This is a genomic window from Allobosea sp. Root483D1 (genome assembly GCF_001429505.1).
Taxonomy (GTDB): Bacteria; Pseudomonadota; Alphaproteobacteria; order Rhizobiales; family Beijerinckiaceae; genus Allobosea.
The window spans coordinates 1125369-1237861 of sequence record NZ_LMJW01000001.1; the positions used below are offsets into that span (position 1 = coordinate 1125369).

At 66.8% G+C, this 112493-nt stretch carries 103 protein-coding genes and 1 pseudogene (2 of these 104 cut by a window edge); 45 read left to right on the top strand and 59 right to left on the bottom strand.

The window, feature by feature from the left end:
• Positions 1-670: the 3' portion of an NAD(P)/FAD-dependent oxidoreductase gene (locus ASE66_RS05200; protein WP_082613205.1), read on the top strand. It extends 575 nt beyond the left edge of the window; only the last 670 of its 1245 coding nucleotides appear in the window; its start codon lies off the left edge, out of view; it ends in the stop codon at positions 668-670.
• 3 nt (positions 671-673) lie between these two features.
• Here the strand turns inward: ASE66_RS05200 and creD are convergent, their stop codons facing one another.
• The 6 genes from creD to sdhC all read right to left on the bottom strand — a co-directional run bounded on the left by creD (position 674) and on the right by sdhC (position 6158).
• Positions 674-2101 (bottom strand): cell envelope integrity protein CreD, encoded by a 1428-nt coding sequence (gene creD, locus ASE66_RS05205; RefSeq protein WP_057188460.1) that lies wholly within the window; start codon positions 2099-2101, stop codon positions 674-676.
• A gap of 125 nt (positions 2102-2226) precedes the next feature.
• Positions 2227-2724, bottom strand: a complete 498-nt coding sequence (locus ASE66_RS05210) for a GFA family protein (RefSeq protein WP_057188461.1) — start codon at positions 2722-2724, stop codon at positions 2227-2229.
• A 2-nt stretch (positions 2725-2726) separates the two neighbouring features.
• Positions 2727-3512 (bottom strand): succinate dehydrogenase iron-sulfur subunit, encoded by a 786-nt coding sequence (locus ASE66_RS05215; RefSeq protein ID WP_057188462.1) that lies wholly within the window; start codon positions 3510-3512, stop codon positions 2727-2729.
• A gap of 14 nt (positions 3513-3526) precedes the next feature.
• Complete coding sequence (sdhA, locus tag ASE66_RS05220; protein ID WP_057188463.1) at positions 3527-5359, bottom strand: succinate dehydrogenase flavoprotein subunit; 1833 nt, start codon at positions 5357-5359, stop codon at positions 3527-3529.
• A 2-nt stretch (positions 5360-5361) separates the two neighbouring features.
• Positions 5362-5754, bottom strand: coding sequence for a succinate dehydrogenase, hydrophobic membrane anchor protein (gene sdhD / locus ASE66_RS05225; protein WP_057188464.1), 393 nt, complete (start codon positions 5752-5754; stop codon positions 5362-5364).
• A gap of 11 nt (positions 5755-5765) precedes the next feature.
• A complete protein-coding gene (gene sdhC / locus ASE66_RS05230; protein ID WP_057188465.1) occupies positions 5766-6158 on the bottom strand; it encodes a succinate dehydrogenase, cytochrome b556 subunit in 393 nt (130 codons plus the stop codon).
• A 265-nt stretch (positions 6159-6423) separates the two neighbouring features.
• Between sdhC and ASE66_RS05235 the strand changes: the two genes are divergently transcribed.
• Positions 6424-7248 (top strand): hypothetical protein, encoded by an 825-nt coding sequence (locus ASE66_RS05235; protein ID WP_200964541.1) that lies wholly within the window; start codon positions 6424-6426, stop codon positions 7246-7248.
• Positions 7249-7303: 55 nt separating this feature from the next.
• Positions 7304-7612 (top strand): hypothetical protein, encoded by a 309-nt coding sequence (locus ASE66_RS05240; protein ID WP_057188467.1) that lies wholly within the window; start codon positions 7304-7306, stop codon positions 7610-7612.
• Positions 7613-7625: 13 nt separating this feature from the next.
• Here the strand turns inward: ASE66_RS05240 and ASE66_RS05245 are convergent, their stop codons facing one another.
• The 4 genes and pseudogenes from ASE66_RS05245 to ASE66_RS32660 form a co-directional block, all read right to left on the bottom strand.
• The gene (locus ASE66_RS05245; protein ID WP_057188468.1) at positions 7626-8687 is read right to left on the bottom strand and encodes a MaoC family dehydratase; all 1062 of its coding nucleotides are present in this window, start codon (positions 8685-8687) and stop codon (positions 7626-7628) included.
• Between the two features lie 76 nt (positions 8688-8763).
• Positions 8764-9492, bottom strand: coding sequence for an aspartate/glutamate racemase family protein (locus ASE66_RS05250; RefSeq protein WP_057188469.1), 729 nt, complete (start codon positions 9490-9492; stop codon positions 8764-8766).
• Positions 9489-10442, bottom strand: coding sequence for a threonine/serine dehydratase (locus ASE66_RS32655; protein WP_057188706.1), 954 nt, complete (start codon positions 10440-10442; stop codon positions 9489-9491). The genes ASE66_RS05250 and ASE66_RS32655 overlap by 4 nt, the downstream gene beginning before the upstream one ends.
• A gap of 135 nt (positions 10443-10577) precedes the next feature.
• Positions 10578-11261: pseudogene (locus tag ASE66_RS32660) on the bottom strand (DUF429 domain-containing protein); the annotation flags it as partial.
• Between the two features lie 65 nt (positions 11262-11326).
• Between ASE66_RS32660 and ASE66_RS05260 the strand changes: the two are divergent.
• Entirely contained in the window at positions 11327-12202 is an 876-nt protein-coding gene (locus ASE66_RS05260) for an HpcH/HpaI aldolase/citrate lyase family protein (RefSeq protein WP_057188470.1), read from the top strand.
• Positions 12203-12283: 81 nt separating this feature from the next.
• On the opposite strand, the gene ASE66_RS05265 is transcribed toward ASE66_RS05260, so the two are convergent.
• The 10 genes from ASE66_RS05265 to ASE66_RS05310 form a co-directional block, all read right to left on the bottom strand.
• A complete protein-coding gene (locus ASE66_RS05265; protein ID WP_057188471.1) occupies positions 12284-12697 on the bottom strand; it encodes a F0F1 ATP synthase subunit epsilon in 414 nt (137 codons plus the stop codon).
• 151 nt (positions 12698-12848) lie between these two features.
• A complete protein-coding gene (atpD, locus tag ASE66_RS05270; RefSeq protein ID WP_057188472.1) occupies positions 12849-14312 on the bottom strand; it encodes a F0F1 ATP synthase subunit beta in 1464 nt (487 codons plus the stop codon).
• Between the two features lie 64 nt (positions 14313-14376).
• Positions 14377-15246, bottom strand: coding sequence for a F0F1 ATP synthase subunit gamma (locus tag ASE66_RS05275; RefSeq protein WP_057188473.1), 870 nt, complete (start codon positions 15244-15246; stop codon positions 14377-14379).
• A gap of 105 nt (positions 15247-15351) precedes the next feature.
• The gene (gene atpA, locus ASE66_RS05280; RefSeq protein ID WP_057188474.1) at positions 15352-16881 is read right to left on the bottom strand and encodes a F0F1 ATP synthase subunit alpha; all 1530 of its coding nucleotides are present in this window, start codon (positions 16879-16881) and stop codon (positions 15352-15354) included.
• Positions 16881-17453: a F0F1 ATP synthase subunit delta gene (locus ASE66_RS05285; RefSeq protein ID WP_057188475.1), complete on the bottom strand. Its 573-nt coding sequence runs from the start codon at positions 17451-17453 to the stop codon at positions 16881-16883. The genes atpA and ASE66_RS05285 overlap by 1 nt, the downstream gene beginning before the upstream one ends.
• A 257-nt stretch (positions 17454-17710) precedes the next feature.
• Entirely contained in the window at positions 17711-19900 is a 2190-nt protein-coding gene (locus ASE66_RS05290) for a primosomal protein N' (protein WP_057188476.1), read from the bottom strand.
• A 45-nt stretch (positions 19901-19945) separates the two neighbouring features.
• The gene (locus ASE66_RS05295) at positions 19946-21448 is read right to left on the bottom strand and encodes a tripartite tricarboxylate transporter permease (protein WP_057188477.1); all 1503 of its coding nucleotides are present in this window, start codon (positions 21446-21448) and stop codon (positions 19946-19948) included.
• 4 nt (positions 21449-21452) lie between these two features.
• Positions 21453-21944: a tripartite tricarboxylate transporter TctB family protein gene (locus ASE66_RS05300; RefSeq protein WP_057188478.1), complete on the bottom strand. Its 492-nt coding sequence runs from the start codon at positions 21942-21944 to the stop codon at positions 21453-21455.
• Between the two features lie 96 nt (positions 21945-22040).
• Positions 22041-23033: a tripartite tricarboxylate transporter substrate binding protein gene (locus ASE66_RS05305; protein WP_057188479.1), complete on the bottom strand. Its 993-nt coding sequence runs from the start codon at positions 23031-23033 to the stop codon at positions 22041-22043.
• 148 nt (positions 23034-23181) lie between these two features.
• Positions 23182-24600, bottom strand: a complete 1419-nt coding sequence (locus ASE66_RS05310) for a trypsin-like peptidase domain-containing protein (protein ID WP_057188480.1) — start codon at positions 24598-24600, stop codon at positions 23182-23184.
• 169 nt (positions 24601-24769) lie between these two features.
• Here ASE66_RS05310 and ASE66_RS05315 point away from each other — a divergent pair, with 169 nt between their 5' ends.
• Both ASE66_RS05315 and pbpC read left to right on the top strand, forming a co-directional pair.
• Positions 24770-30016, top strand: a complete 5247-nt coding sequence (locus tag ASE66_RS05315) for an alpha-2-macroglobulin family protein (RefSeq protein WP_057188481.1) — start codon at positions 24770-24772, stop codon at positions 30014-30016.
• 95 nt (positions 30017-30111) lie between these two features.
• Positions 30112-32268 (top strand): penicillin-binding protein 1C, encoded by a 2157-nt coding sequence (gene pbpC, locus ASE66_RS05320; protein ID WP_156412009.1) that lies wholly within the window; start codon positions 30112-30114, stop codon positions 32266-32268.
• A 9-nt stretch (positions 32269-32277) separates the two neighbouring features.
• Here the strand turns inward: pbpC and ASE66_RS05325 are convergent, their stop codons facing one another.
• The 3 genes from ASE66_RS05325 to ASE66_RS05335 all read right to left on the bottom strand — a co-directional run bounded on the left by ASE66_RS05325 (position 32278) and on the right by ASE66_RS05335 (position 37613).
• Positions 32278-33219, bottom strand: coding sequence for a tripartite tricarboxylate transporter substrate-binding protein (locus ASE66_RS05325; RefSeq protein WP_244494795.1), 942 nt, complete (start codon positions 33217-33219; stop codon positions 32278-32280).
• Positions 33220-33417: 198 nt separating this feature from the next.
• Positions 33418-36492, bottom strand: a complete 3075-nt coding sequence (locus ASE66_RS05330) for an efflux RND transporter permease subunit (protein WP_057188484.1) — start codon at positions 36490-36492, stop codon at positions 33418-33420.
• Positions 36489-37613 carry an efflux RND transporter periplasmic adaptor subunit gene (locus ASE66_RS05335; protein WP_057188485.1) on the bottom strand — a complete coding sequence of 375 codons (1125 nt, stop codon included), beginning with the start codon at positions 37611-37613 and terminating at the stop codon, positions 36489-36491. Before ASE66_RS05335 ends, ASE66_RS05330 begins: the two co-directional genes overlap by 4 nt.
• A 136-nt stretch (positions 37614-37749) precedes the next feature.
• Between ASE66_RS05335 and ASE66_RS05340 the strand changes: the two genes are divergently transcribed.
• The 8 genes from ASE66_RS05340 (at position 37750) to ASE66_RS05375 (ending at position 44284) form a co-directional block, all read left to right on the top strand.
• Complete coding sequence (locus ASE66_RS05340; protein WP_057188486.1) at positions 37750-38364, top strand: TetR/AcrR family transcriptional regulator; 615 nt, start codon at positions 37750-37752, stop codon at positions 38362-38364.
• 146 nt (positions 38365-38510) lie between these two features.
• The gene (phnC, locus tag ASE66_RS05345) at positions 38511-39329 is read left to right on the top strand and encodes a phosphonate ABC transporter ATP-binding protein (RefSeq protein ID WP_057188487.1); all 819 of its coding nucleotides are present in this window, start codon (positions 38511-38513) and stop codon (positions 39327-39329) included.
• A 54-nt stretch (positions 39330-39383) separates the two neighbouring features.
• Entirely contained in the window at positions 39384-40301 is a 918-nt protein-coding gene (gene phnD, locus ASE66_RS05350; protein ID WP_057188488.1) for a phosphonate ABC transporter substrate-binding protein, read from the top strand.
• A gap of 140 nt (positions 40302-40441) precedes the next feature.
• Positions 40442-41323, top strand: a complete 882-nt coding sequence (phnE, locus tag ASE66_RS05355) for a phosphonate ABC transporter, permease protein PhnE (RefSeq protein WP_057188489.1) — start codon at positions 40442-40444, stop codon at positions 41321-41323.
• A complete protein-coding gene (gene phnE / locus ASE66_RS05360; RefSeq protein WP_057188490.1) occupies positions 41320-42174 on the top strand; it encodes a phosphonate ABC transporter, permease protein PhnE in 855 nt (284 codons plus the stop codon). The genes phnE (ASE66_RS05355) and phnE (ASE66_RS05360) overlap by 4 nt, the downstream gene beginning before the upstream one ends.
• Positions 42175-42345: 171 nt before the next feature.
• A complete protein-coding gene (locus ASE66_RS05365) occupies positions 42346-42978 on the top strand; it encodes a glutathione S-transferase family protein (protein ID WP_200964542.1) in 633 nt (210 codons plus the stop codon).
• A 29-nt stretch (positions 42979-43007) separates the two neighbouring features.
• Positions 43008-43931, top strand: a complete 924-nt coding sequence (locus ASE66_RS05370) for a DMT family transporter (RefSeq protein ID WP_057188491.1) — start codon at positions 43008-43010, stop codon at positions 43929-43931.
• Positions 43932-43966: 35 nt separating this feature from the next.
• Positions 43967-44284: a DMT family transporter gene (locus ASE66_RS05375; protein ID WP_057188492.1), complete on the top strand. Its 318-nt coding sequence runs from the start codon at positions 43967-43969 to the stop codon at positions 44282-44284.
• Between the two features lie 5 nt (positions 44285-44289).
• Here ASE66_RS05375 and ASE66_RS05380 read toward each other — a convergent pair whose 3' ends face one another.
• A complete protein-coding gene (locus tag ASE66_RS05380; RefSeq protein WP_082613209.1) occupies positions 44290-45192 on the bottom strand; it encodes a LysR family transcriptional regulator in 903 nt (300 codons plus the stop codon).
• 25 nt (positions 45193-45217) lie between these two features.
• Complete coding sequence (locus ASE66_RS05385) at positions 45218-46189, bottom strand: KpsF/GutQ family sugar-phosphate isomerase (protein ID WP_057188493.1); 972 nt, start codon at positions 46187-46189, stop codon at positions 45218-45220.
• 149 nt (positions 46190-46338) lie between these two features.
• Here ASE66_RS05385 and ASE66_RS05390 point away from each other — a divergent pair, with 149 nt between their 5' ends.
• Positions 46339-47895, top strand: coding sequence for an outer membrane beta-barrel protein (locus ASE66_RS05390; protein ID WP_057188494.1), 1557 nt, complete (start codon positions 46339-46341; stop codon positions 47893-47895).
• Positions 47896-48069: 174 nt separating this feature from the next.
• Here the strand turns inward: ASE66_RS05390 and ASE66_RS05395 are convergent, their stop codons facing one another.
• Genes ASE66_RS05395 through phnG form a run of 9 tightly spaced genes read right to left on the bottom strand, consistent with a single transcriptional unit; the run spans position 48070 to position 55290 of the window.
• Positions 48070-48690 carry a chloramphenicol acetyltransferase gene (locus ASE66_RS05395; RefSeq protein WP_057188495.1) on the bottom strand — a complete coding sequence of 207 codons (621 nt, stop codon included), beginning with the start codon at positions 48688-48690 and terminating at the stop codon, positions 48070-48072.
• Positions 48691-48712: 22 nt separating this feature from the next.
• On the bottom strand, positions 48713-49414 hold the full coding sequence (locus ASE66_RS05400; RefSeq protein ID WP_057188496.1) for a DUF1045 domain-containing protein: 702 nt from the start codon (positions 49412-49414) through the stop codon (positions 48713-48715).
• A 7-nt stretch (positions 49415-49421) separates the two neighbouring features.
• A complete protein-coding gene (locus tag ASE66_RS05405) occupies positions 49422-50561 on the bottom strand; it encodes an alpha-D-ribose 1-methylphosphonate 5-triphosphate diphosphatase (RefSeq protein ID WP_057188497.1) in 1140 nt (379 codons plus the stop codon).
• Positions 50561-51259 (bottom strand): phosphonate C-P lyase system protein PhnL, encoded by a 699-nt coding sequence (gene phnL / locus ASE66_RS05410; protein ID WP_057188498.1) that lies wholly within the window; start codon positions 51257-51259, stop codon positions 50561-50563. Before phnL ends, ASE66_RS05405 begins: the two co-directional genes overlap by 1 nt.
• Before the next feature lie 46 nt (positions 51260-51305).
• Entirely contained in the window at positions 51306-52112 is an 807-nt protein-coding gene (gene phnK / locus ASE66_RS05415) for a phosphonate C-P lyase system protein PhnK (RefSeq protein WP_082613210.1), read from the bottom strand.
• Entirely contained in the window at positions 52109-53029 is a 921-nt protein-coding gene (locus ASE66_RS05420) for an alpha-D-ribose 1-methylphosphonate 5-phosphate C-P-lyase PhnJ (protein WP_162262445.1), read from the bottom strand. Before ASE66_RS05420 ends, phnK begins: the two co-directional genes overlap by 4 nt.
• Positions 53026-54222: a carbon-phosphorus lyase complex subunit PhnI gene (locus ASE66_RS05425; RefSeq protein WP_057188499.1), complete on the bottom strand. Its 1197-nt coding sequence runs from the start codon at positions 54220-54222 to the stop codon at positions 53026-53028. Before ASE66_RS05425 ends, ASE66_RS05420 begins: the two co-directional genes overlap by 4 nt.
• Positions 54223-54244: 22 nt before the next feature.
• Entirely contained in the window at positions 54245-54847 is a 603-nt protein-coding gene (phnH, locus tag ASE66_RS05430) for a phosphonate C-P lyase system protein PhnH (RefSeq protein WP_057188500.1), read from the bottom strand.
• Positions 54848-54849: 2 nt separating this feature from the next.
• Positions 54850-55290 carry a phosphonate C-P lyase system protein PhnG gene (phnG, locus tag ASE66_RS05435; protein WP_057188501.1) on the bottom strand — a complete coding sequence of 147 codons (441 nt, stop codon included), beginning with the start codon at positions 55288-55290 and terminating at the stop codon, positions 54850-54852.
• 88 nt (positions 55291-55378) lie between these two features.
• On the opposite strand from phnG, the gene phnF reads away from it, so the two are divergent.
• On the top strand, positions 55379-56128 hold the full coding sequence (gene phnF, locus ASE66_RS05440; protein WP_057188502.1) for a phosphonate metabolism transcriptional regulator PhnF: 750 nt from the start codon (positions 55379-55381) through the stop codon (positions 56126-56128).
• Positions 56129-56154: 26 nt separating this feature from the next.
• Here phnF and serA read toward each other — a convergent pair whose 3' ends face one another.
• The 4 genes from serA to ASE66_RS05460 all read right to left on the bottom strand — a co-directional run bounded on the left by serA (position 56155) and on the right by ASE66_RS05460 (position 60467).
• Positions 56155-57411, bottom strand: coding sequence for a phosphoglycerate dehydrogenase (gene serA, locus ASE66_RS05445; protein ID WP_057188503.1), 1257 nt, complete (start codon positions 57409-57411; stop codon positions 56155-56157).
• Between the two features lie 121 nt (positions 57412-57532).
• Positions 57533-58381 (bottom strand): heme ABC transporter ATP-binding protein, encoded by an 849-nt coding sequence (locus tag ASE66_RS05450; RefSeq protein WP_057188504.1) that lies wholly within the window; start codon positions 58379-58381, stop codon positions 57533-57535.
• A gap of 2 nt (positions 58382-58383) precedes the next feature.
• Complete coding sequence (locus tag ASE66_RS05455) at positions 58384-59499, bottom strand: FecCD family ABC transporter permease (protein WP_057188505.1); 1116 nt, start codon at positions 59497-59499, stop codon at positions 58384-58386.
• Positions 59496-60467, bottom strand: a complete 972-nt coding sequence (locus ASE66_RS05460; RefSeq protein WP_082613211.1) for a heme/hemin ABC transporter substrate-binding protein — start codon at positions 60465-60467, stop codon at positions 59496-59498. Before ASE66_RS05460 ends, ASE66_RS05455 begins: the two co-directional genes overlap by 4 nt.
• Positions 60468-60681: 214 nt before the next feature.
• Here ASE66_RS05460 and ASE66_RS05465 point away from each other — a divergent pair, with 214 nt between their 5' ends.
• From ASE66_RS05465 to ASE66_RS05475, 3 genes are all read left to right on the top strand, one after another.
• Positions 60682-61029: an antibiotic biosynthesis monooxygenase family protein gene (locus ASE66_RS05465; RefSeq protein ID WP_057188506.1), complete on the top strand. Its 348-nt coding sequence runs from the start codon at positions 60682-60684 to the stop codon at positions 61027-61029.
• Between the two features lie 12 nt (positions 61030-61041).
• Positions 61042-61572 carry a heme utilization cystosolic carrier protein HutX gene (gene hutX / locus ASE66_RS05470; protein WP_057188507.1) on the top strand — a complete coding sequence of 177 codons (531 nt, stop codon included), beginning with the start codon at positions 61042-61044 and terminating at the stop codon, positions 61570-61572.
• A gap of 341 nt (positions 61573-61913) precedes the next feature.
• Positions 61914-63257 carry a hypothetical protein gene (locus ASE66_RS05475; protein ID WP_057188508.1) on the top strand — a complete coding sequence of 448 codons (1344 nt, stop codon included), beginning with the start codon at positions 61914-61916 and terminating at the stop codon, positions 63255-63257.
• 9 nt (positions 63258-63266) lie between these two features.
• Here the strand turns inward: ASE66_RS05475 and ASE66_RS05480 are convergent, their stop codons facing one another.
• Positions 63267-63989, bottom strand: coding sequence for a fused DSP-PTPase phosphatase/NAD kinase-like protein (locus tag ASE66_RS05480; protein ID WP_057188509.1), 723 nt, complete (start codon positions 63987-63989; stop codon positions 63267-63269).
• Positions 63990-64135: 146 nt separating this feature from the next.
• On the opposite strand from ASE66_RS05480, the gene ppa reads away from it, so the two are divergent.
• Positions 64136-64675: an inorganic diphosphatase gene (gene ppa / locus ASE66_RS05485; protein ID WP_057188510.1), complete on the top strand. Its 540-nt coding sequence runs from the start codon at positions 64136-64138 to the stop codon at positions 64673-64675.
• Positions 64676-64738: 63 nt separating this feature from the next.
• Here the strand turns inward: ppa and galU are convergent, their stop codons facing one another.
• A complete protein-coding gene (gene galU, locus ASE66_RS05490; protein WP_057188511.1) occupies positions 64739-65617 on the bottom strand; it encodes a UTP--glucose-1-phosphate uridylyltransferase GalU in 879 nt (292 codons plus the stop codon).
• Positions 65618-65938: 321 nt separating this feature from the next.
• On the opposite strand from galU, the gene galE reads away from it, so the two are divergent.
• The 3 genes from galE to ASE66_RS05505 all read left to right on the top strand — a co-directional run bounded on the left by galE (position 65939) and on the right by ASE66_RS05505 (position 69587).
• Positions 65939-66928 (top strand): UDP-glucose 4-epimerase GalE, encoded by a 990-nt coding sequence (gene galE, locus ASE66_RS05495; protein WP_057188512.1) that lies wholly within the window; start codon positions 65939-65941, stop codon positions 66926-66928.
• 110 nt (positions 66929-67038) lie between these two features.
• Complete coding sequence (locus ASE66_RS05500; protein ID WP_057188513.1) at positions 67039-68274, top strand: lytic murein transglycosylase; 1236 nt, start codon at positions 67039-67041, stop codon at positions 68272-68274.
• 68 nt (positions 68275-68342) lie between these two features.
• A complete protein-coding gene (locus ASE66_RS05505; RefSeq protein ID WP_057188514.1) occupies positions 68343-69587 on the top strand; it encodes a DUF459 domain-containing protein in 1245 nt (414 codons plus the stop codon).
• A 6-nt stretch (positions 69588-69593) separates the two neighbouring features.
• Here ASE66_RS05505 and ASE66_RS05510 read toward each other — a convergent pair whose 3' ends face one another.
• The 11 genes from ASE66_RS05510 to ASE66_RS31950 all read right to left on the bottom strand — a co-directional run bounded on the left by ASE66_RS05510 (position 69594) and on the right by ASE66_RS31950 (position 79017).
• Positions 69594-70742, bottom strand: coding sequence for a winged helix-turn-helix domain-containing protein (locus ASE66_RS05510; RefSeq protein WP_057188711.1), 1149 nt, complete (start codon positions 70740-70742; stop codon positions 69594-69596).
• Between the two features lie 103 nt (positions 70743-70845).
• Entirely contained in the window at positions 70846-71199 is a 354-nt protein-coding gene (locus ASE66_RS05515; protein WP_057188515.1) for a type II toxin-antitoxin system PemK/MazF family toxin, read from the bottom strand.
• Positions 71196-71408, bottom strand: coding sequence for an antitoxin MazE family protein (locus ASE66_RS05520; RefSeq protein WP_057188516.1), 213 nt, complete (start codon positions 71406-71408; stop codon positions 71196-71198). Before ASE66_RS05520 ends, ASE66_RS05515 begins: the two co-directional genes overlap by 4 nt.
• A 65-nt stretch (positions 71409-71473) precedes the next feature.
• Positions 71474-71749 carry a hypothetical protein gene (locus ASE66_RS05525; RefSeq protein ID WP_057188517.1) on the bottom strand — a complete coding sequence of 92 codons (276 nt, stop codon included), beginning with the start codon at positions 71747-71749 and terminating at the stop codon, positions 71474-71476.
• 7 nt (positions 71750-71756) lie between these two features.
• Positions 71757-72767 carry a WD40 repeat domain-containing protein gene (locus tag ASE66_RS05530; RefSeq protein ID WP_057188518.1) on the bottom strand — a complete coding sequence of 337 codons (1011 nt, stop codon included), beginning with the start codon at positions 72765-72767 and terminating at the stop codon, positions 71757-71759.
• 154 nt (positions 72768-72921) lie between these two features.
• Positions 72922-74550 (bottom strand): B12-binding domain-containing radical SAM protein, encoded by a 1629-nt coding sequence (locus ASE66_RS05535; protein ID WP_057188519.1) that lies wholly within the window; start codon positions 74548-74550, stop codon positions 72922-72924.
• A gap of 709 nt (positions 74551-75259) precedes the next feature.
• On the bottom strand, positions 75260-76222 hold the full coding sequence (locus ASE66_RS05540) for a CobW family GTP-binding protein (protein ID WP_057188520.1): 963 nt from the start codon (positions 76220-76222) through the stop codon (positions 75260-75262).
• A gap of 43 nt (positions 76223-76265) precedes the next feature.
• Positions 76266-77174 carry a metal ABC transporter substrate-binding protein gene (locus tag ASE66_RS05545; RefSeq protein WP_057188521.1) on the bottom strand — a complete coding sequence of 303 codons (909 nt, stop codon included), beginning with the start codon at positions 77172-77174 and terminating at the stop codon, positions 76266-76268.
• 36 nt (positions 77175-77210) lie between these two features.
• Positions 77211-78086 (bottom strand): metal ABC transporter permease, encoded by an 876-nt coding sequence (locus ASE66_RS05550; RefSeq protein WP_057188522.1) that lies wholly within the window; start codon positions 78084-78086, stop codon positions 77211-77213.
• Positions 78087-78110: 24 nt separating this feature from the next.
• Positions 78111-78836, bottom strand: a complete 726-nt coding sequence (aztA, locus tag ASE66_RS05555) for a zinc ABC transporter ATP-binding protein AztA (RefSeq protein ID WP_057188523.1) — start codon at positions 78834-78836, stop codon at positions 78111-78113.
• 34 nt (positions 78837-78870) lie between these two features.
• A complete protein-coding gene (locus tag ASE66_RS31950; RefSeq protein ID WP_156412010.1) occupies positions 78871-79017 on the bottom strand; it encodes a hypothetical protein in 147 nt (48 codons plus the stop codon).
• 114 nt (positions 79018-79131) lie between these two features.
• Between ASE66_RS31950 and ASE66_RS05560 the strand changes: the two genes are divergently transcribed.
• Positions 79132-79395, top strand: a complete 264-nt coding sequence (locus tag ASE66_RS05560; protein WP_156412011.1) for a hypothetical protein — start codon at positions 79132-79134, stop codon at positions 79393-79395.
• 9 nt (positions 79396-79404) lie between these two features.
• Here the strand turns inward: ASE66_RS05560 and ASE66_RS05565 are convergent, their stop codons facing one another.
• Complete coding sequence (locus ASE66_RS05565) at positions 79405-81027, bottom strand: glucan biosynthesis protein (RefSeq protein WP_200964544.1); 1623 nt, start codon at positions 81025-81027, stop codon at positions 79405-79407.
• Positions 81028-81294: 267 nt separating this feature from the next.
• Between ASE66_RS05565 and ASE66_RS05570 the strand changes: the two genes are divergently transcribed.
• From ASE66_RS05570 to ASE66_RS05580, 3 genes are all read left to right on the top strand, one after another.
• A complete protein-coding gene (locus tag ASE66_RS05570; protein ID WP_057188713.1) occupies positions 81295-82224 on the top strand; it encodes a TAXI family TRAP transporter solute-binding subunit in 930 nt (309 codons plus the stop codon).
• A 115-nt stretch (positions 82225-82339) separates the two neighbouring features.
• Positions 82340-84646, top strand: coding sequence for a TRAP transporter permease (locus ASE66_RS05575; RefSeq protein ID WP_082613213.1), 2307 nt, complete (start codon positions 82340-82342; stop codon positions 84644-84646).
• Positions 84643-85005, top strand: coding sequence for a DUF1850 domain-containing protein (locus tag ASE66_RS05580; protein WP_057188525.1), 363 nt, complete (start codon positions 84643-84645; stop codon positions 85003-85005). Before ASE66_RS05575 ends, ASE66_RS05580 begins: the two co-directional genes overlap by 4 nt.
• Positions 85006-85008: 3 nt before the next feature.
• Here the strand turns inward: ASE66_RS05580 and ASE66_RS05585 are convergent, their stop codons facing one another.
• A complete protein-coding gene (locus tag ASE66_RS05585; RefSeq protein ID WP_057188526.1) occupies positions 85009-85248 on the bottom strand; it encodes a hypothetical protein in 240 nt (79 codons plus the stop codon).
• A gap of 112 nt (positions 85249-85360) precedes the next feature.
• On the opposite strand from ASE66_RS05585, the gene ASE66_RS05590 reads away from it, so the two are divergent.
• From ASE66_RS05590 to ASE66_RS05615, 6 genes are all read left to right on the top strand, one after another.
• Positions 85361-86950, top strand: coding sequence for a gamma-glutamyltransferase family protein (locus tag ASE66_RS05590; protein ID WP_057188715.1), 1590 nt, complete (start codon positions 85361-85363; stop codon positions 86948-86950).
• A 27-nt stretch (positions 86951-86977) separates the two neighbouring features.
• Complete coding sequence (locus ASE66_RS05595; RefSeq protein WP_057188527.1) at positions 86978-88174, top strand: amidase; 1197 nt, start codon at positions 86978-86980, stop codon at positions 88172-88174.
• Between the two features lie 13 nt (positions 88175-88187).
• Positions 88188-88820, top strand: a complete 633-nt coding sequence (gene nthA, locus ASE66_RS05600; protein WP_057188528.1) for a nitrile hydratase subunit alpha — start codon at positions 88188-88190, stop codon at positions 88818-88820.
• Positions 88817-89476: a nitrile hydratase subunit beta gene (gene nthB, locus ASE66_RS05605; protein ID WP_057188529.1), complete on the top strand. Its 660-nt coding sequence runs from the start codon at positions 88817-88819 to the stop codon at positions 89474-89476. The genes nthA and nthB overlap by 4 nt, the downstream gene beginning before the upstream one ends.
• Entirely contained in the window at positions 89463-89846 is a 384-nt protein-coding gene (locus ASE66_RS05610) for a nitrile hydratase accessory protein (RefSeq protein WP_057188530.1), read from the top strand. Before nthB ends, ASE66_RS05610 begins: the two co-directional genes overlap by 14 nt.
• Positions 89847-89925: 79 nt before the next feature.
• On the top strand, positions 89926-90858 hold the full coding sequence (locus ASE66_RS05615) for a DUF6454 family protein (RefSeq protein WP_156412013.1): 933 nt from the start codon (positions 89926-89928) through the stop codon (positions 90856-90858).
• A 4-nt stretch (positions 90859-90862) separates the two neighbouring features.
• On the opposite strand, the gene ASE66_RS05620 is transcribed toward ASE66_RS05615, so the two are convergent.
• Complete coding sequence (locus ASE66_RS05620) at positions 90863-91885, bottom strand: nickel/cobalt transporter (protein ID WP_057188531.1); 1023 nt, start codon at positions 91883-91885, stop codon at positions 90863-90865.
• Between the two features lie 95 nt (positions 91886-91980).
• Positions 91981-92631 carry a DUF1007 family protein gene (locus ASE66_RS05625; RefSeq protein WP_162262446.1) on the bottom strand — a complete coding sequence of 217 codons (651 nt, stop codon included), beginning with the start codon at positions 92629-92631 and terminating at the stop codon, positions 91981-91983.
• Between the two features lie 277 nt (positions 92632-92908).
• Here ASE66_RS05625 and ASE66_RS05630 point away from each other — a divergent pair, with 277 nt between their 5' ends.
• Positions 92909-96460, top strand: a complete 3552-nt coding sequence (locus ASE66_RS05630; RefSeq protein WP_057188533.1) for an indolepyruvate ferredoxin oxidoreductase family protein — start codon at positions 92909-92911, stop codon at positions 96458-96460.
• A 7-nt stretch (positions 96461-96467) separates the two neighbouring features.
• On the opposite strand, the gene ASE66_RS05635 is transcribed toward ASE66_RS05630, so the two are convergent.
• A complete protein-coding gene (locus tag ASE66_RS05635; RefSeq protein WP_057188717.1) occupies positions 96468-97370 on the bottom strand; it encodes an alpha/beta fold hydrolase in 903 nt (300 codons plus the stop codon).
• Positions 97371-97528: 158 nt separating this feature from the next.
• Here ASE66_RS05635 and ASE66_RS05640 point away from each other — a divergent pair, with 158 nt between their 5' ends.
• Both ASE66_RS05640 and ASE66_RS05645 read left to right on the top strand, forming a co-directional pair.
• The gene (locus tag ASE66_RS05640; RefSeq protein WP_057188534.1) at positions 97529-98203 is read left to right on the top strand and encodes a Crp/Fnr family transcriptional regulator; all 675 of its coding nucleotides are present in this window, start codon (positions 97529-97531) and stop codon (positions 98201-98203) included.
• A 175-nt stretch (positions 98204-98378) separates the two neighbouring features.
• Positions 98379-98954 carry a hypothetical protein gene (locus tag ASE66_RS05645; RefSeq protein WP_057188535.1) on the top strand — a complete coding sequence of 192 codons (576 nt, stop codon included), beginning with the start codon at positions 98379-98381 and terminating at the stop codon, positions 98952-98954.
• A 108-nt stretch (positions 98955-99062) separates the two neighbouring features.
• Here ASE66_RS05645 and ASE66_RS05650 read toward each other — a convergent pair whose 3' ends face one another.
• Complete coding sequence (locus ASE66_RS05650; protein ID WP_057188536.1) at positions 99063-99401, bottom strand: hypothetical protein; 339 nt, start codon at positions 99399-99401, stop codon at positions 99063-99065.
• A gap of 291 nt (positions 99402-99692) precedes the next feature.
• Between ASE66_RS05650 and ASE66_RS05655 the strand changes: the two genes are divergently transcribed.
• From ASE66_RS05655 to ASE66_RS05690, 8 genes are all read left to right on the top strand, one after another.
• Positions 99693-101681 carry an AMP-dependent synthetase/ligase gene (locus ASE66_RS05655; RefSeq protein WP_413814247.1) on the top strand — a complete coding sequence of 663 codons (1989 nt, stop codon included), beginning with the start codon at positions 99693-99695 and terminating at the stop codon, positions 101679-101681.
• Positions 101678-102493 (top strand): ABC transporter ATP-binding protein, encoded by an 816-nt coding sequence (locus ASE66_RS05660; RefSeq protein ID WP_057188537.1) that lies wholly within the window; start codon positions 101678-101680, stop codon positions 102491-102493. The genes ASE66_RS05655 and ASE66_RS05660 overlap by 4 nt, the downstream gene beginning before the upstream one ends.
• A 190-nt stretch (positions 102494-102683) precedes the next feature.
• A complete protein-coding gene (locus ASE66_RS05665; protein ID WP_057188719.1) occupies positions 102684-103598 on the top strand; it encodes a branched-chain amino acid ABC transporter permease in 915 nt (304 codons plus the stop codon).
• An 11-nt stretch (positions 103599-103609) separates the two neighbouring features.
• Positions 103610-104689, top strand: a complete 1080-nt coding sequence (locus ASE66_RS05670) for a branched-chain amino acid ABC transporter permease (RefSeq protein ID WP_057188538.1) — start codon at positions 103610-103612, stop codon at positions 104687-104689.
• Positions 104690-104856: 167 nt separating this feature from the next.
• Positions 104857-106188 (top strand): ABC transporter substrate-binding protein, encoded by a 1332-nt coding sequence (locus tag ASE66_RS05675; RefSeq protein ID WP_057188539.1) that lies wholly within the window; start codon positions 104857-104859, stop codon positions 106186-106188.
• Positions 106189-106252: 64 nt separating this feature from the next.
• Positions 106253-107101 carry an ABC transporter ATP-binding protein gene (locus tag ASE66_RS05680; RefSeq protein ID WP_057188540.1) on the top strand — a complete coding sequence of 283 codons (849 nt, stop codon included), beginning with the start codon at positions 106253-106255 and terminating at the stop codon, positions 107099-107101.
• Positions 107102-107132: 31 nt separating this feature from the next.
• The gene (locus ASE66_RS05685; protein WP_057188541.1) at positions 107133-107810 is read left to right on the top strand and encodes a zinc metallopeptidase; all 678 of its coding nucleotides are present in this window, start codon (positions 107133-107135) and stop codon (positions 107808-107810) included.
• 21 nt (positions 107811-107831) lie between these two features.
• Positions 107832-109064 carry a phenylacetate--CoA ligase family protein gene (locus tag ASE66_RS05690; protein ID WP_057188542.1) on the top strand — a complete coding sequence of 411 codons (1233 nt, stop codon included), beginning with the start codon at positions 107832-107834 and terminating at the stop codon, positions 109062-109064.
• A 113-nt stretch (positions 109065-109177) separates the two neighbouring features.
• Here ASE66_RS05690 and ung read toward each other — a convergent pair whose 3' ends face one another.
• Together ung and ASE66_RS05700 are read right to left on the bottom strand one after the other, a co-directional pair.
• Complete coding sequence (ung, locus tag ASE66_RS05695; RefSeq protein ID WP_057188543.1) at positions 109178-109876, bottom strand: uracil-DNA glycosylase; 699 nt, start codon at positions 109874-109876, stop codon at positions 109178-109180.
• Positions 109873-111393: a bifunctional metallophosphatase/5'-nucleotidase gene (locus ASE66_RS05700; RefSeq protein WP_057188544.1), complete on the bottom strand. Its 1521-nt coding sequence runs from the start codon at positions 111391-111393 to the stop codon at positions 109873-109875. The genes ung and ASE66_RS05700 overlap by 4 nt, the downstream gene beginning before the upstream one ends.
• Positions 111394-111565: 172 nt before the next feature.
• On the opposite strand from ASE66_RS05700, the gene hemH reads away from it, so the two are divergent.
• Positions 111566-112493: the 5' portion of a ferrochelatase gene (gene hemH, locus ASE66_RS05705; RefSeq protein ID WP_057188545.1), read on the top strand. Its footprint extends 110 nt past the window's final position; only the first 928 of its 1038 coding nucleotides appear in the window; the start codon lies at positions 111566-111568; its stop codon lies off the right edge, out of view.

A 112493-nucleotide genomic window follows, 5' to 3' on the forward strand; every position in this document is an offset into this window, starting at 1 on the left:
CAGCGCCTCGGTCGATTGGCCGGGCGCGGTGGTCGAGGCCTATGCGGCGCTGTTCGCCGCCCGTGGCGGCACGGTCCTGCGCGACGAGGTCACCGCCCTGTCGAAGCAAAGCGAAGGCTGGCGTGCTGCCGGCAAGGGCACGCATCACGACGCCGAGCTCGCGGTCGTCGCGCTCGGCCCGTGGAGCGCAGACCTGTTGCGGCCGCTCGGCCTGAAAGTGCCGCTCAATGTCGAGCGCGGCTATCACCGCCATTACAAGCCGGCGCAGGGGCGCTTTCTCAACCGCCCGATCTACGACGTCGAGGCGTCCTACATGCTGGCGCCGATGGAGCTCGGCCTGCGCCTGACCAGCGGCGTCGAGCTCGCCCATCGCGATGCGCCAGACGATCACGCTCAGATCGAGCAGGTGCTGCCGCGGGCCCGCGAGGCTTTTCCGCTCACGGAGCCGGCCGAGGACACGACCTGGCGCGGCTCGCGTCCGACCCTGCCGGATTCGCTGCCGATGATCGGCGAGGCGCCGCGCAATCCCGGTCTCTGGCTCGCCTTCGGCAACCAGCATATCGGCTTTTCGACCGGGCCCGTGACGGGGGAAATCCTCGCCGCGATGGTCTGCGGCGAACCGGCTCCGGCCGACCCGGCGCCCTTCGCGCCGGGCCGTTACCTCTCCTAGTCGTCACGCCGACGTGCTCGGCCGCGCCGGGGCGCTGGCAACACTCTTTGAGACGCTGTCACCGAGGCCGGACCAGTTGACCCTCGCCGTCGCCAGCATCAGCGTCGCCAGCGCGACGAAGGCGCCGACCGCCCCGGCGAGCAGGGCGAAATCCTCGGATTTCAGCAGGGCGTAGACCAGGCCGTAGCCGGTGGCGAGGATCAGCCCCAGCACGGCGCCGCGCGCAAAGCTGCGCAGGACGAGGCCGATATAGAGCGCGATCAGCGCCGTCGTCGCAGCTGCTGCCGTCAGATAGGCGGTGAGGAAGCCGAGATGTTCGGCCAGCGACAGCAGCAGCACGTAGAACAGCACCAGCGCGAAGCCGACGAGCGTGTACTGGACGGCGTGGAGATTTCCGCGCGCCACCAGTTCCAGCCCGAACACGGCAAGGAAGACCGCCCCGACGAACAGCACCGCATATTTGATGGCGCGGTCGACCAGCTGGTAGAGATCGACCGGCTGGTAGAAACGGGCGCCGACGCCGCCGTTGAGGAAGGTCGCATCGGCGCGCCGGTTGTCATGGTTGAAGGCCAACGGCAGGTTGCGCGCCAGATGGGAGACCCGCCAGGAGGCCGAGAAGCCGTTGGCGTCGATCACCCGGTCATCGGGCAGATGCGCGCCGGAGAAGCTGGGATGCTGCCAGTTTGAGCTCATCCGGATCGCGCTGTTCTTGGCCAGCGGCACGATCGACAAGCTGCGCGAGCCGTTGAGGTCGAGCGCGACCTCGACCGAGAGCGGCTTGGTCAGGTCGAGGTCGCGCAAGGCGGCATGGATGCCGTTGCCGTCGCGAATGCCGGCGCCAAGGGTCGGCTCGAACTCGATTGCCGCGCCGTCGCGGATCTGAGCGGTGGCGCGGTTCTTCAGGCCGCGGACATCGGCGATCCCGATGGCGAGCGCGGCCTCGTTCCAGAGCGGCTGCACCGCCTCGGAGGTGATCGCCTTGAAATCGGGCGGCAGGAAGCGGGCATTCAGCACGACCTTGCTGCGATAGACCGGCACGTCGAAGATCGAGCGCCGCCGGATCTCGGTCTGCGCCTCCGAGCTGGCCTGGAGGTCGTCCGGCAGGAAGACCGCGACCTCGCGCGTCGGCGCGGCATTGGCGATCTTGGGCGGCACCAGATAGGGCACCAGCAGCGCCGGCCCGCCGACGATCTGCTCGCGGCCCCAGGCCTCGCCGATCTCGCGAGCGGCCTGATTGGCGGTGGCCGAGCGCTCGCTGCGCAGGCTGGAGACGAACATCAGCGGGATCAGCAGCAGCAGCGCCAGGAAGCCGATGACGAAGAATTTCAGGCCGGGGCTGCGCCCGAACCGCCTTGGATTGATACCCGCGGGAAACGACGGCAGTTCGCCCTTGCTCTCGTTCGGTTGCTCTTGCTCTTGCTCTTGCGACATGATTCGCCCTCATGCAGTGACTTTGCGTCACCAGGAGAGCGCGGCGTCTTGTCGCGGGCGTGATCGATTAAGGGCCGAAACCAGCGAAATCGGCGGCGGAATTGCGGAGAGGAAGCTCGCTCGAGTCAGGGCTTGCGGGCGCCGAGCGTCTCTGCCGCCTCGAAGCGGTGAGGCTCGATGGCGATACCGTCGCGCGTCATCGCATGCTCGTCGAAACAGTTGAAGCCGGCCGGAACCATCGTGCCGGCCATCGCAACGCTCAGGAAGATATGCTTGGTCGTGACCGCCGAGCGCTCGTACCAATCCGGATCGTCGAAGGTACCGCCATAGACGCCGATCGCGCCGGGAAAGCGCTCGAAGGTCAGGAACAGCTTGGTCCCGCAGCGGCTGCAGAAATGAATCTGCACGCTTTTGCCGCTGCCCTCGGAAACATGGGTATAGACGGCCGGCTCCCCCGCCATCACGCGAAAGTCGCCGGCATCAAACACCGGCTCGACCAGAAAAGCCGATCCAGTCGCGCGCTGGCAGAAACGGCAATGACAGATGGTAACGCGCAGTGGTGGCTTCGCAGCGGCATAACGCAGCTGCCCGCAGAGACAGCCTCCTTCCCGCTGCTCGGACATCGTCAGACCTGCCTTGCCACCATCATCTTCTTCACTTCGGCGATCGCCTTGGCCGGGTTGAGGCCCTTCGGGCAGGCGTTGGCGCAGTTCATGATGGTGTGGCAGCGATAGAGCCGGAACGGGTCCTCGAGATCGTCGAGGCGCTCGCCGGTGGCTTCGTCGCGGCTGTCGATCAACCAGCGATAGGCCTGCAGCAGCGCAGCGGGGCCGAGATAGCGATCGCCATTCCACCAATAGCTCGGGCAGGAGGTCGAGCAGCAGGCGCACAGGATGCACTCATAGAGACCGTCGAGCTTCTCACGGTCATCCTTGGCCTGCTTCCACTCTTTCTCGGGCGCCGGCGTCGTCGTCTTGAGCCAGGGCTCGATTGAGGCGTGCTGGGCGTAGAAGCGGGTCAGGTCAGGAACCAGGTCCTTGACCACCGGCATATGCGGCAGCGGGTAGATCGCAACCTTGCCCTTGGCGCCGCACTCGTCGATGCCGGTCGTGCAGGCGAGCCCGTTCTTGCCGTCCATGTTCATGGCGCAGGAACCGCAGATGCCCTCGCGGCAGGAGCGCCGGAAGGTCAGCGTCGGGTCGACCTTGTTCTTGATCCAGATCAGGGCGTCGAGGACCATCGGCCCGCAATCCTCGCGGTCGACATAATAGGTGTCGGTGCGCGGATTGGCGGTGTCGTCGGGGTTCCAGCGATAGATTTTGAACTCGGTGACCTTCTTGGCACCGGCCGGCTTCGGCCAGGCCTTGCCCTCGGTCAGGCGGGAGTTCTTCGGGAGATTGAATTCGGCCATCGGTCAGATCGTCCTCAGTACACCCGAGCCTTGGGCTTGATGTACTCGATGTCGTTCGAGAGCGTGTAGGTGTGCACCGGGCGGTCGTCGAGCGTGACCGTCCGCTTCTCGTCGTCGATCCAGGCGAGCGTGTGCTTCATCCAGTCCTTGTCGTCGCGGTCCGGATAATCCTCGCGCGCATGGGCGCCGCGGCTCTCCGGACGCTGCAGCGCCGAGTCCATGGTGACGACCGCCTGGGTGATCAGATTCTCGAACTCCAGCGTCTCGATAAGGTCCGAGTTCCAGATCAGCGAGCGATCGGTCGTGCCGATGTCGGTGATCCCGCCCCAGACCTCGTGGATCAGCTTGTGGCCTTCTTCCAGCGTCTCGCCGGTGCGGTAGACAGCGCAGTTGGCCTGCATGGTCCGCTGCATCTTGTCGCGCAGCACGGCCGTCGGCGTGCCGCCCTTGGCGTTGCGGTACTTGTCGAGGCGGGTGAGCGAGAGATCGGCCGAGTTCGCCGGCAGCTCCGGCTGCTTCTCGCCGGCCCTGACGGTCTCGGCGCAGCGCAGCCCCGCGGCGCGACCGAAGACGACGAGGTCGATCAGCGAGTTCGAGCCGAGGCGGTTGGCGCCGTGCACGGAGACGCAAGCCGCCTCGCCGATCGCCATCAGGCCCGGCACGACCCGGTCCGGATCGCCGTCGACCTTGGTCAGCACCTCGCCGTGGAAGTTCGTGGGGATGCCGCCCATGTTGTAGTGCACCGTCGGGATCACCGGGATCGGCTCGCGGGTGACATCGACGCCGGCGAAGATCTTGGCGCTTTCCGAGATGCCGGGCAGGCGCTCGTGCAGGATCTTCGGGTCGAGATGGTCGAGATGCAGGTAGATGTGGTCCTTGTCCTTGCCGACGCCGCGGCCGGCCCGGATCTCCATCGTCATAGAGCGTGAGACGACGTCGCGCGAAGCGAGGTCCTTGGCTGATGGTGCATAGCGCTCCATGAAGCGCTCGCCCTCGGAATTGGTGAGATAGCCGCCCTCGCCGCGCGCGCCTTCGGTGATCAGGCAGCCCGAGCCGTAGATACCTGTCGGGTGGAACTGCACGAATTCCATGTCCTGCATCGGCAGGCCGGCACGCAGCACCATGCCGCCGCCGTCTCCGGTGCAGGTATGGGCCGAGGTCGCCGAGAAATAGGCGCGCCCATAGCCGCCGGTCGCCAGGATCGTCTGCTGCGAGCGGAAGCGGTGCAGCGTGCCGTCATCGAGCTTGAGCGCGAGGACGCCGCGGCAATGGCCGTCCTCGTCCATGATCAGGTCGATGGCGAAGTACTCGATGAAGAACTCGGTGTTGTAGCGCAGCGCCTGGCCATAGAGCGTGTGCAGCATGGCGTGGCCGGTGCGGTCGGCGGCGGCGCAGGTGCGCTGCGCCGGCGGACCGTTGCCGAAATCGGTGGTCATGCCGCCGAAGGGACGCTGGTAGATCTTGCCGCTCTCGGTACGCGAGAAGGGCACGCCCCAATGCTCGAGCTCGTAGACGGCGGCCGGAGCGTTGCGCACGAGGTACTCGATCGCGTCCTGGTCGCCGAGCCAGTCCGACCCCTTGACGGTGTCGTACATGTGCCACTGCCAGGTGTCCTTGCCCATGTTGCCGAGCGAGGCGGCGACGCCGCCCTGGGCCGCAACCGTGTGCGAGCGGGTCGGGAAGACCTTGCTGATGCAGGCGGTGCGCAACCCGGCCTGCGAGCAACCGACCGTGGCGCGAAGCCCGGCGCCGCCGGCGCCGACGACGACGACGTCGAAGGTGTGGTCGGTGATGGCGTAGGCTTGGCCGGTATAGGCCGGCGTGGCGCGGGCGCGGGTGATCGCCATGATCAGCCTCCGAACGAGATCTTCAGGAGTGCGAAGGCGCAGGCGGCGCCGACCGCGATCGCAAAGAAGGTGTTGGCCATCACGGCGAGGATCTTCAGCCCCTCGTGCTGGATGTAGTCCTCGATGACGACCTGCATGCCGAGGCGCATGTGGACGGCGCCGGAGACGATGAAGAGCAGCATGAGGATCGCGACGAACGGATTCGACAGCGTCGCGATGGCCGCTCCATAGGGCTTGCCGATCAGCGAGAGCACCACGCAGAGAAAGCCGATCGTCAGGATGACGTTGGCGACGGCGGTGACGCGCTGCAGCCAGAAATGGCCGGTGCCGGACTTGGCCGAGCCGAGGCCGCGGACGCGGCCGAGCGGCGTGCGCATCGAGGAGTTGGAGAGCATCGGCGTGTTCCTCAGCGCGTCAGGGCCACGATCCAGACCAGCACAGTGAGCGCGCCGGAGACGACGACGCTGTACTTCGCCAGGTTCGTGCGGGTCTGCGGGTCGAAGCCGTAGCCGAGATCCCAGACGAAGTGGCGCAAGCCCCCGACCATATGATGCAGCAGCACGAAGGTGTAGCCGAACAGCACGAGGCGGCCGAGGAAGGAGCCGGCGATCCATTGCGCGGTCTCGTAGGCGGCGGGGCCGGACGCGGCCGCGATGAGCCAGAGCGCGATCAGCAGGGTACCGCCATAGAGCGCCGAGCCGGTGGCGCGGTGGACGATCGACATCGCCATGGTCCAGGACCAGCGATAGATCTGCAGATGCGGGGAAAGCGGACGTGCCGCCGGTCTGGTCTCGGCCAAGTTGAGAACTCCCGACCCTTCAAGCTCACGAAGCGAAGATCGCTTGGTATCGTTCTAGAGTGAATGGCTGTCTAACGAAACCATCCCCTTGCTGCAATGCGGCAAGCCAAAGTGCGGTTACAGAAATCGAAATCTGTAATTTTTTCTGATCCGAGGGCCGCTGAAAACCGGCTGGCGAAAACAGCCTAAAGCCGGACAAGCGCCGTTCGCCACCCTTTTCCTAGGGCCAGATCGCAGAGGGCGAGGATCATCCATGAAACTGGGCATGAGCCTTCCACAATCCGACGCCGAACTGAACACCGACACGTGCGATCCCTATAACAATGCCGAGCTGACGCTGACGCTCAAGCTCGGCTTCCGGCAGATCAATCCGGCTGCAGGAGCCGCCGAAGGCACCTATCACGACTATGGCCGCGCCACCGCGCCAAACCGCAAGATCGTCAAATGGACGGTTGGCAGCTGGAATCTGTGGCGGAAGAACTTCGTCGACACCGCAGCCCGCTTCTGGAACGGCAAATTCTGGCTCTCCAACAACTTCCCCGTCTACGAGATCGAGAAGAACGGTATCAAATACCGCCCCAATATCTGGTGCCTGTTCAAGATCGAGGATCGCGACATCGCGCTCGGCGGCCACCATCACGTCATCGATGTCGTCCGCCTGCACAAGAGCGAGACCTGGTTCGGCTCGCATTCCAAGCTCTATGACAGCCTCGACACCAACTCGGTGCAGAAGGGCACCGACAGCAAGGGCAAGGCGATCATGCAGCGCGCTCATGTCCACGAAGTCGGCCATCTGCTCGGGCTGGGCCATGTCGACATCGGCAAGGCCCATTGCCCGCCTGGCGGCGATACCAACGCCTCGAACTGCTACGGCGTCGCCGACGTCGACAAGTACTCGGTCATGGGACAAGGCATGCAGCTACGCCTGAGCCACGCCATGCCCTGGCGCAAGGCGATGGTCGCGCTCTCCGGCAAGGGCAACGCGCTGACGGCGACCGACTGGGAGGCCAAGACGCAGCGCATCTACCCGCGCATCCCGGCAGAGGTCGCGACCAACGCCATGCTCACGCACCGGCCCTTGCGCAAGTAAGCTTACTCAACCCGGCTGGACCGCCATGCCACGAACCATCTCACGAAACCTTTCGATGCTCATTCTCGTTCTGAGCGGAATGGCCGGCCTGCTCGGCCCCGCCCACGCCACAGGAAAGCGCTGCCAGATGAACGCGATCGAACGCTCCAAATGCATCATCGAGGCGATCCTCGCCGATATCAGCCGCACCTATAAGCAGGTCGGCGGCGGCGGGATCAGCGCGATCAAGCAGAACTCCACGACCTCCTTCACCGTCTCGATCTCGCAGGAGGAGCGCATCGACCTCCTGACCTACGAGGCGACGGTCGACGGCAAGGGCAAGGTCAGCGTCAAGAAGACGGGCGAAGGCACCAAATCGCCCTGACTTCCACGCGAGATCAACGCGGCAGCAGAACCCAGTAGTCGAAGTCGAGGATCACGCCGTCGGCATACTGGTCGACATGCTTCAGCGGGTGCTCGTTGCAGGGCAGGTTCTTGGTCGCGACAAGGCGCAGGCGGAGCGCCCCGACATCCTCACGCCCCGGCAGCTCGGCCGCTTCCAGTACCTCGCTCCAGGCGAAGATGGTATCGCCGGCGAAGAGCGGCGAGACATGCCGGCCGGCATTGATCGCGGCGATGTGGAAGGCATTGCCGAGCCCGTTGAAGGACAGCGCGCGCGCCAGGCTGATGACATGGCCGCCATAGATCAGCCGCTTGCCGAAGCGGGTCTCGCGGGCGCCATAGCCGTCGAAATGCACTTTGGCGGTGTTTTGGTAGAGCCGGGTCGCGATCTGGTGCTCGGCCTCCTCGACGGTCATGCCATCGACATGGTCGATGCGCTCGCCTGCCCGGTAGTCGCCCCAACGGAAGGGCGAGCCGGCGAGGGCGTCGTCATAGGCCGCGAGGTTCAGCGGCGGGCAGCCCTCGCCCAATGCCTCAGGCGCGACGCTCTTCGGCAATTCCGGCACCTGTTCGAATTCCGCCGGCGTACCGGGCCGGCGCTTGCGCACCAGCACCCAGCGGGCATAGCTCAACACGATCTCATTGTGCTGGTTGCGGCCGATCGAGCGGACATAGACGATGCCGGCATCGCCGCCCGAGGTCTGCTTCAGCCCGATCACCTCGGACGTCGTCGAGAGCGTGTCACCCGGAAAGACCGGCTTGAGGAAGCGGCCATCGGCATAGCCGAGATTGGCGACGGCATTGAGCGAGATGTCCGGCACCGTCTTGCCGAAGACGATGTGGAAGACGAGGAGGTCGTCGACCGGCGCGGCGGGATAGCCGATCGCCTTGGCGAAGGCATCCGAGGACTGCACGGTGAAGCGCGGCCCGTAGAGAGCGGTATAGAGCGAGACGTCGCCGGCCGTCACCGTGAGCGGCGTCGCGTGGACGATCGTCTCGCCGAGCCGGAAATCCTCGAAGAAGCGGCCGGTATTGGTCTTGCTGAGGCTGTCGGACATCGGCTTGGCTCTCGCGGCGGGCCCTCATTGTGCGCTGCGGCGCGGCCCGCCGTAAAGCTGGTCCAACGGCGGAAAGTTAGCGGAAGTCGCGTGGCCGCAAGCCCGCATGGAACCAGGTGATCATCGAATAGATGTCGTAGACCGGCAGCCCCGTCGCCGCCTGCACCGCAGCCGCATAGGGCGGCATGTTGGTGCATTCGAGCACGATGGCGCCGACCTCGGGATGGCCTGCGACCAGCCGCTGCGCCGCCTCGACCACGTCCTGCTCGGCGAGGTCGATGTCCATCTCCTCCTTCTCGGCCTTGATCAGCACGCGGAAGAACTCGCGGCCGTTCTCGGTGCCGGTCACCGGCGTGTCGGCGGGGACGCCGACTGCCGCCAGATGCTGAGGCGTCAGCGTCGCGGCCGAGACGGTGACGAGGCCGACGCGCTTGCCCGGCGGCAAGGTCGCCTGCACCCAGGGCACCTGCATCAGCGAGGAGGTCGCGACCGGCACGCCGACAGCCGCCGCGAGCTCCTGCTGAAACAGCGAGAGGAAGCCGCAATTGGTGGTGATCGCCTCGGCACCGAGGCGCACCAACTCCTGTGCCGCCGCAACGAAATCGGGCAAGAGCCCGGCCGCGCCCTTCAGCACGACCTTCTCGGGACTCGCGCCGGAGACGACGCGGTAGAGCACCGGGAAGGGCCAGGTCGCGCCATTGCCCATGTCGCCGAGGATGCGCGGGAAGCGCGCTTCCAGCATCAGCACGCCGAGCGGCGCGCCATAGACCGCCTTGCCGCCCTTGGCGATGCCCCGCTTGCTCATGCAGTGAGCTCGGCGAGCTTGATGAGATCGATATTGGCGCCGCAGACCAGCACGCCGAGCCGCTCGCCGGGTTGCGGCTTGTAGGAACCGGCGATCAGCGCGCCGAGCGCCGCAGCGCCGCCGGGCTCGACCGCGAGGCGGAAATCACGCCAGAGCAGCGCTTGAGCCTCGGTGATCGCCGCATCCGGCACCAGCGCGACATGGTCGACCGCGTCCTTGCAGACGTCGTAGACGAGCTGGCCGACATTGCGTGCGCCGAGCGAATCCGCCGCGACCGAGGCGACGGTCACCGTCACCGGCCCCTTCGCCTCGAGCGCGGCCTGCAGCGCCCGCGACCCCTCAGGCTCGACGCCAACGACCTTGACACTGGTACCGGCGAACCAGGCGGCGATGCCGGAGATCAGGCCGCCGCCGCCGACCGCGACGAGCACGGTGTCGAGATCAGGCTCCTGGCTCTGCCATTCGCGGCCGAGCGTGCCCTGACCGGCGATCGTCTCCTTGGCCGAGAAGGGATGGATCTTAAGCGCACCAGTCTCGGCCACGAACTTGTCGCAGGCCGCCTGCGCATCGTCATATTGCGCACCGCCGATCCGTACCTCGGCGCCGAAGCGGCGGATCGCCTCGATCTTCGCTGGCGGCGAGATCTCCGGCACGAAGATCGTCGCCTTCACGCCGCGCTTGCCAGCGGCATAGGCGACGGCGGCGCCGTGATTGCCACCCGAGGCGGCAGCGACGCCGGCAGCCGGCACATCGAGCGAGAGCAGGTTGTTGAAGGCGCCGCGGGTCTTGAACGAGCCGGCGTGCTGCAGGCATTCGAGCTTGAGCGAGACATCGGCGCGCGAGCCGAAGGCGCCGGTGCCGAGGCGCATCACCGGGGTGGTGCGGGCATGGCCGGCAATGCGATCAGCCGCGGCCTCGATCATCGGGCGCGGCACAGGCTTGTCTGTCATGGCGGGATCCTGGACGAGGGAGCGATCCGTGACATAAGTCCAGATCGCGATAGGTAGACCGTGGCTATCGCGTCCCGGTGGATCGGGAAAGGGCCTGCCGCGCCCGGCGGCAATGTGCCGGGCGACGACGAGCGCCGCGAGCGCGTCGAGGGCATCGTCGCGTTTGGCACCTTTGGGAGGAGGCGCCAGAATGCTCGACAGCTCGAACCCTTGCGCGTGAAGCAATTCTACGCGCTCCGCCTCGCCCGCCGGTTTCTTTTTTGCGAACTGAAGCGACCGCTCTCCGTTCATCGACCAGAACGCGACTTCGGGATGTATCTCTTTGACGCGCGGCCTGTTCTCAGGGGATTCGCGCAGGAGGCGGTCGATTTCCCGAACCTTCGGGAGGATCATGAAAGCCTGTCGGCTGAATGCCGCTTGCAATCCCGATGTTTGGCGCGCGATCCCGCAAGCAACGGCATGAGAATGCGTGATGTCCTCCATCCCGACAATGGGCCTGTCGACCGCATAGACCGCTGGTCGCGACGGGATGCTGAAAACCGATCCGCGGAGACGCCCTAGCACGGCTCGAACGGCCTCCTCGGGGCCGCGCCCTCTCCCTTCTGTCCAATCGGGTAGTCCAATGGGCATGTCGACCGCGACGATCGACGGTGCACGCTCATCATTCAAGAGCGTCGCAAAATCGCGGAAGACCTCAACGGTCGGTGGCCTCTTGAGATCGGCATCACTGAACGCCGCGATCCAGCCCGCCTTGCAGCCGTCGACACCGGCTATCCAGCCCATCACACCCCCGTCATCCATCTTTTGCAGAACTGACATTGCATTGCGGCGCAATCTACTGTGCACTGCAGCGAACCCGGCGACCCTCAATCCGGAGAGACAATATGACCGATATCCGCCCACGCCGCAGCGTCCTCTATATGCCGGGTTCCAATGCCCGCGCGCTCGAGAAGGCCCGCGAGATCGCAGCCGATGCGCTGATCCTCGACCTCGAGGACGCAGTGGCCCCCGATGCCAAGGAACTGGCGCGGAGCCAAGTCTGCGCCGCGGTGAAAGCCGGCGGTTATGGCAGGCGCGAACTCGTCATCCGCACCAACGGCATCGACACGCCCTGGTTCGACGCCGACCTCGCCGCCGCGACCGAAGCAGCGCCTGACGCGATCCTGATCCCGAAGGTCTCGTCGCCGGAGACGCTGGTCGAGATCGGCCATCGCCTGACCGGGCTCTGGGCCAAGCCGGAGACGCAAATCTGGGCGATGATCGAGACACCGCTCGCCATTCTCGACTGCGAGAAGATCGCCGGCGCCGCCCGCGATCCCGCGACCCGCCTCGCCTGCTTCGTGCTGGGCACCAACGACCTCGCCAAGGAGACGCGCGCCCGCTTCGTGCCGGGCCGGACGCCGATGCTGCCCTGGCTGACCACGGCGATCCTCGCTGCCCGCGCCCATGGCGTCGACGTCATCGACGGCGTCTACAACGACCTCAAGGACGAGGCCGGTTTCCGGGCCGAATGCGAACAGGGGCGCGATCTAGGCTTCGACGGCAAGACCCTGATCCATCCGAACCAGGTCGCGCTGGCGAACACCATCTTCGCGCCGGAGGAAAGCGAGTTGACTCGCGCCCGTGCCATCATCTCGGCCTTCGCCGAGCCGGCGAACGCCGACAAGGGCGCGATCCAGCTCGACGGCCGCATGGTCGAGCGCCTGCATGCCGAGATGGCCAAGCGGGTGGTGGCGCTGGCCGACGCCATCGCGGCCTGACAGCTTTCACGCGCGTCGCAGAAAACAAAAAGGCCGGGAGCGAGCTCCCGGCCTTTTCAATGTCCGTCCAGTGGACCCGGCTCAGGCCGCCTTGCGCTGCTCGAACACGCCCTTGAACTCGCGCAGCTGCACGAGCTGGTCGTGCAGGCGCTTCTTCTCGGCCTCGTCATGCGAACCGGCATGGCGGGTCTCGGCGGTCAGGATTTCCTGATCGAGCACGGCGTTGTCGACGTCCTCGAGGAAGCGGGCCTGCTCAGCCAGGATGGTGACGCTCGTCGCGTTGACCTCAGCAAGGCCGCCCGAGACGAAGAATTCCTTGCCATTGCTGGCGCCGGTCTGAACCAGGACGATGCCCGGCTTCAGCACCGCGACGACCGGGGCGTGCCCGGCGAGCACGGTCATCTCGCCCTCGACCGACGGCACGATGACGCTGACGGCATCGCCCGAGAACAGGATGCGCTCCGGCGAGACGAGTTCGAATGTGAAGGTGGCCATCGCAAATCTCTCCAGGCTCGTCATGGTCGGGGCGGGCCCGGCCATCTCTGAAACCAGTGTCTTCTCGTCCAGAGATTCTCAGGGCACGCCCGAGAATGACGCTCGTAACGCCTCCCGGTCGGCCAAGGCCGACCGGAATGGCCCGTGAAGCTTACGCCGCCTCGGCAGCCAGGCGCTGGGCCTTCTCGATCGCTTCCTCGATCGAGCCGACCATGTAGAAGGCGGCTTCCGGCAGGTGATCGTACTTGCCCTCGACCAGGCCCTTGAAGCCCTTGATCGTGTCTTCGAGCGAGACGAGCTTGCCCGGCGAGCCGGTGAAGACTTCCGCGACGAAGAAGGGCTGCGACAGGAAGCGTTCGATCTTGCGGGCGCGGGCGACGGCAAGCTTGTCCTCTTCCGAGAGCTCGTCCATGCCCAGGATCGCGATGATGTCCTGCAGGGCCTTGTAGCGCTGGAGGATCTGCTGGACCTGGCGGGCGATGTTGTAGTGCTCGTCGCCGACGATCGCGGCCGAGAGCATGCGCGAGGTCGAGTCAAGCGGGTCGACCGCCGGATAGATGCCCTTTTCCGCGATCGAGCGCGAAAGCACGGTCGTGGCGTCCAAGTGGGCGAAGGAGGCCGCAGGCGCCGGGTCGGTCAGGTCGTCCGCCGGGACATAGATCGCCTGCACCGAGGTGATCGAGCCCTTGTTGGTGGTGGTGATCCGCTCCTGCAGGTTGCCCATGTCGGTTGCCAGCGTCGGCTGATAACCCACGGCCGACGGGATACGGCCGAGCAGCGCCGACACTTCCGAGCCGGCCTGGGTGAAGCGGAAGATGTTGTCGACGAAGAACAGCACGTCCTGGCCACGGTCGCGGAAGTCTTCCGCCACGGTGAGGCCGGACAGGGCGACGCGCATGCGGGCGCCCGGGGGCTCGTTCATCTGGCCGTAGACGAGGGCGCACTTGGAGCCTTCGCCGCCGCCCTTCTTGTTCACGCCCGACTCGATCATCTCGTGATAGAGGTCGTTGCCTTCGCGGGTGCGCTCGCCGACGCCGGCGAACACGGAATAACCACCGTGGGCCTTCGCGACGTTGTTGATCAGCTCCATGATCAGCACGGTCTTGCCGACGCCGGCGCCGCCGAACAGGCCGATCTTGCCGCCCTTGGCGTAGGGCGCCAACAGGTCGACGACCTTGATGCCGGTGACCAGAATCTGCGCTTCGGTCGCCTGATCGGCATAGCTCGGAGCCGGCTGGTGGATGCCGCGGGTGCCCGAGGTCTTGATCGGGCCGGCTTCGTCGACCGGCTCGCCGATGACGTTCATGATGCGGCCAAGGCACTCGTCGCCTACCGGAACCATGATCGGCCCGCCAGTGTCGCTGACCGACTGGCCGCGGACCAGGCCTTCGCTGGCGTCCATCGCGATGCAGCGCACGGTGTTCTCACCGAGATGCTGGGCGACCTCGAGAACGAGGCGGTTGCCGAGGTTGTCGGTCTCGAGCGCGTTCAGAATCTCCGGCAGGACGCCGTCGAACTGCACGTCGACGACGGCACCGATGACCTGCACGACCCGGCCGGTGCCGGTGTTGGCGGGCTTGTCGGCGGTCTTGGTCTTGGTAGCGGCTTTGGCCATGGTTCGAACCTCGGATTCGCGTTCAGCGTGTCGGGCGGCCGGCGAGCCGGCCCAAATTAGGCGGTTAGAGCGCTTCCGCGCCGGAGATGATCTCGATCAGTTCCTTGGTGATCATCGCCTGACGCGAGCGGTTGTACAGCTGCGTCTGCTTCTTGATCATCTCGCCGGCGTTGCGCGTGGCGGAGTCCATCGCCGACATGCGCGCGCCCTGCTCGGAGGCAGCGTTCTCCAGGATCGCCCGCAGCACCTGCACCGTGAGGTTGCGCGGCAGCAGCGTCTCGAGGATCTCGCTCTCTTCCGGCTCGTAATCGTAGACGGCGCTCATCGTCTTGGTACCGGCCGGGATCTCGGCCGGAATGATGCGCTGTGCCGTCGGGATCTGCGAGATCACCGACTTGAACTTCGAGAAGAACAGCGTCGCGACGTCGAACTCGCCATTGGCAAATCGCGCCAGGATGCTCTGCGCGATCGTCTCGGCATTGGCGAAGCCGAGCTGCTTGAAGGCGCGCAGGTCGATCACCTCGAGGATGTCGGCCGCGAACTGCCGGCGCAGGATGTCGTAACCCTTCTTGCCGACGCAGACGAACTTGACCGTCTTGCCTTCGGCCTTCAGCGCCAGTGCCTTGTCGCGGGCGAGCCGCGCGATCGAGGAGTTGAAGGCGCCGCAAAGGCCGCGCTCGGCCGTGCAGACCACGAGCAGTTGCACCTTGTCGGAGCCCGTTCCGCCGATCAGCTTCGGCGCGCCGGCCCCGGAGATGCCGGAGGCGAGGTTCGCCAGCACCGTCTCCATGCGCTCGGCATAGGGGCGTGCCGCCTCGGCCGCGCTCTGGGCGCGACGTAGCTTGGCCGCCGCGACCATCTGCATGGCCTTGGTGATCTTCTGCGTCGCCTTGACCGAGGCGATGCGGTTTCTAAGGTCCTTCAGGGAGGGCATTCGATCTTGTATCCCCTACCCGCCATTGCGAAAAGCGCAGCGACGAAGCGATCCAGACAACTGGCGGAGCGAGGCTGGATTGCTTCGCTCCGCTCGCAATGACGATCAGGCGAACGACTTAGCGTAAGCTTCGACGATGCCCTTCAGCTTCGCGGCGTTCGCGTCCGAAAGGTCCTTCGAGGAACCGATCTCGTTCAGCAGGTCGACATGCTTGCCGCGGACCAGCGAGAGCAGCCCGTCCTCGAAGGCGCGGACCTTGTTGACCGGCAGCGGATCGAGATAGCCGTTGACGCCGGCATAGATCACGACCGTCTGCTCTTCCATCTTCAGCGGCGAGAACTGGCCCTGCTTCAGGAGCTCGGTCAGGCGGGCGCCGCGGTTGAGCAGGCGCTGCGTGACGGCGTCGAGGTCGGAGCCGAACTGGGCGAAGGCCGCCATCTCGCGATACTGGGCGAGCTCGCCCTTGATCTTGCCCGCAACTTTCTTGGTCGCCTTGGTCTGGGCGGCCGAGCCGACGCGCGACACCGAGAGGCCGACGTTCACCGCCGGGCGGATGCCCTGGTAGAACAGGTCGGTCTCGAGGAAGATCTGGCCGTCGGTGATCGAGATCACGTTGGTCGGGATGTAGGCCGAGACGTCGTTGGCCTGGGTCTCGATGACCGGCAGCGCCGTCAGCGAACCGTTGCCGGCGGCGTCGCCCATCTTGGCGGCGCGCTCGAGCAGGCGGGAGTGGAGATAGAACACGTCGCCGGGATAGGCCTCGCGGCCCGGCGGGCGCCGCAGCAGCAGCGACATCTGGCGATAGGCCACGGCCTGCTTCGAGAGGTCGTCATAGATGATCACGGCGTGCATGCCGTTGTCGCGGAAATACTCGCCCATGGCGCAGCCGGCGAAGGGCGCCAGGAACTGCATCGGGGCGGCGTCCGAGGCGGTCGCGGCGACGATGATCGAGTACTCGAGCGCGCCGCGCTCTTCGAGCACCTTCACGAACTGGGCGACGGTCGAACGCTTCTGGCCGATCGCGACATAGACGCAGTAGAGCTTCTGGCTCTCGTCCGTGCCCTCGTTGATCGCCTTCTGGTTCAGGATCGTGTCGAGCGCCACGGCGGTCTTGCCGGTCTGGCGGTCGCCGATGATCAGCTCGCGCTGGCCGCGGCCGATCGGGATCAGGGCGTCGATCGCCTTGAGGCCGGTCGCCATCGGCTCGTGCACAGACTTGCGCGGGATGATGCCGGGCGCCTTGACGTCGACGCGGGCGCGGGTCTTGGACTTGATCGGGCCCTTGCCGTCGATCGGGTTGCCGAGCGCGTCGACGACGCGACCGAGCAGCTCCTTGCCGACCGGCACGTCGACGATGGCGCCGGTGCGCTTGACGGTCTGGCCTTCCTTGATCTCGCGGTCGGAGCCGAAGATGACGACGCCGACATTGTCGCTCTCGAGGTTGAGGGCCATGCCGCGCACGCCCGACTCGAACTCGACCATCTCACCGGCCTGGACCTTGTCGAGGCCGTAGACGCGGGCGATGCCGTCGCCGACGGAGAGAACCTGACCGACCTCGGTGACCGAGGCTTCCGAGCCGAAGTTCGAGATCTGCGACTTCAGGATAGCGGAGATTTCAGCGGCGCGGATGTCCATCAGCCGACCTCTTTCATAGCGAGACGAATTGAATTGAGCTTGGTTTTCAGGGACGCATCGACCATGCGCGAACCCATCTTGACGACGAGTCCGCCGATGATGGCCGGGTCGACCTTGACTGAAACGTCGACATCCTTGCCGGCAACCTCCTTGAGGGCGGCAGTGACGTCCTTGAGCTGGGCGGCCGAGGGCTGCTCGGCGAGCGTGACCTCGGCGCTGACCACGCCCTTGGCCTCGGCGACCTTGGCGCGGAAGGCGCGGATCATGCCCGGCAGCGCGAACAGGCGGCGCTTGCTGGCGACGAAACCGATGAAATTGGCGGCAAGCCCGGTGATGCCGGCCTTTGCGGTGAGCGCAGCGACGGCGGAAACCTGATCCTGTGTGGAGAAGGCGGGGCTTCCGATCAGGCGCTTGAGATCATCGCTCTCGGCGATCATCGCGGCAAAGCCGTCGAGATCCCTGGCGACGGCGTCGACGCTCTTGGCCTCGCTGGCCAGTTCGAACAGAGCCGTCGCATAGCGCTCGGCCACGCCCGAGACTGGGGACTGTTCCTGCGATCCGCCCTCGGCCACGCTCTCGCTCTCTCTTCCAGGGGACCGCTCCGGCGACCTTCTGACGAAGGTGGAGTGCACGGCCCCGACACTGCGATGATCAAGCACACAGCAAGCCTGTTCCAGGGCTTGCGGCGCTTGGATTGCGGCGGTGCGATAGCATGGGGTTTCGGGGGGCGCAACCGACGAAACACCCGCCCCACATGCTTTGGATGCGGTCGAAAGAAGCAGGCGGCGCAAGGCGCGGCGGCCTGCACGGCTGCGCAATGCGAATCCGGCTAAAGGAAGCTCTGTGGATCGACGTCGACCGCGACCCTGACCGAGCCCTTGGGCCGCGGGGCCCGCTTGAGCCAGGCGCGCAGGTAATCCTGCAGGTTGATCTCGCGCCCTGTACGCACGATCAGCCGCATGCGGTGACGCCCGCGCAGGATGGCGAGCGGCGCCTCGGCCGGGCCGAGCACGGCGACGCCGGCCGGCGCCTCGGCGCAGCGGGCCAGCGCCCGTGCATGCGTTTCTGCTTCGGCCTGCGAATTGGCCGAGATGATCAGGCCTGCGAGCCGGCCGAAGGGGGGCAGGCCGGCAGCCTCTCGCGACGCCGTCTCGGCGGCGTAGAAGCGTTCGGGATCGCCGGAGATCAGCGCCTTCAGTACGGGATGGTTGGGGTCATGCGTCTGCAGCAGCGCCCGGCCCGGCCTCTCGCCGCGCCCGGCCCGGCCAGTGACCTGCCTGAGCACCTGGAAGGTGCGCTCGGCGGCGCGCGGATCGCCCGAAGTCAAGCCGAGATCGGCATCGATCACCCCGACCAGCGTCATCCCCGGGAAGTTATGGCCCTTGGCGACGAGCTGCGTGCCAATGACGATGTCGAACTCGCCCTCGGCCACCGCCATCAGCTCCTGCTTCAGGCGCTCGGTGCCTCCAGGAAAATCACTCGACAGCACGATCGAGCGCGCTTGCGGAAACAAGGCCGCGACCTCCTCGGCGAGGCGCTCGACGCCCGGCCCGCAGGCGACGAGGCTCTCCGGCTTGTGGCAGGCAGGGCATTCATGCGGCCTTCGCTCGACATGGCCGCAATGATGGCAGACCAGCGCCCGCCGGAAGCGGTGGTCGACCAGCCAGGCCGAGCAGTTCTTGCACTGGAAGCGATGGCCGCAATCGCGGCAGAGCGTCAGCGGCGCGTAGCCGCGCCGGTTGAGGAAGAGCAGCGACTGCTCTTTTGCTTCGAGATTGGCTTCGACCGCCTTGACCAGCGTCGACGAGAGCCAGCGCCCGCGCTCCGGCTTGTCCTTGCGCAGGTCGACCAGGCCGAGCACCGGCAGCTCGCGCCCGCCATAGCGCTCAGGCAGCTTGAGATGGATGTAGCGACCGCGCTCGGCGTTGACGCGGGTTTCGAGCGAAGGCGTCGCCGAGGCGAGGACCACGGGCGCATTCTCGATCTTGCCGCGCACCACTGCCATGTCGCGGGCATGGTAGGCGACGCCGTCCTCCTGCTTGTAGGCGGCCTCGTGCTCCTCATCGACGACGATCAGGCCGAGATCCTTGTAGGGCAGGAACAGCGCTGAGCGCGCGCCCGCCACCACCAGCGCCTCGCCCTTGGCGATCGCCGCCTGCAGGCGCTCGCGCCGGCGCCCACTCACGGCCGAATGCCACAGGCCCGGCCTGACGCCGAAGCGCGCCTCGAACCGGTCGATGAACTGCGCGGTGAGCGCGATCTCCGGCATCAGGATCACGCTCTGGCGCCCCAGCCGGATCGCCTCCGCCACCGCCTCGAAATAGACCTCGGTTTTCCCTGAGCCAGTTACACCCTCAAGCAGCGCGACCTGCCAGGACTGCTTGCGGACGAGCTCAGCGAGTGCATCGCCAACTGCGCGCTGGTCGTCGGAGAGCTGGGGTCTGGCGTGATCGGGATCGGGCCGCGCCGCGATCGCCTGCTGCGGCAGCGCCTCGACGCTGAAGGTGCCGGCATCGACAAGCGAATCGATCACCGCCGTGCTGACCGAGGCGGCTTCCGCCAGCGCCGACTTGCCGATCAGCAACCCGCCCTCGGCCGCGGCGATGGCACGGGCGCGGGCCGGCGTCATCCGCGCCGGCGGCGCCCCGACCAGCCTGACGCCGAGCTTGGGCCGCTCCGGCGTATCGTCGGGCGGGCGGCGCAGGGCGAGCGCCAGCACCGAACCCTTGGCGGCGAGCGTGTACCAGGCGACCCAGTCGACCAGCTTGCGCAGCGCCGGATCGAGCGGTGGCATGTCTAGCTTGCCGACGACCTTCTTCAGATTGCCACCGCGGCCGGAGCCTGACTCCCAGACGACGCCGACCGTCTCGCGCGGCCCGAGCGGCACCTGCACGACATCGCCCGGCACGAGCGTGAGCCCCGCCGGCACGGCATAGCTGTAGGCCTGGTCGAGGCCGAGCGGGATCAGCACCTCGACCGTGCCGCCACCGCCCTGCCCTTCGTCGAGCGCATCGTCCATGCGCCCGTCTCTAGCACTGATTCGGCGCGGTGTTCGGCAGCAACCTCAGGCCGCCGCCGGCCGCTGCGTCATCAGCTTGCGCACCGTCCAGACGAACACCGGCCAGAGCAGCGCCGCGAAGGTCATCGCCGCCAGCACCGAGGAGACCGGGCGGCTGAAGAACGGCAGGATCGAACCGTCCGACTTGATCAGCGACGTCACGAGACTCTGCTCGACCATCGTCCCCATCACGACGCCGAGCACCATCGCCGCGACGGGATAGCCGTTCTTCTCCATCACGAAGCCGATCAGGCCGAAGACGGCGACGCACCAGACCGCGAACAGGTTGTTGCCGCCGGTAGCGAAGGCGCCGACTGCGCAGAACACCATGATCACCGGCATCACCGCCGAGCGCGGCGCGCCGACGATGCGGCTCGCCAGCCGGATCATGATGATGCCGAGCGGGATCATGATGATATTGCCGAGGATGAAGATGATGTAGAACGCGTACATGCTCGATGCCTGCTCGGTGAACAGGGTCGGGCCGGGGTTGAGGCCCTTCATGTAGAGCACGCCGATTGCGATCGCGGTGATCGTGTCGCCGGGGATGCCGAAGAGCAGCGCCGGCACCCAGCCCGAGGCGAGCGAGGCGTTGTTCGACGCACCCGCCTCGATCAGCCCCTCGGGATGGCCGGTGCCGAACTTCTCCGGCGTCTTCGAGAAGCGCTTCGACATCGCATAGCTGACCCAGGCCGCCATGTCGGCCCCGGCGCCGGGCAGCACGCCGATGATGATGCCGACGACGTTCCCGCGCGCCTGCTGCTTCGGGTATTTCTTGGTCAGCGCCCACTGCCCCTTCAGAATGCTGCCGAGGCGGCGGTTCTGGATCTTGGGCGGCTCGCGCTCGGTCAGCGCCCGCATCACCTCGGCCAGCGCGAAGACGCCGACCAGCGCCGGGATCACCTCAATACCCCCCAGCAGATCGGTCGAGCCGAAGGTGAAGCGCGGCACGCCGCCGGGATTGTCGATGCCGATGCAGGTGATCAGCAGGCCGAGCAGCATGGCGGCGATCGCCTTGATCGGTGAGGAGCGCGCCACCAGCGTCGCGCACATCAGCCCGAGCATGGCGAGCCAGAAATTCTCATAGGTCGAGAAGGAGAGCGCGAACTCGGCCAGCACCGGCGCGAGCACCATCAGCGAGAGCGTGCCGGCAATGCCGCCGAGCGCCGAGAACCACAGGCAGATGCCGAGCGCCGTCTCGGCCTCGCCCTTGCGCGTCATCGCATAGGCATCGTCGGTATAGGCGGCCGATGCCGGCGTGCCGGGGATGCGGAGCAGGCAGCCCGGAATGTCACCGGAGAAGATCGCCATCGCCGACGCGGTGATGATCGTCGCGATCGCCGCGATCGGCGAGAGGTAGAAGGTGATCGGCACCAGCAGCGCCGTCGCCATCGTCGCCGACAGGCCGGGCAGCGAGCCGACGACCAGCCCGTAGATGGCCGAGGCGAAGATCGCGATCATCACTTCCGGCGCGAAGACGAGCCCGAAGGCCTGGATCATCGTGTTCATCGGCTTACCAGGGGAAAGGCAGCAGGCCGCCGGGCAACGGCACCCGCAGCAGCTTGAGGAAGATCAGGTTGATGACGAAAGGCGCGATCAGTGCCAGCGGAACCGCCAGCTTGGGCTTTGCACCGAAGGCCAGCGCCGCCGTCAGCACCATGATCCCCGCCGTCGGCAGGAAGCCCAGCTTTTCGGAGGCCAGCGCGTAGAACATCACCAGCGCCGGCGGCAGCAAGGCCAGCCAGCTGCGCCAGGCCGGCAGCGGCTCGAGATATTCCGGCGCCGTATGGCTGGCGAGGTCCGCCTCGGCCACCTCCTCGAAATGCCGGCCGACGCCGAGCACGATCAGCACGCCGCAGAGGACGAGCAGCGCGCCGATCAACGACGGAAAAGCCGAGGGACCGACCTGCTGGCCGGGCACCGGCGGCAGTTTCGAACCATAGAAGAAGGCGGCGGCGCCAAGCGTCGCGATGGCGCCGCCGGTCACGCGGTCTGACAACAACATGCTGCGAAGTCTCGTCGAATGTGATTGCGCCATGCAGGCGCCGATTGGAGCGAAGGAGCGGACGGGTGTCACACCCGTCCGCCTGTTTCGACGCGATCAGGCCTTGGTCAGGCCCGCAGCCTTCATCGCCGACGCCATCGAGGTGTCGCTGTCGGCCATGAACTTGGCGAAGCCCGGCCCGTCGGCGAACTTCATGCCGAAGCCGCGCGAGTTCATGAAGTCCTGGTATTCCTTCGAGTCGAAGGCCTTCTTCAGCGACGCCGTCAGCTTGGCCTGGATGTCGGCGGGCACCGCCTTGGGCGCGCCGATGCCGCGCCAGGCGCCGACCGAGTAGTTGATGCCCAGCGACTCGTTCAGGGTCGGCACGTCCTTGAATTGCGGATTGCGTGCGCTCGCCATGATCGCCAGTGCCTTCGCCTTGCCGGCGTCGATCATCGCCCGCGCTTCCGGCACCGAGCAGGTGACGATGTCGATGCCGCCGGCCGCCAGATCCTGCATGCCGGGCGCGGCGCCGTTCGAGGGCACCCAGGCGACATGGTCGGGCTTCAGCCCCATCGCGACCAGCCAGCCGACCAGCGCGAGGTGCCAGATGCCGCCCTGGCCGGTGCCGGACGCCTTGAGCTTGCCGTGCGGCGCGGCCTTGATCGCAGCCGCCAGCTCCTTGATGTCCTTGTGCGGGCTCGAGGCCGAGACCTGCACGCCCGGCGGGTCCTCGTTCATCAGGCCAAGCGCGGCATAGTCGGCCGATTTCAGCTCGGTCAGGCCCTGATGGCGCATCATCGCGATCTCGACCGTCAGCATGCCGATCGTGTAGCCGTCGGCCGGGGCCGAGGCGATCGCCTGGTGCCCGACGACGCCCGAGCCGCCAGTGCGGTTCACCACGTTGACGGGCTGGCCGAGGTCTTTCTCCAGCAATTGCGCGACAATGCGCGCCGTCGCGTCGGTGCCGCCGCCCGCGCCCCACGGGCAGATCATCGTCATCGGCCGGCTCGGATACTGCGCCTGGCCGATCGCCGGGCTTGTGATCAGCCCCGCAGCGCCGGCTGCCGCCGCGCCTTTGAGGACCGTACGTCTGCTGATTCTGCTCATTCCGATGTCCCTCCCGTTCAATCGATTTAAAATTTGAAAGCTTCTTCGCCTCGCGGCGCGGCTTCCTTGTATTCTCGCTATCAGAGCCGATTGCCGCTGGCGAGGCAACCGTCTTTGTATGCTGTATGCACGATCACGCCGGCGAGCGTTAGAGCCCGCAGGCGACCGGGACGACGCTCTTGCCGACGGCCTCGGCGATCGCGCCGGTGCTCAGCTCGCCAGCCGCCGCACTGGCGGCAGGCTTGGCGTCGCCCTTCTCCAGCATCGCCTTGAGCTGCGCGACACCGGCGATCGCATGATTGCGCTGCGGCGCGACGCCGGCGATCAGTCCTTTGTCGGAGGGATTGGCGGTGACCAGTCCCGCTAGACGACCCTGCCGGTCGAAGATGGGGCTGCCCGCCCCGCCCGGCTGCAACGGTGCGAGCACCGCATCGCTCGCGACCTCGCCCGGCAATGCGACCGCAGTGCGCGCGGCAGCGGTTCCGTCATAAGCCAGCACGACCACCGCCTCTTTCGCCGCGGGCGCGCTTTCGCGCAGTGCCGGCATGGTTCCAGCAGACAGCCCGGGCACGTCGAGCAGCGCGAGCCCGCTCGCCTGGTCCTGCAAGCGCAATTTCGCCGGGCGCGTGCCGACCTTGAGGCCCTTGCAGGAATCGACCGCAGCGCGCGCCGTCAGCACCAGTTCCTTGCCGACGACGAGGCCGACGCCGAAACGTTCGGTCGCCGGCTGCGCCGGGGCGGTCGCCACGGCAGGCGCACCGGGCACGGCGGGGATCGGTGCGGGAGCCGGTGCCGCCCCGCTCGGGAACGGCTCGAAACTGTCGGCGATCGCGGTCACCACCTTGTCGAAGGTCGTGGCCATGCTCTTGTCGTAACCGACCGAGAAGCCGCGCAGCCCGGACGGGCCGAGCGCCTGCCGCCGGAAGAACTTTCCGGTCGGCGTCTCGCCGGCGACGACGAAGAAACTCGGCTGCAGCAGCTTGTAGGTGACCTTGCGCTGGATGTTCGGATTGACCGCGATGGCCCGGTCGAAGATCGCCTGCAGCGGCTCGGTCGCGGGGCCGGTGCTGACATCGAGGGTGACCTTGCCGTCGGCGCTCTGCCAGCGGCTGCCGCCGGCTGCGGTCGCCTCGCGCTTCGGCAGAAGCTTCTGCGGGATGCCGATGCGCACGCCGGTCGGCTGGTCGGTGATCACGGCAAAGCCCGCCGCATCGCGCGCCGTCCTGGCGAGACGCGCAAGCTCCTGCCGCTCGGCCGGAGTCAATTGCCCGTCCGGCTGGCCACGCCCGGCCTTGAAGCTGTTCACGGCGCGGAAGGTCAGCGCCCCGAAATTGCCGGTGGCGGCGCTGTTCAGATGCCCGGTCCAGATCAGATCGGCCTGGATCGCCTTGCGCTCGGCTTCCGGCAGGGCGGCATAGGCCTGCGTCGCCGCAGCCAAGCGCGGATCGGCCGGCTGCTGCGCCTGGGCAGCGCCAAGGCAGGTGAGGACGGCGGCGATGCCGATCAGCGCGGGAACCTTGAACACGACCATCTCCTCGTTCCAGACCGCGCCGCGACGCGGCGCCATTCAGCGTCAGCCTCGTTGCAGAGGCAAGAGGCGAGAAGGGCTCAACCGATCGCAAGCCGAGTTGCGCCTGACGCGCCCGGTGCTAGCTTCGCGCAATGCGTCGACCCGTCATCGCGTCGATGCCTGCTGCGGCCAGAATTCGGTCGCCCGCCCTTTCGGAGACCGAGCCATGCGCCATCTCGTCCGTCTCGCCCTCCTGCTCGGCCTGACTGTCGCCGCCGGACCCGCTTTCGCCCAGAAGGCCTATGTCCGGCCCGATCTCGCCAGCGACGGCCAGCGCCTCGAGGAACGGCTGAAGCGCGAGATCTCGGTCGGCCAGCGCCCCTTCGCCACCTTGCTGCGCGACGGCAGCGCCGCCCTCAACCGTGGCGACGCCCGCGCCGCTTTGCCGCTCGCCACCGCCGCCGCGGTCGCCGACCCCGCCAATCCCGGCGGCTGGCGCCTGATGGCGCAAGCAGCGAGCGGCATCGAGCCGCGCGATTATCGCGAGCGTTATGATTTGCGCGAGCGCGCGATCAGCGCCGCCTATCTCGCCTATCAGCGCTCGTCCTCGCGGCCTGACGAGGCTTCCTCGCTCGGCGTGCTCGCCCGCGTCTTCGAGAAGCACGAGCTCTGGCGCCCGGCGCTGACGACCTATCGGCTCAGCCTCGATCTCGCCGACAACGCGTCACTACGCACCGATTACGAAGCGCTGCGGGCCCAGCGCGGCTTCCGCCTGACCGGAAACAAGACCGATTCGGACGCGGCGAGCCCGCGCGCTTGCTTCCAGTTCTCCGAACCCCTGGCGCGCGGCGTCGTCGATTTCGCACCCTACGTCGCCATCACCGGCAAGGGCGATTTCGCCGTCAGCGGCGAGGATCGCCAGCTCTGCGTCGACGGCCTGCGCCATGGCGAGCGCTATGGCTTCGTCATCCGCCAGGGCGTGCCTTCGGCCATCCCCGATGAGAAGCTGCTGAAATCGGCCGACTACGAGGTCTATGTCCGCGACCGCGCACCTTCGGTGCGCTTCACCGGCAAGAACTACGTGCTGCCGCGCACCGGCCAGCAGGGCGTGCCGGTCGTCTCGGTCAATGCCGACAGCCTCGACCTCGAAGTGATGCGCATCGGCGACCGCAACCTGATCGGCTCGGTCCATTCCGACGACTTCCTCAGCCAGCTCGGTGGTTACAATGCCAACCAGATCGCCTCGGACAAGGGTTCGAGCGTCTGGAAGGGCACGATGGCGGTCAAGTCCGAGCTCAACAAGGACGTCACCACCGCTTTCCCGGTGCTCGAAGCCGTCGGCCGGCTCCAGCCCGGCGTCTATGTGATGTTCGCCAAGCCGACCGGCACCAAGACAGCCAGCACCTCGGACAGCGATGGCGACTATGACTACGACGGCACGACCCGGGCGACGCAGTGGTTCGTCGTCTCCGACCTCGGGCTGACCTCGTTTTCGGGACCGGACGGCGTGCACGTGCTGGTGCGTTCGCTCGCCGACGCCTCGCCCGTCGCCAATGCCGAATTGCGCCTGATCGCCCGCAACAACGAGGTGCTGGCGACCGTCCGCTCCGACGGCAACGGCTATGCCCGCTTCGACGCCGCCCTCGCCAAGGGCCAGGGCGGCAATGCGCCCGGCCTCGTCACCGCCAGTGTCGCCGAGGATTACGGCTTCCTCGACCTGAAGCAGACTGCATTCGACCTGTCGGATCGCGGCGTGAAGGGCCGCGTCGCCCCGGCCGGACTCGACGCCTTCCTCTATACCGAGCGCGGCGTCTACCGTTCCGGCGAGACTGTCTACCTGACGACGCTGCTGCGCGACGCCAAGGGTGCCGCCGTCTCCGGCCTGCCGCTGACGCTGGTCGTCAGGCGCCCGGACGGCGTCGAGTATCGCCGCCGCCAGGTCGAGGACCAGGGCGCCGGCGGGCGGGCCCACTCCATTCCGCTGATCTCCGGCGCCCAGACCGGCACCTGGCGCGTCCAAGCCTATTCCGACCCGAAGGGCTCTGCGATCGGCGAAATCTCCTTCCTGGTCGAGGATTATGTCCCCGAGCGGCTGGAGCTGACGCTCACCCCGAAGAAGCCGGTTCTGCAGGCCGGCGAACCAGCCGAGATCGACGTCAACGCCCGCTATCTCTATGGCGCGCCCGGCTCCGATCTCGACGTCACCGGCTCGATGACCGTGCGCTCGGCCGCGCAGACCGCGATTCCCGGCTTTTCCGGCTACGAGGTCGGCCTGACCGACGAGGCCTTCGAGCCGCAGCAGGCCGAATTCGAGGATGCCGCCAAGACCGGCGCCGACGGCAAGGTCACCATCGCCAACCCGGTCGCCCAGCCCGAGACCAACCGCCCGCTCGAAGTCGAATTGACGGTGCGCGTCGGCGAGCCCGGCGGGCGCGCCATCGCCCGCTCCGTCACCATGCCGATCGTGCCCAAGGGTGCCGCCATCGGCCTGCGCAAGGCTTTCAAGGACGGCGAGCTCGGCAACGGCCAGACCGCGACCTTCGACGTGATCATGGCTCAGGGCGACGGTCGCCGTATTGCCCGCCAGGGCCTGAAATGGACGCTGTCCAAGGTCACCCGCAACTATCAGTGGTTCTATCAGGACGGCCGCTGGAACTATGAGGGCGTGAAGACGACGCGCCGCGTCGCCGATGGCGAGGTCGCCGTTGCCGAGGCCGCGCCGGCCCGCATCGCCGCTCCCGTGCAATGGGGCAATTACCGGCTCGACGTCAGCGCCGACGGCGCCGAGGCGACCGAGACCAGCGTCTCTTTCAATGTCGGCTACGAGACCGACAAGACCGCCGACCAGCCCGACGTGCTCGACGTCGCCTTGGACAAGCCGTCCTATGCCAATGGCGAGAGCATGCAGGTGCGCCTGACGCCGCGCTTCGCCGGCAAGGCGACGCTGGCGGTGATGAGCGACCGCGTCGCCGAGATCCGAACAGTCGATGTCCCCGCGGCTGGCACCACCGTGACCATCCCGGCCAAATCCGACTGGGGCGCCAGCGCCTATCTCGTCGTGCTCGCCCATCGCCCGATGGACCAACAGGCGCAGCGCATGCCCGGCCGCGCCATCGGTCTCGCCTGGTTCAGCGTCGGCAAGGAAGAGCGCAACCTCGCCATCGATCTCGGCGCGCCCAATCTGGTGCGCCCGCTCTCGACGCTGTCGCTCCCGGTCAAGGTGGCGGGCGCCAAGGCCGGCGAGGAAGCCTTCATCACCGTCGCGGCGGTCGACATCGGCATCCTCAACCTCACCCGCTTCGAGAGCCCCGATCCAACCAAATACTTCTTCGGCCAGCGCCAGCTCGGTCATGAACTGCGCGATCTCTACGGCTATCTGATCGACGGCATGCAGGGCGTGCGCGGCGCGATCCGCTCCGGCGGCGACGCCGCTCCGCAGCTCAATGGCGAGGCGCCGACGCAGGAGCCGCTGGCGCGCTATTCCGGCGTGGTCAAGCTCGGCCCGGACGGCACCGCAAAGGTCGATTTCGAGATGCCGGCCTTCAACGGCTCGGTCCGCGTCATGGCCGTGGCCTGGTCAGCCGGCCGCACCGGCCAGGCCAGCGCCGATGTCTTCGTGCGCGACCAGATCGTGGCGCAGGCGACGCTGCCGCGCTTCCTGGCGCTCGGCGACCAGTCGCGCTTCCACCTGCAGATCGACAATGTCGAGGGGCCGGCCGGCTCCTATCTCGTCGATCTCGACGTCAAGGGCCCGGTCATCGTCGCCGCCGACGCGACCCGGCGCAGCATGACCATGGCTGCCGGCGCCAAGAGCTCGCTGACGATTCCGGTGACCGCAGCCGGGCTCGGCCGCGCCTCCTTCGACGTCAAGGTCACCGGCCCGGGTGGCATCGGCACGGTGCAGAACCTTGCCGTACGCGTGCAGCCCTCGACCCAGACGATCGCGCGCCGGATCGTCCGCCCGATCCCGGGCGGCGGCTCGCTCACCGTCTCCGCCGATCTGATGGCCGATCTCGTGCCGGATTCCGGCGCGGTCTCTGTCTCGGTCTCGCCGGTCGCGGCACTGGACGTCGCGGCCGTGCTGAAGGCGCTCGACCGCTATCCCTATGGCTGCACCGAGCAGACGATCAGCCGGGCGCTGCCGCTGCTGGTGGTCAACCGGCTCGCGACCATGGAAAGCCTTGCACTGGACGGCAATGCCGATGAGCGCGTCAACGCCGCGATCGAGCGCGTGCTCGCCCGCCAGGGCAACAATGGCTCCTTCGGCCTCTGGGGCGTCGGCGGCGAGGATCTCTGGCTCGACGCCTTCGTCACCGACTTCCTGACCCGCGCCCGCGAACGCCAGTTCGCCGTGCCGCAGACGGCGTTCAACATGGCGCTCGACCGGCTGCGCAACCAGGTCGTCAACACCAGCGAGATCAACAAGGAGGAAGCGGCCGGCGTCGCCTATGCGCTCTATGTGCTCGCCCGCAATGGTCGGCCGGTGATGGGCGACCTGCGCTATCTCGCCGACAACAAGCTCGCCGATTTCAGCTCACCGCTCGCCCGCGCCCAGATCGGCGCGGCACTCTCGCTGCTCGGCGACCGCACCCGTGGCCGCGCGGCTTTCAGCAGCGCGCTGGGAACGCTGCAGCAAGCCAACGATGACGGCCTGTCGCGCCCAGACTACGGCTCGCGGCTGCGCGACGGCGCCGGCATCCTCACTTTGATCGCCGAGAGCAATGGCGAGCGCGCCGATCTCTCCCGCGCCGCCGATGTCGTCCAGAACGCGCGCCAGAACGCGCGCTACACCTCGACGCAGGAGAACATGTGGATGGCGATGGCCGCGGCGGCGATGGCCAAGGATGCCGAGGGTCTGTCGCTGACCGTCGACGGCACCGAGCGCAAGGGCGCCCTCTACCGCACCGTCCCGCAGGCGGCGCTCGAAGCGAAGCCGCTCGTCATCGGCAATCCCGGCACCGCCTCGGCCAATGCGGTGATCACCGTCTCCGGCATCCCGTCAACGCCGGAGCCGGCGCTGAACCAGGGTTTTGGGCTGGAACGCACCCTCTTCACCATGAAGGGCGAGCGCGTCGATCCCGCGCGCCTGCGCCAGAACGAGCGCTATGTCGTCGCCCTCAAGGTGACCGAGCCGACAGCGCGCTATGGCCGCCTGCTGCTGGTCGATCCCGTTCCGGCCGGCTTGGAGATCGAGAACGCCAAGCTGACCGAAGGCGCCTCGGTCGAGGGTCTCAACTGGCTGAAGCAGGAGGTCTCGCCGGTTCATACCGAGGCGCGCGACGATCGCTTCGTTGCGGCCTTCGAGCGCAGCGGCGGCAAGAACGATCAGCTGAGCTATACGGTGGCCTACATCGCCCGGGCCGTCTCGCCCGGCCGCTATGTCGCTCCCGCGGCGGTGATCGAGGACATGTACCGACCGGATCGCTTCGGCCGGACAGGCTTCGGCACGATCGAGATCACCTCGGCGAGGTGACAGCGATGCCAGGCTCTTACAGCGCAAGCGACGCGCCTCTCTCCCCCCTCGTGGGGGAGAGATGGAGAGGGGGGTAGCCAGCCGTGCGGCCGGGAATGGTACAGGGCGATGATCCCGCTCACCCAGTCACCCCTCTCCCAAACCCTCCCGCACAAGGGGGGAGGGCTCCCGCGCTTGTCGGGAAATGGGCCGTGCGCGGCATAATCGCAGCGGCGCTCACTGCAGCCGCCACCGCCGCCTCCCTCTACTGGTACGCTTCCACCCTGCCCCCGCTCGACCTCGCCGCCGCTCGTGACCGCTCGACCGTGGTGCTCGACCGCGAGGGCAAGCTGCTGCGCCCCTTCGTCACCGCCGATGGGCGCTGGAAGCTGCCGGTCGGCGCCGATGACGTCGATCCGCGCTACCTGTCCATGCTCAAGGCCTTCGAGGACAAGCGCTTCGACGACCATGCCGGCATCGACCCGCTCGGCATCTTGCGGGCAGCGGGGCAGATGCTGGGCAATGGCCGCATCGTCTCGGGCGGCTCGACGCTGACCATGCAGGTCGCCCGGCTGCTCGAGCCGCGCCAGGAGCGCTCGCTCTCGGCCAAGCTCAGGCAGGCGGTGCGCGCCGTCGAACTCGAACGACGCTTCAGCAAGACCGAGATTCTCGATCTCTACCTCACCCTCGCCCCGTTCGGCGGAAATCTCGAGGGCGTCCGCGCCGCGAGCTTCGCCTATTTCGGCAAGGAGCCAAAGCGGCTCTCGACCGCCGAGGCGGCGCTGCTGGTCGCCCTGCCGCAATCGCCCGAGACGCGCCGGCCCGACCGTTTCCCGGAAGCGGCCCGCAAGGCCCGCGAGCGTGTGCTCGCCCGGGTCGAGGCAGCTGGCTTGGCGACCCCTGACGAGGTCGCCGCAGCACGCGAGGAGCCGGTACCGACGGCGCGCAAGCCCTTCCCCAATCTTGCTCCGCACACCGCCGAGCAAGTCGTCGCCGAGGCTCCCGAACAGCGCAGTCAGCGCCTCACCATCGACGCACGCTGGCAGGCGACCCTGGAGCAGCTCGCCCGCGAACGCGCCATTGGCCAAGGGCCGCAACTCTCGATCGCCATCCTCGTCGCCGACAACGAGACCGGCGAGATCCGCGCCTCGATCGGCGGCGTCGATTACTTCGATGCCGGGCGCGCCGGCTCGCTCGATTTGACGCAGGCGCTGCGCTCGCCCGGCTCGGCGCTGAAGCCCTTCATCTACGCCCTCGCCTTCGACAATGGCATCGCCCACCCCGAGACCATGCTGGAGGACCGGCCGACCCGCTATGGCCTCTACGTGCCCGAGAACTTTGATCTCGGCTTCCAGGGCATGGTCAGTGCCCGCAAGGCGCTGCAGCTCTCGCTCAACCTGCCGGCGGTCGAGTTGCTCTCGGCGCTCGGCCCGCAGCGCTTCCTGTCGCGATTGAAGGATACTGGCGCAGCCATCGCCATGCCGAGGGATGGCGGCGCGCCCGGCCTCGCCATTGGCCTGGGCGGCCTCGGCATCACGCTCTCCGACCTGACCCGGCTTTATGTCGGGCTCGCCCGTGGCGGCGAGGTCGTGCCGCTGCACGTCAAGCCGGCGAGCGGCGCAGCCGAAACGCCGCTGCGCCTCGTCGAACCGGTCGCCGCCTGGTATGTCGCCGATACCCTGCTCGGCGCGCCGCCGCCGCTCAACGCCCCGCCTGGCAGGATCGCCTACAAGACCGGCACCTCCTACGGCTATCGCGATGCCTGGGCCGTCGGCTTCGACCGCAAGCATACGATCGGCGTCTGGGTCGGACGGCCCGACAATGGCGCGGTGCCAGGCCTCGTCGGCCGGGTGGTCGCGGCGCCGATCCTGTTCGACGCCTTCGCCCGCATCGGCCTCGATCCGCGCCCCTTCGTGCAGCCGCCGGGCACGATCGCCGCCAGCAGCGCAACGCTGCCGCCGCCGCTCCGGCATTTGCGCCAGGACGTGCCGAAGACGGTCGCCGCTCTGGCTACGCCGGGGCTGAAGCTCGCCTTCCCACCCGAAGGCGCCAGAATCGATCTCGCCGCCTCAACAGTCGATGGTACGGCGCAACTCAACCTCAAGGTTTCCGGCGGCGTCGCGCCCTTCACCTGGCTGATCGACGGCGCGCCGGTGATGGCGGCAGTGAAGCGCCGCGAGGCCACCTGGCAGCCGCCCGGCAAGGGCTTCATGCGGATTTCGGTGATCGACGCCGCCGGGGCCAGCGAGAGCGTCTCGGTCAGGCTGCAATAGCTCGCAAGATCACTCGATCTTGACGCCGCTCGCCTTGATGATCGGCGCCCAACGTTCGATCTCGGCGGCGACGAAGCTGCGCAAACCAGCCGGCTCCTGCAACTCCGCCGACGGGATTTCGGCCCCGAGCTCGTTGAGCTTGGCCTTCACCGTTGCGTCGGCGAGCGCCGCCTTCAGCGCCTGGTTCAGCTTCGCCAATGCCGGCGCCGGCGTATCCTTCGGCGCGAACATCGCGTTCCAGACCTCGACCTTGAAGCCGGGGACGCCGGCTTCCGTGCTGGTCGGCACATCCGGCAGCGCAGTCGCCCGGTTCACCGAGGCGACAGCAAGCGTCTTGATCGTGCCGGCGCGGTGCTGCGGCGCGACGTTGACCGCCTGGTCGCAGAGATAGTCGACCTGGCCGGCGACGAGATCGTTCATGGCCGGGCCGGTGCCGCGATAGGGCACGCCGTTCGGCTTGACCCCGACGACGGTGTTGAACAGCAGGCAGGTGGTATGGCTGACCGAGCCGACGCCGGCATGGGCGTTGCTCGCCGCTTTCTCGTTCGCCTTCACCCAGGTTACGAACTCCGACAGCGTACCGCTCGGATGGGTCTTGCGCACGGTCAGGAAGATCGGATTGGTGTTGACCAGTCCAACGGGAGCGAAATCCTCGACCGGCCGGTATTTCAGGTTCGGATTGAGCGAAACAGCGGCGGCATGCGTACCGGTATGGCCGATCAGGATGACATGACCGTCGGCGGGCGAGGCCATCAGGCGCTGCCCCGCGAGCGTGCCGGCTGCGCCCACCGCATTCTCGATGATCACGGGGTGGCCGAGCGTGCGGCCCATATGCTCGCCGACCAGGCGCCCGACGACGTCGGTCGGCCCGCCCGCCGCGAACGGGATCAGCATGGTGACCGGCTTGCTCGGGAAATTCTGCGCCTGCGCGGTCGAAGCGGCGGCTGCCATGCCAGCGGCGCACGCCGCTACCTTGAGCCAGAAACCAGCGCCAATCCTCATGCCGTTCCTCCCGTTCAGATCACGAGCGGCCGCCTGAGTTCTTGCTCATTGGGCGCCGCCGCCCGGACGGTTAGCCTCGGGCGGCGGCGAAAGCGAATAGAGGTTTCCGCTAAAGGCTATCCGGATATCCTCTACCCGGACGGCCACTTATTCCGCCGGCTGCGGATGCGCCTCCGCCGGAGCGTGGCGCGAGCCGTGCTTGGTCCGCGCCATGTAGCTGTAGGCCACCGGCACGACATAGAGCGTGAGCAGCGTGCCGAAGGTCATGCCGCCGACGATCACCCAGCCGATCTGCGAGCGGCTCTCGGCACCGGCGCCTTCCGCCAGTGCCAGCGGCACCGCCCCCAGCACCATCGCGCCCGTGGTCATCAGGATCGGCCGCAGGCGCAGTTCGGCTGCTTCGACCAGGGCATCGATCATCTCCTTGCCCTCCTCGCGCAGCTGGTTGGTGAATTCGAGGATCAGGATGCCGTGCTTGGTGATCAGGCCGACGAGGGTGATCAGGCCGATCTGGCTGTAGACGTTGAGCGTGCCGCCGGAGAAGTAGAGCGCAGCCAAGGCGCCGGTGAGCGAGAGCGGCACCGAGACCATGATCACGATCGGATCGACGAAGCTCTCGAACTGCGCCGCCAGCACCAGGTAGATGAAGCCGAGCGCCAGCAGAAAGACGAGCAGGATCGAGGAGCCCGACTGTTTGAACTCACGGCTCTGGCCGGAATAATCGGTCTGGAACGAGGCGGGCAGCACCTTGGCCGACGCCTGCTCGAGCACGTTGAGGGCATCGCCGAGCGAATAGCCTGCCCCCGGCACGGCGGTGATCGTCGCCGAGCGCAGCTGGTTGAAGCGGATCAGCTCCTTCGGCGCGACGTTCTCCTCGATCTGGACGAGGCTGGAGAGCTGCACGGCCTGGCCACCGCGGCCCATCAGATAGATCGACTGCAGCGCCTGCGGCGTGCTGCGCTCGGACCCGGCAACCTGCAGCATGACGTCATACTGCTCGCCGTTCATGTTGAAGCGCGTGACCTGGCGGCCACCGAGCAGCGTCTCCATGGTACGGCCGATGACGTCGACGCCGACACCGAGATCGGAGGCGCGCTGGCGATCGATCGAGACCTTGATCTGCGGCTTGTCGAGGATGAGGTTGGTCTCGATATTGGTCAGGGCCGGATTGCCCTGGACCTCGGCGATCAGCTTGTCGACGTTCTCCTTGATGGTGACGTAAGGCTCCGACGAGCGCAGCACGAACTCGACCGGCTTGCTGTTGGCGCCGCCCTGGCCGAGCGAAGGCGGGTTGGTCGCGAACAGGCGGATGCCGGGGATCTGCGACAGGCCCTTGTTGATCTCGGCGACGAGGTCCTGCTGTTTGCGATGACGCTCTTCCCAGGGCTTCAGGCGTGCAAAGGCGATCGCCCGCGTCACATCGGGGAAGCCGACGATGACGAGATAGGTCTCGACCTCCTGGATCTTGCTGAAATAGTCCTCGACCCGCCGGGCATAGTCGGCGGTGAAGGCCATGGTGGCGCCTTCCGGCGCCACGCCGATCGCGGTGATCGTGCCGCGGTCCTCGACGGGCGCCAGCTCGGAGCGCAGATTGGTGAAGAAGAAATAGCTGCCGCCGGCGACCAGCAGCGCCAGCAGCACGACCACCGGCCGGACCGACAGCGCAAAGCGCAACGAGCGACGATAGCCGCTGGAAAGCGCTTCGAAGAAGCGCTCCAGGATGTTGTAGAGCCAGTTGTGCTTGTCGTGGTGCTTCAGCAGCTTGGCGCACATCATCGGCGTCAGCGTCAGCGCGACGAAGCCGGAGACCAGCACCGCGCCGGCGAGCGTCAGCGCAAACTCGACGAAGAGCTTGCCGGTACGGCCGGTCGAGAAGGCCATCGGTGCATAGACCGCGACCAGCGTCAGCGTCATCGCGACGACCGCGAAGGCGATCTCGTTGATGCCCTTGATCGCGGCCTTGTTCGGCTCCATCCCGTCCTCGATGTGACGGTGGATGTTCTCGAGCACCACGATCGCGTCGTCGACCACAAGGCCGATGGCGAGCACCATCGAGAGCAGGGTCAGCGTGTTGACCGTGAAGCCGAGCATATACATCAGCGCGAAGGCGCCGATCAGCGAGACCGGGATCGTCACGAGCGGAATCAGCGTCGCCCTGAGCGAGCGCAGGAACAGGAAGATGATCAGGACGACGAGGACGACCGCCTCGCCGATCGTGGTGTAGACCGCCTTGATCGAGCGATCGATGAAGATCGAGGTGTCGTAGGAGGTCGCGATCGCCATGCCGTCGGGCAGATCCTCACGGATGCTCGGCAGCGCTGCGACCACGCCGGACGAGACATCCAGCGGGTTGGCCGTCGCCTGCTTGACGATGCCGATCGTCACCGAGGGATCGCCCCGGAACCAGGCGGCGTTGCGCTCCTCGCGGGCGCCGAGCTCGACCTTGGCGATATCGCGCAGCTTCACCGGGAAGCCGTTGGCGTCCTTGACCGTGATCTCGCGGAACTGTTCGGGCGTGTTCAGGCTGGTCTGCGAGAGCACCGTGAATTCGCGGCTGTCGCTCTCGATCCGGCCGGAGGGGATCTCGACGTTCTGCGCCCGCAGCGCCGCCTCGATCTCCTGGACGGTGATGTTGTAGGCGGCAAGCCGGGCGCGATCGAGCCAGATGCGCATGGCGTATTGCCGCTGGCCGAGAATGCGGACCTCGGCGACGCCGGTGATGTTCTGGACGCGGTCGGCAATGAAGCGGTCGGCGAAGTCGGTCAGCTCCAGCGGCGAGTGCCGCGAGCTGGTCAGCGACAGGTACATCACCGGCTGGGCGTCGGCCTCGACCTTGGCGATGATCGGCTCGTCAATCTCGTCCGGCATGCGGCCGCGCACGCGGCTGACACGGTCGCGCACATCCGAAGCGGCGACGTCGGGGTCGACGTCCGGCCGGAAGCGCACCGAGATCTGGCTGCGCTCCTGGCGGCTGGTCGAGTTGATGATCTCGATGCCCTCGATGCCGGCGATCGAGTTCTCGAGGATCTGCGTGACCTGCGTCTCGATGATCTCGGCGCTGGCGCCGCGATAGACCGTCTGCACCGAGACGATCGGCTCGTCGATGTTCGGGTATTCGCGCACCGTCAGGCGTGTATAGGAGACAAAGCCGATCAGGACGACGAGCAGGCTGAGGACGGTCGAGAGGACCGGCCGGCGGACGAAGAGCTCGAACAGGCTCATTGCTGCGCGATACCTGGCTGCACGGCGCCCGGCAGCGAGCTGGTCTGGACCGCGGCCTTCTCCTTGATGGCAACAGTCGAGCCCTCACGCAGGCGCATCTGCCCGGCGGTGACGATCTGCATGCCGGCTTTGAGGCCCTTGACCACCTCGACCTTGCCGGTCAGGCGCTTGCCGAGTTCGACCGGCACGCGCTTGGCCTTGCCGTTCTCGATGATGAACACCGTCTTGCCGAGCCCGTCCGGCACGATGGCGGTCTCGGGAACGATCAGGGCGTCGTCGCGCTTGTCGACCACGATGGTGATGCGCGCGAACAGGCCGGGCTTCAGCACGAGATCGGCATTGGGTACCTTGGCCCGCAGGCGCACCGCCCGGCCGTTGACGTCGACCACCGGATCGATCGCGAAGATCTCGCCGGTGAAGGGCCGGTCGGGTACGGCATCGACCTTGAGCTGGACCGACTGACCGACCTTGAGTCGGGTCAGGAATATCTCCGGCACCCGGAAGTCGACCTTGATCGGGTCGATATTGGTGAGGGCGACCAGCGGCTTTCCGACCGAGATATAATCGCCGACACCGACCGAGCGCAGCCCGACCACGCCGGTGAACGGCGCCTTGATCGTCGCCTGAGCGAGCTTCGACTGGACCAGCTGGACACGAGCCTCCTGCGAGGCGAGCTGGGCAGTCGCCTGTTCCAGCGCCACCTGGGTGCCGGCGCCGCGCTGCACCAGCGAGCGGTTGCGGTCGTAAGTGTCGCGCGCCAGGGAGAGATCAGCCTGGGCCTGCTTGAGCTCGGCGTCGAGGATCGCGGTGTCGAGCTTGACCAGATCCTGGTCCTTGCTGACGCGCTCGCCTTCCCGGAAGCCGAGCGCCACGACCCGGCCGGCGATCTCGGAGGCGATGATGATGGATTCGTCGGCCGCCAGCGTGCCGAGCGCCTCGACCTCTTCGGCGACCGTGGCGAGTTCGATCGTCCCAACCTCGACCGGAATCGCGGGGTTCTGCGCGCTGGCGACGCCCTTCGCCTGCGCCTGCTGATTGGTCGGCTTATAGTGGTAGCGGTAGCCATAGTACCCGCCGCCCGCCAGCCCGGCGATCAGGATAAGGAGGAGAAAACGCTTCATCAGGCTGGACGCTCCGGTAAGACGGACATATTCTAGACTGGACGGTCTAGTTTGATAAGCACCCTTTAGGGGCGGAAGCATGACGGAATGATCAATGCACGGACGCGGTAGCGCCCCGGCTGCAGAAGCAAGACAGATGCCGGCCGAAAAATCACGGCCCGATAAACATGACGCGATCACCCGGGCCGCTTCGGAGACGTTCCTGGCCGAGGGCTTCGACCGCGCCAGCCTGGACCAGATCGCCCAGCGCGCCTGCGTCTCCAAGCAGACGATCTACAGCCACTTCGCCGACAAGCAGGCGCTGTTCCTGGCGATCTGCAGCGAACTCACTGAAAAATTGACGATTCCGCTGCGCCAGCCGGCGAGCGAAACCGGCGATCTGCGCGCTATCCTGATGCGTCTCGGCGAAGACGCCATGGCGATGATGCTGCATCCGGCCTCGCTCGATCTGCATCGCCTGATCGTCGGCGCGTCCGCTCGCTTTCCCGAATTGGGACAGGCCGCCTACGATGCCGGAGCGGGGCGCATGATCACGGATCTTTCCGCCTTGCTCGCGCAGCGTTCACGATCGGGTGATGGCCTGTCGCGGCCGCTCTCGCGTGGGGAGGCCGACAGGCTCGCCGAGCAGTTCATCGGCATGCTGCGTGGCTTCCATCAGGTACGCGGCCTGCTCGGCGTCGCTCCAGTGCCGCCCGCCGAGGTCCACTCCTATGTCGGAGCCTGCGTCGATCTCCTCCTGCGCGCAGGCTGACGCTCCTGCCGGAACCCGGTCGCCGGCCACATCATAGTTGACAGTCGATGACGCTTTTTGGCCTGTGCCCGCCGGAAGGCGGTTTTGTCACGGCGCTGTCATCTGCCCCCGATACCGCATCGTCCCGCAATCGCGGGAGAGTGTTGATGCTGCGTATCGAGGGTCTGACCAAGCGTTTCGGTGGCAAGGCCGCCGTCGACAACGTCACCCTGTCGATTCCGCGCGGCGAGATGGTCGGCATCATCGGCCGCTCGGGCGCCGGCAAGTCGACGCTGCTGCGCATGCTGAACCGCCTCGCCGATGCGAGCGAAGGCCGCATCCTCAGCGAGGAGCGTGACGTCACCGCCCTGCGCGGCGCGGCGCTCCGGGCCTGGCGACGCGACACGGCGATGATCTTCCAGCAGTTCAACCTGGTCGGCCGCCTGGACGTGCTGACCAATGTCCTGCTCGGCCGCCTCAACCATCGCTCCGCCGCGCTGACCCTGGTCAAGAGCTTCTCCCAGGACGACAAGGTCCGTGCCATCGCGGCACTCGAGCGGCTCGATATGGGCCATCTGCTCGCCCAGCGCGCCGAGACCCTCTCCGGCGGTCAGCAGCAGCGCGTCGCCATCGCCCGCGCCCTGGTGCAGGAGCCGAAGATCATTCTCGCCGACGAGCCGATCGCCTCGCTCGACCCGCGCAACACGCAGGTCGTCATGGATGCGCTCTACCGCATCAACCGCGAGGACGGCATCACCGTCATCTCGAACCTGCACCATCTCGATATCGCTGCGAAATATTGCGACCGGCTGATCGGCATGGCCGCAGGCAAGGTCGTGTTCGACGGCCCGCCGCACGCGCTGACCGCTGAAATCGCCAACGAACTCTACGGCATCGAAGCCAAGGATGCCGGTGCCGAAGCCCTGCATGCGCTCGACGCCATCGCCACCGAGGAAGCCCAGCGCGCCAAGCAGACCGCCGCCTGAGCCCGCCTTACGCCTGACCTTTTACCGCCAATCGTCTTTCAAAGGAGCACCACCATGCTGACCCGTCGTCATACCTTTACGCTCGCCGCCGCCGGCCTCGCCGCGACGCTCGCCGCTCCGGCCTTCGCACAGGACTGGAAGGCGAAGTATCCCGAGCTGGTCTTCGCCATCATCCCGTCCGAGAACGCCTCGGGCGTCGTCGAGCGCTACACCCCCTTCGTGAACTATCTCGCCAAGGAACTCGGCACCAAGGTGACGCTGCGCATCGCCAACGACTATGCCGCGATCATCGAAGGCCAGCGCGCCGGCAACATCCATATCGGCATGTACGGCCCCGCTTCCTTCGCCCGCGCGCTGATGACCGGCGCCAAGATCGACGCCTTCGCGATCGAGACCAACATCGACGGCACCAAGGGCTATTACTCGGTCTTCTACGTGAAGAAGGACTCGCCCTATCAGAAGATCGAGGACCTCAAGGGCAAGCATCTCGGCCTCGTCGATCCGAACTCGACCTCCGGCAACAATGTCCCGCGCTTCGCGCTCGACGGCATGAAGATCGAGCCGGAGACCTTCTTCGGCAAGGTCGTCTACACCGGCAGCCACGAGAACGCGGTGATCGCGCTCGGCCAGGGCACCGTCGACGTCGCCGCCAACTGGTGGAACGACGAGCAGGAGTCGAACCTGCTGCGCATGGACCGCAAGAAGATGGTCAAGGCGGAGGATTTCCGCATCATCTACAAGTCCGAGCAGATCGTGAACTCGCCGATGGCCTATCTCACCGACCTGCCGGACGGGCTCAAGGCCTCGATCCGCGACGCGGTCCTCAACCTCGCCACCAAGGACAAGGCCGCCTTCGACAAGATCTATGAAGGCAAGCAGGGCCCGCTCGTCGCCGTCGACAACAAGTCCTACGACCCGATCATCGAGCTGAACAAGTTCGTCGACGCGCTGCGCAAGAAGAAGTCCTCGTAAGTCTCCGCCTTCGTCATGCTCGGGCTTGACCCGAGCATCTCCTGATCGAGATTCCCGGGTCTGCGCTTCGCTCCGCCCGGGAATGACGCCCTGTCCGGGGCCGGCTTCAGCCGGCCTCGCGACGCGATGGAAGCGCCCCCATGACACTCGCGATCGACTGCAACGATCCCGCCATCGCCGCCCATGCCGAGCTCTATCGGCGTGAAATGGCGGCGAAGCGGCTCCAGACCCTGCTCGGCGCCGCGATCTTCATCGCCTGCGTCGCCCTCGCCGCGATCGGCTCCGAGGTCGACCTTGCGAAGTTCGCCGCCAATGCCTGGCGGTTCCCGAAATACATCCTCGAGACCATGCCGACGCTGCGCTTGGCGACGCTCAGTGCCGATCTCAAGGAATGGTACTGGGGCATCAATGGCTGGCTGAAGCTGCTCTGGCAGACCCTGCTGATCGCGTATGTCGGCACCGTGCTCGGCGCCGTCGGCGGCTTCCTGCTCTGCTTCACCGCCGCCAGCAATCTCGGCCGCTCGCCCTGGCTGCGCTGGGCGACGCGCCGCTATCTCGAATTCTGCCGCACCGTCCCTGAGATCGTTTTCGCGCTGATCTTCGTCATCGCCTTCGGGCTGGGACCGCTGCCCGGCGTGCTCGCCATCGCCATCCACACCATGGGCGCGATGGGCAAGCTCTTTTCCGAAGTGGTCGAGAACATCGACATGAAGCCGGTCGACGGCCTGACCGCGACCGGCGCGAGCTGGTGGCAGACCATCCGCTTTGCGGTGGTGCCGCAGGTGCTGTCCAACTTCGCCAGCTACGCGCTGCTGCGCTTCGAGATCAATGTCCGCGGCGCCTCGATCATGGGCTTCGTCGGCGCCGGCGGCATCGGCCAGGACCTGATCGAGGCGATCCGCAAATTCTACTTCACCGATGTCAGCGCCATCCTCTTGCTGATCATCGTCACGGTGATGCTGATCGACTACGGCACCGAGCGGCTGCGCCATGCGCTGCTGAGCCTGGAGCACGGACGATGAGCCTGGCCCTTTCCGCCCCTGATCGCGCCGCGCTGATCGCCCGCCACAAGGCCGCGATCAACGGCTCGCTGAAGACCAAGCTGATGACCATCGCCGTCGTCGGCGCTCTCGTCGGGCTGTTCATCTACGGGCTGACGACGCTCGAGACTTCGCTCTGGAAGATCATCGCCGGCTTTTCCAATCTCGGCACCTTCGTGGTGCTGATGCTGCCGCCCGATCCGGGCTCGTTCGCCCGCGCGATCATCTTCGTCAAGGCACTGTTCGAGACCATCGCCATCGCCTTCCTCGGCACGATCCTGGCGGCGATCATCGCCTTCCCGCTCGGTTTCCTCGCCGCCAAGAACGTCGTCGCCAACCGTGTCGTCCATTTCCTGGCGCGCCGCTCGATGGACACGGTGCGCGGCGTCGATGCCCTGATCTGGGCGCTGATCTGGGTCAATGTCGTCGGTCTTGGCCCCTTTGCCGGCATGCTCGCGATCATGACCAGCGATCTCGGCGCCTTTGGCAAGCTGTTCTCCGAGGCGATCGAATCCGCCGATCGCAAGCCGGTCGAGGGCGTCACCTCGGTCGGTGGCGGCAAGCTCCACGAGATCCGCTTCGGCCTGATTCCGCAGGTGCTGCCGGTGATCGCCAGTCAAGTGCTCTATTATATCGAGTCGAACACCCGCTCCTCGACCATTATCGGCATCGTCGGCGCCGGCGGCATCGGTCTCTACCTCGCCGAGACGATCCGCACGCTCGAATGGCAGCAGGTCTCGTTCCTGATCCTGCTGGTTCTGGCGGCGGTGACCGCAATCGACTTCCTCTCGAGCAAGTTGCGCTTCGCCATCATCGGCAAGCGGGCCGTCTGAGCCCTTCACGCGTCATGGCCGGCGTGAACGTCCGGCCATGACGCGACACTGCGCTGGCCTCGCCTTGTTCCGAGCTATGTGCGGTTTCGCATAATCTCTAGGCCGAATCGCACATCGTTATGCAATAACGCACAGTCTATCTCATCGGCACCCGCACTTCGGAGCAAGCCGATGACCTTGATCGACCTCTACACCTACCAGACCCCGAACGGCCACAAGGCCTCGATCATGCTCGAGGAAACCGGCCTGCCCTATGCCGTCACCCTCATCGACATCGAGACCGGCGAGCAGCACCGGCCGAGCTTCCTGGCGCTCAATCCGAACAACAAGATCCCGGTCATCGTCGATCATGACAACGACCGGACCGTCTTCGAATCCGGCGCGATCCTGCTCTATCTCGCGCAGCGTTCCGGCGTGCTGCAGCCGAATGGCCCGCTGGCCCTGAGCAAGACGCTGCAGTGGAGCTTCTTCCAGGCCGCGCATGTCGGACCGATGATCGGCCAGCTCTGGCATTTCAAGGTCTTCGCCAAGGAGCAGCTGCCCTATGCGATCGAGCGCTACGAGCGCGAGACCGCCCGCATCCTTGGTGTCCTCGACGGCGAGCTGGCGCTGCGGCCCTATCTGGTCGAGGCCAGCTACGGCATCGCCGACATCATGGTCTGGCCCTGGATCGACGCGCTGCCCAAGCTCGGCGTGAGCCTGACCGACACCCCTCATTTGCAGCGCTGGCACGAGACGATCGCTGCCCGCCCAGCGGTGCAGCGTGGCCTCGCCGTGCCGGCGCTCGAACACGTCGACGCCTGATCGCGCCCAGCTCGACAGGACCCTTCATCATGGAAACCGTCTTCATCCCCCTCTCCCTTGCCGCCGGCGGCCTGCTGGCGGTGCAGGCCGGCGCCAACGCGCAATTGTCGAAGGCGACCGGCAGCCCCTTCGCCGCGACGACGATCCAGGTCGTCCTCGCCGCCATCCTCTTGCTGATCGTCGCGATCGCGACCGGCACGAGCGCCGCCTTCGGCGGGCTCATCGCCGTGCCGTGGTGGCACGCGATCGGCGGCGTCGCGACGGCGCTCTATGTCGCTTCGACCATCCTGGTCTTCCCGCGCCTCGGCGCGGTCGTCGCGGTCGGCCTGTTCATCGCCGGCCAGATGCTGGCCTCTCTCGGGCTCGACAGCTTCGGTGCACTCGGCGTTGCCCAGCAGACGCCCAGCCCTGCGACCCTGCTTGGCACGGCAGCCGTGCTGGTGGGCGTGATCGCGATCGTCTTCGGCCAGAAGGGCGCGACCAGGGAGCTCTCCGGCTCCAAGCTCGGCTGGATGCTGCTCGCCCTCATTGCCGGCGCGGTGCTGCCTGCCCAGGGCGCGATCAACGGCCTGCTGCGGCAGGATCTCGGCGCGCCCTTCGTCGTCGGCACGATCAGCTTCGTCGTCGCGACCCTGTCGATGATCGCGGTGCTGCTGGTGACGCTGCTGCTGATGGACGGCGCCAGGCCGCAGCTCGGAGGCCTGAAGACCATGCCCTGGTGGGGCTGGATCGGTGCGGCCTGCGGCGCGACCTATGTCACAACGGTGTTCACCGCGATCCCGGCAATCGGCACCGCCGCGACCGTCGGCCTGACCGTCGCCGGCCAGCAGATCGTCTCGCTCTTCGTCGATCGCCATGGCTGGTTCCGCCTGCCCCAGCGCGAGATTTCGGCCCTGCGTTTCGCCGGCGTCGCGATCCTTTTGATCGGCGTCGCCGCGATCAAGAGCTTCTGAACTTTGCCCGCCTCCCGCTTTTTCGGAGACATCCCATGTCTTGGTTGCTGCTCACGGGAGCCGGACTGCTCGAGATCGTCTGGGCGATCGCGCTGAAGCAGGCCGGCGGCTTCACGCGGCTGTGGCCGAGCCTGATCGGCATCGTCTCGGCCGTCATCAGCTTCATCATGCTGTCGCTGGCGCTGAAGCAACTGCCTGTCGGCACCGCCTATGCGGTCTGGGTCGGCATCGGGGCGCTCGGCGTCGCCATTGTCGGCATCCTCGCCCTCGGCGAGAGCGCCTCGCCGGCGCGCCTTGGCTTGCTCGCGCTGATCCTGATCGGCGTCATCGGCCTCAAACTGGTCGAGGCCTGAGCCTTTCAGGCGGCGGGCGCACCCTCACCCTCCAGCAAGGCGCGGCGCTTCCTGAAGGCGCCATAGGCGAAATCGGTGAAGGCGCGGACCCGTGCCGCGGCGCGCAGATCCTCATGGGTCAGGATCCACAAAGCCGTCTCCATCTCCGGGATCGGCCGGCGCACGCAAGTGAGGGCCGGCACGCTGTCGCCGAGATAGCAGGGCAGCGCCACCAGCCCGAGGCCGGCCACCGCCGCCTGCTGCATCGCCAATAGCGAATCGGCCCTGAGCACGATCTCGCTCTTGCCCAGTTTCGCCTGCATCCAGCGCGCCACCGAAGTGCCGGCGAGCGTGTCGTCAGTCCCGATCCAGCGATGCGCGGCAAGATCGGCGTGATCGTGCCGCGCCAGATAGCTCGGGGCGGCGTAGATCGCGAAGGCGATCCTGCCGACCCGGCGCCCGACCAGCGTCACCGGCGGATTGTCCGCGGTCCGCAGCGCGACATCGGCATCGCGCTTGGTCAGGTTGAACATCAGGTTTGAGACGGCGACCTCGAGGGCGATGCCGGGATGGGCCGCGCCGAACTCGGCGAGGATCTCCGGCAGGATCGAGCCCATCAGCGTGTCGGTCGCGGTGATCCGGAGCGTGCCGGAGAGGCGCAGGTCCTGGCCCGCGATCCTGCGTTCAAGCTCGCTGACCGTGCCGGAGATGCTGCGCGCCGCGGCGACGAGCTCCTCGCCGCCGGCCGTCAGCACATAGCCGGTCGGCAGGCGCTCGAACAAACGCAGGCCCAATTGCTGCTCGAAAGCGGCGATACGCCGGAGCACGGTCGAATGGTTGACGCGCAATTGCCGCGCCGCGCCGGCGAGCGAGCCGGCCTCGGCGACGGCGAGGACATAGCGCAGGTCATCCCATTCGAGCGCGGCCATGAGCCCCCTCGCAAGGCGCTAAGCGTCAGGCGACGCCGAGTGCCAACAGGTCATGGACATGGACGAGGCCGACCGGCTTGCCATCCGCATCGGCGACGATCAGCGCGGTGACGCGCAGCCGGTTGACCAGCTCCAGCGCCTCGGCGGTGAGCGCATCCGGCGCGATCCGGCGCGGCTCCCTCGTCATCACGTCGCGCGCCAACCGCCCGCCCCAGCCGGTGCCGAGCTTGCGGCGCAGATCGCCATCGGTGACCACGCCGGTGAGCTTGCCGTCGGCATCGATGACAATGGCGCAGCCGAAGCCCTTGGCGGTGATCATCGCGACGACATCGGCCATCGCCGCAGTCTCGCCGACGACCGGCAGGCGCTCGCCAGAATGCATGATGGTCGCGACCGTCTTGAGCTGCGCGCCGAGCTTGCCGCCGGGATGGTAGACGTAGAAGTCCTGGCGCGAGAATCCCCGCGCCTCGAGCAGTGCGACCGCAAGCGCATCGCCAAGCGCCATCTGCATCGTCGTCGAGGTCGTCGGCGCGAGCCCGTTCGGGCAGGCCTCCTCGGCCTTGGGCAGGACGAGCGCGATATCGGCCTCGCGCCCGAGCGCACTGTCACGATTGGCGGTGATGGCTATCAGCCCGACCCGGAAGCGCCGGGTATAGCCGACGATCGCAGAGAGCTCGGCCGCCTCGCCCGACCAGGACAGGGCAACGACGACGTCCTCGGGCTGGACCATGCCGAGATCGCCATGACTGGCCTCGGCCGGATGGACAAAATACGAGGGCGTGCCGGTCGAGGCGAGCGTCGCCACGATCTTCCTGGCGACATGGCCGGATTTGCCCATGCCGGTGACGATCACCCGGCCAGAGGCGGCTCGGATCATCTCGACGGCGGCGGTGAAGGGCTCGGCGAGGCCATTGCCGATGGCCTCGTGCAAGGCGTCGAGCCCGGCGCGCTCGGTGGCGATGGTACGGAGGGCGGAGGCGCTGATGGTCGCGGTCATGGAGCGCGCCTCTAGCACGAGGCAGGCCCGCCTGACCACCGGTGGAGCTGCGTTGACGCAGCATTAACCCTCTTCGTTCTAACTCCATTAACCATGCGCGCCCTCCCGGCGCGGATGAGCCTTTGCCTCGCCGGAGCACCGTCGCGCCCGTGTCCCGTTTCGTCCAGATCTGCTGGCTGGCAGGCGTCGCAGGCTGCTGCGGCGTCGCCGGACTAACGGCCTGGCCAGAGCAGGCCTTCGCGCAGATGCAGCCCGCTGCCATGCCCACGCGCCCGCGCACGCCAGCCTTGCGGACCGGCACGCCCGATTATGTCGCGCAAAGGCAGAATTCCGCCTCGAACAACGTATCAACCCTGCCGGAGGCCGCCGGCGAATCGATCGCCCCGCCCCCTGCCCGCTCCAGCGCGATCTCGCGCACGCAGCCCGCACGCGCCAGCCAGCCCATCCAGTCCTCGCGCCTGCGCGGCGTCACCCAGCGCGATATCCGCGCCCCGCAACCGACGATAACTGCGCTGCCGCCGCCGCTTCCGCCTGCGCCCGAACCGCGCAAGCGCAAGCGGCCGGAGGAAGACCCTTACGCGCCGCTCGGCCTGCGCCTCGGCAACGTCATCCTGCGCCCGGCGATCACCGGTTCGGTCGGCTATGACAGCAACCCCGGACGCGTCGCCGGGCCGAGCAAGGGCTCGCTGTTCACCCGCAGCGAGGGCGAGCTCGGCATCCAGTCCGACTGGAACGTGCACGAGCTCACCGGCATGCTGCGCGGCGGCTACAGCCGCTATTACCGCGACGACAGCGCCTCGCGCCCGGATGCGGCGGGCAACATGTCCTTGCGTCTCGATGCGACGCGCGACACCCGCATCCTGCTGGAATCGCGGCTGCAACTCGATACGCAGCGCCCGGGCTCGCCCGACCTCTCGGCTGCCGTGCAGGGCCGGCCGATCACCTGGGCCTATGGCGCCGCGGCCGGCGTAACCCATGACTTCAACCGCCTGCAGCTGACACTGCGCGGCGCGGTTGACCGGCAGGACTACGAGGATGCCGATCTGAGCAATGGCCGCAAGCTCAGCCAGGCCGACCGCAACCAGACGCAATACGGCCTGCGCCTGCGCGCGGCCTATGAGGTGACGCCCGGCTTCAAGCCCTTCGTCCAGGCCGAGATCGACACCCGCCAGTTCGACGAGAAGGTCGATTCCAACGGCTATATGCGCTCCTCCGACGGCTATACCGCCCGCCTCGGCTCGAGCTTCGAGATCAGCCGCATGCTGACCGGCGAGGTCTCGGGCGGCTATCAGGACCGCAAATACGAGGATGGGCGCCTCAAGAACCTTCGCGGCTTCGTTGGCGATGCCGCGATCCTGTGGACGCCGACGCCGCTGACCACGGTGACGTCGCGCGGCACCGCCGAGCTCGGCGACACCACCATCGCCGGCTCCAGCGGCACCACGGCACGGCGCGTCAATCTCGAAGTCGCGCATGCGCTGCGCCGAAACCTGACGGTCACAGGCTTCGCCAGCTATGGCCGCACCGAATATGATGGCCAGGACCTTCGCGAGGACCTGTCGACCATCGGCGCCAGGATCGAATACAAGCTGACCCGGACCTTCTCGGTCCGCGCCAGCTTCACCCATGAGCGCCTGAACTCGACCAATCCCGGCTCGGACTACACCGCGAATGTCGCGCAGGTCGGCCTCCGGATGCAGTTCTAAGCGCCTGTTTGAAAACTCAGCCCTCATCCTGGCCCGCGATATCGGCGTCTCGAAGGATGGTCCGGGTGTCTCTGGAGCCTCCCGGAGCATCCTTCGAGACGCCATTTCTGTCGAAATGGCTCCTCAGGATGAGGGCTGTGGGAGTTTCCAAACAGGCTCTAAGGGCTCAGCGCATCAGCCCTCGTATTTCTCCAGGAAGGCCTCGACCGGCAGCGCCCGAAAGTCGTCGAGCGCGGCGCGCAAGCCAGTGTGCTCCCAATCCCACCAGGCCAGCGCCTTCAGCCGCTCGGCGATATCCTCGGGGAAGCGGCGACGGACGATGCGAGCCGGGTTGCCGGCGACGATGGTGTAATCCGGCACGTCCTTCGTCACCACCGCGCCGCCAGCGATCACAGCGCCGGTGCCCACATTGCGCCCGGCGAGCACGATCGCGCCATGGCCGATCCAGACATCGTCGCCGATCACAACCGGTGTCGAGCGGCGCCAGTCGAAGAAGGCGGCATCGTCCTCAGCATCCTCGAAATAGGCGCTGGCGCGATAGGTGAAGTGCGCCTGGCTCGCCCGCTGCATCGGATGGTTGCCGGGATTGACGCGGGTAAGCGCCGCGATCGAACAGAATTTGCCGATCGTCGTGTAGATGATGTTGGAATCGTTCACGACATAGGAATAGTCGCCGAGCGTCGACTCCACGAAGGCGGTGCGGGCGCCAATCTCGGTATAGCGGCCGAGCACGGCGTCGCGGACATTCGCGGTCGGGTCGATCACGGGCTCGAGCCCGAGCTTCTTGCCTGCCATGACGGGCTTCCTTGCGGGATGGTCAGCCGAGCGGGATGTTGTCGAGCAGCACGAAGCGGCTGCTGCGGCTCTGCTGTTTGAAGATGGCAACACGGTCGATGAGCACGGGGCCGGCCGGCAGCGCCTGCGCATGGGCCTTAATCAACGCCGCCTTGACCGGAGCGACCTCACCGTCCGGCAGCGAGCCGGTCAGCGTCATGTGGAAGCGGAAGGCGTCGTCGACATAAGGATAGCCATACGCTTCGAGATAGGCGCGATGCGCCGGCGTCAGCGGGCTCTGCAGACGCCGCTGCAGGTCAACCGGCGAGAGCGGCGCCCGGAACGGCTCGAAGGCCTGGACGATGTCGAAGGCGAAGCGCTGCAGCGCCTCGCTCGGCTCGGAGGGGGTGAGAGCAATAAAGCGACCGAGCGCATTGACTGAGAGCCCGGCAAGCCGGACCGGCGATCGTCCAGCGACATAATTGCGCGCGAAGGCGCGCAGCGCGCCCTCGTTGCGGCCATTGGCGAGCTCGAACGGCGCCTTCAGCGTAGCGTGGAAGCCATAGCGGCGCGGCTCGGCGGTGACATCCGGCCAATCGAGCGCCTCGCAACCCGGCGGGACGGCGAAGTCGATGTCCGCGCCGGTGACGGCATCATAGCCCAGCGTCGCGCTGCCGAAGCGCCAGAGGGCGCTGTCGGCAGTGGGGGCGTAGTAGAGCGCGTAGCGCGGCGCGACCTCAATCATGCTGCACTCAGAAGGCCCGGCGTCCCTGCGACCAGACGGTGGCGATCACCGGTGTCGCGCCCAGCGGACGGAAGCGCACGATATCGGCGCGCAGTCCGGGCTTGAGATGGCCCCGATCCCTGAGGCCGAGGATGTCTGCGACCTTCCAGGTGACCTTGGCCATCGCCGCCGGCAGGGCGATGCCGTGCTTGTCGTTGAGCTTGAGCACGGCCTGCAGCAGGCTCGCCGGGACATAGTCGGAGGAGAGACCGTCGAGCAGGTCCTTCTCGGCCAGTTCGGCGACCGAGACGCCGCCGGAATGCGAGCCGCCGCGGACGACGTTGGGCGCACCGGCGATGGTGGCGAGGCCGCGCTGCTTGGCCGCCTCGGCAGCCTCGACCGTGGTCGGGAACTCCGAGATCACCGCGCCCGAGGCGATGCCGGCCTCGACATGCTCGACCGTGGTGTCGTCATGGGTCGCGATCGGGATGCCGCGCGCCTGGAACATCTCGACCACGGCGCTCCAGTTGCGGCCGACATTGGCCTGGCCCTCGCGCTGGCGGACGGTGACGTCCTCCTCGAACTCGGATTCGGTCTTGCCGTTGCCGAGCGCATAGGTGCGCAGGTGCGCGATGTCGCGCCATTGCCGCTGGCCGGGCGTATGGTCCATCAGCGAGACCAACTGGACGAGGGCATCGTCCTGATAGGGCTCGATATCCCTGAGCAGGTCGGGGCTGGTCAGTTCGCAGCGCATATGGATGCGGTGGTCGATGCGGAAGACGCCCTCGGCGGTGCCGAGCCGGAGCGCATCCATCACATCGGCGAAGATGTCCTTGCGGTAGTCCTTGGCCGAGAAAGGCGTGCCGGCGCAGATCGCGTCATAGACGGTGGTGACGCCGGCGGCGGCCATCTGCGCATCATGGACGAGAGCTGCCGCGAGCCCGTTCGGCCAGAAGACCTTCGGGCGCGGCATGAAATGCTTTTCCATGTTGTCGGTGTGCATCTCGACGAGGCCGGGCGCGACATAGTCGCCCTGGACGTCGATCGCTTCCGGCAGAGAGGATTTGCCCTGGTCTACCGAGCGGATGCCGCTCTCGTCGAAGGCGATCGTCCCGGTGACGACCTCGTCCTCGAGGATCAGGCGGGCATTGGTCAGGATGGTGGACATCAGGCGGCCTTCCGGAAATCGGTGATGTCGAGATAGCGGGTCGCGACAGCCTCTCGCACGGCCTCGTCATGGAAGATACCGACGATGGCGGAGCCCTGCTCGCGCGCCTCGGCGATCAGCTTGACCACGACATTGCGGTTGTTGGCGTCGAGCGAGGCCGTCGGCTCGTCGATCAGCATGATCGGCGAGGGATCGACGAAGGAGCGGGCGATGTTGACGCGCTGCTGCTCGCCGCCGGAGAAGGTCGCAGGCGCGAGGTCCCAGAGCCGCTGCGGCAGGTTGAGGCGCGCCAGCATGGTCTTGGCGCGCTCGCTCGCTTCCTCGGGCGAGGCGCCGCGAGCGAGCAGCGGATCGCGGACGATATCGAGCGCCGAGACGCGCGGGATGACGCGCAGGAACTGCGAGACGAAGCCGAGCGTGCGGCGGCGGATGTCGAGCACTGTGCGCGGCACCGCCGAGACGATGTCGATGGGGCGGCCGGCATGGGTGATGGCGATGGTGCCGGAGGTCGGCCGGTAATTGCCGTATAGGATGCGCAGCAGACTCGACTTGCCGGCGCCCGAGGCACCGGCCAAGACCAGGGCCTCGCCGGCTGCGACCGCAAAGTTGACGTTGTCGAACACCGGCAGGCGCACGCCGCCCTGATTGTGCAGGGTGAATTCCTTCGCGACGTTCTCGACGTGAATCATCGTGGTCATGGTGTCAGTGCCTTGTGCCGGCGCGGTGACGAGGATGTGACGGCGCTCATACGGTGAGCACCGCCGAAGTCAGCAATTGCGTGTAGGCGTGCTGGGGATCGTCGAGGACCTGGTCGGTCAGGCCCTGCTCGACGACGCGGCCATCCTTCATCACCATCAACCGGTCGGTGAGCAGGCGGGCGACGGCGAGGTCATGGGTGACGATGATCGCGGCGAGGCCGAGATCGCGCACCAGCACGCGCAGCAGGTCAAGCAGGCGGGCCTGGACGGAGACGTCGAGGCCGCCGGTCGGCTCGTCCATGAAGACGAGCTTCGGTTCGGAGACCAGCACGCGGGCGATCTGCAGGCGCTGCTGCATGCCGCCGGAGAACTGGCGCGGCCGGTCGTCGATGCGGTTTCCGGCGATTTCGACGCGCTGCAGCCAGTCGAGCGCGGTTTCGCGGATTTTTCCGTAATGGCGGGCGCCATTGTCCATCAGCCGCTCGCCGACATTGCCGCCGGCCGAGACGTCCATGCGCAGGCCGTCGCGCGGGTTCTGGTGGACGATGCCCCAGGCGGTGCGCATCAGCCGGCGCCGCTCCTGCTCGGCGACCGAATAGATGTCGAGCGGTTCGGCTCCGCCACGGAACAGAACCTCGCCCTCGTCAGGCTTGTCGATGCCGGCGAGACAGCGCAGCAAGGTCGACTTGCCCGAGCCGGATTCGCCGACGATCCCCAGCACCTCGCCCGGCCAGAGGTCGAAGGAGACATCGGCGCAGCCGATGCGCTCGCCATAGAAGCGGCTGACATTGGCGACGGAGAGCAAGGGCTCGGGATCGAGCGTCAATTGCTGCGGATTGACCTGCATGTTCATGGCTTATCCTCGACCAGATGCAGCGCCGAGGCGTCGGCGAGCATCGCGCCGCGATGGCCCTCGGCCCGCCGCGTCTCGCAATGATGGCTGTCGGAGCAGACGAACATCCGCCCGCCCTGGTCGTCGATCACGACCTCGTCGAGATAGGAATCGGCCGCGCCGCAGAGGGCGCAGGGCTGCTCCCAGCTCTGGATCCGGAAGGGGTGATCCTCGAAATCGAGGCTGCGTACGCTGGTGTGCGGCGGCACGGCATAGATGCGCTTCTCGCGGCCGGCGCCGAAGAGCTGCAGCGCAGGCGACATCTGCATCTTCGGATTGTCGAATTTCGGGATCGGCGAGGGCGCCATGACATAGCGGCCATTGACCATGACCGGGTAGTCATAGGTCGTCGTCACCTCGCCGAAGCGGGCGATGTTCTCGTAGAGCTTGACCTGCATTAGCCCGTATTCGGCCCAGGCGTGCATTTTGCGCGTCTCGGCCTCGTGCGGCTCGAGCTTCCTGAGCGGCTCGGGCTGCGGCACCTGATAGACCATGATCTGCCCGCTTTTCAGCGGCGCCTCGGGGATGCGGTGGCGGGTCTGGATGATCGTCGCCTCGTCCGTCGCCTCGGTCGTCCTGGCGTCGGCTGTGCGTTCGAAGAAGCGGCGGATCGAGACAGCATTGGTGGTGTCGTCGGCGCCCTGGTCGATGACTTTCAGCGTATCGTCGGGGCCGATGATCGCGGCGGTGACCTGGATGCCGCCGGTGCCCCAGCCGCGGGCGAGCGGCATCTCGCGCGAGCCGAAGGGTACCTGGTAGCCCGGCACGGCGACGGCCTTGAGCAGCGCGCGGCGGATCATCCGCTTGGTCTGCTCGTCGAGATAGGCGTAGTTGTAAGCCGGCTTGGCGTCGTCGCTGATGCTCTGGTGCACGGTCATTCCGCGGCCTCCGGCAGGGCTTGGTTCGCTTGATCGGCGAGACGCTCCTGGCGTTCCTGCCGCTCCTTTCGGATGCGGCGGATCAATTCGAGCTCGCCTTGGAAATCGACATAGTGCGGCAGCTTGAGGTGCTCGACGAAGCCGGCCGCCTCGACATTGTCTGAGTGGTAGAGGACGAACTCGTCCTGCTGGGCCGGATAGGTCGCCGCCTCGCCGAACTCGCGCGCCTTCAGCGCCCGGTCGACCAGCGACATCGACATCGCCTTGCGCTCGCTATGGCCGAAGGAGAGCCCATAACCGCGCGTGAACTGCGGCGGCACCTCCTTGGAGCCGGCGAACTGGTTGACCATCTGGCATTCGGTCAGGGTGATCTCGCCGAGATCGACGGCAAAGCCGAGTTCTTCCGGTACGAACTCGACCGCGACCTCGCCGACGCGAACCTCGCCGACGAAGGGGTGGCTGTTGCCGAAGCCGCGTTGCACGGAATAGCCGAGGCCGAGCATGAAGCCCTCGTCGCCGCGCGCCATCGCCTGCAGCCGGACATCGCGCTCGGCTGGGAAGGTGACGGGCTCGCGGGTCAGGTCGAAGGGCCGCGGATCGCCTTCGGGGGGCGTTTCCTCTTCCATCAACCCCTCGGCGCCGAGGATATCGGGCACGCGCGGCATGAAGGCGTCGAGGGGTTTCACGTCATGCTCGGGCTTGACCCGAGCATCTCCTGCCGTGTTTGCGCTGGAGGCGCCCTCTTGTCCTGAGATGGTCGGGTCAAGCCCGACCATGACGTCCGGGGAATCCATCAGCGAAAAATCGAAGAGCCGGTGGGTGTAGTCATAGGTCGGACCGAGCACCTGGCCGCCGGGCAGGTCCTTGTAGGTTGCCGAGACGCGGCGGCGGATCGCCATCTTGGCCGTGTCGAGCGGCTCGGACGAGCCGAAGCGCGGCAGCGTCGTGCGATAGGCCCGCATCAGGAAGGCGGCCTCGATCGCATCGCCCTGAGCCTGCTTCAGTGCCAGCGCCGCGAGATCGGGATCGTAGAGCGAGCCTTCGTTCATCACGCGAGCGCAGGCCAAACCCATCTGCTCACGGATCTGCGCGACAGCGAGCTCCGGTACGCCCTCGTCGCCGCGGCGCGCCTCGGCAACGAGATCATGGGTGGCGAGGATGGCGGCTTCGCCGCCCTTGACCGCGACATACATCAGTAAAGCTCCCGGCGGGGCATCAGCGGGCCCCCACGATTTGGGTCGAGCGCGGCAGGCCAAGCGCCTGCGTGCCATGGACCAGCAGCAGGTCGATGCCGAGCGGATAGAGCGTGGCGTTGCCCTCGACCTCGGCCCAGAAGCCGGGGCGCAGCCCGGCAGGAGCGATCGTCCGATGGCCGGCGATGCCGGGACCTTCGAGCGTGACGGCCTCGCCGCCTTCGAGCCCGCCGCATTGGACGAGCACCGTGGTCGAGCGATCGGGGAACTGGTCGTCACCGGCGTTGAAGGAGGCGAGCTTCGGTTCGCTTGCAGCGCCGTCGATCACGGCGAAGGCGGCTCGAGAGGGTTCCTCGACCAGCGCGGCGCCGCAATGGAAGCGCAGCCAGGCGCCGGCGGGGCCGTCGCGCAGGGCGACCGGCAGCCAGATCGGCGTTTCATAATCGGCGAGCGTCAGCAGCGCGACCGCCGTTGCGGGTTCGAGCCCGGTCGGGGCTTCGATCGCATCGCCAAGATCGCGGGCAAGGCCAGGCTCCGAGAGCGCTGCCAGCAAAGCGCGGAATGCGCCTTGCGACTGGAAAACCGGGTCGGAGAAGCCGGCATGGATCTGGTTGCCGTCCTGCATCGTCACGCTCCCCTGACCAGGGTGAAGAAGTCGACCTTGGTCGCCGCCGCCTTGCGTGAGGCGAGGTCGCGGGCGGCCTGCTGCTTCTGCGCCAAGGCAAAGACACCGCGCCGCAGCGGGCCGGTCTCGATTTCGCCCTGGAGAAGCGCGTCGGTGATCGCCGCCAGCCGCGCCTTCCGGCCGTCGCGGCCGAGAGCATAGGAGAAGCCCATCGCGCCGCCTTCGAGCCGGACCACGCAACGCGTCACCGTGGCCTCGCCGAGATTGAAGCGGCGGCCGGCGCCGCCGGCGCGACCTTCGACCATGACGGTGCCGGTCTCGGGCGCCTTGAGCAGTTCATGCGTCGGCAACGGGCCGCCTTGCTGCAGCAAAGCGTCGATCTCGCCTTGCGTGGCACGGGCCAGGACTGCCATCCAATGCTGGCGTGTCGCGATTTCCGTCATGCCGTGTCGGCCTCTCGCCAAGCGCTAATGTCTAGACTATAATAAGTCCGCCGTTGGAAAAGGTCTATACATTTTGGATGAAATTTTGATGACGGCCGGCCTGCCTGACAATCAGGGTGGCGATGGCGGCACGGCATGGCGGCGGATCGCCGACGCGCTCGCGGCCTCGATCGAGCAGGGCGAATACGAGCCTGGCGATACGCTGCCGGCCTCGGTCGCTTTGGCCGAGCGCTATGGCGTGCACCGGCACACGGTGCGCCAGGCCTTCCGGCATCTGGCCGAACGCGGACTGGTGACGGTCTCACGGGGCCGTGGCACGCAGGTGACGGCGCCGCGCTTCCCCTACAAGCTCGGCCGCCGGGTCAGCATGCGCACCAATTTCGGTGCGGCCGGCATCGCCGTCTCAGGCGCGGTGCTGGCCTCGGAGATCGTCGCTGGCGAGGCGGAGCATTGCGCGGTGCTCGGCTTGCCTGCGGGCACGCCGCTCTGGGCGATCGAGACCCTGAGCCGAGCCGGCGGCACACCTGTCGGCACCGGCATTCACTATCTCAGCGTCGAGCGCTTTCCGCGTTTCGACGAGATTCTGACGGAAGCCGGATCATCGATCACCGCCGCCTTCAAAGCCTGCGGGATCGCCGACTATGTCCGGCGCTCGACGCGGCTGGCGGCGCGGCTGGCGAGCGAGCGCGAGGCGGCGCTGCTCAAGATCGAGCCCGGCGCGGCGGTGCTGACCTCGGATGCGATCGATGCGCTGCCGGACCTGACGCCGATCCACATCGTCAACAGCGTCTTCGCCGGCGAGCGGATGGAGATGGTGGTCGAGCCCTTCGGGGATTAAAGCCCCGTTCGCCGAGATCGCTCGGCTCAGCCGCGCTCGTAGAGCAGGCGGGCACGGATGGTGCCGTCCAGCGCCCGGATCTCCTCGATGATCTCGCGCGCGATCTCGCCGACCGGATCGGCTTCCATCACGACATAGCCGATCTCGCCGTCGGTCTGGAAATTCTGGGCGGCGATGTTGATGTTGCGGCTGGCGAAGACGTCGTTGAGGCGACGCAGCATGCCGGGCGCATTGCGCTGGACCTGGATGAAGCGGGTGCCGGTCGGGCGCGCCGGCAGCTGGACTTGCGGGAAATTGACCGCGCCGACGGTCGAGCCGACATCGGAATAATCCACCAGCTTGCGCGCCACCTCGGCGCCGATGCGCTCCTGCGCTTCTTCGGTCGAGCCACCGATATGCGGGGTCAGGATGACATTGGGCAGGCCCTGCAGCGGGGTGACGAAGCGCTCGCTGTTGGAGGCCGGCTCCTTCGGGAAGACGTCAACGGCGGCGCCAGCGAGATGGCCGGTCCGCAGCGCCTCGGCGAGCGCATCGAGGTCGACCACGGTGCCGCGCGAATTGTTGATGAGGTAGGCGCCCTTGCGCATCGCCGCGATCTCGGCCTTGCCGATCATGTTGTGCGTGGCGGGTGTTTCCGGCACGTGCAGCGAGACGACGTCGCTGTTCGCGAGCAGGGCTTTCAGGCTCTCGACCGGCTCGGTGTTGCCGTGGCGCAGGCGATCGGTGTGATCGTAGTAGATCACCCGCATGCCCATCGCCTCGGCGATGTTGGAAAGCTGGCTGCCGATATTGCCGTAGCCGACGATGCCGAGCACCTTGCCGCGCACTTCGAAGGAGGCGTTGGCGGACTTGTCCCAGCCGCCGTCATGCGCCGAGCGCGAGCGGTCGGGAATCCGGCGCAGCAGCATGACGATCTCGCCGATGGTCAGTTCGGCGACGCTGCGGGTGTTGGAGAAGGGCGCGTTGAAGACCGGAACGCCGCGCAGGCGCGCCGCGTCGAGATCAACCTGGTTGGTGCCGACCGAGAAGCAGCCGACGGCGAAAAGGCGCTTGGCGGCGGAAAAGACCGGCTCGGTCAGCTGGGTGCGCGAGCGGATGCCGAGGATGTGGGTCTTCTCGATGGCTTCGACGAGCTGGGCCTCGTCAAGTGCCTTCGGCAGGCGGGTCAGGTTGGTGTAGCCGGCCTGCTGCAAAGCGGCGACGGCGGAATCGTTGATGCCTTCGAGCAGCAGGACGCGGAGACGGTCCTTCGGGAAGGAAAGCCGGTCGGTGGGGAGGTTCATGGCGCGCTCGGTGGTCCCAGCGATGCGCCCGCTCGCCTGGTCGGGCGGAAGGGCGCCGGAGCGCCCGCTATAGACCTGTTGTCGCAGTGCACAACCGTAAAGTTGTCGCGCCTGCCTCCCGCTATCCGCTTACAGCGCGCAGCGGCACGACATCTCCCGGCGGGACCGGCGTCAGGTGCTGCTGCGGCAGCAGGAAAGGCTGGCCGGCCGGCGGCAAACGGCTGAAGGAGAGCGAGACGCGGAAGACACCGCGCAGGAGATTGTCGTCGAGGATCGTTGCGGGCTCGCCCTGAGCGACGATCGCGCCTTCGTGCATCACCACTAGCCTGTCGGCATAGGTCACAGCGAGGTTGAGGTCGTGCAGCACGACCAGCACGGCCGCTCCTTCAGCGGCGATGGTGCGGGCTGCGTCGAGCAGCGAGAGCTGGTGGCAGAGATCGAGGCTGGCGATCGGCTCGTCGAGGAAGAGGATCTGGCGCTGCGCGACGCTGCGGCCGGCCTCGAGCTGGCAGAGCGCCCTGGCGAACTGCACGCGCTGCTGTTCGCCGCCGGACAGGGTCTGGTATTGACGCCCAGCGAGGCCGATCACGCCGGCGGTCTCCAGCGCCTGGGCGATGATCTGCTCCTTGCGGGCACGCGGCTGCGCGCGGCCGACGCCTTCGAGCCCGAGCCTTGCGACCTCGTAGACGCTGAACGGGAAGGCGAGGCGCTGGTTCTGCACCATCACGACGCGGCGGCAGGCGAGCTCCCAGGCCGGGATCTGCGGCAAGGCCGCGCCGTCCATGCGGACGGAGCCCTGCGAGGGCGTAAGCTCGCCGGTGAGGAGCTTCAGCAGAGTCGACTTGCCGGCGCCGTTGGGGCCGACGACGATCGTGGTGGCGCCCTCTTCGAGTGCGAGCGAGGCGCCGCGCACCAACGTGCTGCTGCGCACCGAAAAGCTGAGATCGTCCGCTTCGAGGATCGCGGCCATGGCTAGAGCTCCGCGATCCGGCCGCGGCGCAGCAGCAGCCAGAGGAAGAAGGGCGCGCCGATGAAGGCGGTGACGATGCCGATCGGCAGTTCGGCCGGCACGACGACGAGGCGAGCGACGATGTCGGCGCCGACCAGCAGGGCGGCGCCGCCGATCGCCGAGAGCGGCAGCAGCAGGCGGTGATCGGGCCCGATCGAGAGCCTGATCAGATGCGGCACGACGATGCCGACGAAACCGATCACGCCAGCCGAGGCGACGCTGGCGCCGACCGCGAGCGCGACGAGCAGGATCGCGAGCGCCTTGATGCGCTGAACGGGGATGCCGAGATGATAGGCCTCGGCCTCGCCGAGCATCAGCGCGTTGAGCCCACGCGCCAGCAACGGCACGGCGAGGAGCAGCGGCAGCACGATCGGCGCCACCACCGAGAGCTTGGTCCAGCTCGCGCCGCCGAGGCTGCCGAGCGACCAGAAGGTCAGGTCGCGCAATTGCCGATCATCGGAGATGAAGGCGAGCAGGCCGGTGAGCGAGCCGGCGAGCGCGCCGAGCGCAACGCCGGCGAGCAGCATGGTCGCGACCGAGGTTCGGCCCTGGCGCGTCGCGATCAGGTAGAGCGCCAGCGTCGAGACCAGGCCGCCGAAGAAGGCGCCGAAGGGCAGCAACGCGAAGGGCAGCTTCATCGCGAAATTCGCAAGGAAAAAGCGGTCGCCGAGCACGATTGTGGCGGCGGCGGCGAGGCCGGCGCCGGCCGAGACGCCGACGAGGCCGGGATCAGCCAGCGGATTGCGGAACAGCCCCTGCATCAGCGCGCCGGAGATGGCGAGCGCCGCCCCGACCAGCGCGCCAAGCAGCAGGCGCGGCATGCGGATGTTGAGCACGACCAGCGCCTCGCGGCTGTCGAGCAGTTCAACCTGGCCGAAGCCGAGCTTCGCCATCAGGATGTCGGCAACGCGGCCGGGCGCGATCGCAAAAGCCCCTGCTCCCAGCGACAGCAGCATCAGCAGCAGGCAGAAGCCGACCAGCGCCGCGACCGCGATGATGCCCTTGCGCCGTCGCCCCTCGGCGAGAACGGCCAGCGCCGCGGCGCCCGCACTCGGCGTCTGCTTCACGGCGAGCGTCATTTGGCGGCGGAGAGCTGGGCGACCTTGGCCTCGGGATAGAGTTCGGCCATCAGGTCGCGCGCCGCGTTCGGCGTGCGCGGACCGAAGCCGAGCAGATAGAGCCCATCCATGCGGATCAGCGATTTCTGCTTTGCCGCGGGGGTCTGCGAGAAGGCCGGCATGGCGAAGAGCTCGTCGGGCGTCGCATTGTGGGCGCTGCTGAAGCGCATCATCAGCACGACGTCAGGCGCCGCCGTGATGATCGCCTCGTCGGTCATCGGCTTGAAGCCTTCGACAGCGCTCGCGGCATTGACGCCGCCGGCGAGCGCGATGATCGCATCGGCCGTGGTGGTCCTGCCGCCGACCATGGTGCGCCCGTTCTGCAGCGAGAGCACGAACAGGACGCGCTTCTGCTTCGGCAGACCCGTGCGCAGCTTGTCGAGCTCGTCAAAACGCGTCTTCACGCTCGCGGCGAGCTGCTGCGCCGGCGCGGCGCTGCCAGCGGCCTTGCCGATCGCGGCGATTTTCGAAACGACGGCCTCCGGCGTCAGCGCCTCCGGGATCATCGTGATCGGCGTGCCGGATTCCTTGAGCAGAGCCAGCGCATCGGGCGGACCTGCGCCCTCGACGGCGATGACCTGCGAGGGCTTGAGCGAGAGCACGCCCTCGGCCGAGAGAGCCCGGACATAGCCGACGCTCGTCTTGTCCTTCTGCGCTTCGGGCGGCCACTGGCTGGTGGTGTCGACGCCGACGATCCTGTCCTGCAGGCCGAGCGCGTAGAGCACCTCGGTGACGACGCCGCCGGCCGCGACGATGCGGTCGGTGGCCTGAGCCTGGGCGGTGGCGATGAAGCTGCCGGAGCGAAGATCACCCGCGAAGCCGAGGGCGGCCAGCGCGGAGAGGGCGATGGCAGCGCTGAACTCGCGGCCTAGGCGCTTGGCCTTGAGACCCGCAAGCGGAGTGGACGAAGGCGCTGGCAGGGTGCCCATGATCGATCTCGTGCGTCCGACGACGCGCAGCAACGGCGCCGCCGACGCCTGGCTACACTGAAGTCATTCCAAAGTATTTGCTCAATTTATAATCGTTCAAAACAACGATTATTTGAGCCATTGTTGACGGTGATATGCGGCTTTACTAAGGAGGGTCAAGAGCGGCGCAAGCTGCCCGATCATCCCCTTTTCCGGAACCGCCGAGGATTTCCCGATGTTCATCGCCATGAACCGCTTCAAGGTCGTCAAGGGGGAGGAAGAGGCCTTCGAGACGGTCTGGTCCTCGCGCAAGACCCGCCTCGACGAGATGCCGGGGTTCATCGCCTTCCATCTGCTGAAGGGGCCGGAGAAGGAGGACCACACCCTCTACTCCTCGCACACGACCTGGGCCTCCAAGGACGATTTCACCACCTGGACCAAGTCCGACCAGTTCCGCGAGTCGCACCGCAGCGCTGGCCAGCCGCGGCCTAAGCCGCTCTATCTCGGCCATCCCGAGTTCGAGGGCTTCGAGACGATCCTGACCGAGCGCAACCCGCATCTGCCGCGCCAGGCGGCCGAGTGAGAGGCAGAAACGATGTCACTCGCTGAAACATTGGCGCCGACTGCTTCCGCCGATGCCATGGAGAAGGTCCGGGCGGCGCTCGCCGCCAAGCCGGACGGGGTGATCGAGGCGGTCGCGCGCGAGCACGGCGTCTCGACCCTCGCCGTGCTGGAGGCGACGCCGAACGAGCAGCGCCGCTTCATCGCGGCCGAGCGCTTCGAGGCGCTTTGGCAGGAGCTTTCGGGCTGGGGCACGGTGCTCTTCATCGTGCACACGCCGGACATCGTGCTCGAATGCGAGGGCTCGCTGCCGGTCGGCTCCTTCGGCCATGGCTACTACAACATCCATGGCGACAGCCCGATCGGCGGGCACATCAAGGCTGGCAACTGCAAAGCGATCTACCTGGTCGACCGGCAATTCCATGGCCGCCGCTCCTGCTCGGTGCAGTTCTTCAACGGCGCCGGCGAAGCGATGTTCAAGGTCTTCGTCCGTCGCGACGAGGCGCGCGACCTGCTGGCCGATCAGGTCGCCCGCTTCGAGGCGCTGAAGGCGAGCTTCGGCTGACACCCTCCCTTTTTGCCGGGTTGGTTGCCACAGGGCCTCCGTCGTGTGTTGACGGAGGCTGTCGTCTTCGTCGCCGACCTGCTCGCAACCGATAACTGACAAATGATCTCAATCGCCACGCTTCCGCCATAAGCCGCATCATATCGATGGAGCAGCTTCTGCAGGCATCCGTGAAAGGTCGGGGATTTACCAAGCGTTAACCATAGAGGCGCAGCCTCCTACTCGCGGAGCGAAGTAACGTGATCCTCCCGATTGATCACGTACGGGCTCCGACAGGCGAGCGCCATGGCCGGCCGGCGAGCGCAGGAGACCTGCTCGAGGTTCCGGCTGAGGACGCTGAGATGGCAGCGCAGCTTGCCCTGGCACGGGCCAGCCTGGCCAAGGGGCTCATCGGCCCGACTGCGCGTACGACCGACCCCAAGGCCGAGCTGACATCGCTCACCCAGAGCGCGAGCTTCCGCAACGGGGCGATGCTGGCGCTGCGTTTCGTGCAGGCGCGCCTGCTCTCGGTCTGGGGCTTGCTGCTGGCAGCCGCCCTTTGCCCACCCAAGGTCTTCGCCGATTTCGCGATCTTCGCGGCCCTGGCGAATGTCGGGTCGATCGCCGCACTGCTGCGCTTCGAGGCCGTGTTCTTCCAGAATAGCGACCGGCTGCGGCTCGGCCGGGCCTTCCGCCTGGCTGTTGTTGCCGGTGCGATCTTTCTTGGCGCGGCGACGATCGCAGTCTTGTTTACTGCATCGCAGGGCTGGATCCTGCGCGGCTTCGGCGCACTCTTCCTGATCTCGCTGGCGAGCCGGGCGGTGATCCGGCTGCTTCTGGCGGAGGCCACGGCGGAAGGCGACTTCGCCACGATCGGCAACAGCAATGTCGTCCAGGCACTGGTCCAGCCAGGGATGATGATCCTGCTGATCTGGCCGCTCGGGCCGACCGCCCTGGCGTTGTTCACTGCGGACGCCTTCGGCCATGTCGTCGCGGCCTGCTATCTCGCCTGGCGCCGACGCGGCTCCCTGGTGCGGTTGATGCACCCGTCCCTCTGGTCAATTGTGGAACTGGCCTCGGCAGCCTGGCAATGGCGCAGCTCGCCGACCTTCCTCCTGCCCTCGGCGGTGCTCGCCTTCGGTTTCTCGGCGGCGCCGTTGCTGGCCCTACCATTGGCGAGCAGTCCTGTCCTGGCGGCCCATGTGGCGCTGGCGACGCGCCTGCTCGACATGCCGGCGCAGATGTTCGGCACCGTGACAGTCCCCCTGGTGATGAACGATCTGCGCAAGCATGAGGGTCGCGATCGGCAAAGGCGCGCGCGCCTGCTCACGCTTGGCATGGTGGCGATCGCGGCCGCACTCTTCATCACCATCGCCCTTGTCGCGCTCGGAGCGGACGAACTCTTCCTGAGCGGCACCAAATGGGGCGGCATCGGCGAAGTGATGGCGATCATGGCGCTGTTCTATTGCTGCAGCGCAATGGCCGGCCCGCTGCAGGAAATGGGCGCGTTCTCATCGCGCCCGCACAGCCAGATGACGGCCAATGCGGTGGCGCTGGCCGCCGCGGCGATCGTGATCTGGGGGTTCGGCAGCTTGTCTCCGACGCTGCTCGCGGTAATCAGCCTGATCTCGCTGGCGCGGCTCCTGCTGCATCTGCGCTTGACCTGGACCGCCATCGGCGAGCGGCGGATGGCGGTTGCAAGCTAGCAGCGCTGGCTATTCGCGCCGGATCAGGCGGTCGGCGAGCAGCGAGGAGAAGAAGCCCGGCCTGAACTCGCGCTCGAGCCGTTCCGGCTCGTACTCGCTCGCCACCCAGTCGAGGAACGGCATGCCCTTGCTGGCGCCTTCGCGGGCATACGCTTCGAAGAAGGCGTCGAGGATGCCGGTCTTGGCGAAGCGGAAATGGCCGTAGCGCAGCGAGAGCTCGGCCATCGCCTCGGCGAGCGGCCGCTTCTCATGGACCAGCAGATAGAGCGCGGCGAAGAAGCCCGCCCGGTCGGCGCCGGATTTGCAATGGACCAGAGCGGGCGTCTGCAACTCGGCGAAGAAGGCCGGCGTCGCCAGGATGGTGTCGCGGTCGGGCGCGCCGCGCGAGCGCAGGATGAACTCGACGAGCGCGACGCCGTGGCGCTCGCACGCTTCCTTCTGCAGCGGCCAGGCACCGTGCTCGCGGCCGCCACGCAGGTTGACGATGGTCTTCACGCCCCGGCGGGCAAACCAGGCGATGTCGCCGGGCGCCGGCTGAGCGGCGCGCCAGAGCTGCGGCGTGACGCGATGCGCATTGAGATAGGCGAGCCGGAAGATGCCGTGGTCGACGAGCAGCATGTTGGCCCAGGCACGCGCGCGATCGAGCCGGCCGCGCAAGGGGCGGTCCCAACGCGCGATCCGCGCCATGCGCCTTGCATAGCGGTCTTCCGGCCGCCGCCAGCGGTTCAGCATGGGATCGCACCTGTCATGCCGGCCCGATAGCAGCGCCCGTCGGCTTGCGCAAATCGATAAGCCCTTGCGACTAAAGCCCGGGCTTGGCCTTTGCTGCTGGAACGCGCATAAGGCGCCCGAAGTTTTGTCATCGATAGGTCAGGTACATGCGGCTCGACGCCATCGCCATCGGCAAGAATCCCCCCGAAGAGGTCAATGTCGTGATCGAGGTCGCCATCGGCGGCGAGCCGATCAAGTACGAAATGGACAAGGAAGCCGGCACGCTCTTCGTCGACCGCTTCCTCTATACGCCGATGCGCTATCCCGGGAATTACGGCTTCATTCCGCATACGCTGTCGGAAGACGGTGATCCCTGCGACGTGCTGGTCGCCAATACCCGCCCGCTGGTGCCGGGCTCCTATATCGCGGTCAGGCCGATCGGCGTGATGATGATGGAGGACGAGGGCGGCGGCGACGAGAAGATCATCGCCGTGCCGGTCCCGAAGCTGACCAAGCGCTACGAGAACGTGACGAACTACACCGATCTGCCGCAGATCACGCTCGACCAGATCCAGCACTTCTTCGAGCACTACAAGGATCTCGAGCCGGGCAAATGGGTGAAGCTCACCGGCTGGGGCGACGCCACCAAGGCCAAGCAGCTGATCGTCGAGGCGATCGAGCGTGCAAAGAAGGCCAAGCAGGGCTGAAGCCCCGCTGCACCGATCTCGCCATGGTCGGGTTCGCCCCGGCCATGGCGATTTGGCATTGCCCTATCGCTCCAGCAGCCGTTCGAGCTCGCCGCGCAGCTGCGGGCCGAGATCGCCGCGCTCCAGCGCATAGGCGACATTGGCGGTGAGGAAGCCGATCTTCGAGCCGGTATCGTAGATGTCGCCGTCGAAACGCACGGCGAAGAACTTCTCCTGTTGCGACAGCGCGATCATCGAATCGGTCAGCTGGATCTCGCCGCCGGCGCCCCTCTCCTGGTTGGCGAGCAGGTCGAAGATCGTCGGCTGCAGGATGTAGCGGCCGGTGATGTGCAGGTTCGATGGCGCCGTGCCCTTCGGCGGCTTCTCGACCATCCTGCTGATCTGCGAGACCTTGGCCTTGGCATCGGCGACGCCGACGATGCCGTATTGATGGGTCTGGTCTTCCGGCACAGGCGCGACCGCGATGTGGTTGCCGCCATGCTTCTCGTAAGCCTCGATCATCTCGGCGAGGCATCCCTTGCCCTGATCATGGTGCAGCATGTCGGGCAGGAGCAAGGCGAAGGGTTCGTCGCCGATGATGTCGCGCGCGCACCAGACAGCGTGGCCCAGGCCGAGCGGCGCCTGCTGGCGGGTGAAGCTCGCCGTGCCGGCAGCCGGCAGGTCGAGCTTGAGCGCCTCCAGCTCCTTCACCTTGCCGCGCTTGGCGAGCGTGTCGTCGAGCTCGTAGGCCATGTCGAAATGGTCCTCGATCACACCCTTGTTGCGACCGGTGACGAAGACGAAATGCTCGATGCCGGCGGCGCGCGCCTCGTCGACCACGTGCTGGACCACCGGCCGGTCGACGATGGTCAGCATCTCCTTCGGGATCGCCTTGGTGGCGGGCAGGAACCGGGTGCCGAGACCAGCGACGGGAAAGACCGCCTTGCGGATTTTCTTGATCATGCGCGTCCATCTCGCGCGCCCATGGCGCGCGCCTGCTGAGGTCGGAGGGCTTCGGGAGAGCCGGCTTCGCCCGATTCATGCCGGCCGCTCAAGGCTGGCTTGCGAATCTGGCGAAAGCCGGGCCGGCCCCGCTTTTGAATACCAGTCGCCCCTTGCCGATACGTCAACGCTTTTGGCGTAACGTGCCGGATTTGCGGCCCTCCCCCGCGGCCTTGCACGGCTTCACCAGGGCGGTGCCCGAGAATAGCCATGAGCAGCCGGAAAGCTGGTTCGAACTGTCGTGATTCCGGTTTATGCGGATCACGTGACGAGGAGACGAAGATGGCAATTCTGGTTTCGGGCGGCGCCGGCTATATCGGCAGCCACATGGTCCTCGAGCTCCTGGACCGCGGCGAGAAGGTCGTGGTGCTCGACGATCTCTCGACCGGCTTTTGGTGGGCAGTGCCGCAGGAAGCGACGCTCGTGCGCGGCGACATGGGCGACCAGGCCCTGGTCGAGCGCACCATCGCCGAGCACGGCATCAGCGAGATCGCGCATTTCGCCGCCAAGATCGTCGTCCCGGATTCGGTGACCGATCCGCTCGGCTACTACCACAACAACACCGTCAAGACGCGCGCTCTGCTGGAGAGCGCCGTACGTGGCGGCGTCAAGCATGTGATCTTCTCCTCGACCGCCGCCGTCTATGGCGAGCCGCCGGTCTCGCCGGTGCCGGAGGAGATCGCGCTCAACCCGATCAACCCCTATGGCCGCTCCAAGCTGATGAGCGAATGGATGCTCGGCGACGTCGCCCGCGCCCATGGCCTGACTTATGTCGCGCTGCGCTATTTCAACGTCGCGGGTGCCGATCCCAAGGGACGCTCCGGCCAGTCCAGCGCCAACGCCACCCATCTGATCAAGGTCGCGAGCCAGGCGGCGCTCGGCCAGCGCGCCGGCCTCGACATCTTCGGCACCGACTATGCGACGCCAGACGGCACCTGCATCCGCGACTACATCCACGTCACCGACCTCGCCCGCGCCCACCTGGCGGCGCTCGATCATCTGCGTACTGGCGGCGAGAACCTGACGCTGAACTGCGGCTACGGCCGCGGCTATTCGGTCAAGGAAGTGGTCGAGGTGGTGAAGCAGGTCTCGGGCGTGGATTTCCCGGTCCGTCTGTCGCCGCGCCGCGACGGCGACCCGGCTGCGCTCGTCGCCAAGGCCGACCGCATCCGCGCCGAGCTCGGCTGGCTGCCCGAGCATGACGATCTCACTGAGATCGTCACCCAGGCGCTGGCCTGGGAGGAGAGTCTGCGCAAGCGCAACGCCAGCTAAGGCGCAATCTACTCAGCCCTCACAAGGGATTTGGCGCGGCGTTAACCCATGGTTAACCTCGTTCGGGCGCTGTGGTGGAAAGAGCCCGCGACCGAGCCAGAGGAGCAACCATGCGCCCCGTCACCGTTCTCGCCTTCGCCGTAGCGCTCGGCCTCGGGCCGGCGCTCGCGCAGACGACGGGTTCGATCAATCCGGCACGGGCGCAGACCCCCAAGCCCGAGGCGCGCCCGGCCGCGCCGGGCTTCGATGGTTTCTTGAAGACGCTCTGGCCGATGGCGCAGGCGCGCGGCATCTCACGCAAGACCTTCGACCTGGCCTTCCAGGGCGTGACGCCAGACCCGTCGATCGTCGTGCTCACCCGCAAGCAATCGGAATTCGTCGCGCCGATCTGGAGCTACCTCAACAGCGCCGTCGGTGGCGGCCGGATTTCGCGCGGCCGCGAGATGCTCGACGCCCATGCCAGCGTGCTGGCCCAGGCTGAATCGCGCTACGGCGTGCCGAAGGAGATCATCCTCGGCATCTGGGGGATGGAGACCAATTACGGCTCGTTCAAGGGCGACAAGGACGTGATCCGCTCACTCGCGACGCTGGCGAACATCCGCTATCGCGGCGACTTCTTCCGCGACGAGCTCCTGACCGCGCTGGAGCTGATCGAGAAGGGCTATGTCGAGCGCGGCGAACTGCGCGGCTCCTGGGCCGGCGCGATGGGCCACACCCAGTTCATGCCGTCGAGCTACATGAAATACGCGGTCGACCAGACCGGCGACGGCCATGCCGACATCTGGACCTCGACAAGCGACGCCATCGCCTCGACCGCCAATTACCTCAAGGGCTATGGCTGGACCCCCGGCCTGCCCTGGGGCATCGAGGTCGTGATCCCCGATGGCTTCGATCACAACCTCTACCGCACCAGCTTCTCGGCCTTCCGCTCCGCCGGCGTGCGCCGCGCCGATGGTGGCTCGCTGCCCTCCTCTGGCGAAGCCAGGCTGTTCTATCCGGCAGGGCATACCGGGCCGGCCATGCTGCTGACCGCGAATTTCGACGTCATCAAGAAGTACAACTCCTCCGACGCCTATGCCCTCGCCGTCGGCCATCTCGGCGACCGGATCGTGGGCAAGTCCGCCCTGCAGGGGGAATGGCCGGTCAAGGCGCCGCGCCTCGACAAGGCCGGCACCACCGACGTCCAGCGCCGGCTGAAAGCCCTCGGCCTCTACAATCACGATGCCGACGGGCGCATCGGCACCGGCACACGCGAAGCGGTCAGGCAGTACCAGCTGCGTGTCGGCATGCTTGCCGACGGCTACCCGACCCCGGCCCTGCTGGCACGGATGAAGGCGCCCCGCTGACGAAGCGGGCAATCGCGACTATATTGCCTGGCGGCGCTTGCCTCTGACTGGCGCCGATCGAGAGCACGATGCGCCCGCGTTCGCTCTTCATGGTTCTGGCAGCAGCCCTGCTCGTGCTCGCGACGGGCGGGCCGATTTCGATCGCCCAGAACCCGGTGCCGCCGGGTCGGATACCGCAAGCGCCGCCGCAAGGCCGCAGCCTGTTCAACATGTTCTGGCAGATTCCGGAGAGGTCGACGGTCCAGCAACGGCAGCCACGCGAGCGCGTCGCACCGGCCCAGCGCCGGACCCCGACCCGCGTCGTCGTCCGCGACGATCCGATCATCCCCAAGGTCGACGTCAACCACCATGTCCTGGTGATCGGCGACACGCTCGCCGGACAGATCGCCGAAGGGCTCGAGGACAGCCTCGGCGACCGTGCCGATGTCGCGGTGGTGAACAAGGCCAAGGCCGATAGCGGGCTGGTCCGGACCGATTTCTACGATTGGCCGAAGGCAGCCGGGGAACTCCTCGCCGCCGACGCCAAGGTCATGGTCGCGGTCATCGTCCTCGGCCCGAACGACCGCCAGGTGATCCGCGAGGGCGAGATCACCCATGAGCCGCTGAGCGAGCGTTGGCTCCAGCTTTACAAGGCGCGGATCGAGGCCGTAGCCTCGGCTTTCAGCGCCAGGCGCGTGCCGCTGATCTGGGTCGGCGCGCCGCCGATGCAGAATGCCCGCCTGTCGGCAGATCTCACCACGCTGAACGACCTCTTCCGCAAGGGCGCGGAGGCGGGCGGCGGCCAGTTCGTCGACCTCTGGGGCGCCTATGTCGACACCGAGAACCGCTATACCGCGACGGGACCGGACGTGAACGGCCAGATCGCCCGCCTGCGGCTCGGGGACGGCGTGCATTTCACCAAGGCCGGCGCCCGCAAGGCTGCACATTTCGTCGACGTCGTCATCCGCCGCATCTTGGAACGGACGCCGACGCAGAATGTCATCGCCCTGCCCAGCCCACCGGATGCCGATGGTGCGCCTGCACCCGCGCCGCAGCCCGCCGATATCGAGCGCCTGATCGACCGCATGGTCAGCGGCATACCGACCGATCTGCCACTTGTCCCGGTGGTACCGCTGCGGCCGCTCGCAGGCCCGATCCTGCCCCTGACCGGCGCCGTCTCCCCAGGTGGCGATGTTGCGCTGATCGCCTCGATCCAGGAAGCGCGTGGCCGCGGCGACGTCGCGGCAGGGCTCGACCGCGTCTTCGGCCAGGGCATCGCCCCCGAGCCGCGCCCCGGTCGTGCCGACGACTTCCGCTGGCCGCGCCCGAACTGAGGCCGCTCAGGCCAGCTGAAAGCGCTCGAAGCGCCCCATCTCCTCCTCGACCTGCCGCTTCAGGTCAGGCGATGGCTCGGGCTCCAGCCAGGTCCATTGCTGCACCAAGAGCTTGCGCGCCGCCCGATCAGTCTTGAGATCAGCGACGGCGACGATCCGGTCCCCCGCCAGCACCGGCAGCCCGAAATAGCCGAAGACACGCTTCTCCTTCGGCAGATAGGCCTCGAAGAGGTGGTCATAGCCGAAGAACAGCTTCAGCCGCTTGCGCTGGATTATCAGCGGATCGAAGGGCGAGAGGATGTGGATCAGGCTCTCGTCGGCTGGCTCGGATGGTTCCAACACCTCCGGCAGCGCCCAATGCGGAGTCTTTTCCGCGCCGTCGATCGCGACCGGCACCAGTTCCTTGCGCCTGACTCGCCCAGCGATCAGCTCAGCGATCGCCTTCTTGCTGGGCGCATCGAGATGGCAGATCGAATCGAGACTGACGATGCCCTGCGCGCGCAATGCCCGGTCGAGCTTGTAGGCGACGACCTGTCGTTCTGACGCCGGCGCCGGCTGCTTCTCCCAGCCGAAATGCCGGTCGATCAGCTCATAGGTCTTGAGCATGCCGGAACGGGCGGAGATCGCGAGCTCGCCATCGTAGAAGGCGCGTTCGAGCAGGCCCTTGGACGGCTTCTTGCTCGCCCAGAGATGCGTCTTCTCGACCAGCACATCGGTGTCGATGTCGCGGATGGTGAGCGCGCCGTCCTTGCGGATGCGGCGCAGCAGCTTGCGTGTCTCCTCGCGGCTGCCGACCGAGGCCCAGCGCTTCGGCTCGGCGCGATGCGCCTTCATCGCGGGCAGGAAATAGCGGAGGTCGGCGGTAGGCGCATAGGACAAAGCATGCGTCCAGTACTCGAACACCGACTTGTCCAGTGACTGCGCCTGCGCGAGGTCGTCGCGGCGATAGCAAGGAATCCGGCTGTAGAGAATGTGGTGGTGGCAGCGCTCGACCACATTGATCGTGTCGATCTGGACATAGCCGAGATGGCTGACCGCGGCCGCCGTTGCCTCCGGTCCGGCGCCAAACGGCTCGCGCGTGTCGAGATTCTGGGCTTTGAGCCAGATCCGGCGTGCCGCCGCCTTGTCGAGCTTCAGGATTTTTCGCGGTCGCATCGCCATCACGGCAAACTAGCGGCAAGCCGATCGGCCGATAAGTGGCAAGCGCCCGCATTCCTGACAGGGGCTGTCGGCGGTGAAAGTGGGGCCGCCCGGAATCTCATTCGTCGCCGCTCGCTCGCGACGCCCCCGCCAGTCCCAAGGACACCGCGATAGCCCGGTTGAGCCGTATCATATCCTCGTCGCCGAGCCGTCCGATCCGCTCTCCCAGCTTGATCTTCGGGACCGTGGTGAGCTTGTCGACCATCAGTCGGCAAGGCGAACGCAGGCCGTTACCGGCGTGTGGCGTCACTGGCAGCCGGAACAGGGGGGCCTCGGTCGCATCTGTGGTGAACGCGCAGACGGTGATCGAAGCGGTCGCCTCGAAATTGTCGTCCTGAACGATCACCACGGGGCGCGGCTTGCCGGCATAGTCCGGGCCGCCCGAGACGGTCCAGATCTCGCCGCGTTTCACTCACCGTCACCGATCGAGATCGCATCGATGAAGGCCTGATCTTCCACCGCCTGCGCACTCCGCGCCACCGCCTGCGACTGGCGATGAGCTTCTGCTCGGAACCCGGCGGCCCGGACATCCGGAACCCAGATCTGGATAGGCCGCAGCCCCTGCTCACGCAGCCGCTCGCGATGGCGGCGAACCTTCAGCTTGCTGCCGGGAGAGGTCATGACACAGCCCTCGCTTTGGTTACATGTAACCTAGCACGGCAGGGGATGTCAGAAAAGGCAGGCGTTTACTGCGCCGCGGCCAACGCCTGCGCCAACGCCTCCGGCGTCAGCTCCGCCAGCGCCATCTGGACCTTGAAGGCCCTGGTCTTCTCGCCGGGCTTCATCACCAGGATCACGGTCTCGGTCCCCGGGCAGGCGGGATCGGCGCAGAGGATCTCGTTGACAGCGATCACGGCGTTGTCAGGCAGGTCGAGCAGCTCGCGCACCTGCCGCTTGACCTGCGCCGCGGCATCGGCCGCGGCGGCGTCGCGCTTGTCCCTGCCGAACAGGCCAAAGCGCATCGCGTCCTCAGCCCCCCGGCAGGGTCAGCACGCCGGCCGCGCCATCTTCGGCCCCGAAGGCGAGGCGCTTGCCGAGCTTGTCCCAGGCGAAGGCGGTGATACCGCTGCCGCGCTGCGCCGGCCGAACCAGGAGTTCCGAGGCGTCGGTCAGGCGCACCATCAGGATGCAGCCGTCATCATAGCCGATCGCCAGCACCAGCGCCTTGGGATGGAAGGCGACGCGCGTGACCTTGGCGTGGCGGGCGCCGCATTCGCGCGGCGCTTTGCCGGTCGGGCCCTCGCCCTGGAAGGGCCAGACGATCGCGGCGTCGGCTCCCGACGATGCGAGCCAGAGCCCGTCATGCGACCAGGACAGCGAGCGCGGCTTGGCCGGATAGCCGGTCATGCGCATATGGCTCGGCTTCTCGCCGAGGCGCCAGCCATGCAGCGCATTCTCCTGCATCGCGCTGACGACGAAGCGCCCGTCCGGCGACCAGGTCACCTCGAGATGCGAGCCCTTCCAGTCGAGAAAATCGGGCTTGGCCTCGGTGTTCGGGTACCAGAGCAGCACGCCGTTCATCTGGGCGATGGCGAGCCGATAGCCCTTCGGCGCGAAGACAAGGCCCTGCGGCGTCGAGGCGACCTCGATCGACTTGAGCTTGCCCTTGTCGTCGCGGGCATGGACCGTGCGGCCCGTATTCCAGGCGAGGCTGCCGGCCGGCGACACCGTCACGGCGTCGATCCAACGCCGCTTCGGATCGAGCGCCAGCTCCTCCGGCTCGCCATCGGCAGAGGTCGCAACGACGCGGCCGTCATCGCCGCCGCTGATCAGCCGCGCGCCATCCGAGACCGCGCAGAGCAGGCCGCCACGATTGGCCTCGACAGTTTCCGTCTCGCCATCGCGCCAGCGCAGCACGCGGCCATCCGCGAGCGCGAAGGCCAAAGTCTGCTTCAGCCAGAAAGCGCTGACGACATGCTCGCCGGCATCGACGGGAACGACATGCTCGCGCAGCGAGACGGGTTTGGCGATCGAATCCATGGCTGCCGGTCTAGAGCATGTTGGGCAAAAGTGGGACCCACTTTTGCGATCGAAGCATGCCCGACTTTCTGATTTCGCTCAGCCGGTTCCAGCTGGACGGAACGCGCCGGCAAACAAGGCGTGCCTGCGCGGCGCCGTCATGCGCGAGCCGCTTTCACAGGGCGACCGCGGCCACCTTCGGTCGATCCGGCAGGGCGGGAAAGGCTGCGGATTGAGCCTCGGCAAGATTGTCGATCTGCCGCTGCAACTGGGCGATGACATGCCGCGAGAACGGGCCGAGATGCAGATAGAGCGCGACCATCATGAGCACATAGGGCAGCGCCTGACGATTATGGACGAGGCAGTCGAGCACCGTCCTCCAGAATTCGCGCCGCACATCCCCCTTCGCGACCGTCATGGACCAGAACAGGCGCCAGGACGATTTCAGCTCCTGCCACTCCATCGACCGGGGCAATTCCAGCCGGCGATTTGTACAATCGAGCATCCGCCCGACCCGCCGAACGCGGCCGAAGAAGGCGCTGGGCGCGTACACGGCTTCCAGGACCGCCTTGTAGTCCGACAGAATGGCGCGACGCGCGCGGCTGGTCACGAAGTTGAGGCCAGCAGTGCATTGGTCGCCCAGCCCCTGCGAACGATCGGCATCATCCGGAAGGGTCAGGCGGCCTTCGCGGTCGAGGCGCCGCGTCAGCTGGGTGTTTGGCAAGGCATAGAGCAGGCCGACCATGCAGACCGGGATCGCGGTATCCTCGATGCAGTCGATCATGCCGCGTGCGACGCTGCCTTTTTCACTGTCGAAACCCAGGATGAAACCGGCGTTCACGAACAGCCCTGCCCGGTAGATCTTGTGGACGCTCTCCTCCAGGCTGCGGCGGGTGTTCTGCTTCTTTTGCGTTGAGATCAGCGTATCGGCGTCCGGGCTTTCGATGCCGACAAAAATCGTGAAGAAATTGGCCTCGCTCATGGCCTGCATCAAAGCGGGATCATCGGCAAGATTGATCGAGGCCTCAGTCGAGAATTCGAACGGGGAGTTTTTCTCCCTCATCCAGTCAGCGAGAGCCGGCAGGAATAGCCTGAGTGCTTTCTTGTTGCCGATCAGGTTGTCGTCGACGAAATCGACATGGCCGCGATAGCCGAGCGCATACAGGGCATCCAGCTCCGCCATGACCTGGGCGTTGGTCTTGGTGCGCGGCACGCGTCCATAGAGCTCGATGATGTCGCAGAACTCGCAATTGAACGGACAGCCGCGCGAGAACTGCACGCCGACATGCAGATAGTTCCTGAAGGTGAGAAGGTCGAACCGCGGCGTCGGGCTCTTGGTGACGTCGGTCTTGCCCATCTCGGCGCGAAACACACCGCTCGTCGCACCGCCCGTCCAGGCGGCGATGAAATCGGTCATGATCTCCTCGGCCTCCCCAAGCACCCGAAAGTCCGCCCGGGCGTAAATATCCGGCGTGGAGGTCGCATCAGGGCCGCCGACCACAACGGGCTTGCCGCGCGATCGGCACATCTCGATGACCGCCAGCGTGCCGTCCTGCTGCGGCAGCATGCCGCCGGTCATGACGAGGTCGGCCCAGTCGAGATCCTGTGCGCCGAGCTCCTCGGTGTTCAGGTCGACAAGGCGGACATCCCATGTCGTGGGGAGCAGGGCGGCGACCGTGATCAATCCCAGCGGAGCGGCAGGGTGCCGGGCTCCGGCGAGCGCGCAGGTCGCCTTGTAGTTCCAGAATGAGTTGGCGTTGAAGGCCGGGTAGATCATCAAGACCCGATTGCGGGCGGTTCGCATGCCGGCTCCTTCTCTGTGCAGCGCAAGACGGTGCGCGGCCGATGACATCGAAGACGCAGGCGCTCGGTCGCGCCGAAGAGCTTGAAGGACCCCGGGCCGGGTCGATTTATCGATCTAGCGGGATGGAATTCAGACCGTGCCCACCCGGCATTTGCGGATTGCCCGCAAGCCGGCTCCCCAGCTTCCGAGGACACGCATGGCAAGGGCCATGCCAGACACATCGAGCTTCACGGAGCGCGGGCTGGACGGGGCTGATGCCGCCTCGCAGCGAAAATACGGCCCGGCTGTTGCACGAAAATGCGGGGGAGCCTCCAGAAACTGGAGCCGTGCTCGGTTTCGGTCAGGGGCAAGTTCGACTGGTGGAGACCCGAGCTCAGGTCGGTAAGCGGTCCGGCTTCAACCGGACGGGCCACGCCTGTGCCTTGGAGGCGGCAGTTTGGGCAAAAACCTGCTCACCTAACACTGCGAGAGCCGCGCAGGGTAACAATGCGCGCGAAAAGCGCATGCCGAGCCCGTGTTTAGGCCGGGCTATTGAATCCGCCAGGCTCCGGGAGGCTGACGGACTGCGCGATCGCGCGCCTTCGACCGGAACGAACCCGAACGCTGGAGGGCTAAAGGGACGGCCAGCAACCGTGGGCCATCCCAGCGCGTCATGGGAGCGGCCGAAGACAAGCCTGGGTCTTCGGCCTGCTCCGGGATGACGAGCTGCTCAGGCCGCGCAGGCCATGAACCCCTTGCGCAACGCCGCCTCGTCGAGATCGCGGCCGATGAAGACCAGGCGCGAATTGCGCTCCTCTCCAGCCTTCCAGTCACGCTGCAGGTCACCGTCGAGGATCATGTGCACCCCCTGGAAGACGAAGCGGCGCGGCTCGTCCTTGAAGGCGAGGATGCCCTTGGAGCGCAGGATGTTCGGGCCCTGCACCTGGCTGATATCGTTGATCCACGGCATGAATTTCTCGGGATCGACATCGCCGGGAAGCGTGAACGACATCGAGCGGATCTCGTCCGAATGATGATGGTGGTGGCCGGCCTCGAGGAAGTCGGGCTCGATGTCGAGGATGCGGTCGAGATCGAAGGCGTTTCGGTCGAGCAGCTCGGCGATCGGCAGCTCGCAGCGCGTCGTCTTGTGCAGCTTGGCATAGGGGTTGATCGCGCGGATCGTCGCCTCGACCTCGGCGAGTTCCCCGGGCGTCACCAGGTCGGTCTTGTTCAGGATGATCACGTCGGCGAAGGCGATCTGGTTCTTCGCTTCCGGCGCGTCCTTGAGGCGGTCCTTCAGCCACTTCGCATCGGTGACGGTCACGACCGCGTCGAGCTTGGTGGCGTCGCCGACATCCTGGTCGACGAAGAAGGTCTGGGCGACCGGGGCGGGATCGGCGAGGCCGGTGGTCTCGACGATGATGGCGTCGAACTTGCCCTTGCGCTTCATCAGCCCGTCGAGGATGCGGATCAGATCGCCACGCACGGTGCAGCAGATGCAGCCATTGTTCATCTCGAACACTTCCTCGTCGGCGCCGACGACGAGGTCGCCATCGATGCCGGTCTCGCCGAACTCGTTGACGATCACGGCGAATTTCTTGCCGTGGTCCTCGGTGAGGATGCGGTTGAGGAGCGTGGTCTTGCCGGCGCCCAGATAGCCGGTGAGCACCGTGACGGGAATCTTCTCGGACATGGGAAACGACCTGGTTGGCGGCGCTGCTACGATCGCGGTCCGGTCAGGCCGGGCCGGCGACGAGCGCCTTCTCGATCTGGCTTATATTGTGTTTCATCATCGCGATGTAAGTCCCGGCCGGACCATCAGCGGCCGAAAGCGCATCCGAATAGAGCCGCCCGCCGATCTTCGCCCCGCTCTCCCTGGCGATCTGCTCGGCGAGGCGCGGATTGGTGATGTTTTCGAGGAAGACGGCCGGCACCTTCTCCGCCTTGATCTGGCGGATGATGCGGGCGACGTCCTTGGCCGAGGCCTCGGCCTCGGTCGAGACGCCCTGCGGTGCGATGAATGCGACGCCATAGGCTTTGACGAAGTAGCCGAAGGCATCGTGCGAGGTGATCGCCTTGCGCCGGTCGGCGGGGATGCGCGCGACTGTCGCCTTGATCTCGCTTTCCAACCCATCGAGCTTGGCGAGATAAGCGGTGGCATTGGCCTCATAGGCCGCCTTGCCAGCCGAATCAGCCGCGATCAGCGCATCCCGGACATTGCCGACATAGAGCCTGGCATTGGCAACGCTCTGCCAGGCATGCGGGTCCTCGCCGCCATGGCCATGACCGTGATCGTCGGCCAGCTTGAGCGGGGTGATGCCGGTGGTCGCGGTGGCGATCGTCGCCTTGGTGCCCGACGACTTGATCAGCCGGGTCAGCCAACCCTCGAACTTCAGCCCGTTGACGACGACGAGCTTGGCGCCTGCCACCGTCTTGGCGTCGGCCGGCGTCGGCGAATAGACATGCGCGTCGCCATCGGGCCCGACCAGCAGCGTCACCGCGACCCGCTCGCCACCGATCTCGCGCACGAAATCTCCGAGGATCGAAAAGCTCGCGACGACGGAGAGCTTCTCCTGGGCAAAAGCCGGCAGCGGCAGGACGGCGCCGGCGGCAAGGCCAAGGACGACGGAGCGGCGGTTCAGCATGGCATCTCTCGCGTTATATGAAACACTATAACATAACTAACGCTGGAGATGGGCCTTCGGCAAGAGGCGTCGCGCAAGTCCGCCCTGCGATCCCAGCAGGAGCGAGCCGAGATAGAGCGAGCCGGCCGAGAGAATGATCGCCGGCCCGGCCGGGAGATTGCTGCCGGCGGCATAGGAGGCGACGAGGCCGATATAGCCGGACGCCATGCCGAAGCCGGAGGCGAGCAGGATCAGCCGGGTGATGTCGGCGGTCCAGAACCGTGCTGCTGCGGCCGGCAGCATCATCAGTCCGACTGCGAGCAGCGTGCCGAGCGCGTGGAATCCGGCGACGAGGTTGAGCACGACGAGCCCGAGGAAGGTCAGGTGGACGACGCCGCCGGAGCGGCTGACCGAACGCAGGAAGCCGGGATCGACGCATTCGAGCACGAGCGGGCGGTAGACCAGCGCCAGAATGGTCAGCGTCAAGCTGGCGACTCCGGAGAGGAGCACGAGCACATCGTCGTCGAGCGCCAGCACGTTGCCGAACAGCACATGGAAGAGATCGACAGCCGAGCCACGCAGCGAGACCAGTGTGACGCCGAGCGCCAGCGAAATCAGGTAAAAGGCGGCGAGCGAAGCGTCTTCCTTGAGCACGGTCAGGCGGGCGACAGCGCCGGCGGCGAGTGCGACGGCGAAGCCGGCCACGAGCCCACCCAGCGTCATCGCCGGCAGCGAAAAGCCGGCGACGAGATAGCCGAGCGCGGCACCCGGCAAGATCGCATGCGCCATGGCATCGCCGGTCAGGCTCATCCGCCGCAGCATCAGGAAGACGCCGATAGGTGCGCCGGAGACCGACAATGCCATCACGCCAACCAGCGCCCGGCGCATGAAGTCGAATTCGGCGAAGGGGCCGATCAGGAGGTCATAGAGCATCGGCCCTGTCTTATGTAGCTGTACTCAGGCGGCGCAGGGCGCAGCATGGCTGTCGAAAGCTTCGACCATGCGCCGCGCCTTGAGCAAATTACTTGCCGTCAGCACCTCGCCGGTCTCGCCCCAGGCGATCGCCTCGCGCGCCAGCAGCAGCGTCTGCGGGAAGGCGCGTTTCACCGTCTCGATGTCGTGCAGCACCGCGACGACGGTGCGGTTCTCGCCATGCCAACGCTGGACCAGCGCCAGCAGGTCGGCGCTGGTGCGGGCATCGATCGCGGTGAACGGCTCGTCAAGCAGGATGATGTCGGCATCCTGCAGCAGGAGCCGGGCGAACAGCGCCCGCTGCATCTGCCCGCCCGAGAGCGTGCCGATGCTGCGGCCCTCGAAGCCGGTGAGGCCGACCGCGGCGATCGCCGCCTCGATCTTACTGCGCTGACCGAAGCCGATCCGGCCGAAGATGCCGGCTGTGCCCCACAAGCCCATGGCGACAAGATCATAGACATGGATCGGGAAGGAGCGGTCGAGCTCGGCCGATTGCGGGAGATAGGCGAGGCGCTTGCCCTTGGCGAGCGTCACCGTGCCGTCGAGCGGCGAAAGCGCTCCGGCGATGGCCTTGAGCAAGGTCGACTTGCCGGCACCGTTCGGCCCGACGATCGCGATCAGGCTGCCCGGCGCGATTTCGCCCGAGAGATGATGCACCGCCGGATGGCGGTCATAGCCGAGCGTCAGATCGCTGAAACGGATGGCGGGCATGGGTTTGGTACTCTTGTTCACGCCAGATTCTTCATCACACAATGACGGTGAAGGTCGCCGCCCACAGCACAACGATCACGCCAAGCGCCAGACCGAGCCGTTGCCCGGCAGAGAGCCGCAGCAGCGACCAGCCGGGGGCCTCGGAGACCGCATGGCGGTGATGGGCATGATCATGGGCCATATCGAATGATATAATGTTACGCATGGCCGCGAGCAAGCACGATGACGCTTGTCACCAGTGCCGAAGCGCGTCGATATCCATTCTCGCCCACTGCAGCCGGATGGGAGTGCATGCGTGAGTACCGAGCGGGTGACCTTCAAAGCGATACGCGACGGTGTCGCGGCCGAGATTCCGGCCGATGCGATCGAGGTCGTCCTGCCTGACGGCCTCAGCTTCCGGATCATGGCCTTTGCCGGCCGCAACGACTCCGCGACCCTGCACATGCCAGCCGACAATCCTGAAGCCCCGAGCTTCGACGTGTTCTGCGTCGAGCCCGGCGCAGCCAACACGCTGTTCATCTCCGTCGACCGGGTGCAGAAGCGCCAGATCGAGGGGTAGGGCTTATCCTTACGCCGGCAGATACTGATACAGCCAGGTCTCGGTCAGCACCTTGTCGCCGCCGCGCAGGAAGCAGCGCATCTCGACCGGGTCCATCCCGTCGACGGTGAGGTCGAACTGCGCGCGCCAATGGCCGGGCACATCGTTCGGCACCGCTTCGGCGAAGATGTAGGAGAACGAGCCGCGCGAGGCCGAGAGCACGACCTCGGGCTTGACCCCGAACGGGATGTCCTCCAGCGCCGGCCCCTTGAACTCGATCATGAACTTGCGCACGCCCTTGGGCCTCACCGTGCCGGGCTGGCCGCCATTGCCGAGCCGGGTGGCGACGACGCGGCCGAGCGAAGGCGGGAAAGGCTCGTCCGCGAGCCAGTGCAGGCGGTAGCGGAAATTATAGGCATTGCCGGCCTTGGCCGGCGCTTCGGGGACCCACATCGCGACAATGTTGTCGTGAATCTCATCATCGGTCGGGATCTCGATCAGCTGGACCGCGCCCTTGCCCCATCCGCCCAGCGTCTCGATCCACAGGCTCGGCCGACGCTCGTAGAAGACGCCATCCATGTAATGATCGATGAGGCGATCGCGCTGCATCAGGCCGAAGCCGCGCGGGTTTTCGTCGACGAAGCTGGATGCGACGGTGCGCTGGGGGTTGTTGAGCGGGCGCCAGGCGCGCTCGCCATTGCCGGTCCAGAGCGCGAGCCCGTCGGAATCGTGCACCTCCGGCCGCCAGTCGACCATGGTCGTCTTGGCGGTCTCGGAATACCAGTACATCGAGGTCAGCGGCGCGATGCCGAGCCGTGCGACATCCTTGCGCAGGTGCAGCTCCTGCTCGATCTCCATGTCGACGCCCTTGCCGCGATGCATGCGGAAGCGGAAGGCGCCGGCAACGCTCGGACCCGAGAGCAGAGCATAAACGACGACATGCTCGGCCGCCTCCCCGGGCGTCTCGAGCCAGACATGAGTGAAATCGGGGAACTCCTCCGGCTGGTCGGCGACCGCGGGATTGACAGCGAGGCCGCGGGCCGAGAGTCCGTACTGGTAGAGTTCGCCGATGGCGCGGAAATAGGAGGCGCCGAGGAAGGCGACCCAGTCGTTCTTCTGCCAGTCGAGCTTCTCGCCCTTGCGGCCGGGATGACCAGAGCGGCTCTCCTGGAAGCGGAAACCGGCGAAACCGGCGCCCGGCGGCAATTGCTTGGCCGGGGAATCGCCCGGCATCTCGAAATAGCTCTCATCGTAGACGATCTCGCGCGACTTGCCGTCATCGAGGACATGCATGCGCACCGGCTTCTGGAAGTAGCGGCCGAGATGGAAGAAGGTCACCGGCCAGGGCGACGGGCCATTGGCCCAGAGCGCCAGCTCCGGCTTGAACCTGATCTTGCCGTGGGCGTCGTAGTCGATCTTCTCGAGCACATCGGGCTTGGGGTTCGGCGGCGGCTCATAGGGCTTGCCGGCAAGATCGCGGGCCCGCGCCTTCAGACCCTCGAACGAGAAGGCTTCCGCCGTACCGAGCTTCAGCCCTTGCTGCGCCAAGGCTGGGCCTGAGAAACCCGCCGCCGCGAGGGCGGCCGTGCCGGCGGCGCCTGCGAGCAAGGTGCGGCGGTCGATCAGGGGCGTGGTCGGCTGTCGCGGCTGCATCGGGCGGGGCGCTCCATCGGGGAAAGATCGGAAGATGGTGTTTCCGGCTAGCCTGTCCAGCCGGCGAGGGCAATCTCATCAGCTTCCTGACCGCAGCAGGGCGGAAATCGCGCGCAATCGCGGCAATGAACGCCCTACGGCTTTGGAACAACTTTTCTTTCCCGCCATGAACCGCCTACAACAGGGAAAGTCCGGCCGTCCGAGCCGGACCATGTTTCGGGAGGAACCATGACGACGCTGTTCACTGGCCGCGGATTTGCTGGCCTCATGACTGCCGTGACCATCGCCGTGACACCGGTCGCGGCAAAGGCCCAGGACTTCATCAACGTGCTGACCGGTGGCACCTCGGGCGTCTACTATCCGCTCGGCGTGGCGCTCTCGAAGATCTATGGCGAGAAGATCCCGAATGTCCGCCCGACCGTGCAGGCGACCAAGGCCTCGGTCGAGAACCTCGTCCTGCTCCAGCAAGGCAAGGGCGAGATCGCCTTCACCCTCGGCGATTCCCTCGACGCAGCCTGGAAGGGCGACGAGGACGCCGGCTTCAAGACGCCGTTGAAGAAGCTGCGCGGCATCACCGCGATCTACCCGAACTACGTCCAGATCGTCGCCTCGAAGGATAGCGGCATCAAGACGCTCGCCGATCTCAAGGGCAAGCGCCTCTCGGTCGGCGCACCCAAATCCGGCACCGAGCTCAACGCCCGCGCTATCCTCGCCGCCGCCGGCCTGTCCTACAAGGATCTCGGCAAGATCGAGTACCTACCCTTCGCCGAATCGGTCGAGCTGATGAAGAACCGCCAGCTCGACGCCACCCTGCAATCGGCCGGGCTCGGCGTCGCCTCGCTGCGCGATCTTGCGACTTCGGTCGAGATCACCGTCGTCGAGGTCCCTGCCGCGGTCGTCGACAAGGCCGGCCCGCCGTTCGTCAAGGTCTCGATCCCGGCCAACACCTATACCGGTCAGACCGCCGCCGTCCCCGCCGCCGCCGTGGTCAACTACCTCGCCACCCATGAGGGCATGAAGGAGGAGACGGTCTACCAGATGACCAAGGCCGTCTTCGAGAGCCTCCCCGATCTCGGCGCTGCCCACGCCGCCGCCCGCTCGATCAAGCTCGAGAACGCGCTCGACGGCATGCCGGTGCCGCTGCACCCCGGCGCAGCGCGCTATCTCAAGGAGAAGGGCCTGAAGGTCGGCTCCTGAGCCCCTTCCCGCCCGACGTAATCCAGGCGAGGCCGGTCGACCCGGCCTCGCCTTTTTTGCCAGACGACGAAACAGTGAAGATCGCGCCTGCAGCGCGGCAGGACGGGAAACCAGCATGAGCACCGAATCGAGCAAGCCGCTGGCCATCCCGGATGTCGCAGCCGGTCCGCAGGCCGCCCCTTACGACCCCGAGCATGGCCTGCCGGCGACCTTTGGAACGGGCTGGAAAGGCCGCCTGCTGTTCTGGATCGCTGTCGCCTTCTCGGTCTTCCAGATTGTCACCGCCTTCGGCATTCCGCTCGACTTCCGGATCATCCCGGCCATCTCGTGGCTGACGCCGATCCTCTTGATCCGGGTCGCTTTCGCGCTCTGGCTCGGCTGGATCCTCCTCGGCACCGCCCGCGGCCAGGCGAGCACGGAAGCGATCTTCGCTTTCCTCACCCTGTTCGCCGCTTTCGAGCTGGTTACGCTTTACACCGGCACCCTGCCGAACCAGGTGCTGCGCACCGTCCATGTCGGCTTTCTCTGCCTGACCGCCTGCGGCCTGCTCGCCAATGCGGACGAGACCTCGCCGCCGGCCCGCATCTTCTGGTGGGCGGTCGGCATCATCGGCTTCACGCTCGGCCTCTATCACTGGTGGAACTACAACGAGCTGGTGAACCGCGCCGGCGAGCTCACCCATGCCGACATGGTCGTCGGCATCGCCGCGCTCGCCGTGCTGTTCCTGCTGGTCTGGCGCGCCATGGGCATCGCCCTGCCGCTCGTCGCCGGCACCTTCCTGGCCTATTGCCTGTTCGGCAATTATCTGCCGGCGCCTTACGACCATCGCGGCTACAGCCTCGAGCAGGTGATCGAGCAGATGGCCTTCGGCACCGAGGGGCTCTACTCGACGCCGACCGCCGTCTCGGCGACCTTCATTTTCCTGTTCATCCTGTTCGGCGCGTTCATGGAACGGGCCGGCGTCATCGACTTCTTCAACGACATCTCGATGGCCGTGTTCGGCGGCAAGCAGGGCGGGCCCGGCAAGGTCTGCGTCGCCTCCTCGGCGCTGATGGGCACCGTCTCCGGCTCCGGCGTCGCCAATGTCGTGGCGTCGGGCCAGTTCACGATTCCCCTGATGAAGCGCTCCGGCTTCAACGGCGCCTTCGCCGGCGGCGTCGAGGCGACCTCCTCGATGGGCGGCCAGATCATGCCGCCGGTGATGGGCGCGGTCGCCTTCATCATGGCCGAGACCATCGACGTCCCGTATTCGAAGATCGTCGAGGCGGCGATCATCCCGGCCCTGCTCTATTTCGCCGCCTGCTATTGGGCGGTGCATCTCGAAGCCGGCAAGCTCGGCCTGCACGGCCTGCCCAAATCGCAATTGCCGAGCGCGCGGGCCGAACTGCGCAAGCACTGGTACCTGATCGCGCCGCTGGTCGTGCTGGTCTACCTGCTCTTCGCTGGCTTCACCCCGCTCTTCGCCGGGGCGATCGGGCTTGCCCTCACCGTCGCGCTCATCCTCGCGCTGGCGATTTCCGCCGGCCTCGGCTCGCAGGCGCTTCGCCTCGTCTTCTGGGTCGGCTTCGCCTTGATCTCCGCGGCATCGATGACGATCAGCATGGCGACGGTCCTGATGGTCGTGCTCGCGCTCGTTCTCTGGAACGTGCTGCGCGGCGCATCCGGCCGCGAGGTGCTGCAGAGCTGTATCGCGGCGCTCGCGGACGGCGCCCGCCAGGCCCTGCCGGTCGGCCTCGCCTGCGCGCTGGTCGGCATCGTCATCGGCACCATGACCCTGACCGGCCTCGGCACCATCTTCGGCTCCTGGCTGATCGGCATCGGCAAGAACTCGATGTTCCTGGCGCTGGTGCTGACCATGGTGTTCAGCCTGATCCTCGGCATGGGCATCCCGACCATCCCGAACTACATCATCACCTCGTCGCTGGCCGCGCCGATCCTGCTCCAGCTCGACGTGCCGCTCATCGTCAGCCACATGTTCGTCTTCTATTTCGGGATCATGGCCGACCTGACCCCGCCGGTCGCACTCGCCGCCTTCGCCGCCGCGCCGATGGCCAAGGTCTCGGGCATGAAGATCGGCGTCCAGGCGGTGAAGATCGCGCTGCCCGGCTTCGTCGTGCCCTATATGGCGGTCTACGACCCGACGCTGATGCTACAACCGGTGGCAGGTCTCTCCGGCGCCACCTACTGGCTCGCCGTCGCCTATATCGTGGTCAAGGCGACGCTCGCCATGATCCTCTGGGGCGCGGCGTTCGTCGGCTACCTCACGCGCCGGCTGGCGCTGTGGGAACGTGCGCTGGCGGCGGTCGCCGCTGCCTTTCTCGTCGCCGCGGTCCCGCTCACCGACGAGATCGGCTTTGCGCTCGCGGCCGCGATGATCGGCCAGCATCTCTGGCGCGCCAGAGCGCCTGCGCCAGCCGTATGATCTGCCTTGCCGCCGGCGCGCTCGTGATCTCGCTCGGCGCGAGCGAGATCACGCTGTCCTGGCGGCATTCGGTGCAGAAATCGCTGTGGGAGGAGGTTTGGCAGGAAACCTCCGACGGGCTCGTCATCCGCGAGGCCCGCATCCAGGGCTCAGGCGCCGGCATGGATCCGCCTGATGGCGCGAAGCTCGTCGATGGCTTCTGGCGCTGGCGGCCCGCTCTGCCGCCGCTGCGCGAGGTCGTTATGCGCCGCTCCGGCGCGACCGCCGATTGGCGGGTCTGTGTGGAAAGCCGCTGCCGCTCGCTCGACGAATTGCTGCCGGCCGAGGCCGATCCGGTGGTAATGCGCCCTTGCGGCTGAGCCTCAGCCGCGATGGGTCAGACGCTCGATCTTCACGACGCGGCGCATGAAGTTCAGGAGGCCATAGGCGGCGAGCACCGAGAACAGCCCCATCAGCACATAAGCGGCGATATGGCCGAGGTCGAACAGGCCGGCAAGCGCCCAGCCGGACGCGAGCGCGACGCCGAAGATCTCGACCGCGATCAGGATGGCGAGCGAGATCACCATGATCACGTTGCGCCAGTTGGTGCGGCCAGCCGCCATGCTTTTACCCTCGGAACCCATGCACGGACCGCCTAGCCTAGGCGGCGGCGGCATGCAACAAAATCGCGCCTTCCGGCACATGGTCCCGCCTAACTCGAACGACAAGAACCTGATGCCCGATTCTCCGGTTTTCGCCTCTGCGGCCGTCGCCGCTCCCCATCGCCTCGCTTCCGAGGCAGGTCGCGCGATCCTCGCCGAGGGCGGCAATGCGATCGAGGCGATGGTTGCCATGGCCGCGACCATCGCCGTCGTCTACCCGCACATGAACGCGATCGGCGGCGACGGCTTCTGGCTGGTGCACGAGCCCGGCGGCAAGGTTCACGCCATCGAGGCCTGCGGCCCGGCAGGGAGTCTGGCCACGATCGAGCGCTATCGCGAGAAGGGGCATGACACGCTGCCCGCGCGCGGCCCGGACGCGGCGATCACCGTCGCCGGCGCGATCAGCGGCTGGCAGGCGGCCCTCGCTCTGTCGGCCGGCCTCGGCGGCAAGTTGCCGCTGAAGGACCTGCTCGCCGATGCCATCCGCCATTGCGCCGAAGGCTACGATATCTCGGACTCCGAGCTGCGCACCTGGCCGCAGGAGGTCGATGCGGCGAAGGCCGCGCCCGGCTTCAGCGAGTTCTTCTGGCCGGGCGGCGAACGCCCCAAGGCCGGCGATCGGCGAAAGGCCACCGCTCTCGGCGCGACGCTGGAGCAGCTCGCCCATGACGGGCTCGACGATTTCTATCGCGGCGACATCGGCCGCGAACTCGCCGAGGACCTCGGCCGTATCGGTGCGCCTATCACCCGCGCCGACCTTGAAGCCTTCCGCGCCCGGCCCGTCCAGCCGCTGTCGCTGAAATTGCCCGGGCTCACCGTCTACAATTTCCCGCCGCCGACTCAAGGCCTGACCGCCCTGATGATCCTCGGCCTCTTCGAGAAGCTCGGGGTGACGCGGGCGGAGAGCTTCGACCACCATCACGGGCTGGTCGAGGCGACGAAGCGGGCGCTCGCCATCCGCGACAAGGTCGTCACCGACCCGGCCTTCATGACGGTCGACCCGGCAAGCCTCCTCACCGACACCGCCCTGGAGCGCGAAGCCGCCAGGATCGACCGCAAGCGCGCCGCGAGCTGGCCGTTCCGGCCCGGCGAGGGCGACACGATCTGGATGGGCGCGATCGACGGCTCCGGCCTCGCCGTCTCCTATATCCAGTCGCTCTACTGGGAGTACGGCTCCGGCTGCATCCTGCCCAAGACCGGCGTCAACTGGCAGAATCGCGGCGTCTCCTTCTCGCTCGATCGCAACGCGCTCAATCCGCTGATGCCCGGCCGCAAGCCCTTCCATACCCTCAATCCGCCGCTCGCCCGCTTCGACGACGGCCGGATCGTCTCCTATGGCGCGATGGGCGGCGACGGCCAGCCGCAGTTCCAGGCGCAGATCCTGTCGCGCTATCGTTTCGGCCAGGGCGTCGCCGACGCGGTCGACGCGCCGCGCTGGCTCTTCGGGCGGACCTGGGGCGCCGGCTCGATCTCGCTCAAGCTGGAAAACCGCTTCGACCCGATGCTGCTGGCGCGGCTGACGGCCGCCGGCCATCCGGTCGAGGAGTACAGCGAGGCCTATTCCGACCAGTTCGGCCATGCCGGCATGCTGGTGAAGCACCAGAAGGGCCATGTCGAAGCGACGCATGATCCGCGTTCGGACGGCGACGCCCGCGGCATCTGATTGGGATCTGGGGGATCTGAGACGACCATGATCGAGAACGACCCGTTTCGCTGCTTCGTGCCGTATCCGGAAGTCCCGGTGAAGCATGCCTCGTCCGGCCCGCTGTCCGGTCTGACCCTCGCGGTCAAGGACCTCTTCGACGTCAAGGGCTACCCGACCGGCGCGGGATCGCCGACCGTGCTGGCAATGTCGGGGATCAAGAGCAAGACGGCACCGATCGTGAAGGTGTTCCTGGAGGCCGGCGCCCGCTTCGTCGGCAAGACCCATACCGACGAGCTCGCCTTCTCGCTCAACGGCAAGAACGCTCATTTCGGCTCACCCATCAATCCGGCAGCGCCGGATCGCATCACCGGCGGCTCGTCCTCGGGCTCGATGGCGGTGGTCGCCGGCCGGCTCGCCGATATCGCGCTTGGCTCCGACACCGGCGGCTCGGTCCGGGCGCCAGCGAGCTATGGGGGCCTGTTCGGCATCCGCCCGACTCATGGTCGGCTTTCGCTGAAGCGCGCCTGGCCGCTGGCGGAGAGCCTCGACACCGCCGGCTTCTTCGCCAGGGATGGCGAGGTCTTCGCCCGCGTCGCCAATGCCGTCCTCGGCAGGGACCGGCTGGCGCTGCCGGAGACGCCGCGCCTCCTGCTCGCCGACGATCTCTTTGCCCAGGCCGTGCCGGAGGCCGAACGCGTCCTGCGCAATGTCGTGCAGCGCATCGTGCCGATCCTCGGCCAGCCCGAGACGGTGCGCGCCGTCAGCGACATGGACGCGCTCTACTGGGCCTTCCGCTGGATCCAGGGTCGTGAGGCCTGGCAGGCGGATGGCGCGATGATCACGCGCCATGCCCCGCCGCTCGGCCCGGGCGTCGCCGAGCGCTTCGCCTTCGGCAAGGCGGTCAGCGATGCCGAATTCGCCCGCGGCGACACAGTGCGCCGGAAGTTCCGCTCCAGGCTCGCAAAATTGCTCGGCAAGGACGGCGTTCTGCTGCTGCCGACTGTGCCGGATGTCGCGCCGTTGATCAGCGCCGGCGAGCCCGAGCTCGAGGATTTCCGCAACCGTGCCCTGCGCCTGCTCTGCCTTGCGGGGCTCTCCGGCTTCCCGCAGATTTCGATTCCCGTCGCCCATCGCGACGACGCTCCGTTGGGCTTGTCGGTGATCGGACCGAAGGGCTCGGATAGGTCGCTCGCGGCCTTCGCCGTGAAATTCGAGCGGGCGGCACGGATCAGGCTGGCATGACAGGGAGGACACGATGAGCGGCCACGACCATCACCACCATCATGACCACGAGCACGACAACCATTTCACCCCGATCGAAGCGCGGGTGAAGGCGCTGGAATCGCTGATGGTCGAGAAGGGCTATGTCGACCCCAGCGCGCTCGACGCGATCATCGATACCTACGAGACCAGGGTCGGCCCGCGCAACGGCGCCCGTGTCGTCGCCAAGGCCTGGAGCGATCCGGCCTATGCTGACCGCCTGAAGGCCGACGGCACCGCGGCCGTCGCCGAGCTCGGCTATGGCGGGCGCGGCGGCGAGCACATCGTCGCCTGCTTCAATACGCCGGAGGAGCACAACCTCATCGTCTGCACCTTGTGCTCCTGCTATCCGTGGCCAGTGCTCGGCTTGCCGCCGGTCTGGTACAAATCGCCGCCCTATCGCGCCAAGGCGGTGATCGATCCACGCGGCACGCTCTCCGATTTCGGCGTGACCTTGCCCGAGGGCCAGCGCATCCGCGTCTGGGATTCGACCGCAGAGACGCGCTTCATCGTCATCCCGATGCGCCCCGAAGGCACTGAGGGTTGGAGCGAGGACGAACTCGCATCGATCGTCAACCGCGACTCGATGATCGGCGTCGGCTTGCCCTCCCCGGGGGATAAGCCATGAACAGCGCCCACGACCTCGGCGGCCAGATGGGCTTCGGCCCGGTCGTGCCGGAGAAGGACGAGCCGATCTTCCATGCCGACTGGGAGAAGAAGGTCCTGGCGATCAACGTCGCCGCCGGTGCGATGGGCGCCTGGACGATCGACGGCATCCGCCATGCGAGAGAGAGCCTGCCGCCGGCGCAATATCTCTCGTCGAGCTATTACCAGATCTGGCTGGCGGCACTCGACAAGGTGCTGGTCGAGCAGGGCTTCCTGAGCAAGGAGGAGCTGGCTTCCGGTGTCGCCGAAAGCACGCGCCGGGAGCCCAAGCGCGTGCTCAAGGGCGAGGAGGTTCCGACCGTCCTGCGCCGCGGCTTCCCTTACGAGCGTGAGGCGCCGGCCCCGGCCCGCTTCAAGGTCGGTGACAAGGTCCGCACCATCGTAATGCATCCGCAGCACCATACCCGTCTGCCGCGTTATGCCCGTGGCAAACAGGGCGTGATCGAGCTGGTCACTGGCTGCCATGTATTTCCCGACACCGGCGCCCATGGCGCGCCCGAGCAGGCGCAATGGCTCTACACCGTCGTTTTCACCGGTTCGGAGCTCTGGGGGCGCGACGCCGATCCGACGAGCACGGTCAGCATCGAGGCCTGGGAGAGCTATCTTGAGCCGGCCTGACGCTGCTCTCGCCGATGCGCTCGCAGCCGGCACGCCGATCCCGCGCGACGCCGACGGCCCGGTCTTCGCCGAGCCCTGGCAGGCGCAGGCCTTCGCCCTCGTCGTCGCCCTGCAGAACCGCGGCGTCTTCAGTGCGGATGAATGGGCGCAGGCGCTTGGCGCGGAGATCCGCGAAGCCCTGGCCAATGGCGGCTGCCGCGACGGCTCGGACTATTACGAGCGCTGGTGCGAGGCGCTGGAGCATCTGCTGATCGAGAAGGGTCTCGCCTCGCATGACAGCGTCGATGCCCGCGCCGCCGCCTGGGAGCGCGCCGCCGAGGCGACGCCGCATGGCAAGCCGATCCTGCTGGAGAACGACCCACTGCGCTGATCCCCGGCTTTGCATCCTCGTCACGAAGCGCGATTATCCCGGCAACGCCCGATCACTGGGCCGGCAAAGGAGGATCGTGATGAGGACCGCTTTGATGGCGCTTAGCGCCGTGGCGCTGGCGACGACGGCGCAGGCCGCCGACCCGGCGCTCAACACGCTGATCCCGAAGCTGACGCGTGCGGCGCAGTGGACGCAGAAGGCCGCGATCGAGCTGCAGTTCCCGACCCATCACCCGCAAGGCATGGTCAAGATCGGCGATGCCTTCTTCATCTCCTCGGTCGAGATCAAAAAGCCGACGACGCGCTATACCGAGCCGAAGGACGGCTATGACCGCGACACCGGCGAAGGCACCGGCCACCTCTTCAAGGTCGATGCGCAGGGCAAGCTCCTGGCCGAGATCACGCTCGGCGAAGGCTCGGTCTATCACCCCGGCGGCATCGATTTCGACGGCAAGGATCTCTGGGTTCCGGTCGCCGAATATCGCCCGAACAGCCAGTCGATCATCTACAAGGTCGATCCCGCAACGCTGAAGGCGACCGAGGTCTTCCGCTTCAAGGACCATGTCGGCGGCATCGTCCACAACACCGACGGCAAGTCGCTGCACGGCGTCAGCTGGGGCTCGCGCCGCTTCTATGCCTGGCCGCTCGGCGCCGACGGCAAGGTCACCAACGCAGATACCGCGCCGGAGAGCCTGCGCGTCGCCAATCCGGCGCTCTATATCGACTATCAGGATTGCCACTTCATCGGCATGAGCCGGATGCTCTGCTCCGGCCTCAACAATTACCGCGCCAGCAAGGACGGCCCGGTCTTCCGGCTCGGCGGCTTCGAGATCGTCGACCTCAAGGACAACCGCCCGGTCTTCCAGCTGCCGGTCGAGCTCTGGTCGGCCTCCGGCCTGCCGATGACGCAGAACCCGTTCTGGGTCGAACCAGCAGGCGAAGGCGTGCGCGCCTATTTCATGCCGGATGACGATAAATCGACGCTCTTCGTCTACGAGGCCGCGGCGAAGTAGGGGATCAACTCCCCTGCCCGCCGACCCACAAGCCGAAGAACAGCGCCGCGCCCAGCACCGCGACGAAGGCGGCCGCCAGCACTTCGAGCCCGGCGATGATCCGGGCTCCCCTGAGCGAGCCGCCGCCGGCGAAGCGCAGCGCCGCGAACTTGAAGAACACCGCCAGCGCGGCCAGCGCCCCGGTGGTCAGTGCGGTGCCTAGCGCCATCGCGAAGGTCGCCGCGATGCCGGCCCAGAGCAGGCCTTGCGCATTGGCGAAGACCAGGATGATCAGCGCACCCGCACAGGGACGCAGCCCCGCCGCCAGGACGACACCCGCCATTTCGCGGAAGGAGCGCAAGGCGGAGACCTCGTCCGCTCCGGGCATGTGAACATGATCGCAGGACGCCGGATCGTGCGCCGCGCCATTGCCGAGCGCGACGAGATTTCCGGCCTTGCGCCAGAGCACGTAGAGCCCGACGAGCGCTACCAGCGCAAAACTGCCCTGCTCGATCACGAAGGTCGTCGAGGCCATGGTCTTGGCCGTCGCATTGAGCGCGATCGTCAGCGCGCCGACCAGCCCGATCGCGACCAGCGCCTGCACGATCGCCGCCGCAAAAGAGAGCGCCAAGCCGCGCTTCAGGCTGCGGTTGTCGGCCACGATGTAACCGGAGATCACCGCCTTGCCGTGGCCCGGCCCGGCGGCATGGAAGACGCCATAGGCGAAGGCGAGACCGAGCAGGCCGGGCAACGCCGCCGGCGACTGTGCGATCGCCTTCAGCGTCGCGGTCAGCTCGCGATAGAAGCTCGATTGCCAGGCAAGGATGACCGCGCCGATCCCGGTCGTCGCCGGCAGTGCCTCGCGCGGCAAGGCCGTGCCGAACGGATTGCGCGGCGGCGGTGGCGGAGGTGGAAAGTAGAAGCTCGCCAGCCAGGCGATCAGCCCGAGCGCGCCGGCAATCAGGGCCAGCGCCAGCAGCGTGGCACCGATGCGCGAAAGTAAGGTCCGTGTCGCTTTCGAGCCCTCATCCTGAGGAGCAAGGCGCAAGCCTTGCGTCTCGAAGGATGCTCCAGCGCGCTCTGGAGCATCCTTCGAGACGCCGCTGCGCGGCTCCTCAGGATGAGGGCTGAGGGGGGCTACCCTCAGGGACATGCCACCAGCGCCCGGGTCGTCACCTGATAGCTGCTCATGTCCGGCGTCGCGGTGATGTCTTCCTGCGCCAGACGCTGCTGCGTCGCCGAGTCGAGCTTGGGCGGGCGCATGATCCGGACGATGCAGCCCTTGGGAGCATCGCGCGCCGCCACCGCATCGGCCTCTTCGCCGATCTCGAAGGCGACGAAATAGGTGGGATCGCCGACCTCGATGCCAAAGGAGCGATTGGCCACAGCCGGCGCTTTCAACGGCAGCGTATAGGTCAGCGTCAAGGTCTTGTTCTCATAGGCGAGTGAGGCCTCGCTCGGCGTGCCGAATTCCTGCACCTTGCCGTTCGCCTTGGCGATGGTGAAGAAGCCGACATCCGGCAGCGATTCCATGTTGACCTTGGCGAGTTCGGCGAGCTCGTCCGAGGTCAGCTTGCCGTCGCCATTCTTGTCGAGGCCCTGGACCATATAGGCCGAATAGGCCTCGTCGAAGCTCCAGCGATGCCGCAGCGCCTTCACCGCGCCGTCAGAGCCGTAGAGGATCTCGGTGCGCGAGGTCACGAAGACGTGCGGATGCGCCAGCGCCGGCAAGGCGAGGCCGAGCCAGGCGAATGCAGCGGCGAACAGCGTCAAAAGCGTCGAGTATCGCGGCACGCGGCAATTTCCTCGAATCTGCGGCGAATCCGGCCGGGCCTGCATACAAAAACGCGCCCGGCGCGCCTACCCTGCAATCTCATGCCGGAACCCCTGTCGGCATCGCCCGCAAAGGCGGCCAAATCGCGGCGCAGCGCTATCGACCAGTCTGGAATTAGCCCAGAGTGATTTGACGATATCACGTCGGTTATGTCAGCCTTGTTGACATAATAACGGATTGGAGGCCGGCCTTACCGGTCCCATAGTCGATGGATATGCGATCGTCGGGAGGTCGGCCATGGCCGGTACGCAGCAGACTTCGCAGAGCGCCGCAACCGGCGAAGCCGACCTGAGAGTGGTCGCGCTCGACGACAAATATGACCTCTCCAAGCAGCAGATTTTCCTGACCGGCACGCAGGCCATCGCCCGCATGCTGCTGGTCCAGCATGAACGCGACCGGCAAGCGGGCCTGAACACAGCCGGCTTCGTCTCCGGCTATCGCGGCTCGCCGCTCGGCGGGCTCGACCAGCAGCTCGCCCGCGCCGGCAAGCAGCTGAAGCCCGCCAACATCGTCTTCCAGCCCGGCCTCAACGAGGACCTCGCCGCCACCGCGATCTGGGGCACGCAGCAGGCCGAGCTCTCCGGCGAGGGCAAGTATGACGGCGTCTTCGCGCTCTGGTACGGCAAGGGCCCGGGCGTCGACCGCACCGGCGACGTCTTCCGCCACGGCAACATGGCCGGCACCTCGCGCCATGGCGGCGTGCTCTGCCTGCTCGGCGACGACCACACCGCGGAATCCTCGACCAACGCCCACCAGACCGAGTTCGTCCTGGTCGACCGGATGATGCCGATCCTGAACCCGGCCGGCGTCCAGGAGATCATGGATTATTCCCTGCACGGCTTTGCGCTCTCGCGCTTCGCCAGCGTCTGGGTCGGCCTGAAATGCGTCAAGGACAACATCGAATCGACCGCCTCGGTCGATGGCTCGGTCGACCGGGTCAGCATCGCGATCCCCGATGATTTCGTCATGCCGCCGGGCGGCCTCAGCATCCGCCGCGAGCTCGACTTCCTCGACCAGGAGAAGCGCCTGCATCTCTACAAGCGCGCCGCGATCCTGGCATACCTGCGCGCCAACAAGCTCAACCAGACCATCCTCTCGGGCGGGTCGGCGCCACGCATTGGCATCATCACGGTCGGCAAGTCCTATCTCGACGTGCGCCAGGCGCTGGAGGAGCTCGGCCTTGACGAGGTCCGCGCCAATGATCTCGGCATCCGCCTGTTCAAGATCGCCTGCCCCTGGCCGCTCGATCCGCAGGAGCTTAAGGATTTCGCCGCCGGGCTCGACCTCGTCATGGTCGTCGAGGAGAAGCGCTCGCTGATCGAGGTGCAGCTGCGCGAGGAGCTCTACGGTACGCAGCACCAGCCGATGGTGATCGGCAAGAAGGACGAAAAGGGCGAGTGGCTCTTCCCGGTCCACGGCGCGCTCGATCCCAACGACATCGCCATCGCGCTCGGCGCCCGGCTGCTCCAGTATCGGGACGACCCTGCTTTGCGCACGCGCCTCGAGGAGATCGCCGCGGCGCAGGGCCGCCTCGCAGAGGCGATCGAGGTCGCCAAGCGCACGCCCTATTTCTGCTCGGGCTGCCCGCACAACTCCTCGACCGTCGTGCCCGAGGGCTCGCGCGCCTATGCCGGCATCGGCTGCCACTACATGGTGCAGTGGATGGACCGCGACACCACCGGCTTCACCCAGATGGGCGGCGAGGGCGCCAACTGGGTCGGCGAAGCGCCGTTCTCGAAGCGTGGCCACGTCTTCCAGAATCTCGGCGACGGCACCTATACCCATTCCGGCTCGCTCGCGATCCGCTGGGCCGTCGCCTCGGGCGTCAACATCACCTACAAGCTGCTCTACAACGACGCCGTCGCGATGACCGGCGGCCAGCAGGCGGAAGGGCATCTGTCGCCCGACCAGATGGCGCGCCAGGTCGCGGCCGAGGGCGTCTCGCGCATCGCGGTGGTCTCCGACGATCCCGACAAATACCCGGCCGGCACGTTCTGGCCCCCCGGTACCACCCTGCACCATCGCGACGATCTCGACGCCGTCCAGCGCGAGCTTGCGACCGCCTCCGGTGTCTCGCTTTTGCTCTACGACCAGACCTGTGCCACCGAGAAGCGCCGCCGCCGCAAGCGCGGCGCTTACCCCGATCCGGACAAGCGGGTCATCGTCAACGAGCTGGTCTGCGAAGGCTGCGGCGATTGCGGGGTCAAGTCGAACTGCGTCTCGGTGCAGCCGCTCGAGACCGAGTTCGGCCGCAAGCGGCAGATCGACCAGTCGAACTGCAACAAGGACTTCTCCTGCGTGAAGGGTTTCTGCCCTTCCTTCGTCACCGTGCATGGCGCGCGGCCGAAGAAGGCGGAACCACGCACGCTCGACGCCTCGGCGCTCGGCGCGCGCGATCTGCCTGAGCCGCAGGTGCCGGCGCTCGATCGCAACTTTGCGATTGTCGTCACCGGCGTCGGCGGCACCGGCGTCGTCACCATCGGCGCGATCCTCGGCATGGCAGCCCACCTCGAAGGCAAGGGCTGCGGCATGATCGACATGGCCGGCCTCGCCCAGAAGGGCGGCGCGGTCTTCAGCCATGTCCGCCTCGCGCCGACGCCGGAGGAGATTCATGCCATCCGCGTCGCCGCCGGCCAGGCCGATCTCGTGCTCGGCTGCGACCTCACCGTCACCGGCTCGAAGAAGGTGCTGGGCGCGATCCGTCCCGGCTCGACCGTGGTGGTCAACACCGCAGAGAGCCTTCCTGGCGACTTCACCCGCAATGCCGATTTCTCGCTGCCGACCGAACGGCTGAAGCGGGCGATCGTCTCGGCCTCCGGCCGCGACAAGACCCATCTCGTCGATGCGACGGCAGCCGCCGTCTCCTTCCTCGGCAATGCCATCGCCGCCAACATGTTCATGCTCGGCTATGCTTGGCAGCATGGCGGCGTGCCGCTCTCGCGGGCGTCGCTGCTGCGGGCGATCGAGCTCAACGGCGAAGCCGTGGCGATGAACCAGCAGGCCTTCGAGCTCGGCCGCCGCGCCGCGCATGACCCCGAAGCGCTCGCCGCCACCCTCGCCGAGGCCAAGGCGCCAACCGATGCCCGTCACATCTCGCAGGGCCTCGACGAGATCGTCTCCCGCCGCGTCGACTTCCTCGCCGGCTACCAGAACGCCGCCTATGCGGCGCGCTATCGCGATCTCGTCGAGAAAGCCCGTGCAAAGGAGGCGAGCGCCCTCCCCGGCCACAGCGCACTCGCTGAGGCCGTCGCCCGCTATCTCTTCAAGCTGATGGCCTACAAGGACGAGTACGAGGTTGCCCGGCTGTACAGCGACGGCGCCTTCCGCAAGCAGCTCGCCGCGACTTTCGAGAAGGACAGCTCGACCGGCCAGCCGCTCCGCCTCGAATTCCACTTGGCACCGCCGCTGCTGGCCAAGCGCGATCCCAATACCGGCCTGCCGCGCAAGATGAGCTTCGGCCCGTGGATGATGGGCGCCTTCGGCCTGCTTGCGAAGCTGAAGGGTCTGCGCGGCACCGTCTTCGACGTCTTCGGCTATAGCGAGGAGCGCAAGACCGAGCGCCGGCTGATCGCCGATTACGAGGCGCTGATCGCCGAGATCCTGGGCAAGCTGACCCCGCAGAACCACGCGCTCTGCGTCGCCCTCGCCGCGATCCCCGAGAAAATCCGCGGCTTCGGCCACGTCAAGGAGCGCCATCTCACCGCCGCCAAGGCCGAGGAAGCCGAGCTCTTGAACCGCCTGCGTGACGGTTCGGATGCAGCGCTGGCGATGCCCCGGGCGGCGGAGTAGCGCTCGATCAGGCGATCATCCTGCGTCTCTCACCGGCCGGTTCAAGCCGGCCGAGGAAAAGCCGGATCAGGCCCGCGACCTCGTCGAGATTGGTCTCCAGCAGCCAGTGGCCGCCGTCGAGCAGATGCAGCTCGGCGTGCGGCAGGTCGCGCAGATAGGCGCGGGCCGATTTCTCCGGCATGTAGCCGTCCTGCGGCCCCCAGACGATCAAAGTCGGCGGCTGGTGCTCGCGCAGATAGGCCTGGTAGCGCGGGAACCAGTCGAAATTCTCTTTCCAGACCTCCATCAGCCCGACACTGATCGCCCTGCGCTTCGGCGTGTTCATCAGCGGCCAATGGAGCTTCCAGAGATCGGGCGGAATCCGGCCGGCTATCTCAGGCCGAACCTCGTTGAGGAACTCCTCGCGAAACCCCTGCTCGCTCACCGCAGCTTCGAGCTTCTTGCGACCCTCGGGCGTCGGCTTTCGCCAGTGCTCCTTCATACCCTCGTATTTCGGCCCGAGCGCATCCTCGTAGATGTCACCATTCTGAATGATCAGGCCGGTGATGCGGCCCGGCGCGCGACGCGCGAGCTTGAGGCCGATCCAGGTGCCGTAATCGTGCAGATAGAGCGCGAAGCGCTCGAGGCCGAGGCGGTCGGCGAAGCTTTCGAGCAGCTGCGAATAGCCCTCATAATCGTAGCTGAAGCCATCGGGCGTCGCGCTGTATCCGAAGCCGGGATAGTCCGGCGCGACGAGCCGCCAGCGATCGGCCAGCGCCGGCAAAAGGTTGCGGAACTCGTAGGACGAGCAGGGATAGCCGTGCGGCAGGAGCAGGACCGGCGCGTCGCGCGGCCCCGCCTCGCGATAGAAGACCTCGACGCCATCGATCTCGATCGCGGCATGACGCACTCTGCGATGATGATCGCTCATGACAACCGCGTCCTGCATGTCGTCGCTCCTTCCTCGTTGGCGAGGAAACGCACGAGGCGGATGCCGGTTCTCTGGCGTGGCCGGCCCGGCTTGAGTTTGCGATGAACCGGGCCGCATAGTGACAGCGTGCGCTTACCCGATCGAAAGGCCGGCGAATCTTGATTTCCGAGGACGAACTGCGCCGCATTGCCGCCTGGTCGAACGACCTGACGCCGGAGGAGTTCGAGGAAGCCAGGCGCGGCACCAGCATCAAGGCCTATGGCAAGGGCGCCCATGTCTGCCATGTCGGCGACCGGCTGGAATCCTGGACCGGCGTCGCCGACGGCCTGCTCAAGATGAGCACGACCTCGCGCACCGGCAAATCGGCGACGCTCGCGGGCCTGCGCGGCGGCGCCTGGTTCGGCGAGGGCACGATCATCAAGAACGAGGCGCGGCGCTACGATCTCATCGCATTGCGCGAGAGCAAGGTCGCGCTGATGCGGCGCCAGACCTTCTTCTGGCTGTTCGAGCACTCCGCCGCCTTCAACCGCTTCCTGGTCCACCAGTTCAACGAGCGCCTCGCCCAGTTCATCGGGCTCGCCGAATACGACCGCATGTTAGGGGCCACCGGGCGCCTCGCCCGCAACCTCGCCTGGCTGTTCAACCCGATCCTCTATCCCAGCCAGGACCGCACGCTGACGATCTCGCAGGAGGAGCTCGGCCTGCTCGCCGGCATCTCCCGGCAGATGGCCAATCAGGGTCTCGCCAGGCTCGCCGAGCTCGGCCTCATCAAGGTCGGCCACAACGAGGTGACGATCCTCGATCTGGAGCGGCTCGCGCGGTATGAGGGGTAGGGTGAAAGTACTCATCCGAAATCGCCTCCCGATCGCCTATTGTGGCACAGCGTAAGTTGGCCTTTATTCTTGAACCCGCGAAGTCATCCATTCGCAATTTTATCGATTTTCAGATCGAATCCCGGAATCCGGCAGTCGATTCCAGACCGGGCAGCGTTCGAAAGGGAGACGTCCAATGTTGAAGAAGATCAGCGTGATCGCCGCAGTTTCGTTCGCCCTGGCGGGCTGCGCGACCACTCCGACGGTCACCAGTCAGACGGTCATCGTCGCCGGCGTCGGGCCGGTGGAAGTCGAGCGGCTCGATGTCGAGATCGCCTCGGTCGACCCCGCCAGGCGCCGCGTGGTCGTCAAGCAGGGCCGCCAGACATGGCCCGTCGCGGTGCCGGAGGTGTTCGGAAGCCTGGAGAATCTCCGCCCGGGCGACCGGGTCGAGGTTCGCCGCGTCGAGGGCGTGATCCTCGACGTCAAGCGGGCCCGGAAAGGCGCCAAGCCGGCGATCATCTACACCGAGGCCGCCGCCGACTCCTCCTTCCAGAATCTGCCGGAACGATTCGTCGTGCGGTCGCTGACTGTGACGGCGAGGTTCGAGACGTTCGATCCGGCGACGAACATCGTCAGCTATGTCGGACCGGCCGGGCCGCGGACCCATGTCGTGGCCGATCCCGGCATCCAGGACCAACTGGGTCGCCTGAAGCGCGGCGACATGGTCGAGTTGAGCTTCGCCGAAGCCTTCCTGCTCCAGAGGTCCTGACCCCGTCGGCGTACAGCCGACCGTGACGGATACGTCGGGCGCGACCTCGGTTTCCAAGAGAGACGCGGGTCGCGCCTGACCGCTGCACGAGCTCTGGCTCTGCCAGCCCTAAGACCCCCCACCCGGCGAAAAGAAGCACAGCAGCTCCCCCGCATCGTTCATGCACAGGTGGAAGAACCCGTCCGGCGAGAGGCGAGCCTTCTGATAGGGGATGTCGAGCACGGCCGGCTGGCGGCGCTCGCTGGCCCACATCGGATGCCGGCCCGGCATGATCGTCACGATAAAACCGGACGGGGTTTCCCGCACGGCGCTCGCATCGATCTGGGCGCAATCGGCCTCCGAGCAGCATTCGAACGGATAGTCCCAGCCGCCCGGCGCCCGATGCGCGTGCGCCTGCGTCGCCGCGGTGAGCAGAATCGCAATCGTGATCGAGGCAGAAGCGCGCATCGGCCAGCCCTCCCCGCGAGCTTCCGGCCGGAACAAGGCAGATGAAAGGCGCTGCGCCAGCCCGGCAAAACCGGACGCCTGCGAACCTGACAATGTCGGGGAGTGCTGCCCGGCAAATCGCGGGCTGGAGCCTCAGTCAAACCTCGGCGGGACAATAGCGCCCCAAATGCGCCTTGTCTGTCAAGTGGCTTCTTGCACAGTGCCGAGCCACCTGCAAAGCTTGCATGATCGCGCAAGGACTTCGTGTCCGGACAAACCCGCAGCAGACGGGGCGACAGGGTGGAGACGACGATCGTGGCAAGCGCAGCCGCCGGCCAGGCGGATACCTTTCCCAAGCTTTTGCTGCGCAATGCACGAGAGCGCGGCGCACGCGTCGCGTTCCGGCACAAGGATCTCGGCATCTGGCAGTCCTGGAGCTGGGCCGAGGTCGCCGAGCAGGTCCGCGCCTACGCCAGGGGTCTCGAGCAACTCGGCCTGAAGCGCGGCGAGAAAGTCGCGATCATCGGCTACAACCGCCCACGCCTCTATTGGTCGATGGCCGCGGCGCAATGGCTCGGCGCGATCCCGGTGCCGGTCTATGCCGACAGCGTCGCCGACGAGATGGCCTATGTGCTCGACCATGCCGGCGCGGTCTTCGCCTGCGTGCAGGACCAGGAGCAGGTCGACAAGGTCCTCTCCGTCATCGAGCGGCTGCCCAACCTGCGCCATATGCTCTATGACGAGCCGCGCGGCCTACGCGACTACGACCACGCCAAGTTGCACGACATCGGCAACGTGATCGAAGCCGGCCGCACAGCGCTCAAGGATGCCGCGGTTTCAGCAGCGCATGATCGCGAGATGGAGCAGGGCGCGAGCGCCGATCTTGCCATCATCCTCTACACCTCCGGCACGACCGGGCGGCCGAAGGGGGTGATGCTGACACATTTCAACGTCATCACCGCCGCCGAGATCGGCTGCAGCTTCGACGGGCTGAACGAGAGCGACGAGATCATCGCCTATCTGCCGATCGCCTGGGTCGGCGACCATGTCTTCTCCTATGCGCAGGCGATCATCGCCGGTTTCTGCGTCAACTGCCCGGAAGGTCCCGAGACCGTCGTCGACGACCGCCGCGAGATCGGCACCACCTACGCCTTCGCGCCGCCGCGCGTCTTCGAGACCATGCTGACGCTGACCATGGTGCGCATGGAGGATGCCGGCCCGCTGATGCGGAAGGTCTTCCACTACTTCCTCGGGGTGGCCAAGCAGCACGGCGAGAAGATCCTGAACGGCGAGAGCGTGCCGCTTTCCGCCCGCCTGCTCTACAAGCTCGGCGACATCCTGATCTATGCTCCCTTACGCAACCGCTTCGGCCTGACCAACATCAAGGTCGGCTATACCGCCGGCGAGGCGATCGGCCCCGAGCTCTTCCGTTTTTATCGCTCGATCGGCGTCAACCTGAAGCAGCTCTACGGACAGACCGAAGCCGGCGTCTACATCACCATGCAGCCGGACGGCGAGATCAAGGCCGACACGGTCGGCAAGCCGGCGCCGCAGGTCGAGATCAGGATCGCCGATAATGGCGAGGTGCTCTACCGCTCGCCCTCGATCTTCCGCGGCTACTACAAGGACGACGAGAAGACCGCCGAGACGATGACGGAAGACGGCTTCGTCCGCTCCGGCGATGCCGGCTTCTTCGACGAGAGCGGCCACCTCAAGATCATCGACCGCGCCAAGGATGTCGGCAAGCTCAACTCCGGCGAGCTGTTCCCGCCGAAATACATCGAGAACAAGCTGAAGTTCTATCCGAACATCAAGGAGGTCGTCGCCTTCGGCCAGGGCCGCGACTACGCGACCGTCGCGCTCAACATCGACCTGACCGCCGTCGGCAACTGGGCCGAGCGCAACAATGTCGTCTACGCCTCCTACCAGGAGCTCGCCGGCCATCCGCAGGTCTATGAGATGATGGAAAAGCATGTCGACGAGGTGAACCGCTCGCTCGCGGCCGAACCGATGATGGGTGGCGCCCAGATCAAGCGCTTCCTGATCCTGCACAAGGAGCTCGACGCCGACGACGGCGAGTTGACCCGCACGCAGAAGGTCCGCCGCGGCTTCATCGCCGAGCGCTACGCCCCGCTGGTCGAGGCGCTCTACAACGGCGCGACCGAGGCCGATATCTCGACCGAAGTGACCTTCGAGGACGGCCGCAAGGGCGTGATCTCGGCGACGGTCAAGGTCGCGGACGCGAAGGTCTATCCGGTCACGGCGCCAGCAGCCACGTCTGCGACGAAGGAGGCGGCATGAACGCGCATTCCATGGCTGTCGCCGGCGCACCGGTCACGCATAAGGGCGAGGTGCTGCTCTCGGTCGAGAGCATCTCGCTGCGCTTCGGCGGCGTGAAGGCGATCAGCGACGTCTCCTTCGACATCCGCAAGGGCGAGGTCCGCGCCATCATCGGCCCCAACGGTGCCGGCAAGACCTCGATGCTCAATTGCATCAACGGCTTCTACCACCCGCAGGAAGGCCGCATCACCTATAAGGGCGTACGCCGCGACAAGATGCGCCCGCACCGGGCCGCCGCCGCCGGCATCGCCCGCACTTTCCAGAACGTCGCCTTGTTCAAGGGCATGTCGACGCTCGACAACATCATGACCGGCCGCACGCTGAAGATGCGCAAGGGCTTCTTCTGGCAGGCGCTGCGGCACGGCCCGGCGATGACCGAGGAGATCGAGCACCGCAAGGTCGTCGAGGACATCATCGACTTCCTGCAGATCCAGCACATCCGCAAGCTGCCGGTCGGCAAATTGCCCTATGGCCTGCAGAAGCGGGTCGAGCTCGGCCGGGCGCTGGCCATGGAGCCGGAGCTCTTGCTGCTCGACGAGCCGATGGCCGGCATGAACCTCGAGGAGAAGGAGGACATGTGCCGCTTCATCCTCGACGTGAACAACCAGTTCGGCACCACCATCGCCTTGATCGAGCACGATATGGGCGTGGTCATGGACCTCTCCGACCGCGTCGTCGTGCTCGAATACGGCCGCAAGATCGCCGACGGCACGCCGAGCGAGGTCAAGGCCGACCAGCGCGTGATCGACGCCTATCTCGGAGTTGCGCACTGATGGCTGCCGCTGCAATCAAGGACCAGAGCGCATGAGCGACGTCGCCGCGCAGCCCGCGCCCAATCTCCTGGCCAATGGCTGGATCAAGGCCGGCCTGATCGTGGTCGGCCTCGTCGCCGCCGCGCTCATCGGCGCCCGCATCGATCCGACCGGCACGATCCACGCCATCTTCGTCGACCCGTTCAACCAGATGACGCAGGCGCCGGACCTGCTCGCCCAGACGATATGGGAGGGCCTCGTCTCCGGCGTGCTCTACGCGCTGATCGCGCTCGGCTTCGTGCTGATCTTCAAGGCCTCGGGCGTGTTCAACTTCGCCCAGGGCATCATGGTGGTGTTCGCGGCGCTTACCCTGGTCGGCCTCTATGAGAAGGGCGTTCCGGCCTTCCTCGCCGTCATCCTGACGCTCGGCGTGATGTTCGCCCTCGCCGTGACGATCGAGCGCGTGGTGCTGCGCCCGCTGGTCAACCAGCCCGACATCATCCTGTTCATGGCGACCTTCGGCATCACCTATTTCCTGATCGGCTTCGGCGAAGCCGTCTTCGGCGGCAGCCCCAAGCAGATGATCGCCGATCAGCTCTATCTGCCCAAGGGCGCGATCGACCTGAAGATCCTCGGCGGCCTGGTCTCGCTGCAGAAGATCGACATCGCCGCCGCCATCATCGCCTCGCTGATGATCGCCGTGCTGGCGCTGTTCTTCCAGTACACCCGTATCGGAAGAGCGCTGCGGGCGGTGGCCGACAGCCACAAGGCGGCGCTCTCGGTCGGCATCTCGCTCAACCAGATCTGGGTGATCGTCTGGTTCACCGCAGGCATCGTCGCGCTGATCACCGGCATCATGTGGGGCGCGCGCTCGGACGTCTCCTTCGCGCTCGAGATCGTGGCACTCAAGGCGCTGCCCGTGCTGATCCTCGGCGGCTTCACCTCGATCCCCGGCGCCATCGTCGGCGGGCTGATCATCGGCATCGGCGAGAAGCTCGGCGAGTTCTACTGGGGGCCGCTGATCGGCGGCGGCATCGAGAGCTGGCTCGCCTATTTCATCGCGCTGGGCTTCCTGCTGTTCCGGCCGCAGGGCCTGTTCGGCGACAAGATCATCGAACGCATCTGAAAGGCTGACCCGTGTTCTACCGCGAAGCCGGCCAATACAAATCCACCTACGCCGCCGACATGGCCGTGTTCCCGCTCCGGCAGGACCGGATCGGCATCGCCGTCATCCTGGCTCTGGCCCTCATCGTCATCCCGCTGACCGGAAGCGACTTCTTCATCGCCTCGGTGATGATCCCGTTCCTGATCTTCTCGCTGGCAGCGATCGGGCTCAACATCCTGACCGGCTATACCGGGCTGATCTCGCTCGGCACCGCCGCCTTCATGGGCGTTGGCGCCTATTCCTGCTACAAGCTGACCACGTTCTTCCCGGGCGTGAACATCATCGTCCTGATCCTGCTGTCCGGGTTGTTCTCGGCCGCGATCGGGGTGCTCTTTGGCCTGCCTTCGCTCAGGATCAAGGGCTTCTATCTCGCCGTCGCCACGCTCGCCGCGCAGTTCTTCCTGCAATGGGCCTTCGTGCGCATTCCCTGGCTGTTCAACTACAATGCCTCGGGCGCGATCGAGGTGCCGCAGCGCACGCTGTTCGGCGTGGCCGTCACCGGCGCCTCCGCCACCCCCGAGACGCGCTATTTCGTCTGCCTGGGGCTCGTCATCCTGCTGACCTGGTTCGCCTCGAACCTGGTGCACGGCAAGCTCGGGCGCTCCTGGATGGCGGTCCGCGACATGGACATCGCCGCCGAGCTGATGGGCATCAAGCTGCTCAACGCCAAGCTCACCGCCTTCGCCGTCTCCTCCTATTTCGCAGGGGTCGCCGGAGCGATGATGATCTTCCTCTGGTATGGTGGCGGCGAGGCCAACGACGTCTTCACCATCCGCCTCTCCTTCACCATCCTGTTCATGGTCATCATCGGAGGCCTCGGCTCGCTGATCGGCTCCTTCTTCGGCGCGGCCTTCCTGTCCGTCCTGCCGACGGCGCTGAAGTTCGGCCTGCCGGCGCTGGGCGTGCCGATCGGCGGCGCGGCAGCCGAACACATGACCTACATGCTGGTCGGCGCGCTGATCATCATCTTCCTGATCCTCGAGCCGCACGGCCTCGCCAGGCTCTGGCAGATCGGGAAGCAGAAATTGCGGACGTGGCCCTTCCCCTACTGAGGCAGCGCGCTTTCCGTTTGGCTGGTTCCAGCCAAACGACAGGAACTCGCGCCAAATCGATGGGGAGAGGGACCCAAGGACAACGACCCGCCGCAGAGCTTTCAAGCGGCGGGCATGGCGAAGACGGGACGGCACTGCCGGATCCGCAGCAACCACGGAGGAAGTCCATGACGAAGAGCAGCATCATCAGGAGCGTCGCACTCGGCGCGCTCCTTGCCGCCGGCGCCATCGCCGCACCGGCAAACGCGCAGGACTCGGTCTATTTCGCCAACAACGCCTATCGCACCGGCCCGTTCTCGGGCTCGGGCATCCCGATCGGCGACGGCATGCGCGACTACATCGCGATGATCAACGAGCGCGACGGCGGCGTCGGCGGCGTCAAGGTGATCTATGAGGAGTGCGAGACCGGCTACGACACCAAGAAGTCGATCGAGTGCTACGAGCAGGCCAAGTCGAAGAACACCATCGTCTACTCGCCCTGGTCGACCGGCGCGACGCTCGCCGCGATCCCGCGCGCCCATGTCGACAAGATCCCGATCCTGTCGATGGCCTATGGCCTCTCGGCCTCGGCCGACGGCACCAACTTCCCCTGGGTCTTCATTCCGCCCTTCACCTATTGGGACGGCGCGTCCCTGATGGTCAAGCACATGGCGGCCGAGCTCGGCGGCATGGACAAGCTCAAGGGCAAGAAGCTCGGGCTGATCCACCTCGACGCGCCTTTCGGCAAGGAGCCGATTCCGGTCCTCGAGAACCTCGCCAAGAAGTACGGCTTCGAGCTCAAGCTCTATCCCGTCGCCGCCGCCGACATGCAGAACCAGGGCTCGCTCTGGCTCTCGATCCGCCGCGACCGGCCTGACTACCTCTACAACCAGGGCTGGGGCGCGATGAACCCGACCGCGGTCAAGGAAGCCATCAAGAACAACTTCCCGATCGGCAAGCTGGTCGGCGTCTGGTGGGCGGGCGGCGACGACGATGCGCGCGCCGGCGGGCCGGAGGCCAAGGGCTACAAGTCGCTCAACCTGAACGCGGCCGGCCAGAACTTCCCGGTCATCCAGGACATCCTCAAGCATGTCGTGGAGAAGGGTAAGAGCACGACGCCGAAGGATAAGGTCGGCGAGAATCTCTACAACCGCGGCGTCTACAACTCGATGCTGGTCGTCGAGGCGATCCGCAACGCCCAGAAGCTGACCGGCAAGAAGGTCGTCACCGCCGAGGACATGCGCCGCGGACTGGAGAGCCTCAACATCACCGATGCCAGGCTGAAGGAGATCGGCATGGAGGGCTTCGCCACGCCGACTTCGATCTCCTGCACCGACCATTCCGGCCACAGCAAGGCCTATGTCGCGGAATGGGACGGCACCAAGTGGACCAAGCCGGGCGAGTGGCTGGAGCCGCTCAAGGATGAGGTCCGGCCGCTGATCGAGGCCAACGCCAAGGACTATGTCGAGAAGGCCGGCAACTGGCCGAAGCGGACCGAGTCCTGCGAGAAGTCGTCCTGATCTGAACCTCCGGGCGGCGGCCTGTGCCGCCGCCCGGTCGTCCTATCCGAAAGCGGAGCGCGCCATGTCGACCGCCACCCTCGAAAAACCTGCCGCCACGGCCGCGACCAGCGACACCATCCTGTCGCTGAACAACATCGAGGTGATCTACGATCACGTCATCCTGGTGCTGAAGGGCGTCTCGCTGACCGTGCCGCGCAAGGGCATCGTCGCCATCCTCGGCGCCAACGGCGCCGGCAAGACCACGACGCTGAAGGCGATCTCCAACCTGCTCAAGGCCGAGCGCGGCGAGGTCACCAAGGGCTCGATCGTCTTCGACGGCGAGCGCGTCGACAGGATGTCGCCGAGCGAACTGGTCCGCCGCGGCTGCATCCAGGTGATGGAAGGCCGGCACTGCTTCGGCCATCTCTCGATCGAGGAGAATTTGCTGACCGGCGCCTTCACCCGCCGCGACGGCAATGCCGCGATCAAGCGCGATCTCGAGAAGATCTACGAGCTCTTCCCGCGGCTGAAGCAGCGCCGCAACTCGCAGGCCGGTTACACCTCCGGCGGCGAGCAGCAGATGTGCGCCGTCGGCCGCGCCATGATGAGCAAGCCCAAGATGATCCTGCTCGACGAACCCTCAATGGGGCTGGCGCCGCAGATCGTCGAGGAAATCTTCGAGATCGTCCGCCAGCTCAACGAAAGCGAGGGCGTCTCCTTCCTCGTCGCCGAGCAGAACACCAACATGGCGCTGCGCTACGCGACCTATGGCTACATCATGGAGACCGGCCGCGTCGTCATGGACGGGCAGGCCCAGATGCTGCGCGAGAACGAGGACGTGAAGGAGTTCTATCTCGGTGTCGCCGAGGGCAACAAGAAATCCTTCCGCGAGGTCAAGAGCTACAAGCGCCGCAAGCGCTGGCTGTCATAGTCCGGCCCGCTTCGGCAGGGCATTTCAGGTCATGCTTTACCTCGTCATCGCCCTCCTGCTCGCCGCCGTGATCTTCGGTCCGCAATTCTGGGTCCGCTACGAAATGGACAGGCACGCCGCAGACAGGCCCGATCTGCCCGGCACCGGGGGCGAACTCGCGCGCCATCTGCTCGACCGTTTCGGCCTGGCCTCGGTCGTCGTCGAGACCACCGCCGCCGGCGGCGACCACTACGATCCCGACGCCCGCACTGTGCGGCTGTCGCCAGGGAACCATGACGGCCGCTCGATCACCGCCGTCGCCGTCGCAGCCCATGAGGTCGCCCACGCCGTCCAGCACGCGCAGGGCAGCCGGCTCTTCGGCATCCGCACCGGATTGGCCCGCTTCCTCGGCATGGTCGACAAGGTCGCGATGGTGATCCTGATCACCGCTCCGGTGGTGATGGTCCTGACCCGCGTGCCGACGATCGGGCTGTTCCAGTTCGGCGCGGCGCTGGCTTTGCTCGGCATCGGCCTCGTCGTCCATCTCGTCACGCTGCCGGTCGAGTTCGACGCCAGCTTCGGCAAGGCGCTGCCGATCCTGCAGCATGAGAATTACCTGCACCCCGACGACATGCCCGCCGCGCGCGGCGTGCTGCGGGCCGCGGCGATGACCTATGTCGCGGCGTCGCTGATGGGGTTGCTCAATTTCTTGCGCATTCTGCGCCGATAGGTTCGCACCGGGGCACGAGCGATGAGCCAGCACTACGACGATCTCGAGACCCGGCCGCCTGCGCAGCGCGAGGCCGACCTCTTCGCCAAACTGCCCAACGTGCTCGCCGCCGCACTGGCGACCCCGGGCTATGCCGCGCATCTGAAGGGCATCGACCCTACTGCGGTCACCGATCGCGCCGCGCTCGCCAAGCTCCCGGTGCTGCGCAAGGCCGACCTGCCGGCGCTACAAAAGGACAACCCGCCCTTCGGCGGCCTCGTCGGTTCGCCGCTCGGCTCCTTCGGCCGGCTCTTCACCTCACCAGGACCGATCTTCGAGCCGGAAGGCACCGGCGTCGACCCCTGGGGCACGGCGCGCGGTCTTTACGCCGCCGGCTTCCGCAAGGGCGACGTCGTCCTCAACACCTTCGGCTACCATCTGACGCCAGGCGGTTTCGTCATGGATTCGGCTGCGCGGGCCATCGGCTGCGCCGTCATTCCAGCCGGCCCCGGCAATACCGAGCAGCAAATGGAGGTGATCGGCGCCTATCAGCCCAGCGCCTATCTCGGCACGCCAGATTTCCTCAAGCTGCTGATCGAGGCCGCCGACAGCCGCGGCGTCGACATCTCCTGCCTGAAGCGCGCCATCGTCTCGGGCGCCGCCTTCCCGCCCTCGCTGCAGGCCTGGGTGCAGGGGCGCGGCATCGACGCTTACCAGCTCTACGCCATCGCCGATCTCGGCCTGATCGCCTATGAGACAAGCGCGCGCGACGGCATGGTGCTGAACGAGAACCTGATCGTCGAGATCGTCCGCCCCGGCACCGGCGATCCTGTCGCCGAGGGCGAGGTTGGCGAGATCGTCGTCACCAATCTCGACCCGCATCACCCGCAGATCCGTCTCGCTGTCGGCGATTTGACCGCGATCCTGCCCGGGGCCAGCGCCAGCGGCCGCACCAATGCCCGGATCAAAGGCTGGCTCGGCCGCGCCGACCAGACGGCCAAGGTCAAGGGCATGTTCGTGCGCCCCGAGCAGGTCGCCGAGATCGCCCGCCGCCATGCCGAGATCGCCAAGCTCCGCCTCGTCATCGGCCGCGCCAACGAGCTCGACACGATGACGCTGAAGGCCGAGATCTACGCCGAGCCGAGCGGCTTTATCGACGCGGTCTCCTCGACCCTGCAGCAGGTGACCAAGCTTAAGGGCGCGGTCGAGATCCTGCCGCTCGGCGCCTTGCCCAACGACGGCAAGGTCATCGCCGATGAGCGGCCGGTGGGGTGAGGAACGGGCGCCGTTCTCGGGTTTGACCCGGGCATCTCGGAAACGTGAGCCTCGTTCTGCCTGAGATTCTCGGGTCTACGCTACGCTTCGCCCGAGAATGACGGCCTCGCGCCCTACCACGCGACCGGCTCCTCCCCCTTCGCCTTCAGCCAGTCATTCGCCTGGCTGAAGGGCTTCGAGCCGAAGAAGCCGCGCCGTGCCGACAACGGCGAGGGGTGGGCGCTGGCGATCACCAGATGCTTGGTCTCGTCGATCAGGGTGCGCTTGGCCTGGGCTGGGCCACCCCACAGGATGAACACGACATGCGGCCGCCGCTGCGAGACCGCCGCGAGAATCTCGTCAGTCACCGCCCGCCAGCCGAGCTTGAGATGCGAGCCAGCCTGTGTCGCGCCCTCGCGAACCGTCAGCGCGGTATTCAGCAGCAGCACGCCTTGCTTCGCCCAATCAGAGAGATCGCCGCCGGCCGGAGCGACGAGGCGCAGATCCTCGGCCCGCTCCTTGTAGATATTGACCAGCGAGCGCGGCAGCGGCGGCGGCCCGACATAGGAGAAGGCGAGCCCGTTGGCGTGGCCGGGCGTCGGATAGGGGTCCTGGCCGAGGATGACGACGCGCACCCGATCAAGCGGCGTCAGCGCCAGCGCTGCCAGGAAACGTTCCGGCGCCGGAGCCACGACATGGCCGGCGGCGCGCTCGGCATCGACGGCAGTGCAGGCGCGCGCCAGCGTGCCATCGCGGAACACGGCAAGATCGCGCCAGGAGGCAGAGGCAGGCGATGCCAGGAAGGCGCCCCGCGCCGCGTGGAAGCCGCTCACTTCAGGACGGCCCGGCCCTCGACCTTGGCCTCGACCGTGCCGAGCCGGCGGGCATAGACCATCACCTCGTTCGCCATCAGCTTGCCGTCGGTCGTGCCGAGCAGCGTCTTGCCGCGGCCGAGCGCGGTGTAGCCGTCGCCGCCCGAGAGCATGAAGTCGTTGGTGGCGACCGTGTATTTACCGACCGGGTCGATCTCCTTGCCGTCGACCTTGACCGAGGTAACGCGCGAGCCCTGCGGCTGCTTGAGGTCGGCCTCGAAGGTCAGGCCGGACACCACCGGGAAGCGGCCGGCACCCTGCGGGGCGTCGCGCAACCCGTTCTCGATCGCGTCCTTCACATCCTTGCCGGTGATCTCGACCATGGACGTCGCGTTGCCGAAGGGCAGTTCGCTCAGCACGTCGCGCCGCGTCAGCTTGTGGCCGGCAGCATACTGCTTGTTGGCGCGGATGCCGCCGGCATTGGTGATGGCGAGCTGCGCACCGGTCGCCGCCCTGATCGCATCGGCGATCAGGTTGCCGATCGCGGTTTCCTGGGTGCGGATGACGCTGGTGCGCGAATCGAGCGGGGCGCCCAGTGTGGCGATCTCGACATCGAGCTCCTTCGACAGCTCGCTCTCATAGCCCTTGACGATGGCGGCGACCTCGGGATCGGGCGTCGCGGCGCGGCTGTCGTTGACGCGGAAGGTCGGCGTCCACTCGACGCGGCGGCCGGCGCCCTCGCCCGACACCTTCACGGCGACGTCGATCGCGGTGACGTAATTGCCCTCCTCGTTCGACTCGACCATCACGACCTTGCCGTCATAGGCGATGGCGAGATCGTGGTCGTGGCCGGTCAGCAGGATGTCGACCACGCGCGAGCGCACGATCTGGTAGTCCATCGCCCGGTCGGCATGGACCACGCCGACGAGGATGTCGGCACCCTCCGATTTCAGCTTGCGCGCCTCGCGCCGGAGCGCCTCCATGGTCGAGGAGAACTTCAGGTCGCCGGGATTGGAGAGCTGCGGCGTCGGATCATAGGTCGTGCCGATCACGCCAACCTTGATGCCACCCAGTTCGAAGACCTGGGAATCCTTGTGGCCCGGCAGCGGATTGCCGGCCGCATCGCGCAGGTTGGCCGCGAAGGTCGGGTAGCTCTGGGCCGCGGTGAGCTTGAGATAGTTCTCCTTGCCGAAGTCGAACTCGTGATTGCCAGGCACGAAGACGTCGAGGCCCATCTTGTTCTGCATCGCGACGATATGGGCGCCCTGGTCGAAGCCCGACATCAGCGAGGGCGAGTAGCAGTCGCCGGCATGGCAGAACAGCACCGGCACGCCGCGCGCCCGCTCGGCCTTGGCGATGCCGGAGGCCCGGGCGAAGCCGCCTTTGCCCTTGTCATCGCTCATCTTGTAGATGTCGTTGACCAGCAGCAGCGTGAAGCTCGCTACCGGCGTCTGTGCCTTGGCGACGGGCGCGGTCGCGGCGAGGGCTGCGGGAGCGCCGAGGACGCGAAGCGCATGGCGGCGGGTCATCTTGGTCATCGGCGCGAACCCCTGTGGTTTTGATTTGGTCCAAGAGTTTTGATTTGGTCGAAGACTAGCAAGAGCCTAGCCGGCTTGCGAGACCCCCGCTTACGCAGTGTCGCACCCCGCACGCCCCGACTGGACGAAAACCGTAACTCGTCTAAATCACAGCCGAACGAAAGCGGATGTGATGAGCCTCAAGCCCCGTTTGCCGCCCGACCACGCAACCATCAAGAGCGGCCGCATCGGCGTGCTGCTGATGAATCTCGGCACACCCGAGGGTACGAGCTACCGGCCGATGCGGGCCTATCTCAAGGAATTCCTCTCCGACCGCCGCGTCATCGAGGAGCCGCGCTGGAAGTGGTGGCCGATCCTCAACCTGATCATCCTGTCGACGCGCCCCGGCCGGAAAGGCAAGGACTACGCCTCGATCTGGAACAATGAGCGCAACGAGGGCCCGCTCAAGACCATCACGCGCGCGCAGACCGAGAAACTCGCCGAGCGCCTGAAGGGCGAGGCTGGCGACCGCATCACGGTCGACTGGGCAATGCGCTACGGCCGGCCTGATGTGAAGAGCCGCCTCAAGGCCCTGCTCGACCAGGGCTGCGACCGCATTCTTCTTGTCCCGCTCTACCCGCAATATGCCGCGCCGACCTCGGCGACCGCCTGCGATCACGCCTTTCGCGCGCTGATGGAGATGCGCTGGCAGCCGACGGTGCGGGTCGCCCATCCCTATTATGCCGACCCGACCTATATCGACGCGCTCGCCGCCTCGATCCGGACCTCGCTCGGCAAACTCAGCTTCGAGCCGGAGGTGATCCTCTGCTCGCTGCACGGCATGCCGAAGGAATACCTGCTCAAGGGCGACCCCTATTATTGCCAGTGCGCCGTCACCGCCCGGTTGCTGGGCGAGAAACTCGGTCTGCCCGAGGAGCGCTTCCGCCTGACCTTCCAGTCGCGCTTCGGGCCCGACGAATGGCTGCAGCCCTACACCGACGAGACCGTGAAGGCGCTGGCGCAAGGAGGCACCAAGTCCCTCGCCATCGTCGCGCCCGGCTTCTCCGCCGATTGCCTCGAGACGCTCGAGGAACTCGACGTCGAGAACCGCGAGATCTTCA

Excerpts from the sequence above, each read along its gene's own strand:
- creD (WP_057188460.1), bottom strand. The coding sequence starts at position 2,101 with ATGTCGCAAGAGCAAGAGCAAGAGCAACCGAACGAGAGCAAGGGCGAA.
- ASE66_RS05210 (WP_057188461.1), bottom strand. The coding sequence starts at position 2,724 with ATGTCCGAGCAGCGGGAAGGAGGCTGTCTCTGCGGGCAGCTGCGTTAT.
- ASE66_RS05215 (WP_057188462.1), bottom strand. The coding sequence starts at position 3,512 with ATGGCCGAATTCAATCTCCCGAAGAACTCCCGCCTGACCGAGGGCAAG.
- sdhA (WP_057188463.1), bottom strand. The coding sequence starts at position 5,359 with ATGGCGATCACCCGCGCCCGCGCCACGCCGGCCTATACCGGCCAAGCC.
- sdhD (WP_057188464.1), bottom strand. The coding sequence starts at position 5,754 with ATGCTCTCCAACTCCTCGATGCGCACGCCGCTCGGCCGCGTCCGCGGC.
- ASE66_RS05235 (WP_200964541.1), top strand. The coding sequence starts at position 6,424 with ATGAGCCTTCCACAATCCGACGCCGAACTGAACACCGACACGTGCGAT.
- ASE66_RS05240 (WP_057188467.1), top strand. The coding sequence starts at position 7,304 with ATGCTCATTCTCGTTCTGAGCGGAATGGCCGGCCTGCTCGGCCCCGCC.
- ASE66_RS05245 (WP_057188468.1), bottom strand. The coding sequence starts at position 8,687 with ATGTCCGACAGCCTCAGCAAGACCAATACCGGCCGCTTCTTCGAGGAT.
- ASE66_RS05250 (WP_057188469.1), bottom strand. The coding sequence starts at position 9,492 with ATGAGCAAGCGGGGCATCGCCAAGGGCGGCAAGGCGGTCTATGGCGCG.
- ASE66_RS32655 (WP_057188706.1), bottom strand. The coding sequence starts at position 10,442 with ATGACAGACAAGCCTGTGCCGCGCCCGATGATCGAGGCCGCGGCTGAT.
- ASE66_RS05260 (WP_057188470.1), top strand. The coding sequence starts at position 11,327 with ATGACCGATATCCGCCCACGCCGCAGCGTCCTCTATATGCCGGGTTCC.
- ASE66_RS05265 (WP_057188471.1), bottom strand. The coding sequence starts at position 12,697 with ATGGCCACCTTCACATTCGAACTCGTCTCGCCGGAGCGCATCCTGTTC.
- atpD (WP_057188472.1), bottom strand. The coding sequence starts at position 14,312 with ATGGCCAAAGCCGCTACCAAGACCAAGACCGCCGACAAGCCCGCCAAC.
- ASE66_RS05275 (WP_057188473.1), bottom strand. The coding sequence starts at position 15,246 with ATGCCCTCCCTGAAGGACCTTAGAAACCGCATCGCCTCGGTCAAGGCG.
- atpA (WP_057188474.1), bottom strand. The coding sequence starts at position 16,881 with ATGGACATCCGCGCCGCTGAAATCTCCGCTATCCTGAAGTCGCAGATC.
- ASE66_RS05290 (WP_057188476.1), bottom strand. The coding sequence starts at position 19,900 with ATGGACGATGCGCTCGACGAAGGGCAGGGCGGTGGCGGCACGGTCGAG.
- ASE66_RS05295 (WP_057188477.1), bottom strand. The coding sequence starts at position 21,448 with ATGAACACGATGATCCAGGCCTTCGGGCTCGTCTTCGCGCCGGAAGTG.
- ASE66_RS05300 (WP_057188478.1), bottom strand. The coding sequence starts at position 21,944 with ATGTTGTTGTCAGACCGCGTGACCGGCGGCGCCATCGCGACGCTTGGC.
- ASE66_RS05305 (WP_057188479.1), bottom strand. The coding sequence starts at position 23,033 with ATGAGCAGAATCAGCAGACGTACGGTCCTCAAAGGCGCGGCGGCAGCC.
- ASE66_RS05310 (WP_057188480.1), bottom strand. The coding sequence starts at position 24,600 with ATGGCGCCGCGTCGCGGCGCGGTCTGGAACGAGGAGATGGTCGTGTTC.
- ASE66_RS05315 (WP_057188481.1), top strand. The coding sequence starts at position 24,770 with ATGCGCCATCTCGTCCGTCTCGCCCTCCTGCTCGGCCTGACTGTCGCC.
- pbpC (WP_156412009.1), top strand. The coding sequence starts at position 30,112 with ATGGTACAGGGCGATGATCCCGCTCACCCAGTCACCCCTCTCCCAAAC.
- ASE66_RS05325 (WP_244494795.1), bottom strand. The coding sequence starts at position 33,219 with ATGGCAGCCGCCGCTTCGACCGCGCAGGCGCAGAATTTCCCGAGCAAG.
- ASE66_RS05330 (WP_057188484.1), bottom strand. The coding sequence starts at position 36,492 with ATGAGCCTGTTCGAGCTCTTCGTCCGCCGGCCGGTCCTCTCGACCGTC.
- ASE66_RS05335 (WP_057188485.1), bottom strand. The coding sequence starts at position 37,613 with ATGAAGCGTTTTCTCCTCCTTATCCTGATCGCCGGGCTGGCGGGCGGC.
- ASE66_RS05340 (WP_057188486.1), top strand. The coding sequence starts at position 37,750 with ATGCCGGCCGAAAAATCACGGCCCGATAAACATGACGCGATCACCCGG.
- phnC (WP_057188487.1), top strand. The coding sequence starts at position 38,511 with ATGCTGCGTATCGAGGGTCTGACCAAGCGTTTCGGTGGCAAGGCCGCC.
- phnD (WP_057188488.1), top strand. The coding sequence starts at position 39,384 with ATGCTGACCCGTCGTCATACCTTTACGCTCGCCGCCGCCGGCCTCGCC.
- phnE (WP_057188489.1), top strand. The coding sequence starts at position 40,442 with ATGACACTCGCGATCGACTGCAACGATCCCGCCATCGCCGCCCATGCC.
- phnE (WP_057188490.1), top strand. The coding sequence starts at position 41,320 with ATGAGCCTGGCCCTTTCCGCCCCTGATCGCGCCGCGCTGATCGCCCGC.
- ASE66_RS05365 (WP_200964542.1), top strand. The coding sequence starts at position 42,346 with ATGACCTTGATCGACCTCTACACCTACCAGACCCCGAACGGCCACAAG.
- ASE66_RS05370 (WP_057188491.1), top strand. The coding sequence starts at position 43,008 with ATGGAAACCGTCTTCATCCCCCTCTCCCTTGCCGCCGGCGGCCTGCTG.
- ASE66_RS05375 (WP_057188492.1), top strand. The coding sequence starts at position 43,967 with ATGTCTTGGTTGCTGCTCACGGGAGCCGGACTGCTCGAGATCGTCTGG.
- ASE66_RS05380 (WP_082613209.1), bottom strand. The coding sequence starts at position 45,192 with ATGGCCGCGCTCGAATGGGATGACCTGCGCTATGTCCTCGCCGTCGCC.
- ASE66_RS05385 (WP_057188493.1), bottom strand. The coding sequence starts at position 46,189 with ATGACCGCGACCATCAGCGCCTCCGCCCTCCGTACCATCGCCACCGAG.
- ASE66_RS05395 (WP_057188495.1), bottom strand. The coding sequence starts at position 48,690 with ATGGCAGGCAAGAAGCTCGGGCTCGAGCCCGTGATCGACCCGACCGCG.
- ASE66_RS05400 (WP_057188496.1), bottom strand. The coding sequence starts at position 49,414 with ATGATTGAGGTCGCGCCGCGCTACGCGCTCTACTACGCCCCCACTGCC.
- ASE66_RS05405 (WP_057188497.1), bottom strand. The coding sequence starts at position 50,561 with ATGTCCACCATCCTGACCAATGCCCGCCTGATCCTCGAGGACGAGGTC.
- phnL (WP_057188498.1), bottom strand. The coding sequence starts at position 51,259 with ATGACCACGATGATTCACGTCGAGAACGTCGCGAAGGAATTCACCCTG.
- phnK (WP_082613210.1), bottom strand. The coding sequence starts at position 52,112 with ATGAACATGCAGGTCAATCCGCAGCAATTGACGCTCGATCCCGAGCCC.
- ASE66_RS05420 (WP_162262445.1), bottom strand. The coding sequence starts at position 53,029 with ATGACCGTGCACCAGAGCATCAGCGACGACGCCAAGCCGGCTTACAAC.
- ASE66_RS05425 (WP_057188499.1), bottom strand. The coding sequence starts at position 54,222 with ATGTATGTCGCGGTCAAGGGCGGCGAAGCCGCCATCCTCGCCACCCAT.
- phnH (WP_057188500.1), bottom strand. The coding sequence starts at position 54,847 with ATGCAGGACGGCAACCAGATCCATGCCGGCTTCTCCGACCCGGTTTTC.
- phnG (WP_057188501.1), bottom strand. The coding sequence starts at position 55,290 with ATGACGGAAATCGCGACACGCCAGCATTGGATGGCAGTCCTGGCCCGT.
- phnF (WP_057188502.1), top strand. The coding sequence starts at position 55,379 with ATGACGGCCGGCCTGCCTGACAATCAGGGTGGCGATGGCGGCACGGCA.
- serA (WP_057188503.1), bottom strand. The coding sequence starts at position 57,411 with ATGAACCTCCCCACCGACCGGCTTTCCTTCCCGAAGGACCGTCTCCGC.
- ASE66_RS05450 (WP_057188504.1), bottom strand. The coding sequence starts at position 58,381 with ATGGCCGCGATCCTCGAAGCGGACGATCTCAGCTTTTCGGTGCGCAGC.
- ASE66_RS05455 (WP_057188505.1), bottom strand. The coding sequence starts at position 59,499 with ATGACGCTCGCCGTGAAGCAGACGCCGAGTGCGGGCGCCGCGGCGCTG.
- ASE66_RS05460 (WP_082613211.1), bottom strand. The coding sequence starts at position 60,467 with ATGGGCACCCTGCCAGCGCCTTCGTCCACTCCGCTTGCGGGTCTCAAG.
- ASE66_RS05465 (WP_057188506.1), top strand. The coding sequence starts at position 60,682 with ATGTTCATCGCCATGAACCGCTTCAAGGTCGTCAAGGGGGAGGAAGAG.
- hutX (WP_057188507.1), top strand. The coding sequence starts at position 61,042 with ATGTCACTCGCTGAAACATTGGCGCCGACTGCTTCCGCCGATGCCATG.
- ASE66_RS05475 (WP_057188508.1), top strand. The coding sequence starts at position 61,914 with ATGGCAGCGCAGCTTGCCCTGGCACGGGCCAGCCTGGCCAAGGGGCTC.
- ASE66_RS05480 (WP_057188509.1), bottom strand. The coding sequence starts at position 63,989 with ATGCTGAACCGCTGGCGGCGGCCGGAAGACCGCTATGCAAGGCGCATG.
- ppa (WP_057188510.1), top strand. The coding sequence starts at position 64,136 with ATGCGGCTCGACGCCATCGCCATCGGCAAGAATCCCCCCGAAGAGGTC.
- galU (WP_057188511.1), bottom strand. The coding sequence starts at position 65,617 with ATGATCAAGAAAATCCGCAAGGCGGTCTTTCCCGTCGCTGGTCTCGGC.
- galE (WP_057188512.1), top strand. The coding sequence starts at position 65,939 with ATGGCAATTCTGGTTTCGGGCGGCGCCGGCTATATCGGCAGCCACATG.
- ASE66_RS05500 (WP_057188513.1), top strand. The coding sequence starts at position 67,039 with ATGCGCCCCGTCACCGTTCTCGCCTTCGCCGTAGCGCTCGGCCTCGGG.
- ASE66_RS05505 (WP_057188514.1), top strand. The coding sequence starts at position 68,343 with ATGCGCCCGCGTTCGCTCTTCATGGTTCTGGCAGCAGCCCTGCTCGTG.
- ASE66_RS05510 (WP_057188711.1), bottom strand. The coding sequence starts at position 70,742 with ATGCGACCGCGAAAAATCCTGAAGCTCGACAAGGCGGCGGCACGCCGG.
- ASE66_RS05520 (WP_057188516.1), bottom strand. The coding sequence starts at position 71,408 with ATGACCTCTCCCGGCAGCAAGCTGAAGGTTCGCCGCCATCGCGAGCGG.
- ASE66_RS05525 (WP_057188517.1), bottom strand. The coding sequence starts at position 71,749 with ATGCGCTTTGGCCTGTTCGGCAGGGACAAGCGCGACGCCGCCGCGGCC.
- ASE66_RS05530 (WP_057188518.1), bottom strand. The coding sequence starts at position 72,767 with ATGGATTCGATCGCCAAACCCGTCTCGCTGCGCGAGCATGTCGTTCCC.
- ASE66_RS05535 (WP_057188519.1), bottom strand. The coding sequence starts at position 74,550 with ATGCGAACCGCCCGCAATCGGGTCTTGATGATCTACCCGGCCTTCAAC.
- ASE66_RS05540 (WP_057188520.1), bottom strand. The coding sequence starts at position 76,222 with ATGTCCGAGAAGATTCCCGTCACGGTGCTCACCGGCTATCTGGGCGCC.
- ASE66_RS05545 (WP_057188521.1), bottom strand. The coding sequence starts at position 77,174 with ATGCTGAACCGCCGCTCCGTCGTCCTTGGCCTTGCCGCCGGCGCCGTC.
- ASE66_RS05550 (WP_057188522.1), bottom strand. The coding sequence starts at position 78,086 with ATGCTCTATGACCTCCTGATCGGCCCCTTCGCCGAATTCGACTTCATG.
- aztA (WP_057188523.1), bottom strand. The coding sequence starts at position 78,836 with ATGCCCGCCATCCGTTTCAGCGATCTGACGCTCGGCTATGACCGCCAT.
- ASE66_RS31950 (WP_156412010.1), bottom strand. The coding sequence starts at position 79,017 with ATGGCCCATGATCATGCCCATCACCGCCATGCGGTCTCCGAGGCCCCC.
- ASE66_RS05565 (WP_200964544.1), bottom strand. The coding sequence starts at position 81,027 with ATGCAGCCGCGACAGCCGACCACGCCCCTGATCGACCGCCGCACCTTG.
- ASE66_RS05570 (WP_057188713.1), top strand. The coding sequence starts at position 81,295 with ATGACTGCCGTGACCATCGCCGTGACACCGGTCGCGGCAAAGGCCCAG.
- ASE66_RS05575 (WP_082613213.1), top strand. The coding sequence starts at position 82,340 with ATGAGCACCGAATCGAGCAAGCCGCTGGCCATCCCGGATGTCGCAGCC.
- ASE66_RS05580 (WP_057188525.1), top strand. The coding sequence starts at position 84,643 with ATGATCTGCCTTGCCGCCGGCGCGCTCGTGATCTCGCTCGGCGCGAGC.
- ASE66_RS05585 (WP_057188526.1), bottom strand. The coding sequence starts at position 85,248 with ATGGCGGCTGGCCGCACCAACTGGCGCAACGTGATCATGGTGATCTCG.
- ASE66_RS05590 (WP_057188715.1), top strand. The coding sequence starts at position 85,361 with ATGCCCGATTCTCCGGTTTTCGCCTCTGCGGCCGTCGCCGCTCCCCAT.
- ASE66_RS05595 (WP_057188527.1), top strand. The coding sequence starts at position 86,978 with ATGATCGAGAACGACCCGTTTCGCTGCTTCGTGCCGTATCCGGAAGTC.
- nthA (WP_057188528.1), top strand. The coding sequence starts at position 88,188 with ATGAGCGGCCACGACCATCACCACCATCATGACCACGAGCACGACAAC.
- nthB (WP_057188529.1), top strand. The coding sequence starts at position 88,817 with ATGAACAGCGCCCACGACCTCGGCGGCCAGATGGGCTTCGGCCCGGTC.
- ASE66_RS05615 (WP_156412013.1), top strand. The coding sequence starts at position 89,926 with ATGAGGACCGCTTTGATGGCGCTTAGCGCCGTGGCGCTGGCGACGACG.
- ASE66_RS05630 (WP_057188533.1), top strand. The coding sequence starts at position 92,909 with ATGGCCGGTACGCAGCAGACTTCGCAGAGCGCCGCAACCGGCGAAGCC.
- ASE66_RS05635 (WP_057188717.1), bottom strand. The coding sequence starts at position 97,370 with ATGAGCGATCATCATCGCAGAGTGCGTCATGCCGCGATCGAGATCGAT.
- ASE66_RS05645 (WP_057188535.1), top strand. The coding sequence starts at position 98,379 with ATGTTGAAGAAGATCAGCGTGATCGCCGCAGTTTCGTTCGCCCTGGCG.
- ASE66_RS05650 (WP_057188536.1), bottom strand. The coding sequence starts at position 99,401 with ATGCGCGCTTCTGCCTCGATCACGATTGCGATTCTGCTCACCGCGGCG.
- ASE66_RS05660 (WP_057188537.1), top strand. The coding sequence starts at position 101,678 with ATGAACGCGCATTCCATGGCTGTCGCCGGCGCACCGGTCACGCATAAG.
- ASE66_RS05665 (WP_057188719.1), top strand. The coding sequence starts at position 102,684 with ATGACGCAGGCGCCGGACCTGCTCGCCCAGACGATATGGGAGGGCCTC.
- ASE66_RS05675 (WP_057188539.1), top strand. The coding sequence starts at position 104,857 with ATGACGAAGAGCAGCATCATCAGGAGCGTCGCACTCGGCGCGCTCCTT.
- ASE66_RS05680 (WP_057188540.1), top strand. The coding sequence starts at position 106,253 with ATGTCGACCGCCACCCTCGAAAAACCTGCCGCCACGGCCGCGACCAGC.
- ASE66_RS05685 (WP_057188541.1), top strand. The coding sequence starts at position 107,133 with ATGCTTTACCTCGTCATCGCCCTCCTGCTCGCCGCCGTGATCTTCGGT.
- ASE66_RS05690 (WP_057188542.1), top strand. The coding sequence starts at position 107,832 with ATGAGCCAGCACTACGACGATCTCGAGACCCGGCCGCCTGCGCAGCGC.
- ASE66_RS05700 (WP_057188544.1), bottom strand. The coding sequence starts at position 111,393 with ATGACCAAGATGACCCGCCGCCATGCGCTTCGCGTCCTCGGCGCTCCC.